Origin of the sequence: Lagierella sp. ICN-221743, assembly GCF_037890055.1 — a bacterium.
Lineage (GTDB): Bacteria > Bacillota > Clostridia > Tissierellales > Peptoniphilaceae > Mediannikoviicoccus.
In genome coordinates this window covers 1-115343 of the sequence record NZ_JBBKBD010000002.1, presented here as the reverse complement: position 1 = coordinate 115343, position 115343 = coordinate 1, and the positions used below count along the sequence as shown (strand labels likewise).

Genomic DNA, 115343 nt, shown 5'->3' with positions numbered 1-115343 from the left:
AGCGGTAAAAGATTTAGAAAAATCACTGGACCATGACTTTAAATTAAAACTTTCGGACATTATGCAACTGGAAGGAGCTTTGCAAATTGAAGAAAGCGAGCAAGATGAAAAGTATTTAAAGGAACTTATACTTTCACAAGTTGAAAATGCTCTTGAACTCTTAATCCAAATGAGAAGTAAAGAGGGAGAAAATATTTCCAAAATTATTAAAACTCAACTTGATGAGATGAAAAGAATTGTAAAAGAAATAAAAGAGCTGGCAGAGTCTTCCCATGATGAGTACAAAGATTCTTTAATTAAAAAGCTTCAAGAACTAAATGACGAAGATTTAAAACTAGACATGGATAGAATCTACTTAGAGGTTGCTCTATATGGAGAAAGATCCGACATAACCGAGGAGATAGTTAGATTAAATTCACATATTGATCAATTTTTACTTACCCTTAAGGCAAATGAACCAAAGGGACGTAAGCTTGACTTTATTGTTCAGGAGATGAATAGAGAGGTCAATACAATATCATCAAAATCTCCAGACAAGACGATTGTACAAAATTGCATTGAGCTAAAATCAATTATAGAAAAGATTAGAGAACAAATACAAAATATTGAATAGGAGGGCAACATGAGAGATGGTTTTTTAATGGTTATTTCAGGACCTTCAGGTGTCGGTAAGGGCACCGTTTGTGAAGCTCTAAGAGCAAAGAGAGACGATATTAAGTACTCTATATCAGCAACCACAAGAAAAAAGCGTCCTGGAGAAGTTGACGGAGAAAACTATTATTTTTTATCTCTAGATGAGTTTAAGGAAAAGGTAAAGAGGGATGAATTTATAGAACATGCAAAGGTTCATAATAATTTTTATGGCACACCAAAGGCCTATGTTGAGGAAAATATAGGCAAAGGTAATATTGTAATTCTTGAAATAGATGTTCAAGGTGCTTTGCAAGTAAAGAAAAATTTCCCCGGTGCAGTTTATATATTCCTACTTCCTCCAAACCTGGAAGAGTTGAGGTCAAGAATTACAAAAAGGGCCACAGAGGACGAAGAAACTATTAATTTAAGAATGCATAATGCAGAAAAAGAACTTTCTTTTATTGATAAATACGATTATGCGGTTGTCAACGATGTAGTTGATGACACAGTTTATAAAATACAATGTATTATTGAAGCAGAAAAATTAAAAGCGACATATTTAGGAGGTATGAAATAATGATAAATCCATCATTTAAAGAATTAGAGAGAATTTCAGGAAGTAGATATGCAATTTGTGTAATTGCATCAAAAAGAGCAAGAAGAATCATAGACGGATCTGAACCACTGGTAAAATCAAAGACAACAAATCCTGTTACAACAGCAATTTCTGAAATTATGGAAGGTAAAGTAACCTACAATGTCGACAGTGAAGAAGAAAAAAAGGATGAATAATGAATAAAAAGATTTTGCTTGGAGTCACAAGCGGAATAGCAATCTATAAGGTAGTAGACCTTTGTTCACGACTTGTTAAGGCAGGGTATGAAATTGAAATAATAATGACTGAAAATGCTACAAAAATGATTTCACCCCTTGTTTTTGAAACCATTAGTAGGGGCAAGGTTCATACAGAAATGTTTCACAGCGGTCATCATGAAGAGGTTGAACACATCGAGATGGCCAAGAGGGCGGATTTGTTTTTAATCGCTCCAACCACTGTAAACACACTGGCAAAGATTGCAAATGGAATTGGAGACAACTTACTAACCTCTACGGTATTGGCATATGACAAGACGATTATGCTTGCCCTTTCAGCCAATACAAAGATGATTGAAAATCCAGTAACAAAAGAAAATATAAAAAAATTACAAGATAAAAATTTTGAGTTTATTAATTCAAAGTCTGGAATGCTTGCTTGTAACACCATTGGTAATGGAAGACTTGCAGAACCAGAAGAGATATTTGAAAGAGTCGAAGACTACTTTGTCGAAAAGGACCTAAAGGGTAAAAATATAATAGTTACAGCGGGGCCAACTAGGGAAGATGTTGACCCAGTAAGGTATATTACAAATCGTTCCAGTGGGAAGATGGGGTTTGCAATTGCAAAAAAAGCATTTCAAAGAGGAGCTAATGTAACGCTGATACACGGAGATTGTAAAACAAGCCTTCCATATGGACCAAAAAACATAAGAATAAATTATAACCACGAAATTAAAAGCGAAATAGAAAAGAGATTTGATGATGCTGACTGCTTGATTATGGCGGCTGCGCCATGTGATTTTAGAGTTGAAAAATATTCGGAAAATAAAATTAAAACAAAGAATAAATTAACACTTAGCTTAGTTGAAAATGAAGATATTTTAAAATACTTTGGTGAAAAGAAAAAAGAACAGTTGATAATTGGGTTTGCGGCAGAGACATTTGATCTATATGAAAATGCAGTGAAAAAATTAGAATCAAAAAATTGCGATTACATTATTGCAAATGACGTTTCAAGCTCCACTTCAGGCTTTGATGTGGATGATAACAAGGTGTCAATTATTTCAAGAGAAGAGACAATTGATCTACCACTAATGCCAAAAATCGAATTAGCAGATGAAATTTTGAATTTAATATGATAGTAAATATTGTTTTAGAAAATAAGACGAGAGTGCTGGACCGATTATTCAGTTACAGCGTTCCAGAAGAATTAAAATTAAATATAAAAAGAGGAAGCAGAGTTATAGTTCCATTTGGAAGAGGCAACACCAAAAAACTTGGAATAGTTGTAGAGATTGCAGATAGTCCACTGGTTGATGTAAAGTTAAAAGACATTTACAAACTAGTAGATCATGAGCCAATAATTTCTGAAGAGCTAATAGACCTTGCTCTTTTTATGAGGGATAGATATCTCTCTGATTTATCTTCTGCATTCCAAAGAGTTTTACCGCCTGGAAATTGGAAGGATCTGGAAAAGTTAATTTATCTAAATGAGGAAACTAACGACAAGGATATTTCTGTTTTTTTTCAAAGACCAAGGGAGTATAGTGCGGCAGTAGAGAGATTTGACGAAGAAACTATAGAAAACTTAATTGACGAAGGCGTTTTAAAGGAAAAATATGATATTAAAGATAGAATTAAGCCGAATTTAGTAGAGTATTACACAATAAATAAAAACGTTGATACAGAAAACAAATTAAAAAATGCACCGGCTCAAGAAAAAATCTTTGAATTTATTTTAGAAAACGGTCCTGTTGATAAAAAAACAATTTTAATGGAGACAAATTCATCCCTATCTAGTTTAAAAGGTCTAGTAGAAAAGGGATTAGTATCCTTTGAACTTAAAAATGAATTTACAAAAGTTACAAGGGATTATAAAAAATATTCGAAAATATCTTTAAACGAAGAACAGCAATTTGTTTTAAAATCCATTTTGGATGGAGATAAAAACAAGTTTTTAATTCATGGAATTACAGGAAGTGGAAAGACGGAAATTTATCTTCAAATAGTTGAAGAGATGTTAGAGCAAGGAAAATCATGTATTATTTTGGTTCCAGAAATATCATTAACACCACAGACCATACTTCGTTTTTCAGGAAGATTTCCAGGAAAAGTGGCAGTGCTCCACTCTAAATTAAATCAAAGGGAGAAACTTGAACAGTGGCAGCAAATTAAAAATAGCACCTTCCCGATAGTTATTGGAGCAAGATCTGCAATATTTGCGCCGGTGGATAATCTTGGAGCAATTATAATAGATGAAGAGCATGACCAAAGTTATATCTCGGATATGAATCCAAAGTATGTTACAAGGGAAGTTGGCGAATTTTTAATTGAAAGACTAAATGCAAAACTAGTTCTTGGATCGGCAACGCCTTCTATTGAGTCCTACTACTTAGGAGAGCAGGATGATTATGAAATTCTAAATATAAAAAATAGGGCAACTGCAGGAATATTACCGAAAGTAAATATAATCGATATGAGAGAAGAACTTAAAAAGGGAAATACTTCTGTAGTTGGTGAAGAGTTACATGATGCAATTGTAAACAATTTGGAAAACAAGAAGCAAACACTTTTGTTTTTGAATAAGAGAGGACACACTTCATATGTATTTTGCAGAAGATGTGGATATGTAATGAACTGTGACTCGTGCGATGTTTCAATGACTTATCACAAGTACAATAACATCTTATTATGCCATCAATGTGGAAGGACTAAAAAGAAACCAGAGATATGTCCAAATTGTGGAAGTAAGTATATAAGAGAGTTTGGTGCTGGAACTGAAAAGCTTGAAGAGTATTGCTATGAGAATTTTCCAGATGCAAAAATATTTAGAATGGATGCAGATACCGTAAGAACCAGACAAGAGTATCTAGAAGTATTTGACAGGATGAACCAAGGTAAGATTGACATACTCGTTGGAACTCAAATGATAACTAAGGGCTTTGACTTTCCAAACGTGACCCTAGTAGGTGTTATAGCTGCAGACTTAAGTTTAAATGTGGGAAGCTATAAGGCAACGGAGACCACATTTCAGTTGTTAACTCAAGTTTCGGGTAGAGCTGGAAGGGGAGATGACGCTGGTGAAGTTTTTATACAGACTTATAAGCCAGAAAACTATTCTATTGAGGCCAGTAAGAATCATGACTTTATAGATTTTTACAACATGGAGATAGAACATAGAAAACTATTTAAATATCCACCATTTTATACGATTTTTTGCATTAATATATCGGGGAATCAACGTATTGCGACGAGACAAAAATTATTTGAACTGCAACAGCACATTCAAGCTGAATTAATAGAGAATAAAATAAAAGAGGTTGAGATTATTGGTCCAAACCCAAGTCCAATCTCAAGAATTAACAATAGATATAGGTTTTATACTTTTTATAAGTACAAAGATGATAATGAAAAGATTAAGGAAATTTTCAAATCCATTTTAGTAGATAACAAATATAATGTTGATTTACAAGGATTCAAGTTGAGCCTAACTTTTAATCCGACAAATTTTATCTAAGGAGGTAAATATGGCTATTAGAAATATTAGGATTATAGGAGATCCAATTTTAAATAAAAAAGCTAGAGAAGTTGAAAAAATTGATAATAGAATTTTGCAACTTCTTGATGATATGGAAGAGACTATGAGAGATGCCAATGGACTTGGCCTTGCAGCGCCTCAAATAGGAATATTAAAAAGACTTGTGGTTGTAGATATGCAAGATGGAAATGGGGTTATGAAAATGATAAACCCAAGGATAACCGAAAAATCTGAAGAGAATCAAGAGAACTTGGAAGGTTGTTTATCAATTCCAGGCAAATCTGGACTTGTAGATAGACCTAAGAACTTGGTTCTTGAATACACAGATGTTAATGGCGAAAATGTGGTTGTTAATTGTGATGAGTACAAAGCTGTTTGTATTTGCCACGAGCTTGACCACTTAGATGGAATACTATATCCACAATTAGCAAAAAAAATGTTTGACAATAGTGAACTTGAAAAAGAAGAAGAGGATGATGAATAGATGAAGCCTAAGGTTATATTTCTGGGCACACCTGAATTTGCAGTGGAGTCTTTAAAAGCCGTATACGAAAGTGAAAAGTTTGAGATTCCTCTAGTGATTTCTCAAGTTGATAGAAAGAGAAATAGAGGCAAAATGACTCCCACTCCTGTCAAGCAGTATGCACTGGACAAAGGCTTAGATGTATTTACTCCAGATGATATAAATAGTGACGAAAGCTTTGAAAAAATAAAGTCCTTAGACCCGGATTTTCTTGTGGTAGTTGCGTATGGACAAATTATTAAAGAAAGACTGCTTTTGGAATTCAAGGACAGAATTTTAAATGTACATTCTTCACTACTTCCAAAGTACAGGGGAGCGGCGCCTATAAACTGGGCAATAGTTGAAGGTGAAGAAAAAAGTGGAATAACTATAATGCTTGTTGAAAAAGGACTTGATACAGGAGATATCCTTTATAGCCTCGAAAAAGAAATAGCTCCAGATGAAAATGCAGAAGAGCTACATGATGCACTAATGGTATTAGGTGGTAGGGGCATTGTGGAAGTACTTGGAAAATTTGAAAAATACTATGAAAATAGAAAAAAACAAAATGAAGAAGAAGCAATATACAAAGGAATGTTAAATAGAAAAGACGGAAAAATCTCTTGGGATGACAACTGTTTAAAAATCTATAACAAGTTTAGAGGTTTTTATCCATGGCCTGGATCCTTCTTTAAATATGAAGAAGATAATGTAAAAGTCTTAGATATGGATTACGTTATTGAAGAAGTTAAACAAGAACCAGGTTTTGTTGAAGAAGTTGGTCCTGAAAATATAAAAATTACCGCTAAAGATGGGTATATTTTATTAAAGGAGATTCAATTTCCAAACAAAAAAAGAATGTCAGTTGCAGACTTTCTAAAGGGAAATGAATTTAAGAAAAATATTTATTTGAAATAGGAGGTAATATTATGTATGGAATGATGCCATATTATAATAGCAACGGATTTTGGATGATTGCCTTACTTCTGGCAATGGCGTTTGGACTTATAGCACAAATGAAAATAAAAAGTACCTATGCAAGGTATGCAAGGGTACAAAATAAAAAGAATATTACTGGAATGCAAGCGGCAAGGGAAATTCTTGATAGAAATGGCCTTGCGGATGTAAAAATAGTTCCAATCTCAGGAGAACTTACAGACCACTTTGATCCTACAGAAAATATAATTAGATTATCTGAAAGAGTTTATAGCGATACAAGTATTGCTTCTGTAAGTATAGCAGCCCATGAGGTGGGACATGCTATTCAACATGATAGAGGATATGCCTTTTTAAACTTTAGAAATAGTCTTGTACCTGTTGTGAATTTTGCATCAAGATCAATTTACCCAATGTTTTTGGTTGGAATTTTCATAGCACCATTTTTTATAAATGTTGCCATTGCAGTATTTGCAATAACAGTGTTATTTCAAATAGTAACACTTCCTGTTGAGATTGACGCAAGCTCAAGAGCATTAGAAAACCTTGATGGATCAATACTTCAAAGAGAAGAGATGCAAGAAGGCAAGAAAGTGCTTTCTGCAGCGGCAATGACATATATTGCAGCAGCACTATTCTCATTGGTACAGTTACTAAGATTAATGAATAGTAGAAGAGACGATTAATGAATGAAAGAAATTTTTCCATACAAGTTTTATTAAATGTGGAGCAAGGAGGATACTCTTCTGAGCTTTTATCAAAAATTCCAAAGAATTTAAATTCTCAATTAATTAGGCAAATAGTTCTTGGAGTTATTGAAAATGATATATTCCTGGAGATGGCAATATTAGGAGAACTTGATAAACCAGATAAAACTCTTCCTCAAGAAGTAGTAACTATTTTAAAAGTTGGAGTATATCAAAAGTTCTTTATGAATTCAATTCCAGATTATGCCATTGTAAGCGAGAGTTTAAATTCATGCGAGTATTTTAAAGTAACTCAGTATAAGGGTCTGGTTAATTCGATTTTAAGAAATATTGATAATTCAACGATAGAAGAAAAGATTTCAAATATGCCGTCAGTTAACGATAGGCTTAAGGCAAAATACTCTGTTAGTGATGATTTTTATGAATTATTATTTGAAAATTATAAAATAAAAACCATTAGAAAAATTTTGAAATCATATGTGGAAGTTCCAGATCTTGTTATAAGGGTTAATAATTTAAAAACTTCTACAAAAGAATTGAAGTATGAGCTTGATAATCTAAATATAGAATATGAAGAGCATCCATTTTTAGAAGATGCATTAATCATAATTAAAGCAAGTAATCTTTTTGAAACTGATATTTTTAATAACGGACACTTTACTATTCAAGGTGGCGCTTCAATTCTTACAAGTTTGGTTTTGAATCCAGAAAAGAATTCTAAAATTCTTGATATTTGCGCAGCACCGGGAGGCAAAACCTGTCACTTGGCCGAAATTGTTTCAAATACTGGAGAATTTTTGGCCAATGACTTGCATGAACAAAAGATTGAAAAGATAAAAGAAAATGCAAAAAGACTTGGATGTAAAAATATAGAATACAGTAATTTTGATGGAGTTTTGTTTAAAGAGAATTTAGTTAACTCCTTTGACTATATTTTGTTAGATGCGCCTTGCTCAGGGTCGGGAATAGTTAGTAGAAATCCTGAAATAAAACTGAGAAGAACAAAGTCTGAACTAGAAAAGCTAATAATAACACAAAGAGAAATAATGGATAACTGTTTGAAATATTTAAAAGTAGGAGGCTATTTAGTCTATAGTACCTGCAGTATCTTCAAACAGGAAAATGAAATGCAAAGAGAATACTTTTTAGATAGATATGAAAATATTAAGCCTGTTAATTTCAATTATAGAGATAATAATATTTCATACCTTTCACTAATGCCATATGAAAAGGGTACTGATGGTTTTTTCATATCAAAGTTTCAAAAAACATCTAATTAGTATGTTATAATGGTGTAAGATTAATGAAAAAAATAATATACAATAACTTAGAATATAATGAATTAAATTCTTCTTTACAAGATTTAAACATAGAAAAATATCGAACAAATCAAATTTTTGAAGGAATTCATCATTTACTTTATAATGATTTTGAAAATTTTACTAATCTTTCAAAAAAAATGAAAAAAATGTTGGAAGAAGAAGGAAAGTTCAAAAAAATAGAACTGGTTAAAAAGTTTGTTTCAAAGGTAGATAAAACCACCAAATACTTATTTAAACTTGAAGATGGAGCTTTAATTGAAACGGTTTTAATGGGTTATCATGATAGAAATACCATTTGTATTTCTTCCCAAGTAGGATGTAAAATGGGATGTAAGTTCTGTGCATCTACTAAGGCTGGATATGAAAGAAATTTAGAAGTATCAGAGCTTTTGGAACAAATCTATTACGTTTCAAGAACGGAAGATATTAGAGTGAACAATGTTGTCTTAATGGGAATTGGCGAACCATTAGACAACTATGAAAGTGTAATAAAGTTTATAAAGATTATTACTGACGAGAGAGGGTACAATATGTCAATAAGAAATATTACCCTTTCAACATGTGGGCTTGTTAAAGAAATTGATAGGTTATCCCAAGAGGATTTACCAATTAACTTAACTATTTCTCTTCATAATCCATTTGATTCTGAAAGAAGTGCAATTATGCCTATTAACAATAGATATAAAATAGGCGAGGTTTTTGAAAGTGCAAAAAATTATTTTAAATCAACTGGGAGAAGAGTTAGTTTTGAATATACTTTAATAAAAGATGTCAATGATTCTGATAGACATATAGATGAAATAGTAAAATTGTTTAGTCATGAAAACTTTCATCTAAACTTAATTCCTTTAAATGCAATAGATGAATTTGGGAAACCAAGTACAAACTCAAATGACTTGGAAATTTTCAAACAAAAACTTGTTAAAAGAGGAATTAATGCAACAATAAGAAAAAGTATGGGAATAGATATTGATGGAGCCTGTGGCCAATTAAGATCTGGTCATAAAAAAGAAATAGGGAAGTGATAAATTGAATTATTTTTCAGCAACTGATATCGGGCTACAAAGAAAATTAAATGAAGATTACTACGACAATTACGTAGACGGCGACACCACATTAATGGTTGTTGCAGATGGCATGGGAGGTCATAATGCAGGTGAAATTGCTTCCGAATTAGCTGTAAAATCTTTTATTTACTACTTTAGAGAAAATCTTGAAGACGTAGAGGATATGACTAAATTTTTAGCTGACTGCGTTAGCTATTCTAATGGAATTATATATGAAGAATCACATAATGATGACGAGCTATCTAACATGGGAACAACAATTGTAGCAGCTCTTATTCATGAAAATTATTTATATATATTGAACGTAGGAGACAGTAGAGCATATTTCAAAAACTCCTTTGGTTTCAAACAGGTTTCAAGAGATCACTCCTTGGTGAATGACTTGTTGATTTCGGGAACTATAACTGAAGAGGAAGCTAAAAACTATGGAAGAAAAAATGTTATTACTAAGAGTCTAGGTGCAGAACTCAATGTTGAACCTGACATAACGTCCTTGGAAATAAACGACGGGGATAAAGTATTATTGTGTTCTGACGGACTAAACTCTTTGGTTTCAGATGTAGAAATAGATGAAATTATTTCTAAAGAAGACAAAACAAAGGAAGAGAAAGTATTCGAACTCATAGACCTTAGTCTAAGTAGAGGAGGATACGATAATATTACAATTTCACTATATACGCATAAGGAGGAAGACAGATGATTGGTCAAACTCTTGGAAATAGATATTTAATTGAAGAAAACATCGGCGTTGGAGGAATGGCCGTTGTATATAAGGCAAAAGATAAATTGTTAAATAGATATGTGGCTATAAAGGTATTAAAAGATGAGTTCATGGATGATGAGGAATTTCTTAAAAAATTTGCCATGGAAGCCCAGTCTGCTGCATCTCTATCACATAACAATATAGTTTCTGTTTACGATGTTGGAAATGCGGTTGTAAATGATCAAAGATACAACTACATCGTTATGGAATACATTGATGGAAGAACATTAAAAGATGTAATCAATAATGAGGCGCCACTGGGAGCGGAGTTTGTCGCAAACATTGGTTTTCAAATAGCATCTGCCCTTGAAGCTGCCCATAAGAAAGGTGTAGTTCATAGAGATATAAAACCACATAATATACTTTTGGATAAAGATAATGTTGCTAAGGTTACAGACTTTGGTATTGCTAGAATTTCTTCATCTGCAACCATAACATATACGTCTACAGTACTTGGAACTGTGCATTATATTTCACCTGAACAGGCAAAGGGAAAATTTATAGACAAAAAATCTGATATCTACTCTCTTGGTGTGGTGTTATATGAAATGGCAACGGGAAGAGTTCCTTTTGATGCAGAAAATGCAGTTGGAATTGCACTAAAACACATACAAGATAAATTAGTAGAACCAAAGAGCATAAATCCAGATATTCCTCAAGGACTTAATGATATTATTTTAAAGGCCATGGATAAGGATCCTAATAATAGATTTAGCTCTGCTACTGAAATGAAGATGGCACTATTAAACTTTAGAAACTTCAAATTGACATACGATGACAACTTTGATAAGACTGAAAGAATTGGAGTAATTAAAGAAGAGGATATAAAACCTAAGACTGAGGAAAAGGCAGTATACAATATGAAAAAAGAATATGAAGATGAGGAAGAAGAAAAGAAGGGTGGTTTCTTTAAGACTTATATTCTTCCAATTTTGCTTGCACTTATAGTCGTTTCTGCTTCCGTAGTAGGAGTAAAATTTGTCAAGGGAAATCTTATTAAAGGTGATGTTGTAAAAGCGCCTCCTCTTATAGGTATTGATGTGGATTCAGCTCAAGAACAACTTGATGAACTGGACTTTGATTTAAAAATTAAAGTAATGGGAACTGTTGAATCAGATCAAAAAGAAGGGCTTATTGCAGAACAAGACCCAGAAAGTGGAACAGAGCTTAAAAGAGGATCAATAATAGAAGTTTATGTAAGTGGTGGAGAAGAAGATATTATTCTTAAGAGCTATACTAATTGGAAGAAGAATGATGCAATATCATCTCTTGAGGCACTTGGAATTCAAGTTGAAATTAAAGACTCCTTTAGCGACAATTTTGATGAAGGATATATTATAAGCCAAAAACCAGGCGCAGGAGAATCTGTTAAGAAAGATTCTACAGTTGAATTAGTGGTTTCTAAGGGAAAAGAAGATGATACAGTTCCGATGATCAATGTAGCGGGAATGAATGTTAGAAAAGCTACTGAAAAACTTGCAGAAGTTGGTTTAAAGTACAATATTGAAGAAACTGCTTCTAGCACAATTGACAAGGGTGTAGTTATAAGCCAAAGCGTTGACAATGGAGTTATGGTCAAGAAGGGTTCCGTAATAAATCTTCAAGTTAGTACAGGAGAAAAGGAAAAACCTTCGGAAGAAGCTGCCGAATCAAACACAAACAAAAAGACAACATCCTATACTTTTAGGGTCAGAGTAGCTGATATTTCACCAGGGGCATATAATGTTAGAATTGAAAGAATTGTCGGAGATAAGGAAGTTAATGTTTACAATCGTCAACTTGATACAGCAAGGGGCGATGCCAATATAACTATTAATGTTCGTAGGGGAGAAAGCTACAATGTTTATGTCAATGACGAATTATATAGTGGAGAAACTATAGAATAATGTCTAAGATTATTAAATCCCATAGAGGAATATATTATGTAGAAAAAGAAGGACAAGTTTATCTATGCAAGGCAAGAGGGCTTTTTAGAAATAATAAAATTAAACCAATAGTTGGAGATGAAGTTGATATTTTATTAAATAGCGATGGCACTGCCTATATCAACGAGGTGCACGAAAGAAAAAATCAACTTCTAAGGCCACCTATTTCGAATGTGGACCAGGTAATAGTTATAACGAGTCTTTCTTCTCCTGATATAAATTTATATACATTGGACAAATATCTTTTGATGTTAGAACTTTCCAATATTGAAACCAGAATTATTTTTAATAAAACTGATTTAGTTGATGAAGAATACAGCAATAACATTTCAAAAATATATAAAGATATTGGCTATGATATATACTTGAATACAAATAAAGAAGTTTATAATGGCGAGCTAGCAGAGCTGTTTAAGAATAAGACTACTGCCGTTACAGGACCTTCAGGAGTTGGAAAGTCTACTACATTAAATAAAATATTTTCTCATTTTGACTTTGAAACTGGTGCCATAAGTGAAAAGTCACTTAGGGGCAGACATACCACTAGACATATAGAAATATCTAAAATAAAAGACGGGAGTTATGTTATAGATACTCCTGGCTTTTCTGCGCTTTCTTTAGACTTTGTAAATGGAATAATTGAGATTTCCGATGGCTTTAGGGAGTTCGTAAACCTTAAAGAAGGATGCAGATTCAATAATTGTATTCATGAAAATGAACCTAAATGTGCAGTAAAGGAAGCTTTGCAAGACAAAAAAATAGCTGAAAGCAGATATAAGAATTATTTATTATTGCTACAAGAATTCAGAAACACAAGGGGGTATTAATGAGTTTTTTATCACCATCACTACTATCGGCCGACTTTTATAATCTTTCAAAACAACTGGATATACTTGCGAAAAATGAAATCAAGTACTTACATCTAGATGTTATGGATGGAAATTTTGTGCCAAATATATCTTTTGGTCCAGGAATTATTAAATCATTGAGAGAAAATTATGAATTTATTTTTGATACACATTTAATGATTACAAGTCCTGAAAAATATATTGAGGATTTCAAAAATGCAGGATGTGACATAGTAACTATTCATTATGAAGCCACTAAACATCCTCTTAGAGTATTACAACAGATTAGAGAGATGGGAATGAAGGCAGGAGTTTCTCTAAATCCAGGTACACCTGTTGAGGTTTTAGATTATCTTTGGGACGAACTTGACCTAATACTTATTATGACTGTTAATCCAGGTTTTGGTGGACAAAGTTTTATAGAGTCTCAAGTTAAAAAAATTAGAAAAGTTAGAGAACTCATAAATAAAAACAATCCTAATATCATTCTAGAAATTGATGGTGGAGTAAAGACCACAAATATTGAAAAACTTTTAGACTTGGATATTGATTTATTTGTTTCTGGATCAGATGTTTTTAGTAAAGATTTAGATGCGATGCAAGTTAAGCTTGATAAGTATAAAGAAATTTTATAGGAGGACAATATTGGAAAGTAGAAAAAGTAACACAAGATTTATTGCGGAAGCAGGAATAATGTTGGCATTGACATATATTCTAAACTTAATTAGACTTTATAAGTTACCACAGGGAGGCTCAATTACTCCGGGAGGATACGTTCCTCTTTTAATATTTGGCTTCAGATGGGGATGGAAAAAAGGTTTATTGCTTGGTGCGCTATATGGTCTACTAGACTATGCTATGGATCCTTTCTTTTTAAATCTAATTCAATTCTTGCTGGACTATCCACTTGCATATGCAATGCTTGGTTTAACAGGACTGTTTAGAAATAATCTAATTGTTAATGGCAAGGTAAATAACGCAAAGTTAATCATTGGAACAATTTTTGCAACTGCTTTAAGAATGTTAGCTGCTGTTATTTCAGGAGTTGTGTTCTTTAAACAATATTTACCACAAGACAAACCTTTCTTATTGGGTTCAATTCTATATAACGGCTCCTACACATTACCAAATATGATTATTGCTATTATATTGATTTTAATTATTTTTCCAAGGGTTAAGAACCAAGCATAATGATAGTTACAATAGTTACGGGGGGCGAGTTTATAAACGCCTCCCTTTTATTTAAATACACAAAAAATGCAGATTTACTTATTGGAGTGGACAGGGGAGTTGAGGAGCTATTAAAATCAAGGATTACCATGGACATTGCCATAGGTGATTTTGACTCCATAGATAATAAAGATTTTCTTCAATCTGATTTGGTTAAAGAAATAAATAAATTAAATCCTATTAAAGATATTTCTGATACACATGCAGCGGTAGAATATGCCATTTCAAAAAAACCGGATAAAATTTTTATTCTAAACGCAACGGGAACTAGAATGGACCATACTCTATCGAATATATCACTTCTAAAGGAAATTTATGAAAAAGGGATAGATGCATTTATAGTAGATAGTCACAATAGGATTAGATTTGGAAAGAGAAAAAATGTTATAAAAAAAGAATATGATTATGTTTCAGTAATACCATTAGAAGAAAAGATAAGGGTTAGTACTATTGGATTTCTATATGAAGTTAAAGATTTAGAACTAAACTATTCTCAAAGTAGATTCTTAAGCAATGAGCTTAAATATGACGAAGCAACTATTGACATAGAGGGAAGAGCATTAATAATTGAATCAAGAGATTAAAAAAGTGTAAAAAAAAATACCTAACAAGGTATTTTCATTAAAAATTTTGAGGTCTTTCTACTTTACCAGATCTTAAGCATCTAGTACAAACATTAATTCTCTTAGGTCTACCATCAACAACTGCTTTAACTCTTCTTATATTTGGCGCCCATGTTCTATTAATTTTTCTATGTGAGAAAGTTATTTTGTTACCAAATACTTTGCTCTTTCCACAGATATCACATTTTCTTGCCATTGTTACACCTCCAATCAGCGTTTATTGAATAATAACAATGGTATTATAACAAAATTTTAAAGCCTTTGCAAACTAAAATAGAAATAGTGTAAAATAAAGGGTAGATTAATTGGAGAATAATTGGGTATAATCTAATGAGTAATGATTTTAAAATAACTTAAAATGTAATACAATAGTATTTGTTATAAACAAGGAGGAATTATGTCAGCTAGTATAAAAAACGAATTTGGTTTAATTAAAATAAATGACCAGGTTATAGCAACTATTGCCAGTGATGCAGCTATGAAATGCTATGGCGTTGTTGGACTTGTTAATGCATCTGCATCAGAGAGCATTATGAACTTACTTTCAAAAGAAAGTCTTTCAGAAGGAATAGTTTTAAAAATTGAAGATAATAACCTAAACATAGATGTATCTGTAATACTTGAATTTGGAGTTAAGATTGCAACTGTTTGCGAAAATATTATAGAAACAATTAAATTTCAAGTTGAGCATGAAACAGGCATAAGAGTCAATGAAATTAATGTAATCGTAAGAGATATAAGACTCCAAAATCAGGAGGGATAGAATGTCAATAATAGATGGTAAAAGTTTAAAAAAGATTTTATCAGGAGTTTATTTTAATCTTGATAATCATAAACAAGAGTTAAATAGTTTAAATGTTTTTCCTGTACCAGATGGAGACACAGGAACAAATATGTCTTTAACTCTAAAATCGGCATATAACAATTTACAATCAGTAGATTCTGACAATATTGAAGAAGTTATTAAGGCATTTAGCAATGGTTCACTAATGGGTGCTAGAGGTAACTCTGGCGTAATAACATCTCAAATACTAAGAGGTGTTGCAAAGGGAATTGGAGAAAGCGAATCAATAGATGTTCTAGTTCTTAGAGACATTATGGCAAGCGCATGTAAGGTAGCTTATAATGCTGTTATGCAACCAACCGAAGGTACAATACTTACGGTTATTAGAGGTGCTGCAGAGTTTGCTGAAGAAAACTATCAAAACTATACTGATGTAAAAGAGTTTTTTAAAGATATTACTGAAGAAGCATCTAAGGTTTTAGATACAACTCCTGATATGCTACCAGTATTAAAACAGGCTGGTGTAGTAGACGCTGGAGGTAGAGGACTAGTTGTAATGATGGAAGGCGCTTTAAATTATAACAATCTTTCTAATTATGACGAAAATGAAGAAATTAAAGTAAAGGTCCCTGAGCATAATCACCAAAGTGAAGTTTCAGGTGATATTAAATTTGGTTATTGTACTGAATTTTTAATTGAATCAGAAAAAGGAGACTATTTACAATTTAGAAATAAGATTTCGAGTCTAGGAGACTGCTTAATCGTAGTTGGTGGAGAAGGTCTTATAAAGACACATATCCATACAAATAATCCTGGAAAAGTTTTGGAAGAAGCATTAAAACTCGGACAATTAAAAGATATTAAAATAGACAATATGAGAATACAACATAGCCATGTGGTTATGGGACATGAAGCAGATGTTTATTTAGATCCATACAACAATCCTGATGAAACAAAGAAATATGGTTTTGTTTCAATTTCCACTGGAGATGGATTTGAAAAGATTTTTGAAGAGCTCGGAGTAGATCAAGTTATTTCTGGTGGTCAAACAATGAATCCATCTACAGAGACCATACTTGAAGCTGTTAAAAAAATAAATGCAGATGATATATTCATTTTGCCAAATAATAGCAATATCATACTTGCAGCGGAACAAGCTAAAGAGCTTTCTGAAAAGAATCTTCATATACTAAAGACTAAAACTGTACCACAAGGTGTAGTTGCAATGTTATCTTTTGATGAAGATAATAGTGTAGAAGAAAACTTTGACGAGATGACAGAAGCTTTAGAAGCTGTAAGAACTGCTCAAGTTACATTCTCAGTAAGAGATACTGAAATGGATGGTCTAAAGATTAAAAAAGACGACTTCATAGGAATTGAAGGTGGAAAGATACTTGCAACAGGAAAGAAAGTAAATAAGACCACCTTAGAATTGCTAGAAAAAGTTGTTGATGATGAAGCAAGTCTATTAACCGTTTACTACGGCAGCGATGTTGAAGATAAAATTGTTAACGAGCTTGAAAGAAAACTTAAAAGAATTTACAAGGATATTGATGTTGAATTTATTAGAGGAGGACAACCTCTTTATCACTATATAATATCTGTAGAATAAGAAAGAGCCTTACTTATGTAGGGCTTTTTAAAATAGAGTTGATTATATGAAATTACAAGATATAAAAGGTCTTGGACCGAAGAAAAGAGAATATTTAAATAATTTGCATATTACAAGTGTTAAAGATTTGATTTTTCATTATCCCTTTAGATATGAAGACAGAAGAGATCCTAAGACTATAGAAGAGGCTTATGGAAAAGAGGATGCTCTTTTGCATTTAAATCTATTAAACAGTCCTAGCACTAGGTACTTAGGTGGAAACAAAAATATTACAACCATTAGGGCAACTGATGGTAAATATAAAATTGAGTTAGTTTGGTTTAATCAATCGTATATTCTAAACAATTTTAAGAATGTGGAAAAAGTTTATGTATTTGGTAAGGTTGAAAACTACAAGGGACAGTTAAAGATAACAAATCCTATAATTAGTAAGACTTTAGGAAATAAACTTGGAAAAATCGTTCCAGTTTATAATGTAACTAAGGGACTAACTCAAAATGATTTAAGAAACTTTATCGCCCAGTCGCTACAAAAGATGAAGTTTAAAGAAAATTTACCAAAGGATATACTAGACTCTAATAACCTAATGGGCTATAGAGAGGCCATTATAAACATCCACTTTCCAAACTCCATGTCTCTACTACAAAAAGCTATTGAAAGATTAAAGTTTCAAGAGTTGTTTCTATATCAACTGTATTTAGATATGAATTTTTCTCAAATAAACAAAGAGGGGATTTCATTTAAAATTGCTCCTGAAGTGGATGAGTTTATAAAAAAATTGCCATTCGAGCTTACATCTGCACAAGAACGAGTTGTGGGAGAAATTCTTGAAGATATGAAGTCGTCTTTTATTATGAACAGGCTATTACAAGGAGATGTAGGTTCAGGCAAGACCATTGTAGCCGCAATAGCAATTTTAAACGCCTATTACAATGGATATCAATCGGTACTTATGGCGCCAACTGAAATATTAGCCACTCAGCACTATGAAGATTTGAGAGATATGTTTTTAGGATATGGAATTAGAGTTGGTATACTGAAGGGATCATTGAGCAAGGTCAAAAAAGAAAAAATTATTGAAGATATAAAAAATGGCAATATTGATGTGGTGGTTTCAACACATGCGGTGCTAGAAGATAATGTTACTTTTGAAAACATTGGTCTTGTTATAACTGATGAGCAACACAGGTTTGGAGTAAAACAGAGGGCAATTCTAACTGGTAAAGGCAATGTAGACACTTTAGTTATGTCTGCTACACCAATACCAAGGACACTTGCGCTGGCAAAATATGGTTCACTAGACATTTCAATTATAAACGAGTTACCTAAGGGAAGAAAAAACATCGAGACCTATGCAGTGGGAATGAATTATGAAAAGAGAATAATGAATTTTCTTATTAAGCATGTAAATGAAGGTCGACAATGTTATATTGTATGTCCACTTATTGAAGAGTCGGAAAGTTTAAATTTAACTTCTGTAGAAGAACTTTATGAAAGACTAAACGAAACTTATTTTAGAAATATAAAAACTGGCCTAATCCATGGTGCTTTAAACCCAAAGACAAAAGACGAGATAATGGAAAGTTTTATAAAGAATGAAACTAAGATACTCTTTTCCACCACAGTTATTGAAGTTGGTGTGAATGTTCCAAATGCAAACACAATGGTAATTTATAACGCAGACAGGTTTGGACTTTCACAGCTTCACCAACTAAGGGGAAGAGTTGGTAGGGGAAGTTATCAATCATATTGTATTTTACTTAATGATTCTAAAAGTCAAATTGCAAGAGAGAGAATGAGAATAATGGAATCCACCAATGATGGTTTTATTATTGCTAAAAAAGATTTAGAGTTACGAGGCTCTGGAGATGTTATTGGATTTAGACAATCAGGAGAAGAACAGTTTAAATTAGTAAACCTGTTTGAAGACATAGATATGTTAAAGAAGGTTCGAAGCATAACGAGAGATGTTTTAGACAATAACAAATTAGACTCTGTTGACTATAAAAGTTTAAAAGAAGAACTTAATAGTTATTCTAAAGAAATTGAATCACAAATTATTTTTAATTGAGGTAAGTTATGAGGGTTATTTCAGGAAAGAAAAAGGGCATGAGATTACTTAGTACAAGGGATCCAAATACAAGGCCAACAGAAGATAGGATAAAAGAATCCATCTTTAATTCCCTTTTCAATATTGAAGAGGGATCAAAGGCTCTTGATTTATTTGCAGGCACTGGTGGCATGGGAATAGAATTTTTAAGTAGAGGTTCGGATTTGGTAGTTTTTTGCGACAAGAGCAGATTAAATATTAACTGCATAAAGGAAAATCTAAATAGCACCGGTTTTACTGCTAATGCAAAAATTTATCAGAGTGATAATGAAAGAAATCTTTTTAATATAAAGTCAGATAATATAAAATTTGACTATATTTTTCTAGATCCACCATATGATAAAATCGATTTATACTATGACAGCTTAGGTTTTATTAGAGAAAATAAACTTTTAAATGATGATGGAATCATCATTGTTGAATCGGAGCAAAGATTAGAAATTAATGGCTATGATATAATAAAAACCAAAGAGTATGGAAAGAAGATTATCTATTTTTTAGGTGGAGAGTAGAATGAAAGTAATTTATCCAGGAAGTTTTGACCCAATAACTTTAGGGCATTTAGATATTATTGCCAGGGCTGCAAAAAAATTTGACAAGGTTTATGTAGCCATATTAAACAATGTAAATAAGAATTATATATTTGACGTATACGATAGAAAAAAAATCATTGAAGATGCATGTAAAGAAATTCCAAATGTGGAAGTAGTTATATTTGGGGGCCTTCTTATAGAACTTTGCAAAGAGCTAGATGTTTACAATATTCTTAGAGGACTGAGGATGATTTCAGATTATGAGACAGAAGTTCAAATGGCCCTTGCAAACAAATCTATGAATGATGAAATTGAAACTTATTTTATGGTTTCAAGTCCAATATATTCACATGTAAGTTCTTCACTAGTAAAAGAAATATTTCATTATAATGGAGATTATAAAAAACTTGTGCCAAGCCTGGCTTATGAAATGTTAAATAATCTTAAGTAATGAAATTTTATACAGTTAAATTCTTGTATATGTCAAGGTTTTATTATATAATTGGAACAGAATTATAAATTGGAGGTATTTGTATGGATGTAAATCAAATTATCGAAGAGATAGAAGATCTTTTAGATGACGCATCAACAGTTCCTTTTTCAAAGAAAGTTTTAGTAGATGCAGATGACGTTCTTCATCTATTACAACAAATTAGACAAGGACTACCTGGAGAAATTAAACAAGCTCAATGGGTAAATGAAGAAAAGGATAAAATTTTAGCAGAAGCTGAAAGAGATGCTGAAGAGATAAGAAACGATGCAGGAAGACAAGCTGACAAGATTATTAATGACGCAAAAGAAACTTTTAATAATATGATTAGCGAACACGAAGTTACAAAGAGTGCTAACAAATATGCAGAAGATATTGTAACAAAAGCGGAAAAGAATGCTTTAATTTTAAAGAACGAATCTATGACTTATGTTGATGAGTTATTAGCTACTACACAAGACAAGCTAAAAGATATTTTATCTGACTTAGACGAAGATAGAAAAGAATTAAAACAAGAATAAATTTTGGAGATTTACTCATCAAATAATCCTTGATTTTAAAATTTAATAGGGCCGTGAAGAGAAAAAAGCATCTAAAGTTTTTTAAAGAGAGCTAATGTTTGGTGGAAATTAGCAAAACTTAAATGTGGGGAGTCTTGGAGCCTTAACTTTAAGAGACGGCAATGGCCGTAATTAGGGTGGAACCGCGGATAACTTTCGTCCCTAGCTTAGGCTAGAGTCGGAAGTTTTTTTATTAAATAAGGAGGAATTATGAAAAAGGATATTACAATGGAAGAAATTGTCTCATTAGCAAAGATGAGAGGATATGTTTTTCCAGGATCAGAAATATATGGTGGATTATCAAATACTTGGGACTATGGTCCACTTGGAGTTGAATTAAAGAACAATGTAAAAAAAGCATGGTGGAAAAAGTTCGTACAAGAAAAAGAGTATAATGTTGGCATTGACGCAGCAATACTTATGAATCCTGACGTTTGGGTTGCATCAGGTCATGTTGGTGGATTTTCTGACCCTCTTATAGACTGTAAAGCTTGTAAGTCAAGATTTAGAGTTGACAAGCTAATAGAGGACTACTACCTAGATGAAAAGGGAGAAGAGTTAACGGGTCTTGATGGAATGTCAAATGACGAACTAATGGAGATTTTACACAAAGAACATATTGCTTGTCCTAAATGTGGTAAGTTTGATTACACTGATGTTCGTAAATTTAACTTAATGTTTAAAACATTCCAAGGTGTTACTGAGGATTCAACTTCTGAAATCTATTTAAGACCAGAAACTGCACAAGGTATCTTTGTTAACTTTAGAAATGTTCAAAGAACATCTAGAAAAAAAGTTCCTTTTGGAATTGCGCAAATTGGTAAGTCATTTAGAAATGAAATTACACCAGGAAACTTTGTCTTTAGAACAAGAGAGTTCGAACAAATGGAACTAGAATTTTTCTGTAAACCAGGAGAAGATTTAGAATGGTTTAACTTCTGGAGAAAGTACTGCTACGATTTCCTTGTGGACCTAGGAGTGGAAGAAGATAGACTTAGACTTAGGGATCACAGCAAAGAAGAATTGTCTTTCTATAGTGTTGCTACAACAGATATCGAATACAAATTCCCATTTGGATGGGGAGAACTTTGGGGAATTGCGGACAGAACAGACTACGACCTAAATCAACATATTAATTCAGTTAATGCGGATTTTGTATACACAGATCCTATTACAAATGAAAAATATGTTCCATATTGCGTAGAACCTTCAGTAGGTGTTGATAGAATGTTCTTAACTTTCCTTTGCAACGCATATGAAGTTGAAACTCTTGAAGACGGAACAACAAGAAATCTGTTAAAACTTCATCCAGCACTGGCACCATATAAGGCTGCGGTACTTCCTCTTACTAAAAAATTAACTGATAAGAGTGACGAAGTTTATAAAAAGTTATCTAGAGTGTTTAATGTTGACACAGACGTTTCAGGATCAATAGGTAAGAGATATAGAAGACAGGACGAAGCGGGAACACCTTTCTGCATCACAGTTGATTTTGATACTCTAGAAGATGAAACTGTAACTGTTAGACATAGAGATAGTATGGAGCAAGAGAGAGTTAAGATTGACGACTTAATTGACTTTATTGCTGAAAGGATAGAGTTTTAATGGAGATAGTTGTATATGGTGGCAGCGAATGCCCTATGTGTAAACCTGCTTCAGATAAGCTTAAGGAAAATGGAATAAAACATAATTACAGAGATATTATGAGATCTATTGTAAGATTAAAAGAATTTCTTGCCCTTAGAGATAGCAGAGAAGAATTTGATAAGGTAAAGGAACAAAAATTAGTTGGAATACCATGCTTCCATCTTATAGACGAAGATAAAATTTCTTTTGACGTAGATGAAGTAATTGAATATGTAAAACAAAAAGAAAAGTAAGAAGGTATATATGGAAAACATGAATCCCATAGAAAACGCCAGACTACAACTAAAGTCAGCTTGTGAACTTGGCGATATAGACAAAAATGTTTATGAAATTTTAAAAAATCCTCAAAGGGTTATTGAGGTGTCAATACCTGTTAAGATGGATAATGGAGATGTTAAGGTGTTTACAGGATATAGATCCTGTCACAACACAGCGGTTGGACCAGGAAAAGGTGGAGTAAGATTTCATCCGAATGTAACAATGGACGAAGTGAAGGCTCTATCCATGTGGATGAGTTTTAAATGTGGTGTTATGAATTTGCCATATGGAGGAGGTAAAGGTGGAATCAAGGTTGATCCATCTGAGCTCTCAGAAAGAGAACTTGAAGAACTTTCCAGAGGATATATAAGAGCTATTTACAAATACCTTGGTGATGATATTGATATACCAGCTCCCGATGTTAATACAAATGGAAAAGTAATGGGATGGATGTTGGATGAGTATATAAAGTTAACAGGCCATAATCGCCTAGGAACTTTTACAGGAAAGCCAATTGTTTTGGGAGGTTCAAAGGGAAGAACTGAAGCTACAGGACTTGGTGTTACGTATATAACAAGAAATATTTGCCACAAACTAGGTTTAAAGCTAAGTGACACTTCTGTAATTATACAAGGTTTTGGAAATGTTGGCTCATATACATTTAAGTTTTTAGCAGATATGGGTTTTAAAGTTATTGGACTATTAGAGTGGGATAAGGAAATAGGAGAATATGGGCTTTATAATAAAAATGGAATTTCCTATGAAAAACTATCTAAATTCAAAGAGCAAAATAATTCTCTAGTTAACTTTGATGGTGCAAATAGAATAAGCGCTGAAGAATTTTGGAGCTTAAAAGCAGATATTTTAATCCCGGCAGCTTTAGAAAACTCAGTTAATGAAGAAATAGCAGAAAAAATAGATATTAAAGTTATAGTTGAAGGTGCTAATGGACCGGTTACTTCTTCTGCTGATGAAATATTAAAGAAAAGATGTATAACTGTAGTTCCTGATATATTGGCAAACTCCGGTGGTGTTACAGTATCTTATTATGAATGGGTTCAAAACCAATATGGATACTATTGGAATGAAGCTGAAGTATTTAATAGGCTTGAGCCTTCAATGAACGAAGCTTTTGAAAATATCTGGAAGATTAAAGATGAAAAAAATCTTACATTTAGGCAGGCAACGTATGTCTATTCTTTAATTCGTATTAGTGAAGCGATGAAGTATAGAGGCTGGGTTTAAATAAGGATAAAAATGGAGTATATAGCAAAAGACAATAAAATAATATTTAGAAATCGCTCTTTTAATCCAAAACATATTTTTGAATGTGGTCAGGCCTTTCGTTGGGAAAGTAATGATGATGGATCTTATACAAATGTTGCATTTGGAAGAGTTATTAATGTATCTAAAGAAGATGATATTATAACTTTAGACAATGTTACAGAAGAAGACTTTAATAATATCTGGATAGATTACTTTGATTTAAATAGAGATTACGATGAAATTAAAGAGAAACTATCAAACAACGAAACCATGCGAGAGGCAATGGACTTTGGATATGGCATAAGAATTCTCAACCAAGACCATTTTGAAACTATTATTTCATTTATAATTTCTGCAAACAATCAGATACCGAGAATAAAAAAATCAATTGATATTATAAGCAGAGAATATGGACAAAAAATTGGCGAATATAGGGGTAAAACTTACTATAGTTTTCCAACCTTTGAAAACTTATCTAAAGCTAGAGTAGAAGATATGAGAGAGATTTGCAGAGTTGGATTTAGGGATAAGAGAATTATAGAAACTTCTCAAATGATTTGCTCTGGAGAATTTAATTTAGAAGAGTCTAAAAATTATGACTCTTCTAAGCTTTATGATGAACTTATAAAATTTCCAGGAGTAGGGCCTAAGGTAGCTTCATGCATAATGTTATTTGCATATGGCAAAGGAGAAACTTTTCCAGTAGATGTTTGGATCAAGCGGGTTATGGAGAGTTTATATATTGGTCATGAAACTTCTAAGAAAAATATAGGTATATTGGCAAAGGATATTTTCGGTGACTATGGTGGATTTGCACAACAGTATTTATTCTACTATGGTAGAGAGAATAAGATAGGGAAGTAGATTTCTAATTTGAGACAGGAGATTGTATGATAGACAAAGAAGAAGTAAAAAGAATATATGAAATAGCTCATTTGAATATCAAAGATGAAGACCTGGATAAGATGGAAGAAAAATTTAATACAGTATTAGATTTTTCGCGTGTAATCTTAGAGGTGTACACAAAAGATATTGATATGCTTGAAATTGTAGAAAATCATGAAAGCATTTTGAGAGAAGATATAGTTACTGAAAGTATCGACAGAGAAGATGCACTTTTGAATGCAAAAGACAGAGAGTATGGATATTTTAGATTGAAAAAGGTAATTGAATAATGAATATAAGAAATTTAAGAGAAAAATTTGTAAGTAATGAATTGAGTTTAAAAGGCTATTATGATGAGCTATTTAAGAGAATTGAAGATTCAAAAGACCTTAATATATTTATTACTTTTGATAAAGATGATGTTATAAGACAAATTGAAAAGCTAGAGAATAAGAAAGATAAAGGGAAGTTATTTGGGGTTCCTATAACTTTAAAGGACAATGTTTCATATAAGGGACTAAGAATGACTTGTGGATCCAAATTTTTGGAAAACTTTATGCCTATTTTTGATGCAACTCTAGTAAAAAAACTTGTAGAAGAAGATGCAGTTATTTTAGGTAAAGTAAACATGGATGAATTTGCAATGGGAAGTTCCTCAGAGACATCTTACTTTGGCCCTACAAAAAACCCTGTAGACCCAACACTTGTTCCTGGAGGTTCTTCATCTGGTTCAGCAGCGTCAGTTGCAGCGGACTTAGTGTATGTTTCAATTGGTTCTGATACAGGTGGCTCTTCAAGACAACCGGCTCAATATTGTAATGTAATGGGATATATGCCAAGCTATGGAACTATTTCAAGATCTGGAGTTGTATCCATGGCAAATACATTGGACCAAGTGGGAATTCTTGGTAAAAGCGTTGCAGATATAGTGGATATTGTTAATGTCATTGGTGGAAATGACAAGATGGATATGACATCTACATTGAAAGAAAAGATAGACTTTAAATTGGATGAAAATTATGATTTAAAAGACAAGAAAGTAGGAGTAATAGATTTAACTCCTTTTGAAATAGATCCAGTTGTACAAGAGGACTACAAAAGAGGACTTGAGTTGTTAGAAAGAATGGGAGCAAAATTAGTTAATCTAGATTTTGAATACCTAAAGTACTCAACTTCTATTTATTCAGTTATAACAGCCAGTGAAGTTAGCAGTAATATGTCTAGATTTGACGGTATCAGATATGGATATTTAACTGATAACTATGAAGATACAAGAGAACTTTACACTAACACAAGATCAGAAGCTCTTGGAGAAGAAGTTCAAAGAAGAATTGCCCTTGGAACTATGTTTTTAGCTTCCGATTCCAATCAAGAAGTATATATTCAAGCTGAAAAAGTTAGAAAGTTAATGGCAATAGAGTTTGAAAGCAAATTTGAAGAAGTTGATTTCATAATAACTCCAACTGCTACAAACCTACCATGGAAACTTGGAGACAGAGCAGATGATCCACTATCTATGTATGACAGTGGAACATTTAACGTTCCTGTAAACCTATGTGGACTATGTAGTATATCAATTCCTATAAGGAAAGGAATCTCTGGATCTTTACAACTAATAGGAAAGAGATATGATGATGAAAAAATGTTAAACAGTGCATGTTCATTAGAGAGGAGTATTGCAAATGAATTATAAAACTCTTATTGGACTTGAAATACATGTTGAGTTAAGCACGGACAGCAAGATGTTCTGTAGCTGCAAAAATGAATTTGGCCTTGCTCCTAACACTGCAGTTTGCCCAATATGCTTAGGACATCCAGGAGCTTTACCTGTGATGAATAAAAAAGCTGTAGAGTATGCGACAATGGCAGGACTTGCTTTTAACTGTGATATTCATCAAAGTTTTAAAATGGATAGAAAAAAATATTTTTATCCAGATTTAACAAAGGGATATCAAATAACTCAACAAGATGAGCCACTTTGCACAGGTGGATACATTGAAATAAAAGATGGAGATGAAACTAAAAAGATTAGACTTGAAAGAATACACATAGAAGAAGATACTGGAAAGTCTATTCACAATGAAGAGGGAAGCACTCTTATGGATTATAATAGAGCGGGTGTGCCTCTAATTGAAATAGTTTCAAAACCAGATATGAGTTCTGGGGACCAAGCTAGACAATTTTTAACTAATCTTAGAGAGACATTAAGATTTTTGGATATATCAGACGTTAAGATGGAACAAGGTTCTTTAAGATGCGACGTTAATATAAATGTTTTTGCTGAAGACGGAAGTTTTAAAACTGCAATTTCAGAGATAAAGAACCTAAACTCATTTAAGGCTGTTGAAAAAGCTATTGAATATGAAGAAAAAAGACATAGAGAAATGGCCTCTAATGGAAAAACAGGCTTTAAGGAAACAAGAAGATGGGACGATGCAAGCTCTTCAACAATTCCTATGAGAAAGAAAGAAACTGGTAATGATTACAGATTTTCAGTTGAGGGAGATATACCAAGAACTAATTTAAAAGACGATTTTATTGAACGAGTAAAATCAAAACTTCCTGAACTTCCACAACAAAAGATGAAGAGATTTATAGAAGATTACAAATTGCCAGAATATGATTCCGATATACTTTCAAGAAGTATTGCCCTTTCAAATTATTTTGAAAAATCCGCTAAATTAACAAATGACCCAGTATTAACAAGCAATTGGTTGCTATCTGACGTATTAAGAAGGGTTAATGAAGCTGAAATTGAATTTGAAGATGTTAAGATGTCCAGCGAAAACTTCTCAAAGCTTTTGATTTTAGTTAAAGAAAAGAAAATTAATAACAATACAGGAAAGAAAGTATTGAGAAAACTATTTGAAGAAAACTTTGACCCTGAAGAATATGTTAAAGAAAATGGACTAATTCAATTAAATGATGATGGATTATTGGAAGAAATAGTGGACAAGGTACTTTCAGAAAATCCTCAATCTATTGAAGACATAAAAAACGGCAAGGACAGAGCTTTTGGATTCTTAGTAGGACAATGCATGAAAGCATCTAAAGGCAAGGGAAATCCTCAAAAATTTAATGAACTTATTAGAGAGAAAATTTAATGAAAGATTTAATAGTTGCATCTCATAATAAAGGAAAAATTGAAGAAATAGGTGAAATGCTAGGACATTTGGGTATAAAGGTTATTGGTGTGAATGATTATATATCCATGGACGAAGTAGAAGAAAATGCCCCTACTCTGGAAGGAAATGCCAAAATAAAGGCAGAATATATTTATAACAAAGTAAAAAAAGCAACTCTTGCTGATGACACTGGACTTTTCGTTAGAGCATTAAATAATGAGCCTGGAGTTAGAACTGCAAGATATGCAGGAGAAAATCCAACAGAAAAAGATAATAGAGTAAAGATGCTAAAAGAACTTGAAGGCAAAGAAGATAGATTTGCTTTTTTTGAAACGGTGCTTTATCTTATAGATGATAATGGAAAAGGGTATTCAGTAAGTGGCATTTGTGAGGGAGATATATCCTCAGAGGAAATGGGCACAAAAGGATTTGGATACGATAGTATTTTTATACCAAAAGGAGAACAAAAGACCTTTGGCCAATTGTCCATGGAGGAAAAAAATAAATATAGCCATAGAGCTAGGGCCTTAAATAAACTTAATGAATTATTGGTGAGGATTTTAGATGAAGATAGGAATAGTAAGTGATACCCATGGAAGTTATAAAGATGTTGCAAATAGTCTTTTAGAAAATAATGTGGATGTTATTATTCACTTGGGAGATTACTCCGATGACGGAAAAGACATAGGAGAGATAACCAATAAACCCATATATGTGGTTAGAGGAAATAATGATTATGTTGCAACTGATGAGCCATCTGAGCTGCTTATAAACATAGGTGGGATAGACTTTTTTATAACTCATGGACATAAATACAATGTTTATTCGGGATTGACCAATCTTATGTTTAGGGCTAAGGCTGCAGGAGCTCAAGTGGTTTTGTTCGGACATACACATGTTTATTTAAAAGAAGTTTCTGACAATATATTGTTTTTAAATCCAGGTAGTCCAAGTTATCCAAGATTTAATGATAAAAAAGGGTATGTAATATTCGATACTGAAACACTTAAAACAAATAGAATTTATATGGAGGACAAATAATGGAAAGAATTTTAACATCAAATGATTTAGCAGTAAAACTTGAAGAAAATATTATTTCAAGAGTGGAAAAACTAAGAGAAGAAAATCATGTTCCAAAACTTGCCATCGTAAGAGTTGGCGAAAACCCAAATGACATCTCTTATGAAAAGAGTTTAATAAAAAAGGGCGAAAATTATAAGATAGACATACAAAGAGTGCTATTGGATGAATCTATTACCACAGAAGAATTAAAGGGTGAAATCGAAAAGCTTAATAATGACGATTCTGTAACTGGAATGATTATCTTTAGACCACTTCCTAAACACATTGATGATGAAGTTATTCAACAAACAGTTTGCTGGAAGAAAGACGTTGACTGTATGACACCAACAAACCTTGCGAAAATTTTTCAAGGGGACTTTTCTTCTTTCCAACCTGCAACACCATATGCTTCAATGAAAATTTTGGAATACTACGATATTGACCTTGAAGGAAAAAATGTTGCAATAGTAAATAGATCGATGGTTCTTGGAAAGCCTATGGCAATGATGGTTTTAGGTAAAAATGGAACACCTATTATTTGTCACTCAAGAACTAAGGACTTGAAGAAGATTCTTAAAGAAGCAGATGTTGTAGTTACAGCAACAGGAAGAGCAAAGAGCTTAACAAGAGACTTCTTAACAGAAGATTCAATTGTAATTGACGTTGGAGTTTCCATGGGAGAAGATGGTAAACTTTCTGGGGATGCTGACTTCGAAGACCTAAAGGACTTTGTAAAAGGTATCACTCCAAGACTTGGAGGAGTTGGAAAGATTACTTCAACATTATTAATGGATCAAATTGTTCAAGCAAAAGAAAAGAGTTTAAAATAGTATTTAAATTTACAAAATAAAAGGAGATGTTGTTAGAAACAACATCTCCTATTTTTTATAGTGCTATATCTTCAAAGAATTTTTCGAATAACAAATGGATATATTCTTGATCTTTTGATCCTCCAAGTTCCCTAACTGAATGCATTCCAAGTATAGGGCATCCCATATCAATAGATTTAATATTTAGATGTGATGAGTTAATTGGACCGATTGTTGATCCACCAGGCATATCTGAACGATTTACAAAGTATTGTACAGGAACATCTATGTCTCTAGATAACTTATTTATAAATGAGGCTGAAACGCTATCTGAAGTGTAACTCATTCTAGCAGCCATTTTTATACATGGTCCTTCGTTTATGATTGGAAAATTAGTTGGGTCGTTCTTTTCAACGTAATTTGGATGAAAGGCATGTGCTTGGTCGGCAGAAATCATAAATGATTTGTCGATTGCTATATCAAAATCTTCAAAGTCACCTCCAGTTGTGTAGACAATTCTTTGTAACACATCCCTTAAGAAAGGAGAATCGGCACCTTCTTTTGTCATTGACCCAATCTCTTCGTGATTTGAAACTAATACAACATTAATTCCAGTCTTTGACTTTGAAGAGATTAGTGCTTCAATTGAAGAGTAGGCCATACCAAGGTTATCTATTCGTCCAATGCTATAAAACTCCTCGTCTATTCCGATGTACTTTCCTTTTTCTGTGTCATATAAAAACAAATCAAAATCTAGAATATCTTCTTTTTTAACATTTAATCTTTCAGAAATCAAATTTATTAATAGGTCATCTTTTTCTAAATTTGAAGACAACATTCCAAGTATTGGTAAAGTATCCTTTTGAGGATTGTAAGTGTAACCCTTATTTATTTCTCTATTCATATGGATTGCTAAGTTTGGAATTGTAGTAACAGGTTTTTCAAAGTCTATAAGTTTTGAAATTATTTTTTTATTTTCAACAACAGAAACTCTTCCGGCAATTGAAAGGCTTCTATCAAACCATGTACTTAAGATTGGTCCACCATAAACTTCTGTGTTTAGTTTAATATACTTTTCCTTTTCGACCATAACTGGATTTGGTTTTATTCTAAAAGTAGGGGAGTCGCTATGTGAGCCGACAATGTTAAAGTGTGTAAACTTTTTAATGTCATTGACAGTAAATGCAATAATTGCAGAATCTCCATTGCTGATAAAATACTTTTCATTATCTTTTAATTTCCATTTTTCAGATCTTAAAAGTTCTTTAAAACCATTTTCTTCAAGTTTTTTTCTAATATTTTTATTAACATGATAAACGGAAGGGCTATTATCTATAAAGTCCATAAGTCCATTTACGTATTTATTCATATAATCACCTCAACTATATTGTACCATTAAATTAATTTGTTTTTGTATGCTATTGTGATATAATAAAAGTATCTTCAGGGCGAGGTGTAATTCCTCACCGGCGGTTATAGTCCGCGAGCCATTTAGGCCGATTTGGTGAAATTCCAAAACCGACAGTATAGTCTGGATGAAAGAAGAGATAGCTATTATAGCCCCGAAGTAATACGGGGTTTTTTTATGCCCCTAATTAGGAGGACGATATGAATATTAAAAAATTGGTAAGAATAGCACTACTTGGTGCTATATCAGGAATTTTGATGATTGCGTTCCACTTTCCACTACCTATGTTCCCACCATTTATGGACATAGACTTTGGAGAAGTGCCAGCACTTATAGCTGGATTCACAATGGGGCCATTAGCAGGATTTTATGTTATAATAATTAAGTTGATAGTAAAGTTAATTGTACAATCAACAAGTACGGGATTTATTGGAGAGTTATCTAACTTAATTGTTTCAAGCGCATTGATATGTACAGCTTCATATCTATATAGTAAAAATAAGACAGCTAAAAACTCTGCATTTGCTTTAACTATTGGAGTTTTAGCAATGGCAACAGTAGCAACCATAAGTAATTATTTCTTTATTTTTCCTCTATATGGATTGGATATACCAGTATATGCAAAGACATTTGGAAAGATTAATCCGCTTGTAAAGAACTCAGCAACATTTTTACTTATTGTTATAATCCCATTCAATATAATAAAGGGATTTCTCAATTCAGTCGTAGCTGTGGCACTAGTAAAGCCGATTGCAAAATATATTAATAAGGCATAAAGAGGAATCGCTTAGCGATTCCTTTCTTATTGGAGCGATATGTATAAATTTAATTCAAAAAGTTTAGAAGATACAAATGAATTTGCAAAGAAATTATCTAAAGGCTTAACTAAAGGATCTGTTATTTCATTAGTTGGAGATATGGGTGCAGGAAAAACCACTTTTACTCAATATCTACTAAAACAACTTGGAGTTTTAGACTATGTTACAAGTCCAACATTTTCTTTAGTTAATACCTACTATGGTGACTTTGAAATTAATCATTTAGATCTTTATAGAATGGAAAATGAAATTGAAATGGAAACATTAGACATTGACTTGTTATTTTATCCTGATGGCATAACAATTATTGAGTGGGCGGAAAGGGCAAAGAGTTATTTGCCGAGAAATCTTATTGAGATACACATTGATAAGACTTCTACCACTGAAAGAGAGTTTAGTATTTTAGGAAATAACAGAGAGGAAAAGAAATTAATAGAGAGATTATAATGAAAATTTTAAGTATTGATACATCTGGAATGATATCTTCTTGCAGTATAATGGAAGATGGAAAGATAATTGGAGAATTTAATATAAACCAAAAGAGAACTCATAGTGAAACTCTTGTACCTATGATTAAAGAGCTTTTAGACAAGCTTGGATTATCCACCAACGATATAGACCTATATGCAGTTGGAAAGGGTCCTGGGTCATTTACAGGCCTTCGCATAGGTATGACAGTGGCAAAGACGTTGGCAATGGTGTTTGATAAAGACATAATTGGAGTTTCTACTTTAAAATCTATTGCAAGAGGAGTGTATTCTCCTGAAAAAATAGTATCTATTATAGATGCAAGAGGTGGAAGAGTTTACTACGGAATATATCAATGGAAAGATAAAAGATTGGAAGGAATTGAAAGTGAAGATTTAATCTACTTTGAAGACTTGGCTGAAAAATTAAAAAGCACTAATGAAAAATATCTTTTTGTTGGAGATGTAGATGTTTTTATAGATGATATTTCAGAATTAGGACATGAATATATTGAAAATTTAAACACCAATATAGCGTCTAATATTTCTAAAATAGCTTATGAGAATAAAGATGAAGCTAAAAAGGATTATTTAGATTTAAAACCTGAATACATTAGAAAGTCACAGGCTCAAAGGGATCTTGAAAATAAAAATGTATAGAGTAGAAAAAGTAACTCGTAAAGAAATTGCTCTAGTATCAGAAATGGAAAATGAAATTTTCAGTTTTCCATGGGCATACGAATCTTTTGAAACCCTAATCAATAACCCATGTAATCATTTTTATATTGTATTTGATAAAGATACTCCAGTAGCATATTTTGGAATTATGATTATAATGAACGAATGTGATGTTTACAATATTGCGGTAAGACCAAATTATCGGGGGAAGGGAATAGGAAGCTTTATAATGCAAGAGATAATTGAAATTTGCAGAAAAAATGAAGTAGATACTATTACATTAGAGGTTCGAGAGTTCAATTATAGGGCAATAGGTCTTTATGAGAAATATGGATTTAAATTAGTTTCTAGAATAAAAGGATATTATTCGAAACCATTGGAAGATGGATTATTAATGAGGTTGAGTATAGATGAAGAAGAACTTAAAAATTTTAGCCATAGAAACGTCATGCGATGAAACTTCCGTTGCTGTGGTAGAGGATGGAAGAAATGTACTTTCAAATATAATTTCGTCACAAATTTCTACCCATAGAGTGTTTGGTGGTGTTGTACCGGAAATTGCCAGTAGAATGCATCTAGAAAGTATAAACCATATCATTAAAGCAGCTCTAGAAGAGGCAGAATTAGAATTTTCAGATATAGATGTTGTCGCATGCACAAAGGGGCCGGGACTAATAGGAGCGCTACTTGTGGGGATATCCTCTGCAAAGGCACTTTCAATGGCCTTAGATATACCACTTGTTGGAGTGAATCACATGGAAGGTCATATATGTGCTAATTACTTGGTGCACAAAGATTTAAAACCCCCTTTTGGAGGTCTTGTGGTTTCCGGTGGACATACTTATTTAGTAAATATTGAAGACTATAACAATACAGAAATAATTGGACGAACAAAAGACGACGCTGCTGGAGAGTGTTTCGACAAGATTGCAAGAGCTCTTGGACTTCCATACCCTGGAGGACCAGAAATTGATAAGAGAGCAAAGCTTGGAGATAGACATGCAATCGAATTTCCAAGACCTCTTATTGATGACAACTCCTATGACTTTAGCTATAGCGGACTTAAGACTGCTGTGCTTAATTATTTGAATCAAAAGAATCAAAAAAATGAAGAGATTGATATAAATGATGTTGCTGCAAGTTTTCAAGAAGCTGTTCTAGATGTTCTTGTTACAAAGTCAGTACGAATGATTAAAGAATATAATATGAAAAAATTTATTATCTCTGGAGGGGTTGCGGCAAACTCTGAACTTAAGGAAAAACTTCAAAAAGAATGCGACAAGATTGGAGTGAAGCTTTTTTATCCAACGAATATATTTTGCACAGACAATGCTGCAATGATTGGTTCAGCAGCTTATTATAATTATATTAATGGCAAAGTGTCAGAGCTAGACTTAAAAGTTTATCCTAACTTGGAGCTTAATGAATAAGAAATTTTTAAAGCATAAAATAAAAGTAGAGATAAAGATTTGTCACATGTCTCTATTTTTACTTTTCAACGATATATTATACAATGTAAGTAATTAATGTTTTGGAGGAATTATGAATAAGAAAGTAGTTTTAAGCGGAGTTCAACCCTCCGGTAGTTTAACAATAGGAAATTATTTAGGAGCAATACAAAATTTTTCTAGGCTACAAGAAGATTATGAATGTATATATGCAATAGCGGACTTACACTCGATTACAGTTCCACAAGTTGCAAAGGATTTAAGAAGAAGGACATATGAAGTCCTTGCACTATACATGGCTTGTAATGTTGACCCAGAAAAGTCAACTATATTTGTACAGTCCCATGTGCCACAGCATCTTGAACTTAGCTGGGTACTTAGCTCTATTTCATATATGGGGCAATTAAGTAGAATGACTCAGTTCAAAGACAAGGCAAAAAAATCAGAAGAAAACTTAAATGCGGCACTTTTTACCTATCCTGTGCTTATGGCAGCGGATATTTTACTATACCAAACAGATTTCGTTCCAGTTGGGGAAGATCAAAGACAACATTTGGAACTTGCAAGGGATCTTGCCATAAGATTTAATAGCAAGTATTCAGATACTTTTAAAGTACCAGATAACTTAATTAGAAAGGAAACAGGAAAGATATATAGTTTAAAGGACCCAAATGTTAAGATGTCCAAGTCAAGTGAAGACGAAAATAGCTATATCTTAATGTTGGATGATCCAAAAACTATTGAAAGAAAAATCAAGAGAGCAGTTACCGACTCAGACGCAAACTTCTGTTATAGCGACGACCAACCAGGTTTAAAAAATCTTATAAATATTTACCAAGCTTTTTCAAACAAACCTGTGGAAGATATTGTAAAACAGTATGAAGGTGAAAGCTATGGACCATTTAAAAACGATTTAGCAGAGCTAATAATCGAAAGTTTAAGACCAATTCAAGAAGAATATAATAGACTTATAAATGACAAGGCATATCTTGAAGAAGTAATGGCAAAGGGAGCTTCAAAAGCAAGTTATTTAGCAAATAAAACCTTAAGAAAAGTGTATAGAAAAGTTGGTTTTGTACAGATATAATTTGAAGTTATCGTTTTTTTGCTCTTTATTTTGATATAATAAACAATAATGTAAGAAATGAGAAGGGTATTATGAAAATAACAAGACGAAAGAGAAAATTTAAGATTACCCCACAGATTTTGATATTATTATTGCTTATTTTAGTTATTGCAAGAAATGTATATTCAAAACAATTTAAATCTAAAACCTTAGAACTAAGTAGTATAGATAATTATGAAAGCACTTTAAATCTTAAAGGACCCGTAATAAGAGAAGAATATTTAATATCATATGGTGAAACTCTAAACACCGATAAAGATGTGATGGATAAGATTTCTGCTAATTCTAACATAGGATCTATTAATGGTTTTAAAAATAATTTAGACTTAAATCTTGAGTATGCAAAAAAACAAGCTGAAAAACTTAATAAAATTGAAGATATATATCATAAGAAGAGACAAAAAGAAGATACTAAAGACGACAAGGACGAAAATAAAAGCGCTGTAGCTATTACTTCTGATTATATTTATGAAAAGGTTAAAAATAATGAGCTTGAGAGTCTAAAGAATTTAAAGGAAATAGACTATAACAATATTAATAAAAATAGAGAAGAGCTTAATTATTTAAAGAACAAGTACAATGTTGCTTCAGAAGTTTTAAGTAAAAATGGTGAAAATTTAAAAGTTTCAGTGTCTGGAGTACTTATAAATAAGGTTGATGGCTACGAGGATATTTTAGATCCATACGAAATAGATTTAGAAAACTTTGAATTCAAAATACCTTCTAGTAAATATAAAACTAAAGCTATTGGTGGTTCTAAAATAGTTAATAATAACTTTTTCTACTTATATTTTAAAGTTCCAAATTCAAAGTTAAATGGGAAATCTGAAGTTGGAGATAGAATAAAAATAAAAATAGAAAAGGAATACTTAGAAGGAGAAGTATCAGAATTATTTGATGATGGCAAAAGCGCTAAATTTTTAATTAAATTTGATCAAGGCTTTAATTTAATAGAAAATACTAGATTTTTAGATTTTAAATTAGTCAAAGATGAAGAGAAGGCCTTTTTAATTCCAACATCAAGTCTTGTAAAAAAAGACGAACTATGGGGTGCCTTTGTAAAAAATCCGTCAGGTATTGTAGAGTTCAAAGCTGTTAAGATTATTAGTGAAGATGGAAAGAATACCTTTGTTTCTATCGGAAAAGATGGTATGATTACATTTGGTGGAAAGAACTATAAAACATTAGACTTGTATGATGAAGTATTACTCCACCCTAAATTGGTTAAAGACAATGAATTATTAGAATAGGTGATTTTTTGAGTATTGCTGAAAACTTAGATAATATTAAAAATAATATTGATATAATAAAAAAAGAAAAGGGACTGGACTATGATATAACTTTAATCGCGGTTTCTAAAACTGTCGACGAAGAAAAAGTTTTAGAAGCCTATGAACATGGGCAACATGACTTTGGAGAGAATAAAGTTCAGGAACTTACAAAAAAAGAAAGTTCATTAAATAATTTAGAAGATATTAACTTTCATATGATTGGGTATTTACAAAGTAATAAGGTAAAATATTTAGTTAATACAGCGAAGTTAATTCACTCACTAGACAGAAAATCTTTAATCAAAGAGATGGAAAAAAGAGGTAAGAGCGAAGACTTTATATTCAACTGTCTAATCCAAGTTAATCTGGCTAAGGAAGAATCAAAATCTGGAATTTATTTAGAAGACTTAGAGGAGTTATTAACTTCAATAGAAGGTTCAAAATATATAAAAGTTAAGGGGCTAATGATGATTGCACCTTTTTATGAAGATGCAGAAGAGGTACGACCATTATTTAGACAAATGAAAGAACTTTTTAACGAACTTAATGTTAGGGATTTTAAAAATATTGAAATGAAATACCTGTCCATGGGTATGAGCCACGACTATAAAGTCGCTGTGGAAGAAGGATCTAACATGGTTAGGATTGGAACAGATATATTTGGAAAAAGAGTTTATGTTTAGGAGGAGCTATGGGCAAATTTGATAAATTTAAAAGTCTTTTAGGATTGGAAGACGAATATGATGACGATGAGTATTATGAAAGAGATTATTTAGACGAAGATTATTACGACGATGTAAGGGATCACGATGAACCTGAAATTAAAGAAGAGTACAGTGAACCTGTATCTACTTCAAGCAGATATAAGAAAAATAATGTAGTTCCATTTAATGACAATTACTCATCAGACAGAGTGAAAATCTTAATACATGAACCAATTTCATATGAAGATGCACCTCCAGTTTTAGATGATATATTATCTAAAAATGTTGTAGTGCTTAACTTGGAGATGTTGGACATAGATATTAAGAGAAAGACATTTGACTTTGTTAGCGGTGGAATTTATGCACTTGACGGCAAAATACAAAAAGTTAGTAAGGATATATTTGTAATAGCTCCAAAAGAACTTGAAATAGACGGCAAGTTAAAAGATCAAATCGCTAGTAAAGGATTTTATCAATTATAATGTCTAAGGAATTAGACAAAATATTAGGTCATATTACGGACCTGGAGACAAAGCAGACTATCAAAAGTTTTTATGATAGTCTATTTGTGGTTATGGAAAAAAGTTTTCCATACTGCACCGACTTTATGACACCGATAGAGATAAAGTATGCTATATCACTTATGAATACATTTGGCTTTGACCTCTACCTTGTGTATCCGAGCTTAAAGGAATGTGAGCGTAATGTTATTATCCTTTTTGGAGAGTATTTTGAGCCGGATCCTGAAGAGTATATAAAGGCTTTGTCCTTTAAAATACCTGATGAAGATATAAATCACCGTGATGTTTTAGGTTCACTTTTATCTTTAGGCATAAATAGGAGCAAGGTTGGAGATATTCTTTTCACAAAGACTAATGTAGTATTATTCATTAGAAACACTATTGAAAACTATATACTGAGTAATTTCTTTAAGGTTCGTAATCAAAATATTTCCATTGAAGAAATATCTGACTTTGACTTCAAAGAGGTGGAGCAAAACTATGTAAAAGAAACCATGGTTGTGTCATCACTTAGACTTGATACAATTTGTTCAGGGTTAATGAAATCTTCAAGAAAAAAATCCAGTGACAAAATAACTAGGGGCGAAGTAAAACTGAACTATGTTGAAGAAAAATCTACACACCAACTAGTTGAGGACTTTTCTGTTATTTCCATAAGAGGCTATGGCAGATTCAGATTTTTAGAGCCTTTATCACGGACAAAGAAAGACAACTATGTTGTAGAATACTTAAAATACATTTAGGAGAAAATTGTGACATTAGTAATTATTTTAGCAGTAATTATTTTAGACCAAATTACAAAATATTTAGCAATAGGACTTAAAAAAGGTTCAATTAAATTAATAGACAACTTCTTAAGCCTGGTCTATGTGGAGAATAGGGGAGCTGCTTTTGGAATTCTCCAGGGCAAAAAAATAATCCTTCTTTTCTTTACATTTCTTATAATTATGGCTATGTGCTACTATCTTTATAAAGGGCAAAAAAGCATGGCAACAATATCAAAACTTTCTATTTCATTAATAATCGGAGGAGCTATAGGAAATTTAATAGACCGAGTTTTTAGACATTTCGTAATAGACTTTATATCCGTAACATTTCCAAATGGTTACGAATTCCCTGTATTTAATGTAGCTGATATTGCAGTGGTTTGTGGAACATTTTTACTTATAATTGCCTTTATGAAAACAAATGACTTTGAGGAGTTACAATGATAGAGTTTAATAATAGTTGGGATGAACTTTTAAAAGATGAATTCCAAAAAGAGTATTATCAAAAACTTCGGAAGATTTTAATAAACGAATATAAAAATTATGAAATATTTCCAGATATGTATCTTATTTTTGATGCGTTAAAAAAAGTTAGCTACGAAGATGTAAAGGTGGTTATAATTGGACAAGATCCTTATCATGGAGTTGGACAAGCCCATGGGCATAGCTTTTCAGTTTTGCCAGGAGTCATGATTCCACCGTCACTTAGAAATATATACAAAGAAATAGTTGATGATGTGGGAGGTTATATTCCAAACAACGGCTACTTAATGAAGTGGGTGAATCAAGGAGTATTGCTTCTAAACACCACTCTTACAGTTAGAAGGGGTCAAGCAAATTCGCATAAGGATATTGGATGGCAAATTTTAACTGACAAGATTATAGAAATACTAGGGAGTAGAAAAGAGCCAATAGTATTTATACTTTGGGGTAGTCATGCTATATCAAAAAAGCAGTTTATTAATCAAAAAATTCATTATGTAATACAATCTCCACATCCATCACCTCTTTCAGCTTATAGAGGTTTTTTTGGAAGTAAGCCCTTTTCAAAGACTAATGAATTTTTAATATCCCACAACTTAGAACCAATAGATTGGCAGATTGAAAATATATGAAAGAACTAGAAATAATTGCAAAAGAAGATGGAATAAGAATTGATAAATACATTACAGATTATTTAGAAGATTACACTAGAAACTTTGTAAAAAAACTTATTACATCTAAAGAGGTCCTTGTAAATGGAAGAGCTATAAAGCCATCATACAATGTTAAGTCAAATGACATTATTAAAATTTTACTTCCAACGGAAGAGATGGGTAAAATTGATGCTGAAGACAAGGACATAGATATAATTTACGAAGATGACTATCTTGCTGTTTTAAATAAACCATCTGACCTAATAGTTCACCCAACAGAGACGGTAAGAGAAAATACGCTTGTAAACAGATTGCTTTGCAAACTTGATAAACTTTCAGAAATTTACGAACCCTTTAGACCTGGAATAGTTCATAGGCTAGACAAGGATACATCTGGGCTTATTATTATTGCAAAGGATAACGATACCCATGAGAAACTTAAAGATATGTTTCAAAATAGGGAAGTTGAAAAGCATTATGTTGCAATTGTGCATGGTAAAATTAATGAAGAAATCACTATAGAAAAGCCAATAGGAAGAGATGTAAACAATAGGACTAAGATGACAGTATGCGATGATGGGAAATATGCAAAGTCTATTGTCAAACCGATTTGTTTTAATGATGATTACTCATTAGTCGAAGTTTCAATATTAACAGGCAGAACACATCAAATAAGAGTTCATCTATCATATTTACACCATCCTGTATTAGGTGATAAAACCTATGGAATAAAAAAAGAAAAGGTTAATACTGATAGGCAAATGTTACATGCATTCTATTTGAAATTTCATCATCCCATATTGGACAAGGATATTAACTTAATTGCTCCACTTCACGAAGATTATATAGAAGCAATAAGAAAGTGCAAATTAGATTATGAATGCTATCAAGAGTTAGTTTCAAAACTGGAGGACTAAATTGGATAAAAATCTAATACTATTTTGTAATGTTCTATCAATTTCAAATAAAGCTGCCGTAGCCATTATTGAATTTTTTTCTGATTATAAAAGCTTAATAGAAGATATAGACCAAATTAAAGAAATCAAAGGACTTGACAAGAGAATTTCTGAAAGGATTTTGAAGAACAGAGATTTTGATTTGAAAAGCTATATGGAAAGGGTTAGGAGTTTGGGAGTACAGACGACCTTCATAGACGATGAAGACTATCCTGTAAACTTAAATTACATAGAAGATCCACCACTTATGTTATATTATTTAGGAAATTTACAAAAAGATGACATGTATGGTATATCCATAGTTGGGTCAAGAAAATGCACTTCATATGGAGCGTGGGCATGTAAAGAAATAGCTAGAGATCTCTCAAGAAATGGAATACCAATAATTTCTGGACTTGCCTATGGTATAGACAAAATATCTCACGAAACCAGTTTGGAAAATAAAAATAGGACCATAGGTGTAATAGGAAATGGAATTGATGTTATATATCCTAATACGCATAGGGACTTATATGAAAGAGTTTCAAGAAATGGAGCTGTGGTATCTGAATACCCACTGGGAACAACTCCGAAAAATTATAATTTTCCATATCGAAACAGAATAATTTCCGGAATTGGACAAGGTGTTGTTGTGGTGGAAGCGATGAAAAAATCAGGTACTTTAATTACTGCAAACTATGCCTTAGACCAAGGGAAAGATGTGTTTGCAATACCTGGAAATATAAATAGCTTTTATAGCCTTGGAACAAATGCACTTATTAGAGAAGGGGCAAAAATTGTAACTGAAGTTGATGATATTTTAGAAGATATAATTTGCCCGAAGGAAACAAAAGATAATGAAGAGATTATAATTAAACTGGAAGATCCAATAGAAAATGATATTATAAATATATTGTTAAACACACCATGCACCAGTGATATAATATCAGACCAACTAGGAATTGCAGTAGAAGATATAAATGCAACCTTGACTAAGCTTGAAATGAGAGGTTATGTAACGGAAGAAATGGGTGGAATATTTTACCCAATAGTTAGAAAGGAATGATAGAGTGGCTAAAAAGTTAGTAATTGTCGAGTCTCCTACAAAGGCAAGGACCATTGGTAAAATATTGGGAAGTAATTATAAAGTAATAGCTTCTGTAGGCCATTTAAGAGACTTACCCAAAAGTAAAATGGGAATTGATATAGAAAATAACTTCGAACCTGAATATATAAGCGTTAGGGGAAAAGGTGATGTAATAAAGCAGATTAAAAAAGAAGCGAAAGCATCGGATAAAGTCTTATTGGCAACTGACCCGGATAGAGAAGGGGAAGCCATATCTTGGCATATTTCTACATTATTAAAACTGGACCCAGAAGACGAAAATAGGATTGAATTTCACGAAATAACAAAGGATACGGTTAAAAATTCAATTAATAAACCAAGAGCGATAGACATGCGTCTTGTAGATGCTCAACAAGCTCGTAGAGTCCTTGATAGACTTGTTGGTTATGAGATATCGCCTATTCTTTGGAAGAAGGTAAAAAGTGGCCTTAGCGCTGGTAGAGTACAGTCAGTGGCTCTCAGACTTCTGTGCGAAAGGGAAAAGGAGATAAGAGAGTTTGAACCTCAAGAATATTGGACAGTAACTGCTAATCATAAAAAAGATAAGATGGATTTTGAATCAAGCTTCTATGGTTTTTACAAAGATGGTAAAGAACAAAAGCTTGATATAAAAACTGAAAAGGGAGCTAATGAAATTTTAAGTAAGCTCGATAAGGATAAGTTTAAAGTTGTTGATGTAAAGGTGGGAACTAAGAGTAAAAATCCATACCCTCCATACACTACAAGTACATTACAGCAGGATGCAAATAGAAGACTTAATTTTTCAGCATCTAAAACGATGACAGTTGCTCAACAACTTTATGAAGGGATAAGACTTGGTAGAGCGGGAAGTGTAGGTTTAATATCATACATGAGAACCGACTCGACAAGAATTTCTTCAGGTACAGTTCAAGATAGTTTAAATTATATCATTAAAAACTTTGGCAAAGAATATGCTACAAAGGGGAATCCATACGGAAAAAACAAGAAGAATTCACAGGATGCCCACGAAGCTATTAGACCAAGTTCTGTTCTAAGAACTCCAGAATCTATTGAAGATTACCTAAGCAGAGATCAGTATAGACTATACGAACTTATTTGGACAAGGACAGTTGCAAGTCAAATGACTCCTGCAAAATATAAAACAACAGCCGTTGTAATTGACAACAATAATTTTATCTTCAAGACAAATGGAAATGTAGAATCATTTAAAGGCTTTACAAAGCTTTATAAAATAAATGATACAGATGTTATTCTTCCAGAAATAAAAAAAGATGATGTATTAAAAGCTGAAAACATTGATAAGAAACAACATTTTACAAAACCTAAATCCAGATTTACCGAAGCGAATCTAGTAAAGACATTGGAAGAGGATGGAATTGGAAGGCCAAGTACCTACGCATCAATTATTAGTTCATTAACGAAAAGAAATTATGTTGAGCTAAAGCAAAAGAAATTTTTTACTACAGACCTTGGAGAAAAAGTAAATGAATTCTTAATAAAGTATTTTGATGAGATAATAAATGAAAAATTCACTGCAGATATGGAAGCGGAGCTTGATAAAATTGCAGATGATGGACTTGATTGGAAAAAGCTTGTAGCTGACTTCTATGATAATTTTGAAAAGAAATTACAAAATGCTAAAAAGGACAAAGACAATTTTAAAGTCGTGCCTAAAAAAACTGGAGAAAAATGTCCTGAATGTGGCCATGACCTAGTTGTTAAACATGGAAGAAACGGAAAATTTGTAGGATGTAGCAACTTCCCTGAATGCACTTATACAAAAGTATTGGTGAAGAAGATAGGAGTTAAATGTCCAGATTGTAAAGATGGGGACATAATAGAAAAGGTTTCAAAAAGAGGAAAAATATTTTATGGATGTTCAAACTATCCAGAATGTGAATTTGCAGTATGGGATAAGCCTATAAATGAAAAATGCCCTAAATGTGGTAATATTTTAGTTCACAAAAAAAATAGAAAGGTCGATGAAATAAGGTGTTCTAACACCGAATGTGATTATGTGAAATAATTATTTGCATTAAAGTTTCAAATATGTTATTATACACAAGTAAAACACACATTTGAGGATTGCAGGAGAGTTGCTTATAAGTCCTTTTGCAAGATGAATCAAATGGAGGTAAAAACAAGGAGGAAAAAATATGTCAGTAGTATCAATGAAAAGCCTGTTAGAAGCAGGTGTACACTTTGGACATCAAACTAGAAGATGGAATCCAAAGATGAAGAAATTTATCTTCACAGAAAGAAACGGAATCTATATTATAGATTTACAAAAGACTGTTAAGCAAATTGAAGATGCTTACAAATATGTAAGGGACTTAGTTGCAGATGGTGGAACTGTTTTGTTTGTTGGAACAAAAAAACAAGCTCAAGAAGCTATCGAAACAGAAGCAAAGAGAGCTGGACAACCATTTGTTAGCCAAAGATGGTTAGGTGGTATGTTAACAAACTACAAAACTATCAAAAGTAGAATCGACAGACTTAATGAATTAAAAGAATTAGAAGAAAACAACACTTTTGATCTTCTTCCAAAGAAAGAAGTAATTCAATTACGTCATGAAATGGAAAGACTTGAAAAGTATCTTGGTGGAATAAAGAATATGAAAGGTCTTCCAAATTGCCTATTTATTATTGACCCTAAGAATGAAAGTATTGCAGTTAATGAAGCAAGAATATTAGGTATTCCTGTTGTTGCTGTAGTAGACACAAATACAGATCCAGATGAAATTGATATTCCAATTCCAGGAAACGATGATGCTATTAGAGCTGTAAAACTTCTTACAAGCATTATAGCAGATGCAGTTGTTGAAGCTAACCAAGGCGCTCAACACGATGACGTAGAAGAATCTGAAGAAACAGAAGAAGACTTTGAAGAAGTAGAAGAAACTGAAGAAGAATCTGATGACTTTGGAGAAGAAATAGTAGTAGAAATAGAAGAAGACAAAGAGGATTAATAATAATCTTATAATAGATAAACAGAGATCATTTAAAGGTAAGGGATAAACTCTTACCTTTATTGTAAAAACAAAGGAGGATTACCAATGGCTATAAAAGCATCAATGGTTAAAGAATTAAGAGACATGACCGGTGCAGGTATGATGGATGCAAAGAAAGCATTAGAAGAAACCAATGGAGATATTGAAAAGGCAAAAGAACTTTTAAGAGAAAAAGGACTTGCAGCTTCCGCTAAAAAGGCAGGAAGAATTGCAGCAGAAGGCTTAGTAGATGCTTATATCCATGGTGGAAGAATTGCTACAATTGTTGAAGTTAATACTGAAACAGACTTCGTAGCAAAGAATGAAGAATTTATCCAATTTGTTAGAGACATAGCTATGCAAGTTGCTGCAAGCTCTCCAAAATATGTTTCTAGAGATGAAGTTCCTGAAGAAGAAGTTGCAAAGGAAAGAGAAATTCTTATTCACCAAGCAATGAATGAGAACGCTGAAAAGGGAATGGACCCAGAGCGTTCAAAAGACATAGCTCATAAAAAAGTTGAAGGTAGATTAAACAAATTCTATGAAGAAATTTGTCTACTAGACCAACCTTTCATAAAAGATCCATCAATGACTGTTCAAACTCTTTTAACTAATCTAATTGCGAAAATTGGAGAAAATATTAAGATTAGAAGATTTGAAAGATTTGAAGTTGGGGAAGGATTAGAAAAAAGAGAAGAAGACTTCGCAGAAGAAGTTTCAAAGCAAATAAATCAATAGATTTTAAAGCGAGCATCTGCTCGCTTTTTTTGTAAGTTTATTTAAAGGTTTCTTTGATAGTATAAATTTAAGAAGGCTTTAATTAGTTGAATTAACATTATGATAATGGTAAAATTTAATAGAATATAATGTTTTGGAGGTTTGATTTTGGGACTCGCTTTTAAGAGGGTAATAATAAAACTTAGTGGAGAAGCTTTATCAGGTGGAAAGGGCCATGGCCTTGATGATAAAGTAATAGAAAATATTTGTAAGTCTATAAAAGAAGTACATGAACTTGGAATGGAAATAGCCATTGTAGTTGGTGGTGGAAACTTCTGGAGAGGAAGATCTTCAGAAAATATTGATAGACCTACATCGGATAACATGGGAATGTTAGGAACTGTTATTAATGCACTTAGACTTCAAGCAAGCCTAGAAAACTTAGGCATTGAAACTAGAGTTCAAACTGCAATTGCTATGCAAGAGGTTGCAGAGCCATATATTAGAAGAAAGGCTATGAGACATATTGAAAAAGGTAGAATTGTAATATTCGGTGGTGGCTCAGGATTACCATTTTTCTCAACGGATACAACAGCTGCATTAAGAGCTGCAGAGATAAAGGCTGATGCGATTCTATTAGGTAAGACTGGAACAGATGGCATCTATAATAAAGATCCTAATAAGTTTGATGATGCTGTTAAGTATGACAAGCTAAAATATATAGAAATCATTAACCAAGGATTGGGAATAATGGATTCTACAGCAACATCTCTTTGTATGGATAACGACATACCTGTAGTTGTATTTGGTATTGATGAACCAGAAAACCTTGTTAAAGTTGCTAATGGCGAAAATATTGGAACAATTGTAAAAGGAGAATAGTATGTATACAGATGTAATTAAAAATTTAGAAAAAGATATGAAGAAAAGTATAGTTGCATATCAAGAAGAGTTAAAAAATGTTAGAGCTGGTAGAGCTAATCCTTCACTACTTGATAATATTTCAGTTGAGTATTATGGAACAATGACTCCAATTAATCAAGTTGCTACTATAAATGTTGCAGAAGCAAGATTACTAACAATTCAACCTTGGGACAACTCTGTACTAGGAGAAATTGAAAAGGCTATTTTGAAATCAAATTTAGGTATTACTCCTTCAAATGACGGAAAGATAATTAGACTTCCTTTCCCTGCACTAACTGAAGAAAGAAGAAAAGACTTGGTTAAGTTAGTTAAGGAATATGGCGAAAAAGCTAAAGTGGCAATCAGGAACCAAAGAAGAGATGCCATGGATAAAGTAAAGAAAATGGAAAAGAAATCTGAAATTTCAGAGGATGAATTAAGAACTGCTGAAGATGATATACAAAAGACAACTGATAAATTCACTGAAGAAATTGATAAGATATCAAAGAATAAAGAAGCAGAATTAATGGAGATCTAGGAGAATTTGATGGCAAAAAATTCGCTTGACGAATTAGATTTAAATAAGATACCTGAACATGTGGGTATAATACTTGATGGTAACGGACGATGGGCAAAGAAAAGATTCATGCCAAGAATGGCAGGACATAGAGAGGGTATGAAAAGGGTTGTTGATATAGTAGAGGCTTCATCTAACCTTGGAATAAAGTATCTTTCTCTATATGCTTTTTCTACAGAAAATTGGAAGAGACCTACAGAAGAAGTAAGTGCATTAATGAATCTTTTAATAGTTTATGTTGATTCACAGCTAAAGAGGCTTTCGGATAACAATGTTATTGTAAAAACAATTGGGGACATTTCAAAACTTCCTGATAAGTCTAGAGAGGCTATTGAAAGAGCTTGTGAAAATACTAAGAATAATACGGGCATGGTTCTTAACTTAGGTTTAAATTATGGTAGTAGAAGTGAAATAATAAGAGCTGTTGAGAGGATTGTCAACAGTTCATATGATGTAAATAACCTTACGGAAGATAATTTTAAAGAATTTCTTGATACAAAATCCCAGCCTGATTTGGATTTGTTGATTCGTCCAGGTGGAGAAAAGAGACTTAGTAACTTCATGTTGTATCAAGTAGCATATGCAGAGCTTTATTTCTGCGATACTCTTTGGCCTGACTTTAAAGAAGAAGAGTTATATAAGGCCATATTAGATTTTCAAAGTAGAAATAGACGTTTTGGAGGAATATAATGAACAATTTGGCTTTAAGAACCTTAACAGGTATATTTTTACTATTTGTTATAATAGGTTCCACAATACAAGGTGGAATTTTATTATTTCTATTTTTATTATTCCTCTCCATAGTAGGTGTGTATGAATTTTACAAAGCTATGGGCAAGTTAGATTATAAGCCAAACTTATATTTAGGAATATTATTTGCAATAATCCTCATTACTACAAACTATTTAGGTTTCAATAAGCATGAGGGAAATATTATAATTTTATTTTCAGCTATTTTAATGTTTATTTTAACTTTTAAAGAAAAGCTGGATATTAATTCTCTGTTCTTACAGGTGTTTACTATGATATATATTCCACTTTCACTAAGCAGAATACTCTTGCTTGCAAAAAGTGATTTAGTGTGGCTAATATATATAAGCGCTTGGGGAACAGACACTTTTGCATATATAGCTGGTAATCTATTTGGAAAACATAAACTTGCTGAAAAAGTAAGTCCAAAAAAGACTATTGAAGGTTCTATTGGTGGAATAATAGGAACATTAATATTGACATTGCTATATGCATATTTTATGAAATTAGATAATTACATCACTTTGTTATTGGCGGGATTTATAGGATCTATAGTTGCACAACTAGGAGATCTATGCGCATCAAAGTTTAAAAGACTTTCAAACACCAAGGATTATGGTTTTGTGTTTTTAGGGCATGGTGGTGTTCTTGATAGATTTGACTCAGTGCTTTTTACGGCACCGTTCATTTATATGATTTATCTAATGCTATATTAGAGGAGGTAAAATGGTAACAATTATTTCGTCTTTGATAGTATTTCTCATAGTAATATTTATACACGAGTTGGGACATTTCTTTGTAGCAGTAAAATCTGGAATTAGAGTAAATGAATTCTCTATAGGAATGGGACCAAAAATACTTCAAAAGAAGAAAAATGAAATAGATTATACTCTAAGAGCAATCCCATTTGGAGGGTATGTTGCAATAGAGGGAGAAGATGGAGAATCAACCGATCCAAGAGCATTTGACAATGCGCCGGCGATAAAGAGATTTTTTGTAATAGTAGCAGGAGTATTGATGAACTTTTTACTTGGACTTTTGATTTTAATAATGTTAAATATTTTTTCGTCATACAATATTGTAGATGTGGCAAATGGTAGTCCTGCAGACATAGCAGGTTTAAAACCAAACGATAGAATAGTAAGTGTTATGGATAAAAAAGTTGATAATTCTCTTGAGATTACCGAAGCAATAGAAAATTCACAGGGTAAAGATATGAAAATTACTGTTGTTAGAGGAAAAGAGACAAAGGACTTTACAGTTGTTCCAGAAAAAGACTCTAAAGGAGTCTATAGAATAGGAATAACTCATGGAAAAGTTTATAATCTTTCAAATGCATCAATTGGAAGAGGTATTGTAAATGGCTTTAAAGACTTTGCATTTTACTTTACAGCTATACTAAGAGGATTTGGTCAACTTATAACAGGAAAGTTATCCATGAAGGAAATAAGCGGTCCTGTTGGAGTTGTAAAAGCAATAGGAAGTTCATTTAAATCTGGTATTGTAACATTTTTATCTTTTATTGCACTATTGTCCATAAACTTGGGAGTGTTTAATATTATGCCATTTCCTGCACTTGATGGAGGAAGAGCGGTTTTAATATTAGTAGAGATGATTACAGGAAAAAAATTACCAGCAGATAAAGAAGGGATACTCAATTTAGTAGGTTTTATAATACTTATAGGACTTATTATAATTGTAACTTTTAAGGATATAGTTTCACTTTTTTAAGGAGAATTAAATGAGAAAAAATACGAAACAAATTTATGTAGGTGATGTACCAGTAGGAGGAACATCACCTATTACTGTTCAGTCGATGACTAACACAATAACCAGAGACATAGAAAGCACAGTTAATCAAATAATTTCTCTTGAACAGTGTGGATGTGACATTATTAGATCTGCCATAAATAATATTGACGATGCAAAGGCTATACCTGTTATAAAAGAACAAATTCATATTCCAATAATAGGAGATATTCAATTTGATTATAGACTAGCTATTGAAGCAGTAAAAAATGGAGTGGATTGTCTAAGAATTAATCCGGGAAATATTGGAAATAAAGATAGGGTTAAGGAAGTTGTAAACTGTTGTAAAGAGTATGATGTACCGATTAGAGTCGGAGTTAACTCTGGAAGTATAAGTCAAAAGTTTATTGATAAATATGGTGGAGTTAATTCTGATTCACTTGTGTATAGCTGTCTTGAACAAGTGGAATTTTTAGAATCACTTGGATTTTATAATATGAAACTGGCTTTGAAATCCAGCGATGTCAATATGACAATAGAATCTTATAAGAAGATTTCTGAATTAACAAATTATCCATTACATGTGGGGATAACAGAAGCCGGACCAAAATCAACTGGAATTATTAAATCAGCAGTTGGGATAGGTTCCCTTCTTAGCCAAGGTATTGGAGACACTATAAGAGTTTCTCTTACAGCTCCTCCAGAAGAGGAAGTAATTGTTGGAAAAGAGATTTTAAAGTCTTTAAAACTTAGAACAGAGGGAGTAAATATAGTTTCTTGTCCAACTTGTGCAAGGACAAACATCGACCTTATATACATTGTGGAAGAAGCAGAAAAAAGACTAAAGACTGTTGATAAAAATATTACAGTGGCAATTATGGGGTGCGTTGTTAATGGTCCTGGTGAGGCACGAGAAGCTGATATAGGAATAACCGGAGGAAATGGAGAGGGACTAATCTTCAAAAAAGGAAAAATAGTAAAGAAAGTTTCTGAAGAATTCTTACTAGACGAACTCATGAATGAAATAGAAAAGATGTAGATATGAAATTTATAGAACTTAGAAACCAATTTAATTACAACTTTCATGTTGATGACAAGGTAATAATTGAATCTGTAAAATATTCAGAAGCCTTTGATAGTGTTTCAATCTCTATTAATGGAGTTGAGGATGAAACTTGTAAGGAAAATATTATTGAATTTTTTGATGATGTGTTGTTAGGTGTCGGTGAAATCGAAATAAATTTTGCGAAAACTAATGAAAGTGAAAATGAAGCTGGTGATATTTGTAAAGATTGTATTTTGTTTTTAAATGGAGAAGGCTTTGATAAGGATAAAATAAAAATATTCTGTATAAATGAAACTTTAAATATAAGTCTAGACAAACTTCAAGATGAATGTGATGCTGAAGAGTTAAAAAATAGAGTTTTAAATTTTATTGAAGACAAAAATTATTCAATAAAAAATATAAGCATTTCATTTGAAACGGAAACAATAAGCAAAGATGAATATATAGAGCAATTAAAGGACAAAGAAAAGAAAAGAGCTCAAGAAGCTGTTGTAAACATAGAAAGAGTTGAACCTAAGAAAAAAGATGAGTCAAAGAATGACAAAAAGGAAAAATTTGGAAGAAAGATAAAATCAGAAATAATGAAAATATCTGATTTAGGAGATAATTGGGATTTTATCTGTGTTGCAGGAGAAATTTTGTCCTGTGAAAATATTGTAACTAAAAATGAACAATATGTAATAGTAACATATGACATATACGACGGAACATCTTCCGTAACCTGTAAAACTTTTTTTAAAAATGAAAGGTTTGATGAGTACTCAGACTTAATTAAAACAGGTAAATGTGTAAAAGTTGAAGGCAAGTACACATATGATAACTTTTCACGTTGCAATATAATAAATGTCAATTCAATTGAGCCTCATACTATGAATAAGAGAGGAGATAATGCTACAGAAAAGAGGGTTGAACTTCATTTACTTAGTCAATTCTCTGCTATTGAAGGATACATTAAAATTGATGAGCTAATTAAAGAACTTGTTTCCTGGGGTTATACAGCAGTTGGCATAACAGATAGGGGCGTTGCTCAAGGGTACCCTTCTTTTTATGATGCTACTAAAGGCACTAGTATTAAACCGCTATATGGAATAGAGGGATTAATTTTAAAGGATAACTTACGTGTAATTACAGATTTCAATTCAAATTTTAACGAAAATACATTTGTAGTTTTTGATATTGAAACTACAGGATTTTCAAAGATTAATGATAAAATTATCGAAATAGGTGCTGTAAAAATAAAAAATGGCGAAATTGTCGAAAAGTACAATAAATTTATTAATCCAAATAGACAACTACCACAAAAGATAGTTGAGCTTACAAATATTACTGACGACATGCTTATGGGACAACCTCAAGTTGAAGTAGTTTTGCCTGACTTTATGGAATTTGTTGGTGATTCCACATTAGTTGCCCATAATGCAGAGTTTGATATTGGCTTTATTCGTGAAAACTGTATGAGGTTATCTTTACCTTTCAATAATGCCTACTTAGATACATTATCGTTATGTAGAGGAGTCTATCCAGATTTAAAAAATCACAAACTAGATACAATTGCTAAGTTTTTAGGAGTATCTTTGGAAAGCCACCACAGAGCCTGCGACGATGCCATGGCCACTGCTCACATTTTCTTAAAAGCATTGCAAGAAGATGTGGTCAAAGAGCTTACGTCATTAAATGATTTAAATAAAATTAAGACAACATGGCCAAAGTATAAGAACGAAGAATACAATTCAATTATATATGCAACAAATCTAACTGGCCTTAAAAATCTTTATAAGTTGATTTCAATTTCCTCTATGAACTACTTTAATCGCGCTCCTGGAATTCCAGAGAGTTTATTAGAAGAGTATAAAGAGGGACTTATTATTGGTTCTGGAGATTATCAAGGAGAGCTTTTCCAAAGTATAATTAGTGGATACCCTGATGAATATATAAACAATATAATCCAAAAATTTGATTTTATTGAAGTTCAACCTCCATTAAACTACAGACATTTGGTAGAAGATGGAAAGATAGAATCAATGGATGAAGTTAAAAATATAATTAATAAGATAATTTCAATGGCAAAATCAAATGACAAACTTGTGGTAGCTACAAGCGCGTGTCATTATTTTGAACCGAAGGACTATGTTTTACGAAGTATTGTCCAATTGTCACAACCATTCTTTAAAAGGGGCAGGGCAGAAAAATATCCGTCACTTTATTTTAGAACTACTGAAGAAATGTTAAAGGAATTTTCATTCTTACCAGAAACCTTAAGAAAAGAAATTGTTATTGAGAACACTCATAAAATTGCAGACTCGATAGAAGAGCTTAAACCAATACCCGATGGAACATATCCTCCTGTGATTGAAGGATCGGACGAAACCCTTAGAAGCATGACTTACGATAAAGCTAAGTCAATGTACGGTGATCCTATTCCCGAATATGTTAAAGAGAGATTAGATAGAGAACTTAATTCCATCATTTCCAATGGATACGCGGTGCTTTATATAATAGCACAAAAACTTGTAAAAAAATCCAATGACGATGGTTACTTAGTTGGATCAAGGGGATCTGTAGGTTCATCCTTTGCAGCCACCATGGCAGGTATTACAGAAGTAAATCCACTATTGCCACATTATAGATGTCCAGAATGTAAGTATTCTAAATTTATTGACGATATGAACATTGGTTCAGGTCTTGACCTACCTAGAAAAAAATGTCCAGTATGCGGTGAAGAACTTATTACAGATGGACACAATATACCTTTTGAGGTATTTTTGGGATTTGAAGGAGATAAAGAACCAGATATAGATTTAAATTTTGCAGGAGAATATCAACCAACTTGTCATAAGTATACGGAAGAGCTCTTTGGAGCAGAAAATGTATTTAGAGCAGGTACAATAGGAACAATTGCTGAAAACACAGCATATGGATATATAAAAAAGTTTTTGGAAACAAAAGAAATAGATTTACCGGAAGCTGAAATAAAGAGATTACAAAAGAAATTAGTTGGTGTTAAGAGAACTTCAGGGCAACACCCTGGAGGAGTAATGATAGTTCCAAGGGATAAAGAAATTTATGATTTTTGTCCGATTCAACATCCTGCAGATGATATGGCAAGTGATATTATAACCACACATTTTAACTACAGTGCAATATCTGGAAGAATTTTAAAATTAGATTTACTTGGCCATGATGTCCCTTCAATAATAAGACATTTAGAGGACTTAACTGGTGTAGATCCACTATCGCTTCCTTTTGATGATGAAGATACAATGAGTATTTTCAACTCAATTGATGCGTTAAATATGGTAAAACCATATGAAACTACAAATATTGGAAGTTTAGGAATACCAGAGTTTGGAACTAACTTTGTAAGACAGATGTTAGTTGAGACAAAGCCAACAACAATGTCCGAACTATTTAGGATTTCTGGGCTTTCCCATGGTACAGATGTTTGGACTAATAATGCACAGGATCTAGTAAGACAGGGAGTTACAACTCTTAAGAATGTAATTTCTACAAGAGATGATATTATGACCTATCTTATCCAAATGGGTCTTGATAAGAAAAAATCATTTACGATTATGGAAAGAGTTAGAAAAGGTAAAAATCTTGCAGATGAAACTATTGAATATATGAGGTCCTTTAATGTTCCTGAATGGTATATTGATTCATGTAAAAAGATTAAGTATATGTTCCCAAAGGCTCATGCTGTTGCATATGTGCTAATGAGTTATAGAATTGCATACTTTAAAGTACATTATCCAGAAGCTTTTTATTGTACGTATTTTACTACAAAAATAGATTCATTTCCAGGACAGATAGTTTATGATGGACTTGACTCAATTCGAAATGAAATGGCTAATATAAAACAAAAGGGTTATGCTGCGACAGCAAAGGACAAAAGTGTTTTAACTGTATTAGAACTAGCTGAAGAGATGTATTGCAGAGGAATTGAAATGGAGAAGGTTGACTTTAATAGTTCACTAGACCTTAAATTTAATTACAATAAGAAAGGAAGTATCATTCCGCCTTTTAGAGCTTTAGATGGTGTATCTGATGCTCACTCAATATCAATTTACAACGAAATAAAAAAAGGAGATTTTATTTCCATTCAAGATTTGGTAAATAGAACTGGAATTAATAAAGTTGCTGTTCAAGCTCTTAAAGAACATGGAACTTTATCAGGACTATCAGAATCAAATCAATTAAGTTTATTTTAGGCATTATTAATTTAATGCCTTTTTTTCTTTTTTAACTAATATGTTATAATTTAGGAGATGATAGGGAGTGATTAACGTAGAATTTATAGAAAACATACTAACAGAAGATCAAAATTTTATTTCAGAACTTTTTGATAATTTTGAATACAATGCAAATATAATTCAAGATGAGTTTAAAGTTGTGTTGACCCTTAACGAAAAAGGTTTAATAGTTAAGGGAGATAAAGATTATGTATTAGCTGCTACAGAGCTTATAAAGAATCTTTATGGAGATTTCAACAAGAATAAAAAATTGACAGAGCAACAGATTAGATATGCTATTAATATGATAAAGAGCGGTAAAGCGCCTGATATAAATGGAATTTTAGACAATGCAATTGTTCACAACTATAAAGGTAAGCCAATTAAGCCAAAGACATTGGGACAAAAGAAATATGTGGAATTAATAGAACATAATGATATAGTTTTTGGAGTTGGCCCAGCTGGAACTGGTAAAACATATCTTGCCATGGCAATGGCGATTAAATCTTTTAAAAACCAAGAGGTTGAAAGAATAATCCTTACAAGGCCAGCGGTTGAAGCTGGAGAGAGCTTAGGATTTTTACCTGGCGACTTACAAGAGAAGATTGATCCATACCTAAGACCAATTTACGATTCTCTTTTCGACATTTTAGGATATGACCAATATAATAAACTCGTTGAAAGAGGACTTATTGAAGTTGCACCTCTAGCTTATATGAGAGGAAGAACTTTAGATAATGCATATATTGTACTAGATGAAGCACAAAACACTACAAATGAGCAGATGAAGATGTTTTTAACAAGAATTGGATATGGTTCAAAGGCAATTATAACAGGAGATATTACTCAGATAGATTTGCCTAGAGGAAAATCTTCAGGACTTAAAAATGCTTCACAAATACTAAGAGGCATAAAGGGAATAGAATTTATGAAATTTGAAACTTCAGATGTTGTTAGACATCCTCTAGTCCAAAAGATTATAAATGCATATGAAAACAACAAGGTAGAGAAGAAAGATGACAATTCTAATAGATAATAGGGATTTAGACTTTGAAATACCTAAAGAAATACTAAAGGATTTTGAAAAATCTACAGAAGTTATTTTAGAAATGGAAAACATAATTGAAGATGTAGAAGTTTCGGTTTCTTTTGTAAATGAAGAAGAGATAAAAGAACTTAATAGAGACTACAGAGAAAACGACAAGATAACAGATGTTTTATCATTTCCAACAGAAATGGAATATCATATAGAAGGTGTACCTCTTATTTTAGGAGATGTAGTAATTTGCTCCAAGAGAGCTAAAGAACAGTCTGAAGAGTTCGGTCATTCATTTCAAAGGGAGTTGGTATATCTATTTGTTCATTCAATGTTTCATCTACTTGGATATGATCATATTGATGAAGATGATAAGCTTTTGATGAGACAAAAAGAGAAAGAAGCTTTAAAAAGAATAGGAATATTTAAAAATGAAGGATAATCATTTTAAAAACAAAGACTTAATAGATAGCTTTAACCATGCAATAGATGGAATTGTATATACATTTAAAAACGAGGGAAACTTTAAAAGGCATATTTGGATGGCAATTCTCGTTGCAATAGTGAGCCTGTTTTTTGATTTGTCTAGAGTTGAAATGGCCATACTATGTATAACCATAAGTTTCGTTATCTTTGCTGAAATGATAAATACAACTATTGAGAATGTTGTTGACCTTGTTTATGAATACTATGAGCCAAGGGCAAAAATTGCAAAGGATGTAGGGGCAGGAGCTGTTTTAGTATCAGCACTAAATTCTGTTTTTGTGGGATATTTTATTTTTTACGATAGAATTGTTCCGTTTACTAATATTGCAATTTTTAAAATACAAAATTCGCCAATACATTTAACATTTATTGCCTTAGTTATTGTGATACTTTCAACTCTTCTCTTTAAATCTTATTTTTATAAGGATAGAGGAAGTCATTTAATGGGAGGTACCGTTAGTGGACATTCCGCAATTGCATTTTGCTTAGCGATGATTATTATCTTCTTAGCACAAAATGCTTTAATAACTACCCTTGCGCTTTTACTAGCCATACTTGTGGCGGAATCGAGGGTTGAAGCAAAAATACATTATCTCTCTGATGTAATATTTGGAGCGATATTGGGAACGCTAATAGCTACTATACTTTTTAAAGTTATATTTATAATTTAATGGAGGTAAGATGTTCAAATCAGGATTTATTTCAATAATAGGAAGGTCTAATGTTGGAAAATCAACATTTTTAAATAAGGTTATAGGTGAGAGAATATCCATTGTATCAAGTAGACCTCAAACAACAAGAAATAATATTAAATTCATATATACAGATGACAAAATGCAATGTATTTTTATAGATACTCCTGGAATACAGAAACCAAAAAATAAATTAGGTGAGTTTATGTTGGAGTCAGCTACATCTGCATTTAAAGACGTTGACATTATAACATATATAGTAGATAATTCAGGTGTTATCGGAGAAAATGAAAATTATATAATTTCTAAATTAAAAGAAGAGAAAAAACCTATAATACTTCTTATTAATAAGACGGATATAATATCTGAAGAAAGGACTCAAGAGATAATAAAGACTTTTGAAGAATTTGGGCTTTTTGATACAATCCTTCCTATTTCTGCGCTTACAGGAAGAAATATAGAAGAGTACTTTGAAACTATTTATAAAATGCTTCCAGAAGGACCTAAATACTATGATGAAGATGAAATAACGGACCAAAGTGTAAGATCCATTTGTTCAGAAATAGTTAGAGAAAAGGCATTATTATTTTTACAAGAAGAAGTACCACATGGTATCAACATTGAAATAAATAAGTTCAAGAAGCGTGAAGATAGAGAACTTTACGATATAGAGGCCACCATCTTAGTAGAAAAGAAGAGTCACAAGGGAATAGTCATTGGTAAAGGTGGTGAGATGATAAAAAAAATAGGCATGACTGCAAGAAAAGATATGGAAACCTTCTTGGACTCACAGGTAAATTTGAGATTGTGGGTTAAAATTGACGCTGATTGGAGAAATAATCTAAACAAGCTACAAAATTTTGGTTATAAATAATGGAAACAAGACAGACAAAGATAATAGTATTAAATCATTTTAAGATTAGAGAAAGCTCACAGATATTAAATTGTTTTAGTAGAGATTTTGGAAAAATTGATTTAAATTTAAGTTCAAAAGGGATAAAGGACTCAGTAAAGTTAATGGATATATTCTCTGAGCACTATGTGAACATAGTACTAAAACAAGAAATATCATTTTTGAAGGAAAGTGATTTAATTGCTTCGAATTATGGAATAACTAAGAGTATTAATAAAACCATATTAGGAAATATTGTTTTAGAAATAATCAGTAAGATATTTCCAAAGCTTGTGCCAGATGAAAAGATTTATGACTTAACTTCATCTTATCTAAGTTGTTTGACCAGGGGAAGTAATGAAAACTTACTTACCATTGCCTATGCACTAAAATTGTTGGGAATAACTGGATATAGAACTACATTTAACTTTTCAGAGCAAGAGCTGGTTAAGAATAGAAATTATTATTATAATATAGATGAAGGAAGTATCTATATTAAACCAATTTCTGAAATACCAACAGTTGTTTTAGATTATAATCAATGTATCCTAATTAGAAATTTATTATTTGCAAAATTCAAAGAAATTCCAGATATAAATTATGAAGATGGGTATTTTCTTTTGAAAGCATTACTAAAAACAGTAATAAACATATTTGAATTATCAAAATTAAATTCTGTTTTATATTTAAAATAGAATTAGGAAGGTAATAATGAGCAATGAATTATTAATTGAGATAGGAATAGATGGTTTACCATATAATCTCTATGATGTTGCGGTGAACTCTCTAAATGAGTCTATTAGAAAGAAACTAGAAGACTTAAAAATTTCCTACTCAAATTTAAAAATCAATTATAGCAAAAACAGAATTTTATTTAACTTTAATTTTATAGACCAAGAATATCCAGATAAATTCCTGGTCGATTTTGTAGTTAAAACTTTAAATACCATATATATTCCTATAAAAGGGCTGAAATATTCAAATAATCTATGGGATTATATTATTTGGGTTCAAGGAATAGAAGATAATAAGGTTTTGGATTTTTCTGAAGCTGATTTATCTAATAAAAATGATGATATTGCATTTTTTAAGATTAACAATATTGAATCTTATAAGGATAAATTGGCAGACAATAATATAATATTTGAAAATGAAAAGAGAAAAGAGTATTTTTTAAAGTCGGCAAATAAAATTGCAAAAGAACATGGCGGTCAAATTAATGAAATAGACTATATGCTGGAAAATTTTATAGCCGAGTACAATATGCCTCATCCAGTAGTAGCTTTTTTTAACCAAGAGATATTAACATTTCCTAAAGAACTTATCTGTTCTATACTAATGGATATTTGTAATGTAGTTCCTCTTTTCACTGAAAAAGGTCAAATTATGCCTTATTATATTTTATGTATAGAGAAAAATAGAAAAAATGATGAGATATATATAAATAACTTGATACAAGAAATTGATGAAGAGATATCATCGGTTTTAAATAAATGGAATAAAGTTCTAGAAAAAGACTATTCATATTATTATGAAAGTATGAAAGAAATGACTTTAAAAGATAGAGTTGGTACTTTATATGACAAAACTCTTAGGATAAAAGAACTATCTATTATAGTTGGAGAATATCTTTTAGTGGGAGATGAAACAGAGGAAAATATCAAATTAGCTTCTGATATTGCAAAGTTTGATTTAACAACGGAAATAGTAAAGACTTACCCACAGCTAAAGGGAGTAGTAGGATATTTATACTCGAAAAAGATGGGAAATAATGATATAGTATCAAATACTGTTATAGATTACTATAGACCGAGATTTTTTCACGATAGCATACCAAAATCGACATCTGCAAAAGTTTTAAGCTTGGCAGATAAGCTTGATGAGATAACAAATTATTTTATATATTCCAAAATTAATGATAGCATTTCAGAGTATCAAACCTCTGAGATAAGACGATATGCTTCGGCAATTATTAAATTGATTTTACATGAAAGTTGGAATTTAGATATATCAAGACTAATAGATGATAATCTTTATCTTTATATTAAGAATGGAAATATGGTTTTAGACTCAGATGAACTTAAGAGAGATATATATCAGTTTTTAATATCGAAGTTTAGAGAAGATGTAGTTAAAAACTACAGCGACTATTGTAGAATTGATAGGTTAATTGATGAACATCCAAATAATTTATTGGAAGCATATGAGAGCTTACTAAAAGGGGATTCATATGGCAACGAATAAAAATATAATAATTATTTCAGACTCTACAGGAGAGACTGCTTCAAATGTTACAGATGCAATAAAGGTTCACTTTGATATTGATCAATTAAATGTTGTTAAATATCACAACATTATGTCTCACGAAGAAATAGATAAGATATTTGATGAAGTAAAGGGAGATAATTTAGTATATTCAACCATTGTAAATAGAGAGTTGTTAAAGTATCTTAGAGACAAATGTAATGAAAATAAATTTTTATTTGTAGATTTATTTGAAGCGCCACTGTCTGCAGCAGAAACTTTTTTCAATCAAGAGGCAAAGAGAGAGGTTGCACTATCTCATCAGTTAGGCGAAGAGTACTTCGAAAAGATAAGCGCTGTTGAATTTGCCATGAAATATGATGATGGTAAAGATCCTAAAGGAATAGCCCTTGCAGATATAGTTTTACTTGGAATTTCCAGAACATCTAAAACACCATTATCATTGAATTTGGCCTTTAAAAATTACAAGGTTTGTAACATACCATTAGTTCCAGAAATAGAACCTCCAAAGGAATTATTTGAAGTTGATTCTAAAAAGGTATTTGGACTTATTATTGATAAAGACAAATTAAATGAAATTAGGAAAAAGAGATTGGAATCGCTTGGAATTTATTCCTTTGCAGAATATAGTTCTAATGATAGAATAGATAAAGAGTTGAACTATACAATTGAAATATACAAAAAAATTGGTTGTAAGATAATTAATGTTACAAATAAAACCATAGAAGAAACTTCAGTTGAAATTATTTCAAATTTTGAATCATAATAGGAGAATTTAATTGAAAAAAAGAACGATTTTTATTACTATATCAGCTTTTATAGCAATAATTTATTTTGGTGGAGTTTATATATTTTCTAATTACACATATCCCAATACGGTAGTTAATGGAGTTGAAGTTCCGTTTAAAAATATCCATGAAATTTTTGAAACAAGCAGATTTCAAAACATTAGCATAGAGGATAAAGATGGCAATGAGTATACTTTAAATCCAAAAAAACTCGGTTTTAAGTCAAATTGGGAAAAAGAGATAGTCATTGATCAACAAGAATTTTCATGGCCTATGCAAATTTTTAAGAGCCACATTTATAATAATAAGTTAATTAGGGAAGTTAACTCTGACAATTTAAACAAATGGATTTATAGTTCCGACTTAATAAAAAAACAAATAAATCCAGTAGATGCAAATATCGTATTTGAAAATGGTAAATATATTCTCAATAAAGAAATAGAAGGAAGCAAAATTGATATTAAAAAACTTTCAAAGGGAATTGAAGACACATTTTTAAGTTTTGAAGATAATTTAAAACTTGATAAAAAGTATTATATTTTCCCAAAAGTTTATGAAGAGGACTTAAAGGAAAAATTTAATAAGCTAAGCAAATTGGCTGAAAAAAATATTACATTAGTCTTGCAAGATGGCAAAGAAGAGCCTGTAACTGATTATGAAAAGTTTGTTGATGAAACCACTTATGAAGTATCAAAAGATAAAGTTCAAGATTTTGTAATGGATTTAAAATCTAAATATGACAATTTAAGGGCGGAAAGAGATTTTACTACATTTAGCGGAAATAAAATTAAAGTTTCTGGAGGAAACTTTGGTATCCAAATCAATAGAGATAAAACTACAGAGGCAATTTATAATAGTCTAACTACAGACGCAGATGGTAAAGTTCCGATAATTTATTCAAGTGAAGCCATAAATAATGGAGAAATTGGAAACACTTATATAGAAATATCAATAGCGGATCAGAGAATGGTTTACTTTAAAAATGGAGAAGTAATTGCAGATACTCCAATAGTAACAGGACTACCAAATGGAAGATATAATACCCCTAGAGGTGTTTGGAAGGTTTGGATTAAAAATCAAGACAGGTATTTAAGAGGATTAAATGCAGATGGGTCTAAATACGAAAGCTGGGTTAATTATTGGATGCAAATAGATTATACAGGAGTTGGTATTCATGATGCTTATTGGCAAAGCTCATTTGGAGGAAAGAGATACCTTTGGGCTGGAAGTCATGGATGTATTAACACGCCACTTAAATCTATGAGAACAATCTATGAGAATACAGAGATGGGAACACCCGTTATTGTTTATTAAAAGCTACCTATTAGGTGGCTTTTTTAATGTAAAAATTAAAAATCTTCTTAAAAACACTTATATTTTACTTTTTTGTAACAATTTCGTAAGAATTTTGTAACTATTCTGTAACTTTTGTTGACATATTGAAAAAGTTCCTTTACTATAATTGTAGTAGAATTTTGGGAGGAAAATAATACTATGAACAAAAAGAGACTTGGAGCTTTTAGTTTAGCTTCAGTAATTATAATTTCAGGGACGGTATACTCGAAAGAAACAATAAAAGGACTTATATCAGAAAAACCTGAAACATATGTTGAATCAATTTCAACGATTAAAAAGACTGTGAATCATTCAAATGATAATTTCAAGAATATAAAATCTGAAGATCTTAATGAATCTGAAGAAAAAACAGAGTACATTGCAGGTTTAGCAAATTCAAATGAAGATTATAAACCAGAAAAAAATACCGTTTCTGTAAATTATGTAAATAATAATGTAGAACAAAAAGAAAACAAAGTACAAGAGATTAAAGTAGAAGCAAAGAAAGTTAAAGAAGATGTAGAGCTTAGCTCAGTATCTAAAGAAGAAGTTAAAACTGAAAAAGCTGTAGAAGATTCTAAAAATGCAGAAGAATTAAAACCTGCAGAAAAAGAGGAATCAGAAGTACCAGTTGTTTCAGGAAATACTCTTTCAGATACAGATAAAGAGATAGTAGCTCCTACTATCGAGACAGATGAGTCTAAAGTTATAGAGCTTCCTGTAAAAGGATATATCACTAAAAACTTAAATGTTAGGTCATCAGCCGTAATAGATGATAATAATATATTGGGAGTTTTACCAGTTGGTTCAGAAATTTCAGGAACAGAATCAAATGGTTGGATAAAAATATCCTATGAAGGAAAAATAGCTTATATTTCTCGTGATTTTATTTCAAATACAAAAGTAAAAGTAGAAGAGCCAAAGTCTGAACAAGTTGAAGAACAAAAGGCAGAAAAAACTGAAGAGACGAAGGTGGAAAAACCGGAAGTTAAAGAACAAGCTAAAGAGCCAGTAAAGGAAAAAGCTCCAGAAAAAGCGGTAGAGGGATGGTTAACTTCAGCCTTAAACCTTAGAGAAGGACAAGGTACTAATACAAAAATACTTACAGTTATACCTAAGGGAACTAAAATTTCTGGAATGGAATCAAATGGTTGGGTTAAAATAAAATACAATTCTTTAACAGGATATGTGGCTAAATCTTTTGTATCAGATAAAGAAGTTAAAGTTGAAGAAGTTAATGAAGAAATAAAAGAATCTACAAATAATGTTAGCTCAAATGCAGCTATTAATAATATCGTAGGAGATGCGTATAAGTATTTAGGATATAAATACGTTTATGCTTCAGCTAGTCCTTCAGTTGGCTTTGACTGCTCAGGTCTTGTATACTATCTATATAAGACTCATGCAGGTGTAACATTAAATAGAAGTTCTAGAGATCAAGCTTCAAATGGTTATGCTGTAAGTAGAGACAACTTGAAGCCAGGAGATTTATTATTCTTCTCAACATTTGGTGGAAATAGGATTACACACGTTGGTCTTTATGTTGGAGATGGAAAAATGATTCATGCTTCTACACCAAAAGAGGGAGTTATAATAACTGATATAAACTCTAATTATTATGTAAAGAATTTTATGACAGCAAGAAGAGTTTTAGATTAAAATATGATTATTTTAAGATGGGTAAATGCCCATCTTTTTTTTATAAAATAAAGTTAAATTATTTTGTGCAGTAATTTTAATGTATAAGTCGATAAAGTTTAATTAAAGTAACATTTTTTATAAATTTTAAAAAAATTGTAACTTTTGTAGAAATTTTAGAATGTTAGTGTTACTATAAAGAGGGGTACATATGTTAAAAGGAAATAAAGATAAAATAATTATAATTACTCTTGTGATTCTTCTTGCAGGAGTTGGATTTTATAAATCAAATAATTCAATTGAAGAGCCAGAACAAAATTTATTACAAATCGCTAATAAAAATGCAGGTGAAACTGATAATAAACCAAAAGATATTTATGTTCATATAGATGGAGAAGTTGTCAATCCTGGTTTATATAAACTAACCACTGAAGATAGGGTAAACGATTTGTTGATAATTGCCGGTGGTGCAACTGACAAAGCTTCATTAAAAGACATAAACTTAGCAAAAAAGCTAGAAGATGAAATGAAAATATATATCCCTTCAAAGGAAGAGAATTTAACTAATGAAGTTCATGGTCAATCTGAAGTTTCTAGTTCAACTGGCAAGATAAATTTGAATACTGCTAATAAAGACGAATTAAAAACTCTTCCAGGGATAGGGGACAGTCGCGCGGATGAAATACTTAGATATCGTGAAAATACAGGTTTTTCTAAAGTTGAAGATATAAAAAATATCTCTGGTATTGGAGATAAAACATATGAAAAACTAAAAGATTTAATTTCGGTTTACTAGATTTGGGGGAAGTATGATTAAAAATACAGATGTAAAATTAACAAATTACGCAAAAACTTCAGGTTGAGCAGCAAAGTTTGGACCAGATGTCCTTGCGCAAGTTTTGCGTAAATTACCTAAAGAAGATATTAGAGATGAAAATTTATTAGTAGGAATAGAGACTTCAGATGATGCTGCGGTTTATAAATTAAATGATGATATTGCTATTATACAGACACTTGACTTTTTTACTCCTATAGTAGATGATCCATATAACTATGGAAGAATAGCAGCGGCTAACAGTCTTTCTGATGTATATGCCATGGGAGGAGACCCTCTTCTAGCACTTAATATTGTATGTTTTCCTTCATGTTTAGATCCTTCAATACTTTCAGAAGTATTAAAAGGTGGAGCTGAAAAGGTAAGGGAAGCTCAGTGTCTATTAGTAGGAGGTCATACTGTTCAAGACGATGAACCTAAGTTTGGCCTTTCAGTTACGGGAACAGTTCATCCTGACAAGGTTTGGGCAAACTCCACTTGTAAAGAAGGAGATGCTTTAATAATAACTAAACCAATAGGAACAGGTATATTAAATACTGCTTTTAAAGGCGGAATTATAGATGATAGCCTTGAAAAAAATATAGTAAAGTATATGTCACTATTAAATAAGTATGCTAAGGATGTGGCCGAAAAATATCCAATTAATAGTTGTACGGATATTACAGGATTTGGTCTTGCTGGTCATCTTTTAGAAATGGCTGAAGGAAGTAACAAGACAATAAAGCTTTACTTTGATGAAATACCAATTATAGACGGAACTATAGAGATGTTTAATTTAGGTCTTATTCCTGAAGGAGCTTATCAAAACAAGAGCTTTATAGGGGATAAAATTCAAATAATAAACGACAATGAAAATGCGGATATTATTTTTGACCCACAAACTTCAGGAGGGCTTCTATTTAGTTTACCTGAAAGTTCAGCTGCTGATTTACTAAGGGATTTAAATGAGAATAATATTGAATCTGCTATTATAGGAGAGGTTAAATCATTTAAAGATAAATCATTAATTCTTGTATAAAGAATAGGGGTGTATAATGGAAATTAAGATTTTGATTTCTTTTTCCGAGTCTAGTTATAAAGACAATCTTCTTTATAATTTTAAAGAAGATTCAAATTACCATATAACTTATGCAGATACGGCACATGAAACTTTAAGTGTATTTCAAAGTAAGGAATTTGACATAGTGCTGCTTGATATGCATTATATGGATGGAAATGGATTAGAACTAAAAAAGAAGATGAACGACATAAGAGATGTTCCCACTATATTTGTTACAAATATTAATGATGATATTCAAAAAGTTTTAGCCCTTGAGTATGGGGCTGATGATTATGTTGTATTTCCATTTAATGTCTTAGAGCTAAAGGCAAGAATAAGAGCTGTTTTAAGGCGTACTTATAAAGGGGTTAATAGAAATAATGATAATCTTGATAAAGAAAATGTCATTACCTTTGCAAATTATGAATTTAATGTAGTTGGTCGTAAAGTTAAAATCAATGGAGAAGATATAGATTTAACTGGCAAAGAATTTGATATATTTTTTATTTTAGTTTCAAACCCTGGAGTGGTATATTCAAGAGTGACAATTGCAAAAGAGATTTGGGGAGATAACTACGAAGGCCATTTAAGAACGGTAGATGTTCATATAAAGAGACTTAGAGAGAAGATAGATGACTTAGAAGGACATGTAATTCGAACTAAATGGGGCAAGGGATATTATTTTGGAAAACTTGAGGAGTAAATATGTTTAGACAATATGATAAAGATAATGACAAAAATATTAAAGCGATAATTAAAACAAACAAAGGCGATATAAAAATTAATTTATTTCCAGATATGGCGCCTAGAACCTGTGAAAACTTTGTGAAACTTTCAAAGAAAGGTTACTATGATGGAGTAATTTTCCACAGGGTAATAGAAGACTTTATGGTCCAAACAGGAGACCCAACTGGGACAGGAATGGGCGGAGAAAGTATTTGGGGAAAAGACTTTGAAGATGAGTTTACCAAGGACTTAAGAAACTTTAGAGGTGCCATTTCAATGGCAAATAAAGGACCAAATACAAACTCTAGTCAGTTCTTCATAGTAACCAAAAGAAAAGTGGAAGAGGATTATATCGGTCAATTAAGAAATAGTAACAGTGATATATATTCAGACGATGTCATAGATAAATATGCTGAAGTTGGCGGAACATTTTGGCTTGACTTTAAGCACACTGTATTCGGGCAAGTTGTTGATGGAATGGATGTAGTTGAATCCATTGAACTTTCCAAAACTGACAACATGGACAAACCACTTTATGACTGTGTTATAGAAACAATTGAAATAATTTAAAAAAATTCCTTAAATCCATATGGATTTAAGGAATTTTTTATTCGAATGATAATGCATCTTTTTGAATTGAAACTGAAAATACAATACCAACTGCAATTAAGTTTATTAATTGGTAAGTTCCACCATAACTAAAGAATGGAAGAGGTATACCTGTTACAGGCATAACACCAAGAGTCATACCAATATTTTCAAATATGTGGAATAAAAACATTGCAGCAAGACCCATAATAACAAATTTTGAAAAAGAGTCCTTTCTATTTTCAGCTATAACAACTAGTCTGTATAGTAATAATAGATACAGTGCAATTACTGTAAAACCACCGATAAATCCAAACTCTTCAACAAGAACAGGATATATATAATCTGTTTGTTTTTCAGGTATAAAGTTGAATTGACTTTGAGTTCCTTTCATATAGCCTTTTCCAAAAAACTTTCCAGAGCCTATGGCAATTCTTCCTTGAAGTGCTTGGTAGCTGGAGTCTGAAATATCATGTTCAGGATTTAAGAATGTCAGTATTCTCTTTTTTTGAAATGGTTCAAGTCTGCTATAGAGAATTGGTGAACTTAAAACTAAAATACCTAATGCACCTAAAAAGTACCTAAGATTTAGTCCTGAAATAAAAAGCATAATTGCCATTATGAATACAAATACAAATGCTGTTCCAGCGTCGGGTTGTAAAAGTATTAATAGTATAGGAAAACCACCAAATGCGACAATTTTAAAAAGTGTTTTAGGTTTGCTTATACTCTTTTGGTTTATTTCAAGATATCTTGCAAAGGACAAAATAAATCCAATCTTAACGAACTCAGCAGGTTGAAATCTAAAAGATCCTATTACAATCCAACTATTTGAACCCCATTGTTCTTTACCAGTTCCAAAGATTAGAACTAAAAATAAAAGAACATTACATATTACATAGATTGGTATATAAAATTTTTTTATAAAGTCCATATCAATGCACACTACAAAAGCCATAAAAATAAGTCCTATTAACGTAGCGATAACTTGAGATAAAATAGTTTTATTACTAAGGGTGCTGGTAGCGCTAAATAGTACTATTAATCCAAAGAAAACCAGTGCCAATAGTATTATAAATAGCTTTAAATCAAGCTTACCAAAATTTTTCTTTCTAATGTTAAACATAAAATCACCTACTGAAATTATACCATAGAAAAGATAATTATTGTTTATGCTATAATGATGTATGAGGTGAATTATGAAATTAGGTTTTCACGTTTCAACAAGTAAGGGATATCCCAATGCTATTAGCGAGTCATTAAACCAAGGTGCTAGCACTTTTCAATTTTTTGCCAGTAATCCGAGGGGGAATAGTAGAAGAGTTTTAGAGAATGAAGAAATTAATGAATTTATTTCTTTTAGAAAAGAGAAGAATTTTGACACATTGGTTTGTCATGCTCCCTATGTTATAAATTTGGCTTCAAATAAATCAAATGTTGTTGAAAATGCTAAGGATATAATTTCAAAAGATATGTATAGACTTAGTAAACTTAATGTTGATAGATATGTTCTTCACCCAGGAAATCATGTGGGTCAGGGCTCTAAAAAGGGAATGGATTTAATTGTTAAATCATTAAATGAGGTATTAAATGATGAATTTGAAATCTATTTATGCCTTGAAACTATGTCTGGTATGGGAACTGAAATAGGAAGTAAGTTTGAAGAGTTGACTTATATAATTAAAAATATTACTTATAAAAAGGTAGCGGTTTGTCTCGATACATGCCATATATACTCAGCAGGTTATGACATTAAAAATGACTATGAGGGTGTAATGGATGAATTTGACAGAATTATTGGACTTGATAAATTAAAAGTAATTCACTTTAATGACACATTAAAAGAATTAGGTTCAAAAAAAGATAGACATGAGAAAATAGGCGAAGGAGTATTGGGAGTAGAAACCTTTAAAAAATTTATTAATGATAAGAGATTAAAAGACATTCCAATAATATTAGAAACTCCTAACGACCTAGATGGATATAAAAAAGAAATAGAAATGATTAGGAATTGGAAAAATGAGTAAGCATTTAACAATGAAAGTAATTAGCCATGTGCTGGATATATTAGAAGAAACCTATCCAGACGCTAAGGCTGAATTAAATTATACAACTCCATATGAACTTTTAATTGCAACTATATTATCAGCTCAATGCACAGATGTTAGAGTTAATAAGACTACTGCGGTGCTATTTAAAAATTACAATACACCGGAGAAAATGGTCAGCCTTTCTGTTGATGAACTTGGTAACATTATAAAAAGCTGTGGATTTTTTAATTCAAAAAGCAAAAATATACTTTTAACCAGTCAAATCTTAATCGATGAATTCAATTCAGAAGTACCACAAACTATGGAAGAGTTAGTAAAGCTTCCAGGTGTTGGAAGAAAGACAGCGAACGTTGTACTTTCAAATGCATTTGATGTACCATCTATTGCTGTAGACACCCATGTGTTTAGGGTCTCCAATAGAATAGGAATTGCTAATGCGGATAATGTGGAAAAGACAGAAAAGCAATTAAGAAGAAGAATAGATAGAGATAGATGGAGCAAGAGCCATCATACTTTAATATTTCATGGAAGAAGGATTTGTAGCTCAAGGAGTCCGAAGTGTGGAATTTGTCCTGTGAGTTCATATTGCTTATATTATAAGAAAGAGGCGAAAAATGTTTAATGTAGTATTACTGGAGCCTGAAAAGCCTACAAATACGGGGAATATTGGAAGAACCTGCTATTTAACCGACACAAGACTTCATCTTATAAGGCCGTTTAAATTTAAAATGGATGATAAAACCCTTAGACGTACAGGACTTGACTATTGGAAAGACGTAGATGTTGTTATTTATGACAATTATGAGGATTTTCTTTTGAAAAATCCAGGTATAAATATTTATTATGCAACAACTAAAGCAAGTAATTATTATTCAGAGGTCGAATTTAAAGATGGTGACTTTATTATGTTCGGAAAAGAGTCAGCTGGAATACCTGAAAGCATTTTAAATAGGAATAAGGAACAATGTATTAAAATACCTATGACAAATAAATTAAAACGATCATTAAATCTATCGAATTCTGTAGCGATTATACTTTATGAAGCTTTAAGACAAAGTGATTTTAACTGTTTGTTATAAATTTAATTAAAATTAGAAAAAAAGTATTAAAATGAGAGTTTATTTGAAATTTGGGTATACAATTTAGTGATGATTATAATGTTTAGACATTATGATATATGTAAAAGATTAAAAACTATATAATACTAGGAGGTATATATGAAAGTAGCAGTAAATGGTTTTGGTAGAATAGGAAGGGATGTTGTTAGACAAATCTTCGAAAGAAAAGAAGCTGATCTTGAGCTTGTTGCAATTAACTTTAGTTCGGATTTAGATACAATGGCTCATCTTTTCAAGTATGATTCACTTTATGGTAAGTTTGATGGAACTATTGAAGTTAAAGACGACTCATTTGTTATAAATGACAAAGTTGTTAAGATTGTAAACGATAGAGACCCAGCAAAGCTTCCTTGGAAAGAATTAGGAGTAGAACTTGTAATCGATTCTACAGGAGCTTTCAAAGACGCTGAAGGTTTAGGAAAACATATTGAAGCTGGAGCAAAAAAAGTTATTTTAACAGCACCTGGAAAAGGAATAAAGACAATCGTAATGGGTGTAAACTGTGATACTTATGATCCAGAAAAAGACAATATAATTTCTAATGCTTCTTGTACTACAAACTGTTTAGCACCAGTAACAAAAGTTATTGATGAAAACTTTGGTATTAAACGTGGTCTTATGACAACTATTCACGCTTATACTGGAGATCAAAACATCCATGATAACAAACACAGAGACTTAAGAAGAGCAAGAGCTGCTGCACTAAGCATGGTTCCTACTACAACAGGTGCTGCAAAGGCCGTTTCGCTAGTTCTTCCTCAAATGGAAGGTAAATTAAGTGGATACGCTGTAAGAGTTCCAGTTCCTACAGTTTCTTTAGTTGACGTTACTTTTGAACTTGAAAAAGATGTTACAAAGGAAGAAGTTAACGAAGCAGTTAAAAAAGCTTCAGAAAACGAATTAAAGGGAATTTTAGGATACTCAGATGAACCACTTGTTTCAATTGACTATCAAAAAGACCCAAGAGCTTCTATATTTGACTCTGCATTAACAACTGTTATAGATGGTAACTTTGTTAAAGTGGTTTCTTGGTATGACAATGAATGGGGATATTCACAAAGAGTAATTGACTTAGCTGAACTTGTAGCTAAAAACTATAAATAATATTTTGGCCCGGTTCATACCGGGCTAAATTTAAGTAAAGGTGATAAAATGTTAAATAAAAAAACTTTAAAAGATCTTAATGTAGATGGTAAAAGGGTACTTGTGAGGGTAGACTACAATGTGCCTATTTCATCTGAAACAGGTGAAATTTCTGATGACACAAGAATAGTTGCATCCCTTGATACAATAAAATACCTATTAGATCACAATGCAAAAGTTATACTTATGTCTCACTTAGGAAGACCTAAAAATGGACCTGAAAAGAAATTTTCATTAGAACCAGTAGCAAAAAAACTTTCTGAATTAATAGAAAAAGATGTTAGATTTTTACAATCAGATACAGTAGTTGATGAAAAAGTAAAGGAAGCTTGTAATAATTTAGTAAGTGGAGACATTGTTCTTTTAGAAAATACAAGATTTAGAGCTGAAGAAACAAAAAATGGTGATGAGTTTGCAAAAGAATTAGCTTCCCTTGCAGATTTATATGTAAATGATGCCTTTGGTACATCCCATAGAGCCCATGCTTCAAATGTTGGTGTGTCAAAATATCTTGAATCAGCACTTGGATTTTTAGTTGAAAAAGAAGTTAGTATAATGGGAAAAGCCTTAGAAAACCCAGAAAGACCTTTTATAGCAATTCTTGGAGGAGCTAAGGTTAGCGATAAGATTGGTGTTATAGACAACTTACTTGACAAGGTTGATGGTATTCTCGTAGGTGGAGGAATGGCATGGACATTCTTAAAATCTGAAGGATACGAAGTTGGTAAGTCCCTTGTAGAAAATGATAAGTTGGATTTAGCGAAAGAGCTTCTTAAAAAAGCAACAGAAAAGGGAGTTAAGTTTTTCTTACCAATCGATGCTGTAGTAGCAGAAGAAATGACAGAAGATTCTCCTTCAAAAGTTATTTCTATAAATGACTTTACTCCAGAAGAAAAAGCTTTTGATATTGGTCCAAGAACCGTTTCTGTATTTGTTGAAGAAATTAAAAAGTCAAAGACAGTTGTCTGGAATGGTCCTATGGGAGTTTTTGAAATAAAACAATTTGCAAATGGAACATTCGATATAGCCAAAGCACTATCAGAAGTAGATGCTACAACAATTATTGGTGGTGGAGATTCTGCTTCAGCTATAGAAAAGTCAGGATATAAGAATAAGGTAACTCATGTTTCAACAGGCGGAGGAGCTTCATTAGAATTTTTAGAAGGTAAGACTCTACCAGGAATTGACGCCATTTCAAATAAATAGGAGGGAAAATGCGTAAGCCTATAATAGCGGGAAACTGGAAGATGAATAATACTCCATCGGATACAAAGTTATTTATAAACTCTTTGAAACAAAAAGAGCTTTCAAAGGATGTCGAAAAAATAATAGCTACACCATTTACTTCCCTTTACCTTGCCAGTGAACTTTTAAGTAATACGGATATAAAACTTGGCGCTCAAAATATGTATTTTGAGGATAGAGGAGCTTTTACAGGGGAAGTATCTGGACAAATGCTTAGAGATTCCGATGTATCTTATGTAATTATTGGACACTCAGAGAGAAGAGAAATATTTAATGAATCTGATGAACTATTGAATAAAAAAGTTAAAGCTGCTATTTCTAAAGAGTTGTCACCAATCCTTTGTTGTGGTGAAACCTTAGAAGAAAGAGAAGCTTCAAAATATAAAGAGAAAATAAAAAATCAAATTACAAAAGATTTAGAAGGAATTTCTGAAAAAGATTTAGACAAACTTGTTGTTGCCTATGAACCTATTTGGGCAATTGGTACAGGAAAAACAGCTTCTCCTGAAGATGCTGAAGAAATGTGCAAGTACATTAGAGGTATCTTAGAAGAACTATATTCTAAAGATTTAGCAGATAAAACAAGAATTTTATATGGTGGATCTGTTAAGCCTGAAAATATAAAAGAAATTATGGCTAAGGAAAATATTGATGGAGCTCTCGTTGGAGGAGCGAGTTTAAAGGTTGATAGTTTCACAAGTTTAATAAATTATTAATTGGAGGTTAGTATGAGCAGAATTATAGATATATATGCAAGAGAAGTTCTTGATTCAAGAGGAAATCCTACTGTGGAAGTTGAAGTTTTAACCGAAGAAGGTGGAGTTGGTAGAGCTATAGTTCCTTCAGGAGCATCAACAGGAGCTCACGAAGCCGTTGAGCTTAGAGATGGTGACAAATCAAGATACCTTGGAAAAGGTGTTCAAAATGCAGTGGACAATGTAAATGAAATAATTGCAGATGAAATAATTGGAGAAGAAGTTCTTGAACAAGTTAGAATAGATAACCTTATGATAGAACTTGACGGAACACCAAATAAAGGTAAACTAGGCGCTAATGCAATCCTTGGAGTTTCGATTGCAGTAGCTAAGGCAGCGGCAGATGAATTAGGACTTCATCTATATGAATATCTTGGCGGTGTTAATTCTAAAGTAATCCCACTTCCTATGATGAATATATTAAATGGTGGAGAACATGCAGATAATAATGTTGACATTCAAGAATTCATGATAATGCCTGTGGGTGCAGATACATTTAAAGAAGCAATAAGAATGGGTGCAGAAATTTTCCATTCACTTAAGAATGTATTAAAGGGCAAAGGACTAAATACAGCAGTTGGTGATGAAGGAGGCTTTGCTCCAAATCTTAACTCAAATGAAGAAGCTCTTGAAACAATAGTAGAAGCTATTAAAGAAGCAGGATATAGACCAAAAGAAGATGTTGTTTTAGCTCTAGACGTTGCATCAACAGAAATGTTTGAAGATGGAAAGTACAACTTTAAAGGTGAAGGAGTAGTTAGAACTACTGATGAACTTATTTCATACTATGAAATGTTAGTTGAAAAATATCCTATAATCTCTATTGAAGATGGTCTTGCAGAAGACGATTGGGATGGTTGGGCAAAACTTACAGAAAAACTTGGAAAGAAAATTCAATTAGTGGGAGACGATCTATTTGTAACTAATGTTGAAAGACTTAAAAAGGGAATTGAAATGAATGTTTCAAATTCTATACTTATTAAGTTAAATCAAATTGGTACAATCACAGAAACACTAGATGCTATAGAACTTGCAAAGAGACATGGATTTACTTGTGTTATCTCTCACAGATCTGGAGAAACAGAGGACACTACAATTGCAGACCTTGCGGTAGCAGTTAATAGTGGACAAATTAAAACAGGTTCAGCTTCAAGAACAGATAGAATAGCAAAATACAATCAATTATTAAGAATTGAAGACTATCTAGAAGATGAAGCTATTTTCGAAGGCATAGATGCATTCTATAACTTAAGATAATATAAATAATTGGCTCTATTTTATAGGGCCAATTTTTTTAATATTCCAAAATTTATTATATAATTGAATTGATATAATATTTTGGAGTAGAAAATGAAGAAATATAATTCGGTAATCATACTTGCAATAGTCATAGCAACAATGTTTTTTGGATATTTTTTTGAAATCAATAAATTATTATATATATCAGCCTTTGCCATTAGCATCGGTTTATTTTTGTTTTCGAATAAAAATTTAATATACATATCCCTTGGAATAATTTTGGGAGTACTTTGTTTATATAGACATGATAATTTGCAAAATAATTTTAATTATGCCTTAGATAATAGATTCTTTTATATTGATGGTGTAGTTACAAAATCGATTGAAAAAGAAGATTTTACAACACTTTATATAAAAGATGTTTTATTAGATGGAAATAAAAAAGGCCCTAACATATATGCTTATTATAATGGTGATTACAATTTTAAAATAGGAGATAAAGTTAAGTTTAGCACAAAGTTATACATACCAAAAAATAAAAAAATTCCAGGTAGATTTAACTTTTATAATTATTTAATGGCCAAAGATCTATTTTCCTATAGTTATGCAAATAATATTTCAAAGAAAGGCGTTTCTGAAAAACATTTATTGAAGTTGCAGAGAAGTTTTGACGAACTTATTAAGTCTAGAGTTTCTAACTTTAATGAAAATCTTTCTAATTTTTTATATTCTGCTTCAACAGGGAGAAATATAATAAATTTGGAGATAAAAGATGAATATAGAGACTTAGGAATTTCACATATTCTTGCTATTAGTGGATTTCACATTATGATTATCTACTCTAGCATCATGTTTTGTTTGGGACTATTAAGTATTGATATGAAGATTAGAAAAATATTATCTGTTACTTTTGTAGGCTTTTATTGCCTACTTATAGATTTTCCTTTTTCATCACTGAGAGCATTTCTATTTTTACTTATTAGTGTAATATCATATTTAGCAATGATGCCAGAAGATAGAAAGAAAACAATTGCTATTTCAGCGCTTATAATAATATTGATTTATCCTACTTCAATTTTTGATATAGGATTTCAATTTTCATTCCTTGCAGTTACTGCTATGGAGATTATATATCCAATAATAAAAAACAAAAATGAAAAAGATAGTTCAATCACAAATTTGGTTTATTTAATCGTTTCGGTAAACATATTAATATTTCCACTGCAATTATATTATTTTAAAAGTTTTTCATACTTTATTTTCCTTGGAAATTTATTTGTAGTTCCTACTTTAACAATAGTTTTATACTTGTTTATTCCGTATATTCTACTGGCAAGAATACCTTTATTGGGAAGTACAATAAAGGTATTAATTAATCTTACATTTAAAATTTCCGAATATGTAATGAAGGGGCTTACTCCTAACAATGGATTCAGTAAAATTGAAGTAAGCCTTAACATGGAAAATGTATTGCTCTATTTTTGTGTTTTAGCTGTGATTTTAATAGTACACTACAATAGGTATCAATATGAAAAGCTGTTAAAGCAAAATACAAAAATATTCTTATTACTTTTTACCTGTACTTTTGTTTTTAATATACTTTTAAACACTACAAGGCCAATAGCAACACTTACAATGATTGACATAGGACAGGGGGATTGTTTTTTACTAAGATATAAAGACGAATATTACTTAGTGGACACTGGAGGAAAAATTAAAGAAGGAGATAACTCAGAAATAGTTTTCGATAATTTATCCTATACAAAAGTAAAAGAATTAAATGGAATATTTTTATCCCATCTTGATAAAGATCATATTGGCAATATTGGTTTCATAATGGAAAAATATCCTACCACACCTGTGTATTCCCACATAGGCAGTACCGAATATCTTTATAATGACTTTATTAAAAAAGACTTTAAGTCCATTGAATTAAAAAAAGGTAATATACTAAAGAAAGAAGATTTAAATATAAAAGTTTTAAACTCATCTAATGATAGGGAAGAAAATGACAACTCTTTAGTACTTTTAATGCATATAAAGGATGCTAAAATCCTATTTACAGGGGATATTACAGCAGAAATTGAAGAAAACTTGCTCGATGAAGATATTAATGTGGATATTTTAAAAATTGCTCACCATGGATCTAAATATTCATACTCTGAAGAGTTTTATAAAAAAACAAACCCTAAGATTGCGCTTATTTCAGTTGGTGAGTACAATTCTTATAACCACCCAGATGTAAATATTATAAAGTACTTAAATGATAACAAAATTAAGACATTTAGAACAGATATTTTAGGCAATTGTTATATAGATTTCTACGAAAATTATATGAAAAGTTATGATTCAACAAAATATGTTAAAGAAAAAATTTTTTCAGTAGACAAAAAGCTAAGTCTTATTTACTATATGCTAATGTTATATTTTTGTAGAAAAATATTAGTGGAAGAAGAGAGGTGTTTAAAATTAAAAATATAATTTTAATATATGGCAGCGAAAGCTTTTTAATAGAAAAGCATTCTCAAGATATTATAGATAAATTAGTAGATAAAAGTTTTTATGATTTTAACGTTTCAAAATTTGATTTTGAAGATATTGATATGGAAAAACTTTATAATAGTTTACAGACTTTGCCTCTAATGAGTGATAATAAAGTTGTAATAATTGAGAATATGCCCTTAGATAAAGGAGCAATTTCTAAATATAAAACCATTTTTGAAGATCTAGCTAATATAATTACCAATGTACCACCTTCAACCTATTTAATAATAAATTCATCTACTGAGAAATTATTTAACGGTAAGTTTTTAAAAAAATTTAAAGAAGTTGGAGATATAAAGGTAGTTAATAAACTAAATAGACCTGAGTTAATGAAATATATATCGACCTATTTAGGAGTTAAACAATCGGACAATGTTAAACTAATTAATTATATTGTGGACAATAGCGGATATTTGATTGCTGAGTTGAAGATGACATTGCTCGATTTAAACAACGAGCTAGATAAAATAAAAAATTTAGATTTAAATGCTTCGGACAAAGATATTGTAGATACATTAACTAAAATTTCTGATTATAACATCTTTAACTTAACTGATAGCATTTTGGAAAAATCACTAAAAAAATCCTTATTGATTTATAATACATTAATGGATGATAATGCTGATGCTTTTAGAATATTTTATATGATTCTAAGGACTATTAGAAATATCCTAATAATAAAAGAGTGTAGACGTAGGGGAATGAATAATATTCAAATAACAAAAAAGTATTCCATATCAAATTTCGAACTTAAAAAGATAGAAAGATTTATAAATATTTGGACCTACAAGGACTTAAAAGAATCCATTAATATTTCATATGATTTAGAGGTAGGGCTAAAATCTAAACCTATTAAACCAAAAACACAGGTTGAAAGCTATATACTCAATCTATGTTCCTAACAAAATAGACATTAAATAAGAGATAATGAAACCATTATCTCTTTACTAAATGTATTATTTTGAAACATTTAATTTTTTTGCTAATCTACTTACTTGTCTTGAAGCTGTATTCTTGTGTATGATATTTTTTGCAGTTGCTTTCTTCAATTTTTTATCAATCAATCTTAATAATTTTTTTGCTTCATCAAAATTTTCGTCAGTTATAGCTTTTTCAAACTTCTTAATATAAGTTTTGATTTCTGACTTTCTAGATTTGTTTTCAAGAGTTTGTCTCTTAGTAACTTCAATTCTTTTAATAGCTGATTTTATATTTGCCATCGTTTCACCTCCTGCACATAACATTGTTATTATAATATAGCAAATGGTAAAAATCAAGATAATTATTATTTAAACTTCAAGATATAGTTCATATTTTTAATTTTTTTGTCTTTTTTGTAGCATTTTCGCGTGAAAATTTAAATATTTTAAAAATTTTTGTGAATTTAAAACTATAAATAAAATTGCTAAGTGAAATTAGTTGTCTATGTTTAAAGTGTGTTATAATGTTCTTGATTTCAAAGATTATGATAAAATGTATTTAATTTAGAGAAATTACTTTTACACAAAATAAAAGTAATTTAAATAGAGATGAGGTATTAAATGGATATAAAAAAATCTAATATCAGAAACTTTTGTATTATTGCGCATATTGACCATGGAAAGTCAACTTTAGCTGATAGATTAATAGAAAACACAGGCACCCTATCAAAGAGAGAAATGGAAGAGCAGGTTCTAGATAGTATGGATCTTGAAAGGGAAAGAGGTATAACTATTAAATTAAAAGCTATTAAATTAAAATATAGAGCAGAAGATGGGGAAGATTATATTTTAAACTTAATAGACACGCCGGGCCATGTGGACTTTTCATATGAGGTATCAAGAAGTCTTGCTGCTTGTGAAGGAGCAGTTTTAATAGTTGATGCAAGTCAAGGGGTGGAAGCACAAACCCTTGCCAATGTTTATCTTGCACTGGACCAAGACTTAGAGATTCTTCCTGTAATAAATAAAATTGATTTACCTTCCGCAGATATTGATTTTGCAAAGAGAGAGATTGAAGATATCATTGGCCTTGATACCGAAGGTGTTCCACAAATCTCTGCTAAGGAAGGAACAAATATAGACCAAGTTCTAGAAGATATTGTAAATAATGTTCCAGCACCAATTGGTGACGACAATGAGCCTTTAAAGGCACTTATTTTTGATTCATACTACGATTCATATAAAGGGGTAGTATCATATGTAAGAGTTTTTGATGGGGTTATTAAACCTGGAATGGATATTAAGATGATGTCTACAGGTAAGACATTTGAAGTTACTGAAGTTGGTTATACTGCAGGAGGACCAGTTTCAGTTAAAGAGCTTAGAGCAGGAGATGTAGGTTTTGTAGTTGCATCTATTAAAAATGTTAGAGACTCTAAAGTTGGGGACACAATTACTTCAGCAGAGAATCCTACAAAGGATCCACTACCTGGTTATAAAGATGTAACTCCTATGGTATACTGCGGAATTTATCCTGCAGAAGGCGAAGAATATAATGCAATAAGAGAAGCTTTAGAAAAATTACAAGTAAATGATGCTTCATTAGTTTTTGAACCTGAAACATCACAAGCTTTGGGTTTTGGTTTTAGATGTGGTTTCTTAGGACTTCTTCATATGGAGATAATTCAAGAGAGACTGGATAGGGAATTTGATTTAAATATCATAGCTACAGCACCTTCAGTTATTTATAATGTAATGACTAAGGCTGGAGAAATGCTTACAATACAAAACCCTTCTAACTTACCTGACCCTTCAGAGATTGAATACATGGAGGAACCTATCGTCGATGCAAACATAATGGCTCCAACAGATTATGTAGGCGCTATTATGGAAATATGCCAAAACAAGAGGGGAACTTTTGTAAATATGGAATATCTTGACGAGAAAAGAGTGAACATAAACTATATAATGCCTCTAAATGAAGTTATATACGACTTTTTTGACGCGTTAAAGTCAAAGACAAGGGGTTATGCTTCACTTGACTACGAATTTAAAGGATATCAACAATCTAATCTTGATAAACTTGATATTTTAATTAATGGAGAATTAGTAGATGCATTTTCATTAATTGTTCATAGAGATAAAGCCTATGAAAGAGCAAGAGTTATAGTTGAAAAGCTTAAGGATGAAATTCCAAGACATCAATTTGCAGTTCCTATTCAAGCGTCCATTGGATCAAAAATTATTGCAAGGGAAACTGTAAGGGCGCTTAGAAAAGACGTTCTGGCAAAATGCTATGGTGGAGATATTTCAAGAAAGAGAAAACTACTTGAAAAGCAAAAAGAAGGAAAGAAGAGAATGAGACAAATTGGATCTGTTGAAGTTCCTCAAAATGCCTTCCTTGCAGTATTAAAATATGACGAAGACAAATAATTTAGCAAAAAAAGCTGGACTATATATCCATATTCCATTTTGTGCGTCGAAATGTTATTACTGTGACTTTTCTACCATGCCATACCAAGATAAGAGAATTGATGAATATTTCCTGTATCTTTTTGAGGAAATAAATTATTCATACGAGAACTGGAAAGACTTTGAATTTGATACAATCTTCTTAGGTGGAGGTACACCTAATTACGTTCCAAGCGAAAAGATTATTCAGTTGGATAAATTAATAAAATCTAGATTTAATATTTCTGAAGACATAGAGTACACCATAGAATGTAATCCCGAATATCTTGAAAAAAATAAAGTAGAAGATTATCTAAACTGTGGAATAAATAGGTTCTCAGTAGGGGTACAGACATTTAACGACTCTATTTTAAAAAAGTTAGGCAGACTTCATACAGGCGAAATTGCCTATAAAAATATAATGAAGCTTAAATCTTTTGGAGTTAAAAATATAAGTTTAGATTTTATTATGGGACTTCCTGGGCAAAAAGAAGATAGTCTATTAAACGATTTAAATATAATTAAAGAGTTAGATGTAAACCACATTTCTTATTATGACCTTATAATTGAAGATAATACTAGATTTAATTTTGAATATAAAAAAGGAAATTTAAATCTACCAAGTGAATATGTAAATAGAAAATACTATCATGAAGTTATTAATTTTTTGAAACACATTGGTATTTTTCAATATGAAATATCAAATTTTTCTAAACCAGGCTATGAATCAAAACATAATTTAAAATATTGGCATACTATGCCATATGCGGCCTTTGGATTAGGAGCAAGTGGTTATAATGGCGGTATAAGGTATACCAATCATCATAGATATAAAGATTATATAAACTCAATTAAACAAAAAGTTGTTCCCACTGAGATTATAGACAATCTAAGTAAGGAAGATAGACTTTTTGAAAAGATTATAATGAATATGAGACTTATAGAAGGTGTATCTACAAAAAAATTATTAGAAGAGTTTGGATATGACATATGGAAAGACAACTCAGAGCTAATAAAAAGTTATGAAAAAAACAATTTGATAAAAGTTTTTGATGATAGAATAGCCTTTACAGATTATGGTTTTGACATATCTAATAAATTTTTTAAAGATCTTTTGATTTAATGTTGACAAAAGATCTTTTTTGTTTTATCATAATATTAGCACTTGAGGTTAGTGAGTGCTAATCGAGAAAGGATTTGATTTTATGAACTATTCCGACATTGATATGCGCAAGAAACATATTATGGAATTTATCATAAATGAATATTTGGAAAGTTGCACGCCTGTAGGATCAAGAACTATTTCAAAAAATTCTGATTTAGGAGTATCTGCTGCAACTATAAGAAATGAAATGAGTGATTTAGAAGAGTTAGGCTTTTTAGAAAAGGCTCACTCATCTTCTGGTAGAATTCCTTCTGAATTAGCTTATAGATATTTTGCGAATGAAGTATTGAATGAGTTTAATGCGCAAAAGTCAAATGATAAGACAAGCTCATTAACACTTAGAAGTGAAAGATCGGGTATTAAAGGAGAGAGTGCCCTTAATTTAGCTTGTGACATACTTTCAGAGTCCACTAACTCGGTAGTTATTTCTTCATTAGAAAGATTTAATCAGCCAAGAATTAAAAAACTTGAAATTATTAATATAACGTCTAAGACTTACGTAATTGTTTTTGTATTGGATAACTTAGAAGTTTCAAGTAAAGTTTTTAATGTGGAATTTGAAATTAGCAACTCAGATTTGAAGAAAATAAATTTTTTGTTAAATAAAATTCTAAGTATTAATACCCAAGATGAGTTGATTGCTGAAGAACTTGACGAGATTGTAAGTTCTGCTTTAAATAGAGATTTAATACAATATTTTCTTTATTTTATAAACAAAGAGTATAGAGGGATAAATGATATTAAGACAAAGGTAACTGGTTTAACAAAAGTTTTGGAGATGCCAGAATATAATGATTTATATCAATTAAAATCTTTTTTGAACTTACTTAACGATGAAAAACAAGTAAAGAAAATACTAAATAAAAAATTGAATAATCATATTGAAGTTTTCGTTGGAGAGGAGGTTGGGCTTGAAGAGCTATCAAAGAACAGCCTCGTACTTACTGAATTGATATTAGACAATGCATATAAGATTAAATTAGGAGTGTTATCTCCTATGAGATCTGATTATAAAAAAAATATTTCAAGTTTGTACAATATTTCATGGAAACTGATAAGTTTATAAAGGAGGTATTCTATGGAGTCTAAAGAGAAAGATTATAAAGATGAAGTCAATATTGAAGATGTGATTGACGAGCAAGTTGACAATTTAGAACAAGAAGAGATTATAGACGCTGAACTGACATCTGAAATTGAATTACTTAAAGATGCTAATACAAGTTTAAGTTCATCATTGGCTCGTCTACAGGCAGATTTTTCAAATTATAAAAAAAGGATTGAAAAAGAAAAATCAATGTCGGTTAAACTAGCTAATGAAGATTTGATTATGAAACTTCTACCAGTTATAGATGATTTAGAAAGAGCATATAATCACATGGAATCTTCAGAATATTCTGAAGGAATAAATATAATAATTAAAAATTTTAAAGAAGTTTTGAAAAAAGAAGGGCTTGAAGAAATAGAGTCAGATAATAAACCATTTGATCATAATTTTCATCAAGCAATTCTAATGGAAGAAAATGAAGACGTAGAGTCAGGTAATATTATTGAAACTTTCCAAAAAGGATATGTTTTAAATGGAAAAGTAATTAGACCAAGCATGGTCAAAGTTTCTGAATAATTAGGAGGTATATTATGTCAAAAATAATTGGAATCGACTTAGGTACAACAAACTCAGCTGTAGCCGTTATGGAAGGTGGATCAGCTAGTATAATCACAAATGTAGAAGGTAATAGAACAACACCATCTGTAGTTGCTTTTACAAAAGATGGAGAAAGATTAGTTGGTGAAACCGCAAAGAGACAAGCTATAACAAATCCTAGCAGAACTATTTCATCAATTAAGACTCATATGGGTTCAGATTATAAAGTTGAAATAGATGGAAAGGATTTAAACCCTGAAGATATTTCTGCAATGATACTTCAAAAGTTAAAAGCGGATGCTGAACACTTTTTAGGTGAAAAGATTACTGAAGCAGTTATTACAGTTCCTGCATACTTTACAGATAGCCAAAGACAAGCAACAAAAGACGCTGGACAAATTGCAGGTTTAAATGTAAGAAGAATTATAAACGAACCAACAGCAGCAGCTTTAGCTTATGGACTTGACAAAGATCATGACCAACACAAAATAATGGTTTATGACCTTGGTGGTGGAACATTTGACGTTTCAATTCTTGAAGTAGGTGACGGAGTATTTGAAGTTCTATCTACAAGAGGTAATAACAAGCTAGGTGGAGATGACTTTGACAATGCTGTTATCGATTATTTAGCAGAAGAATTTAAGAAGGAAAACGGAATTGACCTAAGACAAGATCCAACTTCTCTTCAAAGACTTAAAGATGCAGCTGAAAAGGCAAAGAAAGAGCTATCAACAACTCTATCTTCAAATATAAACTTACCATTTATAACTGCTGTTAACGGAGTTCCTGCTCACCTAAATATGGACTTAAGCAGATCTAAATTTGAAGAGTTAACTGAACATTTAGTTGAAAAGACTGTTGATCCTGTTAAACAAGCTTTAAAGGACGCTGGATTGCAAGCGTCAGACATTGAATCAGTATTGCTTGTAGGTGGTTCTACAAGAATCCCAGCAGTTCAAGAATCAGTAAAGAAATTAATAGGTAGGGATCCTCAAAAGGATATTAACCCTGACGAATGCGTTGCCATGGGTGCTGCAATTCAAGGTGGAGTATTAAGTGGAGAAGTAAAAGACTTACTATTACTTGATGTTACACCACTATCATTAGGTATTGAAACACTTGGTGGAGTTACAACTAAGTTAATAGAAAGAAATACTACAATTCCTACTAAGAAGAGTCAAGTATTTACAACTGCAGCAGATGGACAAACTAATGTTGAAGTAGTAGTTCTTCAAGGCGAAAGAGAAATGGCCGCTGATAACACATTATTAGGCAAGTTCACATTAGCTGACATACCTGCAGCTCCAAGGGGAGTACCTCAAATTGAAGTAACTTTTGATATCGACGCAAATGGTATAGTAAATGTTACTGCAAAGGACTTAGGATCAGGTAAAGAACAAAAGATGACTATTTCATCTTCAACTAAATTATCAGACGAAGAAATAAAACAAAAGGTTGATGATGCAGCTAAGTATGCCGAAGAAGACAAGAAGAAAAAAGAATTAATTGAAAATAGAAATAATGCAGAATCTGTAATCTATCAAACAGAAAAGACAATGAAGGATTTAGGAGATAAAGTAAGTGCAGATGAAAAATCAGCAATTGAAGAAAAGATAAAAGAACTAAAGGATACTTTAACTTCCGAAAATGCTGAAGAAATTAAATCTAAAACTGAAAATCTTACTCAAGAACTTTACAAGATTTCAGAAAAACTATATGCACAAAGTGCAGATGCAAATGCAGGAGAAGCTCAAGGCAATAACGATGATGTAGTTGATGCAGATTACGAAGTTGTAGATGAGGACGAAGAAGACAAATAATAATATTAAATAGGGACGGAGTTTTCCTCTGTCCCTATTTTCTTTTTAAACTATATTATGATAAGATAATTAGAGAATTTTTGAGTTATTAAATCTTTTAAATGAAGATTTAATATTTTATTATGGAGGTAATTTTAAATGAGAAACCCTTATGAGGTTTTAGGTGTTGACAAGGACTTTACGAAGGATGAGTTGAAGAAGAAATATAGACAACTTGCAAAAAAATATCATCCAGATTTAAATCCAGACAACGAAGATGCAAAGGAAAAATTACAAGAGATAAATGAAGCATATGCTATTTTGTCTGATGATGAAAATAGAAGAAAATATGATATGTATGGTGAAGCTGCATTTAATGGAGCTGGTGGTGGCTTTGGCGATATAAACTTTGACCTTTCAGATATATTCGGAGATATATTTGGAGATATTTTTTCAGGAGGATTTTCGTCTAGTAAAAGAACTAACTATCCTCAAAAAGGCGAAGACTTACAAACTGTTGTTACTTTAGATTTTAACGAAGCTGCCTTTGGAGCAAAAAAAGAAATTTCATTTAGAAGGACTGAAAGCTGTCCTAAATGTGACGGAACAGGAGCAAAAAAGGGAAGTAAAGTTAAAGTGTGTTCTAAATGCCATGGAACAGGTGAAGTAAGATATCAACAGCAATCTCCTTTTGGAACATTTGTAAGAACTAGCGTTTGTGATGAATGCCATGGAACAGGTGAAGTAATAGAAGAGAAATGTCCAACTTGTAAGGGAAAGAAAAAAGTAAGTAAGACAAAGACCATAAATATAGATATCCCTGCAGGAGTTGATAATGACTCCGTAATTAATTTAAGAGGAGAAGGTAATGTTGGCCATAATGGCGGTCCTTCAGGGGACCTATATGTAATCATCAAGGTTAAAGAGCATGAACTTTTTGAAAGAAGAGGCTATGACCTATATTTCAAAATGCCAATAAGTTTCTCACAAGCAGCCCTTGGGGCAGAAATAGAAATCCCTTTAATAGATGGAATTGAAAAATATACTATCCCTGAAGGAACTCAAACAGGAACAGTATTTAAATTAAAAAATGAAGGTATTCAAAAATTAAATAACAAAGATGGCAAAAGAGGGGATTTATATTTTGAAGTTGTTGTTATTACCCCTAAAAATTTAAATAGTAGACAAAAAGAGCTATTAAAAGAGCTAGCAGATCATTCAGACATAGATTTAAAACATCATAAAGATAAAAAAACTTTATTCGATAGAATCAAGGAGAAGTTTGAAATATGAAATGGATAAATTTTAGCCTTAAATCTCCATATGAATACGAAGATTTAATTTATAATTACCTATATGAAAATGAAGTATACTCTTTTGAAGTAGTGGATGATAGAACAGTTGATGAAGTTGAAGAAACTAAACCCTATTGGGTAGAGATAGATAATGATTTAAGAATTGGAGAAGAATTGTTATTTATCAAATTTAATCTAGAAGATAATGAAAAAAATTTAAATAGAATTTTAAATCTTATTGAGAACTTAAAGAGCCTTTCATCTGAAATAGAAACTGATTATAAAAGAGAGTGCGAGGATTATGACTGGACTGTGGAATGGAAAAAGTTTTTTAAGCCCCTTGAAGTGGGAGAAAAATTTGTAATTGTTCCAAGCTGGGAAGAGTATAAAGCTGATACAGATAAAATAATTCTTGAAATAGACCCTGGAATGGCTTTTGGAACAGGAGGCCATGAAACCACTGCCATTTGCTTAGAACTTCTAGAAAAAATAAATTTACAAGACAAAGAAATTGCAGATGTTGGAACCGGTTCTGGTATACTTGCTATTGCCTGTGCAAAACTTGGTGCAAAGAATGTATTGGGCCTTGACATTGATCCATTATCTATAAAGACAGCAAGAGAAAATGTAGAAATTAATAACTGTGCAGATAAGATAGAAGTTATGGAAAGTGATTTACTAAACACGTCAAAGGATAATTATGATTTAATTATTGCAAATATTCTTCCAGATGTAATAATAAACTTGATTCCAGATGCTTATGAGAAATTAAACCATGGTGGATTGATGTTAGTTTCAGGAATTATAATTGAAAAGAAAGATTTGGTTATTGACGAATTAAAGAAGCAAGGTTTTAATATCGTTAAAGATTTAGATATGGGAGAATGGACTGGAATTATAGGTAAAAAAGATGTTTAGATTTTTCATAGATGAGTCAAATATTATTGATGATAATTTTATAGAAATAGTTGAAAAAGAAGATTTTCACCATGGAAAAAACGTACTGAGACTTAAAGTAGGAGAAAAATTAGAGCTAATATCAGAAGCAAATAAATATATAACTGAAATTACAGAAATAAAAATCGACTCTATTTTGACTAAGGTATTAGAAAAAACTGAATTAAAAAATAAAGATGTTTCTATAAAATTATATCAAGGAATGCCCAAGTCGGATAAATTCGAATTAATCATACAGAAATCTGTGGAACTTGGAGTGGATGAAATTATTCCATTTGAATCAGAAAGAACAATAGTTAAGTTTAAATCGAAAAGTTATGATAAAAAACAAGAAAGATATGAAAAAATCATAAAAGCCGCAGCTATGCAGTCAAAGAGAAATAGTATACCAAAAATAGATTATCCAATAAAGTTAAATGAAATAGAACTTGAAGATGAAGAACTTGGTATTTTAGCATATGAAGAATCTGGCTTTCCTATTAGAGAGGTTTTAAAAAATTCAAAAATTTACAATACAATTTCAATTGTAATTGGACCTGAAGGCGGTTTTTCTAAAAAAGAAGTGGATGAATTAATTTCAAAAGGATTTAATTCTATTTCACTTGGAGATAGAATTTTAAGAACAGAAACTGCGTCATTAAACTTACTATCTATAATAGGCTATGAATTAGAAAGGTAAAGGATGAAAAAAGTAAGCTTTTTAACACTGGGATGTAAAGTAAATCAATATGAAACTGAAGCTATGACGGAACTTTTTACAAGTAGGGGATATGAAGTTGTTCCCCATGGTGAATATAGTGACATCTTTGTTATAAACACATGTACCGTTACAAACCAAAGCGACAGAAAATCTAGGCAAGCCATAGGAAAGGTAAAAAAACTGAATGAGGATGCAATCATAGCCATGGTTGGATGCTATGTTCAGATTAAGCCCGAAGAAGTTTCCGAAATCGATGGTGTTGATGTTGTACTTGGCACAAACAATAAATCACAAATAGTAGATGCCTGTGAAAGAGCCCTTACAGAAAAAAGAGTGATAAGTGTTATTGATGAAATAAAAAATGACAAAGATTTTGAAGAACTCGAAATCTATAATCAGTCTGAAATGACAAGAGCCTACATTAAAATTCAAGAAGGCTGTAATCAATATTGCTCATATTGCATTATTCCATATGCAAGAGGACCTGTAAGATCAAGAAATCTAAATTCAATAATAAAAGAAGCTGAAAGACTTGCAGCAAGAGGATATAAAGAAATTATACTTACTGGTATTCATGTTGCGTCATATGGCATTGACTTTGAAGAGGATATTTCGTTAATTGATGTTATAGAAGAAATCAGCAAAGTAGAAGGTATTAAAAGAATAAGATTAAGTTCTGTAGAACCAAGACTTATAACAGAAGAATTCTTAAGTAGAGCAAAGGAAACAGGAAAGTTTTGTGATCACTTCCATCTATCTCTTCAAAATGGATCTAATAAGATTTTAAAACTTATGAATAGAAAATATACCACAGAAGAATACGCAGAAAAAGTAAAACTTATAAGGAAGTTTTATCCCTATGCAGGTATAACTACCGATATAATCGTAGGTTTTCCAGAAGAGACAGAAGAAGATTTTGAAATGACCTGTAACTTTGTAAGAAAAATAGGATTTTCAAAAGTTCATATTTTTAAATACTCACCTAGAGAAGGTACTAGGGCGGCTAAGATGAAAAATCAAATAGCTGGAGACGTTAAAAAATATAGAAGTACAAAATTATCCGAAGTTTGCCAAGAGGTTTCAAATGAATATTTAAATGGCTTAATGGGAAAAACTTTTGAAGTTCTATTTGAATCTAAATCTGACTTCAATGGATATATTTCAGGATATGCCACAAATTATACTAGAATAAATATTTTGGAAGATGATAATATGATTAACGAAATTCTTAATATCAAATATAAAAATGTACAAAATGGTGAAGTATTTGGTATAATTGAAATATAGGAGGTGAAATAATGGATTGTATTTTTTGTAAAATAGCAAATAAAGAAATTGAATCAGCTATTATTTATGAAGATGATTCAGTTATTGCTTTTAATGACCTTAATCCTCAGTCTCCTATACACTTTTTGGTTATCCCCAAAGAGCATATATCATCGGCCAATGATATAAATGAAGATAATAAGGAAATAATTGGTCATATCTTTTGTGTAATAAACAAATTAGCTAAAGACAAAGGATTTGATAAAGATGGCTATAGGATTGTAAATAACATTGGAAAAGATGGAGGTCAATCTGTAAATCATATTCACTTCCATGTATTGGCAGGAAGAAGTTTACAATGGCCACCAGGCTAAATGTTGCAATATAATAATTCTTAAGTTATAATATTAAAGTGTTCTGCTCAATATGAGCACTCTTTATACAAGAGGGGAGGGGAAACCTATGCCAGAAATCAGAGTTGGTGAAAATGAATCTTTAGAAAGTGCTTTAAAAAGATTTAAAAGACAATGTGCTAGATCAGGCGTGTTATCTGAATACAGAAAAAGAGAACACTATGAAAAACCTAGCGTTAAAAGAAAAAAGAAATCAGAAGCAGCTAAAAGAAAAAAAGTAAGAAGAGGTTTTTAACACCGCATACCCGGGATTGTCCTGGGTATTTTTTTGTTTATTTATATATGTGGAGGGTATAAATAAATAGGAGGCGTGTATGAAAAAACGTATTTCTATTTCAACCTTATTGTTTATTTTAATTTTATTTTCAAAAAATCTAACAATAGCATCAGAAACTTCAAAAAGTATTTTTCTATATACTCCATTGAAGGTAAACTCTTTTAATGATTTTTTTGCTTTTTTAGCAAATCCTTTCATTTCAACTTTACTTTTAACGGTAGCAACTCTACTTATAATTTTTGAATTGTTTTTCAATTTAAAAGGAGTAGGAGTAGGATTCGCAATTATTTCTCTAATATTATTCTTTATGGGAAATATAGGAATGGGATATACCAATCTATTGGAGTTAATATTATTCTTAATTGGTGTTATATTTATAGTTTTTGAAATTTTTATTCCAGGATTCGGAATTCCAGGAATATTGGGAATAGGATTTATTCTATACGCACTATACAATGCAATGGAGGATCCTACTATTAGTTTAATATCAATTACAGTTTCTGGAGTTATTGGACTATTAGTTTTTGTAATTATATTAAAAATGGGATTTCGAAGCAATGCATTTAATAAAATTGTATTACAAGATGATATTTCATCACATACAAGTATTAATAGGAAAGAACTTTTGGGTAAGTCAGGAACATCTCTTAGTATGTTAAGACCTTCAGGAAAAATCTTAATAGATGGAGAAACATACGATGCAATTACTGAAGGCAACTTTATCGAAGCCAATAAACCAATAAAGGTTTATAAGATAGAAGGATTTAAAATTATGGTTAAGGAGGAAATTATTTAATGCCAGGAAACGTATCATTAATTTTAACAATCGTAGTAGTTTTAGTTTTACTATCCCTATTTTTTACATTTGTACCAGTAGGGCTTTGGGTTACCGCATTCTTTGCAGGGGTAAAAATTAAAATATCTACACTTATAGGAATGAGACTAAGAAGGGTTTCACCAAGCAGGATAATAAATCCATTAATAAAAGCAACTAAAGCAGGACTAAATTTAAATGCTAACCAACTTGAAGCACACTATCTTGCAGGTGGCAATGTAAATACCTTAGTAGACGCATTAATTGCTGCACAAAGAGCAGAAATTCCTCTAGACTTTGATAGAGGGGCTGCAATAGACCTAGCAGGTAGAAATGTTTTGGAAGCGGTTCAAGTTTCGGTAAATCCTAAGGTAATTGAAACTCCCCTTATATCTGCAGTTGCAATGGATGGTATTGAAGTTATTGCAAAGGCAAAGGTTACTGTTAGAGCAAATATTGACAGACTTGTTGGTGGAGCTGGTGAAGAAACAATTATCGCAAGGGTTGGAGAAGGTATTGTAACAACCGTCGGTTCTGCAAAAAGCCATAGTCAAGTTTTAGAAAATCCTGATTCCATTTCTCAAATGGTTTTAACTAAGGGATTAGACTCAGGAACAGCCTATGAAATCTTATCCATAGACATTGCAGATGTTGATGTTGGAAGAAACATTGGTGCAAAGCTTCAAACAGATCAAGCTGAAGCTGACAAGAGAATTGCACAAGCTAAAGCGGAAGAAAGAAGAGCTATGGCTGTTGCATCTGAACAGGAAATGCTTGCAGAAATTAAAAAGATGAGATCTAAAGTTGTTGAAGCTGAATCCAAAATTCCACTTGCTATTGCAAAGGCTTTAGAAAATGGAAATATTGGAATCATGGATTATTATAAAATGGAAAATATAAATGCTGATACAAAAATGAGAAATTCTATTTCAGGATATGAAACAGGAACTAATGATAAGGATAAAAAATAATGCTTTTTTTAATTTTTATTATCATTATAATTATCTATTTGGATAATCAAAAAAAAGTATATAAAAATAAATCTAAGAAAACAATATATACCTATCCTGAAAAGAATAAAAAAAGAGTGGATCTTGAAATTAGGGATTTAAGTTCAAAAAAAGTTGTTAATAAAGAAAGCTCAAATAGCAAGAAAAATAAAAAAGTAGATATAAAGAAAGAATCTGATAAATTAAATATTCCGGAAAAACTAAAAGAGGTTAATAAGAATAAGGAACTTGTTATTGAAGATGTAAAAGATACTTTAGATGAAAATGAAGATGTACAAACTGAAAATAATAAAAGTGATTTTAAATTTAATGCAAAAGAAGCTTTTATTTACTCAGAAATTTTTAATAGAAAATACTAAAGGTTGAAAAATTAAGCAAATCTTGATATAATTGACTTAAGATAGTAGAATTGATAGGAGTGGGGTTGTCCCGCTCTTATTTATTTAGTTAAGGGAGGGAATATGAGAAAAAAAGATTTACTTAGTCTGTGTGAAAAAGAATTTGAACCACTAATATTACAATCAGGTTTGGAATTATATGAAATTGAATATGTTAAAGAACCTGTGGGAAATATACTAAGAGTTTACATTAGCAAAGGTAATGGGAATGTAAGTATAGAAGACTGTGAAACAGTAAGTAATTTTATTAGCGAAAAACTTGATGAATTAGATCCTATAGAAGATTCTTATTTCCTTGAAGTTTCTTCTCCAGGAATTGATAGGCCCTTTAAAAAGGAAAAAGATTATGAAAGAAATCTAGGAGAAAATGTAGAAGTTAAATTCTATGGTTCCCATAGAGGACAAAAAACTTTAATAGGAAAGCTTTTGAGCTATAATGAAAATATATTAAAAATTGAAACTGAAAAAGGGGTAGAAGAACTGGATAGAGAAGCTATTTCTACCGTGAGATTATCATTATTTTAATAGGAGAAAAAATGAACAAAGAATTTATTGATGCCTTAGTAGAAATTGAAAAAACAAAAGGGGTTTCTAAAGATGTAATAATTGAAGCTTTAGAAAAAGCTTTAATAAAGAGTTATGAAAAAAACTTTGATGAAAATGCAAATGTTACAGTTAGTATTAATAAAGAAACTGGAGAAATAAAAACATACTCCATAAAAGAGGTAGTTGAAGAAGTTGAAGATCCAATTACTCAAATATCAGAACTTGAAGCAAAAAAAATTAATTCAAGTATTGAAATAGGAGATGAACTTTCCATCGAGGTTACTCCTAAAGATTTTGGAAGAATTGCGGCTCAAACTGCAAGAAATATAGTTATTCAAAAGATAAAAGATGCTGAAAGAGATATTGTATATAATGAATTTATAGATAGAGAAAAAGAAATTGTAACTGGCTTAATTCAAAGAATAGACAGAGGAATATTATATGTTGATTTAGGAAGAGTTGAAGGTATTGTCCCTTATGAAGAACAAATACCTGGAGAAGTTTACAATCTAAACTCTAGATATAAATTCTTCATAAAAGAAGTAAAAAATACAACAAAGGGTGCACAAGTTATTTTATCCCGATCTGATGTTGGATTAGTAAAAAGACTGTTAGAGCTTGAAATACCAGAAATTAATGAAGGTATTGTAGAGGTTCAAGCAATTGCAAGAGAAGCAGGATCAAGAACAAAACTTGCAGTTTTTGCAAAGGATGAAAATGTAGATCCAGTTGGGGCATGTGTAGGATTTAAAGGAAGTAGAGTTAAAAATATCGTAGATGAACTAAATGGTGAAAAGTTAGATATTGTAGTTTGGGACAAAGATATAAAAGTCTTTTTAGCAAATAGTTTAAGTCCAACTGAGGTCAAAAAAGTTTTTGTTGATGAAAAAGAGAAAGTAGCGAGAGTTATTGTTGCTAACGATCAGTTGTCTCTAGCAATCGGTAAAGAAGGACAAAATGCAAGGCTTGCTGCAAAACTTACCGGTTGGAAAGTTGATATTAAAGGCTTTGAACAATATATTGAAGAAATAAACTCAGGAGAATTAGATCCAGAGTTCCCTGAAGAAAAAGAATATATTGAATCTATTTTAAATCCTGACTCAAATGAAATAGAAGAGGATTTTGTTGAAGATATCGATAAAGACCAAGAGGAATTTTTAAATAATGAAGACTAAAAAAATCCCTATGAGAAAATGTGTTGCCTGTGGATTAAACAAACCTAAGGGCGAAATGTTACGAATAGTTAAAAACAAAGAAGAAGGTATAGTTGTTGATACTACTGGTAAAAAGAATGGTAGAGGCGCCTATATCTGTAAAGATTTAGAATGTTTAGAAAAAGCAAAGAAAAACAAAAAAATTTCACATGCATTAAACGCTGAATTAAGCGAAGAAATTTATAAGGAGATTTCGAGTTATGTAATGGAATAATAAGTTCGAGAGGAGTGCTGTATATGAAAAAAATAAGAATTTATGAACTTGCAAAAAATTTAGATGTACCAGCAAAAACTGTAATTCAGGAGCTGGATAAGATTGGGATAAAGGTTAAAAGTCACATGTCATCTGTTGATGCAGATCTTGAAAATAAACTTAATGATGTATTTAACCCTAATAGTAGTAAAAATAAAGCAAAAAAAGAGGTTAGTGCAGAAAACAATAAACAAAAACATAATAATAAAAACAAGAATTATAAAAAGAACTCACACAAAAAGGAAAATGATGACGAAACAGAGGTAGATAGTAAGGCTTTTAAACACGAGAATAGACAAAAGAACAAAAACCAAAACACTCCTAATAAAAACAAAAGAAACAGAAAAAATTCTAAAAAAGTAGAGATAGATGAAGATCACTTTAAAAATTTACAAAAAACTACTCCTAGATTAAAAAATAAATACAAAAAGAAGGAAGAACCTGAAAAAGTTGATCCAGATGCACCTATAGAAATACCAGGAAGTATAACAGTGGCTGATTTAGCAGAAGCTATTGATGTTACTCTTACTGATTTGATGGGCAAGCTTATTTCATATGGAATAATGGCTTCTCAAAATGAAGAATTAAATTTTGAGAATGCACAAATCATTAGTTTAGAGTTTGGAAAAGAAGTTGTTCAAATGACAGAAGAAGATCTTGAAGAAGACATGATGGAAGAACTTGACTTTGAAGATAAAGAATCATCTTTGAAGAAAAGACCTCCAGTTGTTACAGTAATGGGTCATGTAGATCATGGTAAGACCTCTCTTCTTGACAGCATAAGAAACACTTCTGTAACTAGAGGAGAAGCAGGCGGTATTACACAACATATTGGTGCTTCTGTAGTAAATGTAAATAATGAAAAAATAGTATTTTTAGATACGCCTGGTCACGAAGCCTTTACAGCAATGCGTTCTAGGGGAGCTCAAGTAACTGACCTAGCAATACTTGTTGTTGCCGCAGATGATGGGGTAATGCCTCAAACAATAGAAGCTATAAACCACGCTAAAGCTGCAGAGGTTCCTATAATTGTTGCAATAAATAAAATGGACAAGCCTGAAGCAAATGTTGAAAGAATCAAACAAGAACTGGCCGATAATGACTTAATGCCAGATGATTGGGGCGGAGATGCTATTTGTATGCCTGTTTCTGCAAGAACTGGAGAAGGAATAGATGATCTTTTAGAGATGATTCTTACAGTATCTGAAATGGAAGAACTTAAAGCAAATCCTAATAGAAAAGCGATAGGAACTGTTATCGAGGCCCAGCTTGATAAAGGAAGAGGACCTACAGCAACAGTATTAATTCAAAAAGGAACTTTGAAAACTGGAGATATAGTAGTATCAGGAACTACAAGTGGACGTATAAGAGCTATGTTTGATGACAAAGGAAAGAATATCAAAAAGGCAGGACCTTCTTTCCCAGCACAAATATTAGGTTTATCAGATGTTCCAGAAGCAGGAGATACTCTATATGCTGTTAAAGACGAAAGAACTGCTAGAGGATATGCGGATAAGGCTAAAGAAGTTCAGAAGGAAGATATGATTAAATCATCATCCAATATAAATTTAGATGATTTATTCAATCAGATTTCAAGTGGAGATATTAAAGACCTTAACATAATAATCAAAACAGATGTTAGAGGTACAATAGACGCTGTTAAACAGTCCTTTGAAAAGTTGAGCAATGAAGAAGTTAAGGTAAATATTATCCATGGAGCCGTAGGTGGAGTTACAGATTCTGACGTTAACTTAGCTGCCGCTTCAAATGCACTTATTATTGGATTTAATGTAAGACCTTCCCAATCTGCTATAGAGCTTGCAAACTATGAAAATGTAGAAATAAGAACTTATAGAGTTATCTATGAAGCTATAGAAGACATAAAGAACGCAATAAAAGGTATGCTTGCACCAAAACTTGTTGAAGAAGTAACTGGTAGAGCAGAAATTAGAGCGGTATTTAAAGTTCCAAATGTTGGTTCAGTTGCAGGTATCTATGTAACAAGCGGTAAAATTTTAAGAAACGCTTCGGTAAGACTAATAAGAGATGATATTGTTATACACGAAGGTGAAATCTCTTCACTAAAGAGATTTAAAGATGATACCAAAGAGCTTGCTACAGGTTATGAAGGCGGTCTTGGAATAGAAAATTATAATGATATAAAAGAAGGAGACGCTATAGAATCATTCATCATGAAAGAAGTTGCTCCAAAGTAGGTGATAATATGAATGAAAAACGTGTTAAAAGAATTTCGTCAGAAATAAATAAAATTGTTTCAAATCTAGTATATACAGATTTAAAAAATCCTCATATTGATCTTTTATATACAGGGATTACTGGTGTAGAGGTTACAAATGATCTTAGTTTTGCATACATCTATATATCAGTTATAGGTGATGATGTAAAAAAACAAGAGACTTTAAAGGGCTTTGAAGAATCTAAGGGATATATTAGGAAAGAAATTAGCAGAAATATAGACCTTAGACATACTCCATCCTTAATTTTTAAATTAGATGAGTCAACTGAAAGAGGTATGCATATAGAGAAAATAATTGATGATTTGAACTCTGAAGGAAATTCTAATGAATAAAATACAAGAATTAAAAGAGATAATTGCAAATAATGAGAGATTTGCAATTATCTCTCATTTAAGTCCAGATGGAGATAACCTTGGATCTTTGATAGCTATGACAAATTACCTAAATGACATAGGTAAAACAGTATTTCCTATTGAACTGGATACTATTCCTAATAAATTCAAATTTATTACAAACTCAATAAGATTTTACGATAACAGTAGTTTAGAAGCTGATGTGTTAATTGCTCTAGATTGTGCCGATAGGAAACGACTTGGAGATATAGATAATTTATTTGAAACCTCCAAGAAAGTTATAAAAATAGACCATCATAACTCAGGAGATGATTATGCCGATTTAAGCATTGTAGATAGTGAAATATCATCCACTTGCGAACTTTTATCAGAGATTTTCTTGGAACTTGATGCTAACTTCACACATTCTATTTCCACAGCTTTATTAATGGGAATTTTAACGGATACGGGTAGATTTTTATTTAATTCAGCCAATTCAAGAACTTTTGAAATAGCGTCTATCTTATGTTCTAATGGTGCAGAAAAAGAACTTTTAATGGATAAGATATTTCAATCAGAAAGTCTTAACGCTAAGAGAGCTCAGCTTGAGATTTTAAAAAATGCATCATTTTACTATGACTCAAAACTTGTTATCTTAGAACAGAGTTTAAATTTACTAGAGAAGTATGGTGTTACTGATACAGATGTTGAAAATGTAATAAATTATTTTAGAGAAAGCATTGAAGTTTGTGCTGTTGCATTGATTAAAGAGCTATCCAAAGACAATTATAAAATAAGTTTAAGAAGTAAGGGCAATATAAATGTATGTGAGATTGCAAAAAAACATGGCGGTGGAGGCCATATAAATGCGTCTGGATTAAAGATAGAAGCGCCATATAAAGAAGTCGAAAACAAAATAATAGAAGGATTTGATATTCTTGACAAATAGAAATAATATTGATGGAGTTATAAATGTATACAAGGAAATAGGATACACTTCCCATGATGTTGTTGCGATACTTCGAAAAACTCTTGGAATAAAAAAAATTGGTCATACAGGTACACTTGATCCAAATGTTTCAGGAGTACTACCTATTTGTGTGGGAAATTCCACAAAAATATCTTCTTATTTAATGAATCATCAAAAAACTTATCTTGGTGAGGTTACGTTTGGATATGAAACGGATACTGAAGATATTTGGGGAAGTATCACAGAAACTTGTGACTATACTCCTTCTATTGATGAGCTTAAAAAGGCAATATCTAGAATAAATGGCAAAGAAATTCTTCAAACTCCACCAATGTACTCTGCTATTAAAGTAGGTGGAAAAAAACTATATGAACTTGCAAGAGACGGAAAAGATATTGAAAGAAAAAAAAGAATTGCGAATATTTACTCCATAGAACTCATTAGGTATATCAGTGGGAAAGCTCATATTAAAGTCACTTGCTCCAAGGGAACCTATATAAGGACATTGTTTAAAGATATAGCTAGAAAGTGCAATTCTCTAGGCACTATGTCTTCACTTATTAGGCTATCTTCTGGAGGTTTTAATATTAAGGACTCAATAACTTTGGATGAAATAAATAAATTGTGTAAACTGGGAATTTCTGATTTCTTTGTTAATCCAGATAAAGCTCTTGAAGATATTGAAAAAATAATTATTCCTGATTTTCTTTTTGACAAGGTAATCAATGGGGTAGCAATAAAAACAAATCTGTTAGGACTAAAATTAGAAAATGACAAAGAGTATTTAGTGTATTGTAAAGAAGAATTTATTGGGATTTATCATCACTTAGATAATTTATTAAAAGTAAAAAGTTATTTGTATAAGAGGTAATCTATGATTATAGATCTAGACAATGAAATAAAGGGAATTACTAAGGATAATTGTATTGTTCTTGGAAATTTTGATGGATTTCACATTGGCCATCAAAAGTTGATTAAAAAATTGTTAGAAGTTTCAGAAAATAAAAATTTAAATCCGTCCATATTATTATTTAAAGAACATACTAAAAGCGCTTTAGATAATGATGAATTCAAATATTTAACTAAACTAAATGACAAAATAGATATATGTAAACAACTTGGACTAGACAATATCTTTATCGTAAATTTTGAAAATATAAAATCATTGACTCCAATAGAATTTTTAAATTTTTTAAAAGATAAATTAAATGTTAAGGGCATTATCGTTGGAGACGACTATACATTTGGTGAATTTGCTAGAGGCGATATTCAATTTATGAAAGAATATTGTGATAAGAACAATATTTTATTTAGCACCATAACTCAAGTTAAATTAGAAGAAAATATTATAAAAAGCACGAATATACGTAGTTTAATTGAAGATGGTAAAGTTGAAAAGGCTGCTATTTTATTAGGCAGACCATACAAGATTAATGGAATTGTTAATCACGGTTTTAAAAGAGGACGTAAACTTGGATTTCCAACTGCAAATATATCTATAGAAAGAGGATATATTTTGCCGAAGGAAGGTGTATATCTTACAAAGACAATTACAGATGATAAAAAAGAATATAACAGTTTGTCCTTTGTAGGGAAGAATATAACTTTTAATGAAGAAGAATTAAAAATTGAAACTTATATTTTAGATTACACTGGTGATTTATATGGAAAGGAAATTTGCATTGAGTTTATGAATTTCATTAGAAGTAACAAAAAGTTTAACGATCCAAAAGACTTGGTAAATCAAATCAACATGGATATTGAATATTCTAGAAAACTATTGAAAAATTAATTTACAACTAACATTTATTATGTTACAATCATATAGTAATACCTTTACGTTGATATTCGATTCCTCAACGATTTCAACAGTAATGGTGAATTAAAATTAGGAGGAAAATATGTTTAGCAAAGAAGAAAAAAAATCAATAATTGAAGAGTACAAGTTAAGTGAATTAGATACAGGTTCACCAGAGGTTCAAATCGCGCTATTATCAAAGAGAATAGCTGATTTAACAGAACATTTAAAACTTCACCCAAAGGATCATCATTCAAGAAGAGGTCTTTTTAAAATGATAGGTAAGAGAAGAGGTCTTCTAAACTATCTTAAAAATAAAGACATTGAAAGATACCGTGAACTTGTTAAAAAATTAAACATTAGAGGATAATATAATAAGAGCGGTATAATACGCTCTTATTTTTGAATTAAGAATTTCTAAGGAGAAAGTATGATAAAGGAATTTAAATACAAAATTGCCGACAAAGAAATTACAGTTACTACTGGAAAAGTTGCAAAACAGGCTAATGGAGCATGTCTTGTGCAATCTGGTGAAACTGTAATATTGGTTACGGCTGTTGCTTCAAAAGAGCCTAGAGAAGGAATAGATTTCTTTCCATTAAGCTGCGATTTTGAAGAAAAATTATATTCAGTAGGTAAAATACCAGGTGGATTTATAAAAAGAGAAGGTAAAGCTACTGAAAAAGCTACACTAATCTCAAGATTAATTGATAGACCACTAAGACCTCTATTCCCAGAAGGATATAAAAATGATGTTCAAATAATTGCAACTTCATTATCTGTAGATCCTGACCATAGCCCGGATATACTTGCTATGATTGGATCTTCCATAGCACTTTCAATTTCTGATATACCATTTAATGGACCTACAGGAGCAGTTGGAGTAGGAATGATAGATGGAGAAGTTATTATAAATCCAACTGTTGAGCAAAAAGAAAAATCAGATCTTGAACTAACTGTTGCTGGTACTGATGAAGCTATTATGATGGTGGAAGCTGGATGCAACAAACTGCAAGAAAAAGATGTATTAAATGCAATTCTTAAAGCTCATGAAGAAATAAAGGGAATATGTAAATTTATAGAAGAAATTCAAAAAGAAATTGGTAAGGAAAAATCTGAATTTACTGTTGAATTACCTGATGAGGATTTAGTTGAAAAAGTTAAGGCTTTTGCTGAATCTAGAATAGTAGACGCTTTAAGAGATGAAGATAAGGTTTCAAGAGAAAATAACATTGATGAAATAATTAAAGAAACTAAAGAACATTTTGAAGAAGAATATCCTGAGTCTGGAAAGATGATTTCAAGCATACTTGAAGAAATTCAAGTTAAAGAAGTTAGAAGACTTATTATTGAAGATAAAATAAGACCTGATAATAGAAAAACAGATGAGATAAGACATTTATCATGCGAAAGAGGACTTCTACCAAGAGCACATGGATCAGGATTATTTACAAGGGGACAAACACAAGTTCTTTCAGTAGTAACACTTGGTTCACCTAGTGATGTTCAAGTACTAGATGGTCTTATTGAGGAAGAAGATAAGAGATACATGCACCAGTACAACTTCCCACCTTACTCTGTAGGAGATACTAGACCTCTTAGGGGGCCTGGAAGAAGGGAAATCGGTCATGGAGCCCTTGCAGAAAGAGCGTTAATTCCAGTTCTTCCAACTGTTGAAGAATTCCCATATACCATAAGAGTTGTTTCTGAAGTCTTAGAATCGAATGGTTCAAGTTCACAAGCATCAGTTTGTGGTTCAACATTAGCATTACTTGATGCAGGAGTTCCTATAACAGATTCTGTTGCGGGAATTGCCATGGGACTTATGAGTGATGGTAATAGTACTACAATCTTAACAGATATTCAAGGACTAGAAGACCACTTTGGAGACATGGACTTTAAAGTTGCTGGAACAAGAAACGGAATTACCGCACTACAAATGGACATAAAAATTGATGGTATTTCTGAAGAAATATTAACTAAAGCTCTTGAACAAGCAAAAACTGCAAGACTTCAAATACTCGATACCATGGATGAACTAATTTCAAAACCAGAAGCAGATATTTCAAAATATGCACCAAGGTTGATGTCTATTAAGATTGAACCAGATAAGGTAAGAGAAGTAATTGGACCTGGTGGAAAGACTATTAACAAGATAATTGATGAAACCGGCGTAACAATAGATACTCAAGATGATGGAACTATAACTATAACAGCCGATACGACTGAAAATGGTCAAAAGGCTATTAAAATGATAGAAGATATAGTTGCTGAAGTAGAAGTTGGAAAATCCTATCTAGGAAAAGTTATGCGAATTACAAACTTTGGCGCTTTCATCGATATATTGAATGGTAAAGAAGGACTACTTCATATATCAAAAATTGCTCATGAAAGAGTTAATAAGGTAGAAGATGTTTTAAATGTTGGAGATGAAGTGCTAGTTAAGGTTACAGAAATCGACAATATGGGACGTATTAACCTTTCAAGAAAAGCATTATTACCAAAACCAGAAGAAAAAAATAAATAAAAATATTAAATTCTAACCAAATAAAACATAGATATTCTATGTTTTATTTTTTAGGAGGTAAAATGATAGTAAAAGTTATAAACAAAAGTAATAATCCTCTTCCAAAATATGCAACGGAAGGTTCAGCAGGACTTGATGTCCATGCATTTTTAAAAGAGCCTGTTATTATAAAGCCATTAGAAAGAAAAATAATACCTACAGGATTATTTCTAGAAATACCTAATGGTTATGAAATCCAGGTAAGGGCAAGGAGCGGAATGTCTATTAAGCATGGAATTACACTGATAAATGGAGTAGGTACAATTGACTCTGACTATCGTGGAGAACTGGGAATACCAGTGGTAAACTTATCAAATGACGAGTATGAAATAAAGAGTGGAGATAAGGTTGCTCAAATCATTTTAGCTAAATATGAGCATTTAGAGTTTAAATTAGAAGAAAGTTTAGAAGAAACAGATAGAAGTGATGGAGGATTTGGTCATACAGGCTATTAATTCCATTTATTGGAGGCAGTTTTGGGAAGAAAAACAAATACAAAAAAAATTTCACTCAAAAATTTAAAACTAAAAAACATTCTATTTTTTATTTCTATTTTACTTGTAATCTCATTTATATGTATTGTAGGAAAAAACACTGGAGTTTTTGGGAAAAAGATAAAAGAATTTTATTTTAATATCTTTGGAGTTGGCTCCTTTATTATAGTGCCGGCTATTTTATCACATCTTCTTCTTGTTGTGTTTAATAAGATAAATAAAAAGATTCATATTTCCTTTGCTCTTTTATATTTGTTATTTATTCTAGGACTTACTATACTAGACCTAAATACAAATATCGGAGATACATTGGTTATTAGAAAAGAGAATTCGCTAATTTTAGCTAATCACTTTCAAGGCGCTGGTCTTTTAGGTTCATCAATTTGTCACTTTCTACTAACTTCCATTGGAAAAGTGGGCATTTATATATCAACTATAATTGCATTATTCTTTTCAGGAGTTTACATTTTAGATGTAGAAATGAAGTCGTTAAGAGATGATATTGTTACATTTTTTAAGAAGTTAGGTGAAATAATAGATATTTTCATTAACAAGGTAAAAGAACTTTTAGATAAAACTTCTAATAAAGATAAAATACCTTCAAGAGAACAAAATGTAAAAGTAAGTAATACTATAAAAAGTGAGCCTATTATTGATAAAACACATAAGAAGGATGTTGATAGAGAGTTTATAACTTTTAATACTTATGATGATTCAGATACGAAAGAAAAAGACTCTAAAACTGATGAAATTGAAAAAGTTGAAGATTTCTCAGAACAATTAGAGATAGAAAAAAATATTTTATCTAAAACTAAAGTTAATAGTGTTTATAAATTTCCGCCTATTCAACTTTTAAAAGATCCTATTAAAACTTCAGGGGATTCAAAGCAAATTTTATTAGAGAAGGCAAGCAAAATAGAGGAGACTTTATCAAGTTTTGGAATTGAATGTAGAGTTGTTTCAATTAATAAGGGTCCAACAGTTACAAGCTTTGAACTTGAACCACCTTTAGGAGTAAAAGTGAGTAAGATTGTAAACCTTTCAGATGATTTGGCATTGGCATTAGCTTCTCCGGACATAAGGATAGAAGCTCCAATTCCTGGAAAATCCCTGGTAGGTATTGAAGTTCCAAATTCTAATAAAGAGATGGTATTTTTCAAAGAGATTATAGATTCTGAAGAGTTTACAAATCTTTCTAGCCCACTTCCACTAGGACTTGGAAAGGATATTCAGGGAAATACCATAGTGTCGTCCATAGAAAAAATGCCTCACTTACTTATAGCAGGAGCTACAGGATCTGGTAAGTCAGTATGTATAAATTCGATTATTTTGAGCATACTATTTAAATCAAACCCAGATGATGTTAAGATGATATTAGTGGATCCAAAAGTTGTAGAACTAGGAATATATAATGATATACCACATCTTGCAATACCAGTTGTAACAAATCCTAAAAAGGCAAGTTTTGCATTAAACTGGGCAATTAGTGAAATGGAGAGAAGATATAAAATTTTCTCAAACAATTATGTAAAAGACATAAAGGCTTATAATGTAAAGAGTGCTGAAGAAGATTTAGAAAAACTACCATATATTGTAATTATAATAGATGAGTTATCGGATCTTATGATGGTAGCCGCAGGAGAAGTTGAAGATGCAATAACAAGACTTGCCCAAATGGCAAGAGCTTGTGGAATTCATTTAATTATTGCCACACAAAGACCTTCAGTTGACGTTATAACAGGAACTATTAAAGCAAATATTCCTTCTAGAATTTCCTTTGCAGTATCTTCACAAATAGATTCTAGAACAATTCTAGATATGTCTGGAGCAGAGAAACTTTTAGGCAGGGGAGACATGCTATTCTTACCTTCAGGACAATCGAAACCAATAAGAATACAAGGTGCTTTTATTTCTGATAAGGAAGTTGAGAATATAGTATCCTACTTAAAGAATAAAAATGAATCCGACTACGATAGAGATATAATTGAAAACATCGAGAAGACAACAGAACAGGCAAATAAGCAATCTGGTACGGACGAGCTATTTAATGAAGCCGTTAAGATTGTAATAGAGGAAGACTCCGCATCTATTTCGATGTTACAGCGTAGAATGAAGATAGGCTATGCAAGAGCTGGAAGAATTATAGATGAAATGGCAGAAATGGGTATAATATCTGGGTATGAAGGTAGTAAGCCTAGAAGAGTATTAGTAGATAAAAATTATTTAGAGGAACTTGATGTATAATGAATATAGCAAATAAATTAACAACTTTAAGACTTTTTTTGATACCTGTGTTTGTAGCAGCAGTTATGCAATTTTCAATAAAGAGTCCAATACCAGGAATCATATTTTTAGTTGCCGCAATTACAGATTTTTTTGATGGCCACTTAGCAAGAAGTAGAAATTTAGTTACTACATTTGGTAAGTTTATAGACCCTCTTGCTGATAAGATGTTGGTTGCATCAGCTTTAATAATGTTTATAGAACAAGGTATATTTCCTGCATGGACAGTTGTAATAGTTATAGCAAGAGAATTCTTAATAACTGGATTTAGAATAATTGCAGCTTCTGAAGGGGTAACAATTGCAGCTAGCAAATGGGGAAAATCAAAAACAGTAACACAATTTGTGGCAATTGTAATGGTACTTTTTATGTCAAAATTAACTTTTATTCCCTTTACAATAACAAGTGTAATCTACTACATTTCAGTAGCACTAACTGTTATTTCAGGAATGGATTATATAATTAAGAATAAAGAAGTATTGGATTTAGAAAATATTTAAGGAGAGTAAGAGCTATGAATATTTCAAGTGATAAGAACAAAAACGAATCGATACAAAACGCTTTTAAGCATATTGAAAAGCAATATGGTAAAGGTGCGGTTATGATTTTAGGCGAAGCACCTAAACAACAAATAGACTCTATTTCTACAGGTGCAATTAACTTAGATATAGCACTTGGTATTGGTGGTATACCTAGAGGAAGGATCATTGAAATTTATGGACCCGAATCTTCAGGTAAGACTACTCTTGCCCTTCACATTATTGCAGAAGCGCAAAAAAAGGGCGGTATTGCTGCATTTGTCGATGCAGAACATGCCCTTGATCCTATCTATGCCAGAAATTTAGGTGTAAATATAGATCAACTTATTGTATCTCAACCAGATACAGGAGAACAAGGACTAGAAATTGCAGAATCACTAGTTAGAAGTAGTGCTATAGATGTCGTAGTTGTAGACTCTGTAGCTGCTTTGGTACCAAGAGCAGAAATAGACGGAGATATGGGTGCTACCCATGTTGGCCTTCAAGCAAGACTTATGTCTCAAGCATTAAGAAAACTAGCGGGCGCTATTTCTAAAAGTAACACTTCTGTAATATTTATAAATCAACTTAGAGAAAAAGTTGGAGTTATGTTTGGAAACCCAGAAACTACAACTGGTGGTAGAGCTCTTAAATTCTACTCTTCTGTAAGAATGGAAGTAAGAAGGGGAGAGGCTATTAAACAAGGTGAAGATATTATTGGTAATAGAACAAGAGTAAAGGTAGTAAAAAACAAAGTAGCTCCACCTTTTAAACAAGTTGAATTTGATATTATGTATGGTCAAGGAATTTCTAAATTAGGTACTATTCTGGACATGGCATCCGATATAGATATAATTAAAAAAGCAGGAGCATGGTATTCTTATGGAGATGAAAGACTTGGTCAAGGTAGAGAAAATGCTAAAGAGTATTTAGAACAAAATCCAGATTTACTTAATGAAATAACTGAAAAAGTATATAGCCATTTCAATATAGCTGGTCATGAAGTTGAAGAAGCTACACTGGATTTTAGTACAGATATAGAAAATGATTAAGCCTCCTGAAAAGGAGGTTTTGTTATAGGTGAAATATGAAATTTTTATTTTTTACAGACACTCATATAAGAGCTTCAAATCCATCATCCAGAAAAGATGACTATATAGAGTCTTTAAAACTTAAATTTAAAGAAGTCGGTGAAATTGCAAAAGAAAACAATGTAGATTATATTCTTCATGGTGGAGATTTATTTGATAGGCCTGATGTTCCTGTAAGAATAGTTGGTGATTTTGCAAATATTTTAAATTCTTATAACAAACCTATCTATATTATTTCCGGTAATCATGATATATATGGACATAATCCTAAAACAGTCGAAAGATCTATGCTAGGACTTTTAAATCAAATCAATTTTGTAAAATTAATTAATTTTAAAGAGCCTATCATACTTATAAAGGATAATTTAAAAGTTCAGATTTCAGGTGTTCCGTATATTTACGATATAGACTCTAACTACAAGGATTATTATTTTCCAACAAGACTGGAAGGCGTAGATTATCATATAGTCATGATTCACAGTTTTTTAATAGATAAACCATTTATTGACTCTATCAGTCATACCTTAATTGATGAAATAAAGGACGTAGATGCGGATATAGTACTAGCTGGGCATTATCATTCAGGTTTTGGTATAAAACGATTTAATGACAGATATTTTGTTAATCCAGGCTCTTTAGCAAGAACATATAATTCAACTGCAGAAATTAATAGAACTCCAGAAGTTGCTATTATTGAACTTTCAAAAGAAGAAATAAAAATAGATGAGATAAAATTAAAGTCTGCAAAAAAAGGCGAAGATGTATTTAACAAAGCTGAAGATAGATATAAAATAAAAAATGAGCAAATAGAAAACTTTAAGCAACTCATCAGAACAAGTGGAAACTTAGAAAACTATAATACTCTTGAAATTTTAAAAGAAATCTCAAAGGAGAAGAATTTTCCTAAGCATATTGTAGATGAAGCCATAAAAAGGTTGGGAGAGGTAAATGAATAACGATATTAAGATAGAGTATATTGAAATAGAAAACTTCCAATCACATTCGCATACTAAACTTGTATTAGATGAAGGTGTAAATGTCATAATAGGGCCTTCAGATAGTGGTAAAACAGCAGTTATTAGAGCTATGAAGTGGATTTTCTTTAATGAGCCATCCGGTACAGATATTATTAAAAAGGGAGAAACTGAAGCTAAAGTTACCTTAAAACTTAACACTGGAGTTAAGATTATTAGAGGAAGAGACAAAAGTAAAAACTATTATGAGATAGTCACTGGGGACGGCGAAGTTCAAAGATTTGAAGGTTTTGGACTAACTGTGCCACAAGAGGTAATAGAAATAACTGGAATTAATAAAATTGATCTTGGAAATATTAAAATGTCACTAAATATTGCTGAACAATTAGAAAGTCCTTTTCTAATTACAGATAGCCCTTCAATTAAAGCAAATGCCCTTGGAAAATTAGCTGGTGTTGACATTATAGATAAGGCACTTGGAAATTTATCTAAAGATATCTACGAGATAAACAACGATAGAAAATCAATTGAAAAGGAAATAAAAAACCAAGAAAGTTTTTTAGAAAGTTTTAAATATTTGGATGAAGAAAAGGTTAAGATAGAACGGTTTGAAAATATTTTTCACCAAGTTGATGAATATAAAACTAAACTAAGTCTTTTAACAAGCTTAGAGAAAAAATATAAAAACAACTTAGAAAGGACAAATGAAACAAAAAAATATTTAGAAAAGTATAAAAACTTAGATGAACTTTTTATCATATATGAAAAGCTTATTTTAAAAGAAAATAATCTTAAAATTTATTTGAATTTAAATAATAGATTAGTATACACCGATTCAAAAATTAAAGAATTAAATTTATTTTTAAAAAAAGTGGATACCGACAAAGTTTATGATATTTATTCTAAGAGTTTTGAAATATATAAAAATCTAGAAAAGTACAATTTAGCTTACAAGAATTATACTAATATTAACAAACAGATAGGCCAGTTGGAAAATATTTTAAAAAAATATCCCGATACAGAAAAATTAGATAAATTAGTATTAGAGCTTTCACATTTAAATATAAAAAAAGAAAAAATGGAAAGTTTAAAAGTTAAGTATGATCACATAAATCAAAAGTTAAATGAAGGAAATAAGTATATTACTAAGTTAATTTCTAACTATAAAGCAGCTGTTAATACTTATATAGAACTTTTAAAAGAAAGCGGAACATGCCCTATATGCTATAACAAAATTGATGATAAACACATAGAGAGTATTCTTAAAGAATTTGAGGTTTAAAATGGAACAAAATACAGATTATAATTCTAAATTAAATGAATTGAAGAACAAATTGGATGTTGCAAAAGCAAATAAAACCAAAGCAGAAGGTATGCTTGAAACTTTGAACAATAATAAAGAAGAAATTATAGTTTCAATTAGAGAAATGGGAATTGAGCCAGAAGATCTTGAAAATGAAATATTAAATTTACAAACACAAATAGATAGTTTACTATTTGAAGCTGAAAAGTTATTAGCAGAGGAATAAATGTTAGAATTTAATTACGATAATCTTAAAGATTCATTCATAGATAAAAAAAACAAATATTATCAAGCTATTGGAGAAAAGAAATCTATTGAAAATAATTTAGAAAGATTAAAGGATAATCTTAAAAAATTAAATGAAGAATCAGAAGACCTGATACTTGTGGATACACTTTTAAAAGAAACTGCGGATTTTTCACGTCTACAATCATCGAAAGAGATAGAAGCTATCGTAACCACATGTTTGGATTTAGTATTTAATTCAAAAATGGAGTTTAAGATTGAGTTAAGTCAATTAAGAGGTAAAAATTCTGCGGAGTTTTTTATAATTGAAATGGATAAAGATAAAAAATATACTTACAAAATAGAGGATACAAGAGGTGGGGGAGTGATAGATATACTTTCTCTTGCACTTAGAATTGCATTTATATTAAAAATTCACCCTTCAATAGAGGGCCCAATTGTCCTTGATGAACCTGCAAAACATGTTAGTGATGACTATGTCTTCAATATAGCAGATTTTATTAAAAAGATATCTGAGGAATTTGGAAAGCAAATAATTATAATTTCTCATAACGAACATCTTGCATCTATAGGAGATAAAAGTTATAAAATATACAAAGAAAACTTAAGTTCCATAGTAGATGAGCTTTAAATGTAACAACTTGACTTTTAGTCGTGAAAACCTTATAATTTATTTATATGTATGATTATTAAATGTAATTATTCATATAAGAATCTTGAAAATTTAATAGAGGGGGCTTGTCAATGGACAATAATATTATTACTATAATTGCAAGTTTGATAACCCTTGTAATCGGCTTGGCAGTCGGTTTTTTAATCAGGAAAAACATTGCAGAAAAACAAATTGGTTCAGCAGAAGCTCATGCAGCTCAAATTATTAATGATGCTGGAAGAGAAGCTGAAACAACTAAAAAAGCGATGCTTTTGGAAGCTAAAGATGAGATATTTAAATTAAGAACCGATCAAGAAAATGAAAATCGAGAAAGAAGATTGGAAATTCAAAAATCTGAAAAAAGAATTCTTCAAAAAGAAGAAAACTTAGAAAAAAAGAGCGAAAAGTTAGACTCAAAAATTCAAAAACTTGAATCTGATTTGAAAGATGTTGAAGAAAAAAACATAGAAGTTCAGCAACTTTTAGAAAAGCAAAATACTGAATTAGAGAGAATAGCTGGACTTACTGAAGAAGAAGCTAAAGAAATTCTACTTTCAGATTTAAAAGAAAAAGTAACACATGAACAAGCAATGATTATTAAGGAATTAGAATCAGAAACTAGAGATAAGGCTGATGATATCGCTAGAGATTTAGTAACAGCATCTATACAAAGATATGCAGCAGACTTTGTAGCGGAATCTACAGTTTCAGTTGTTTCACTGCCTAATGATGAAATGAAGGGTAGGATTATTGGTAGAGAAGGTAGAAATATAAAGGCCTTTGAAACACTTACAGGTGTGGATTTGATTATTGATGATACTCCTGAAGCAGTTGTATTATCCGCTTTTAACCCAGTTAGACGTGAAGTAGCTAGATTAACATTAGAAAAGCTAATAATGGACGGTAGAATTCACCCTACAAGAATCGAAGATCTTTTTGAGAAATCAACTCAAGAAGTTGAACAGGCAATTAAAAAACATGGAGAAGATGCATGTTATGAAATTGGACTACATGGGATACATCCTGAATTAGTAAAACTATTAGGTAAGCTAAATTACAGAACAAGCTATGGACAAAATGTACTTAAACACTCTGTAGAAGTTGCTCATATAGCAGGAATGTTAGCACAGGAAGTCGGAGCAGATGTAAGACTTGCCAAAAGAGGTGGCCTAATGCATGATATAGGTAAAGCAATAGATCATGAAATTGAAGGATCTCATGTTCAACTAGGTGTTCAAGCAGCTAAAAGATACAAAGAAAGAGCTGAAGTTATTAACTGTATTGAATCACATCATGGTGATGTGGAGCCAACTTGTATTGAAGCTATTTTGGTACAAGCAGCTGATGCTATTTCTGCAGCTAGACCGGGAGCTAGAAGAGAGGCTCTTGAATCTTATATTCAAAGGCTTGAAAATCTTGAAACAATAGCAAATTCTTTTGAAAGTGTTGAAAGTTCTTTTGCTATTCAAGCTGGAAGAGAGCTTAGAATTATGGTAAAACCAGAAAAGATTTCAGAAGACGAAATGATTTTACTTGCGAGGGACGTGGCTTCAAGAATTGAAAGTGAACTTGAATATCCTGGACAAATAAAAGTAAATGTTGTTAGAGAAATCAGAGCAATAGATTACGCAAAATAATATATTAAACAAATTCTACTTCTGTAGGATTTGTTTTTTTTATGGTAATATTAATTGGAGGCACTATGTTTGATTTACATATTCACAGTATTTATTCAGATGGAAATTTAAATCCAGAAAGTATAATAGATATTTTAAAAGAACAAAAAATTCGAGGATTTTCTATAACTGATCATGATTGTTTAGATGGTCTAGAAGAAGCGGCGACCATTTCAAAGAAGTATAATATTAAATTTATTCCAGGTATAGAATTTGGAGTTTCTTATAAGAAAAGAGAAATACATGTCCTTGGATACTATATAGACTATAAAAATGAAAAACTAAATGATTTTGTAGCTAAACTAAAAGATGATAGAAAGATACGAATTAATAAAACTTTATCTAGATTAAATGAACTTAATATTAGAATCAAGGAAAGTGATTTATATAAGTACAAAGGAAGTGATTTTGTATCAAGATCACATATAGCAATGTACTTGGTAGATAATAATTATGTTAATAGCATAAATGAAGCTTTTGAAAAGTACCTTGGTGATAGTGGATCTGCATACATCGAAAAAAATGAAGTGGAGCTTAAAGATGTTTTAGATATTATTAAAAAATCATCTGGTGTATCTGTACTTGCTCATCCATTTAGAATGACTGAAAATGAGATTATAGAAATTATAAATTGTGGAATTGATGGAATTGAAGTTATTAATTCTAAGCACAATAAGGATAATATAATAAAATTGATGAAATTAGCAGATGAATATAATTTAATTCCAACTGCAGGTAGCGATTGCCACGGAAAATTATATAATAAAGAATATTTAATGGGAAAGTTCTTATGCCCAAACTCGTCAATAAAAAGGCTTGAGAATCTACACGATTTAAGAAAGTAGGTATAAAATGTATAACATTAAAGCAACAGAAGTAAAACCATCTATTACTTTAGAACTATCATCTAAGGCTAAAAGATTAAAGTCAGAAGGAAAGAAAATAATAAATTTAACAGTTGGCGAACCTAATTTTTGTACTCCCAATTATATTGTAAAAGGTGCACTAGAGGGTATTGAAAAAGGATTTACAAAATACACACAAACTTCTGGAATTATAGAATTAAAGGAAGAAATTGTTAAAAAGTTAAATGGCTTTAATAATATTAAATATAATAGCTCCAATATTTTAGTATCAACAGGAGCTAAACAATGCCTGTTCAACGCTATTTTTTCCATTGTAAATGATGGAGATGAAGTTATTATACCAAGTCCTTATTGGGTTAGTTATACTGAAATGGTAAGACTTTCAGGTGGAAAATCAGTTATTGTTGATACATCAAAGGAAAATGAATTTAAGATAAATGTTAAAATTCTTGATGAAAAATTAACAAACAAAACGAAGATATTAATTTTAAATAATCCAAACAATCCTACTGGTTCAGTTTATAATGAGTCTGAACTTAAAGAAATTGGAAATTGGGCTGTTAAAAACAATATAATAATAATTGCAGACGAAATATATGAAAGACTTACTTATGATAGCAAACATGTTAGTATTGCATCATTAAGTGAAGAAATTAAAAATATTACCATAACAATTAGTGGATTTTCAAAAACATATGCAATGACCGGATGGAGACTTGGTTACTGCGCTGCACATGAAGATATTATAAAAATAATGAATGCGGTCCAAAGTCATACTACAGCATGTGCAAACTCCATTGCACAATACGCTGGATACGTGGCACTTAGAGATGAATCAAAACATAATGACATAACAAATATGATTGATGAATTTAATAACCGCCGTAAAAAAGCTATTGATTTTATTTCAAAAAATTCAAATCTTGCTATTAACTCGCCAAAGGGAGCTTTTTATATCTTTATTAATATTGAATCTCTAAAAGATAAATCCTTTAATGGAAAAATTTTAAACAGTTCAATAGATATTTCTGAAGTATTACTTGATGAATTTAATATTGCAGTTGTTCCAGGAATAGGTTTTGGAAATGATGATTATATACGAATTTCATATGCAGCAGATGAAGAACTAATTATTGAAGGTATTAAAAGGATTATAGAATTAGAAAAATTAGCAAAATAGTCTTAATGGTGGTAGTTTCCTTTTAAAGTCGTTTTTGATATGTTGATGAGTATTTAGTCATAAAATTATTTTAAATGCCTTAGAACGCAAAATAAGACCTTGTTTTTATTCTGAGATCTATGATATTAATAAAAAATCTCTTTACACATTTGGATTTATGCTATATAATAAATTTGATGAATTTTGTCACAAAACTATTATTTTGCGACAAAACAAAAAAATGAAAAAAGGTGACTTATGAAAGACTACCCTCTTATACTAATAGATTTTTTAGATTATATTGAAACAATAAAAGGACATTCCTCCTCCACTACTAAGGAGTATGGATATAGTATTTCTTGTTTCTTAAAGTACATTATATATCGATTCAACATGGACAAATATAAAAAAGAAGAAATTGATGAAATTAATATTAAAGAATTTCCCGAAGGCTATTTGGATAAAATTGAACTTGCAGATCTACATTCATATCTTGCTTACACAGATAGGTATAAAAATCATTCTACTACTACTAGAGCAAGAACTGCTTCTAGCCTTAGGACTTTTTTTGATTACTTGTATAAAATAAGAAAGATGATTTCAAATGATCCTGCTCATAATTTAGAAACTCCAAAAATAGAAAAGAAAAATCCAGTTTATTTAACCTTAGATGAAGCAAAGAGATTAATAAATGCTGTAAAAAACGTTGAAGATGAATTTGTACAAAAAAGAGATCTTGCAATAATACTCCTTTTTTTAAACTGTGGACTTAGACTTAACGAACTAACGAATATAAAAATTTCTGATTTTAAAGATGACACAATAAACGTAACTGGAAAGGGAAATAAAGAAAGAACTATTTACTTAAATAGTGTATGTAACAAAGCCATAGATGACTATTTAAAGATTAGACCAGATATAGAAGACCCTTATCTCTTTATCAGTAATAGAAACTCTAAAATAAGCAATCGTACTGTACAAAGAAGAGTTGATTTCTATTTAGAAGAAGCTGGATTAGATACAAATGTATTTTCAGTCCATAAATTGAGACATACTGCTGCTACTTTGATGTATAAGTATGGAGATGTAGATATATTGCTTTTAAAAGAGATTCTAGGCCACGAGAATGTATCTACTACTCAAATATATACCCACGTGGATGATGAAGGTCTTAGAGATGCTATTTCAAAAAATCCACTA

118 protein-coding genes and 1 riboswitch (1 of these 119 running past the window's edge) are annotated in these 115343 nt (G+C 31.3%); of the genes, 114 read left to right on the top strand and 4 right to left on the bottom strand.

The genetic code is table 11. From position 1 onward, the window contains the following. The 16 genes in view from WKS98_RS01650 to WKS98_RS01575 are tightly spaced (at most 23 nt apart) and all read left to right on the top strand, a layout consistent with a single transcriptional unit that may run on beyond the window. Window positions 1–613: the 3' portion of a YicC/YloC family endoribonuclease gene (locus tag WKS98_RS01650; RefSeq protein ID WP_498916357.1), read on the top strand. It extends 269 nt beyond the left edge of the window; 613 of the gene's 882 nt are visible here — the last part of the coding sequence; its start codon lies off the left edge, out of view; it ends in the stop codon at window positions 611–613. 9 nt (window positions 614–622) lie between these two features. Beyond that, on the top strand, window positions 623–1210 hold the full coding sequence (gene gmk / locus WKS98_RS01645; RefSeq protein ID WP_498916355.1) for a guanylate kinase: 588 nt from the start codon (window positions 623–625) through the stop codon (window positions 1208–1210). Next, a complete protein-coding gene (gene rpoZ, locus WKS98_RS01640) occupies window positions 1210–1425 on the top strand; it encodes a DNA-directed RNA polymerase subunit omega (protein WP_498916353.1) in 216 nt (71 codons plus the stop codon). Before gmk ends, rpoZ begins: the two co-directional genes overlap by 1 nt. After that, complete coding sequence (gene coaBC, locus WKS98_RS01635) at window positions 1425–2588, top strand: bifunctional phosphopantothenoylcysteine decarboxylase/phosphopantothenate--cysteine ligase CoaBC (protein ID WP_498916351.1); 1164 nt, start codon at window positions 1425–1427, stop codon at window positions 2586–2588. Before rpoZ ends, coaBC begins: the two co-directional genes overlap by 1 nt. Next, the gene (gene priA / locus WKS98_RS01630; protein WP_498916350.1) at window positions 2585–4966 is read left to right on the top strand and encodes a primosomal protein N'; all 2382 of its coding nucleotides are present in this window, start codon (window positions 2585–2587) and stop codon (window positions 4964–4966) included. The genes coaBC and priA overlap by 4 nt, the downstream gene beginning before the upstream one ends. Window positions 4967–4976: 10 nt before the next feature. Further along, window positions 4977–5471 carry a peptide deformylase gene (def, locus tag WKS98_RS01625; protein ID WP_498916348.1) on the top strand — a complete coding sequence of 165 codons (495 nt, stop codon included), beginning with the start codon at window positions 4977–4979 and terminating at the stop codon, window positions 5469–5471. Then, a complete protein-coding gene (fmt, locus tag WKS98_RS01620) occupies window positions 5472–6407 on the top strand; it encodes a methionyl-tRNA formyltransferase (protein ID WP_498916346.1) in 936 nt (311 codons plus the stop codon). Window positions 6408–6418: 11 nt separating this feature from the next. Then, a complete protein-coding gene (locus WKS98_RS01615; RefSeq protein WP_498916344.1) occupies window positions 6419–7111 on the top strand; it encodes a zinc metallopeptidase in 693 nt (230 codons plus the stop codon). Further along, window positions 7111–8412: a 16S rRNA (cytosine(967)-C(5))-methyltransferase RsmB gene (gene rsmB / locus WKS98_RS01610; RefSeq protein ID WP_498916343.1), complete on the top strand. Its 1302-nt coding sequence runs from the start codon at window positions 7111–7113 to the stop codon at window positions 8410–8412. Before WKS98_RS01615 ends, rsmB begins: the two co-directional genes overlap by 1 nt. A 23-nt stretch (window positions 8413–8435) precedes the next feature. Further along, entirely contained in the window at window positions 8436–9479 is a 1044-nt protein-coding gene (gene rlmN / locus WKS98_RS01605) for a dual-specificity RNA methyltransferase RlmN (protein ID WP_498916341.1), read from the top strand. A 4-nt stretch (window positions 9480–9483) separates the two neighbouring features. Continuing rightward, a complete protein-coding gene (locus WKS98_RS01600) occupies window positions 9484–10221 on the top strand; it encodes a Stp1/IreP family PP2C-type Ser/Thr phosphatase (protein ID WP_498916340.1) in 738 nt (245 codons plus the stop codon). Further along, window positions 10218–12170 (top strand): Stk1 family PASTA domain-containing Ser/Thr kinase, encoded by a 1953-nt coding sequence (gene pknB / locus WKS98_RS01595; RefSeq protein WP_498916338.1) that lies wholly within the window; start codon window positions 10218–10220, stop codon window positions 12168–12170. Before WKS98_RS01600 ends, pknB begins: the two co-directional genes overlap by 4 nt. Next, window positions 12170–13036: a ribosome small subunit-dependent GTPase A gene (gene rsgA / locus WKS98_RS01590; protein ID WP_498916336.1), complete on the top strand. Its 867-nt coding sequence runs from the start codon at window positions 12170–12172 to the stop codon at window positions 13034–13036. The genes pknB and rsgA overlap by 1 nt, the downstream gene beginning before the upstream one ends. Then, window positions 13036–13692: a ribulose-phosphate 3-epimerase gene (gene rpe, locus WKS98_RS01585; RefSeq protein WP_498916334.1), complete on the top strand. Its 657-nt coding sequence runs from the start codon at window positions 13036–13038 to the stop codon at window positions 13690–13692. The genes rsgA and rpe overlap by 1 nt, the downstream gene beginning before the upstream one ends. Before the next feature lie 10 nt (window positions 13693–13702). Continuing rightward, window positions 13703–14248 carry an energy-coupled thiamine transporter ThiT gene (gene thiT / locus WKS98_RS01580; protein ID WP_498916333.1) on the top strand — a complete coding sequence of 182 codons (546 nt, stop codon included), beginning with the start codon at window positions 13703–13705 and terminating at the stop codon, window positions 14246–14248. Beyond that, the gene (locus WKS98_RS01575; RefSeq protein ID WP_498916332.1) at window positions 14248–14871 is read left to right on the top strand and encodes a thiamine diphosphokinase; all 624 of its coding nucleotides are present in this window, start codon (window positions 14248–14250) and stop codon (window positions 14869–14871) included. The genes thiT and WKS98_RS01575 overlap by 1 nt, the downstream gene beginning before the upstream one ends. A 37-nt stretch (window positions 14872–14908) precedes the next feature. Here WKS98_RS01575 and rpmB read toward each other — a convergent pair whose 3' ends face one another. After that, a complete protein-coding gene (rpmB, locus tag WKS98_RS01570; RefSeq protein WP_498916330.1) occupies window positions 14909–15106 on the bottom strand; it encodes a 50S ribosomal protein L28 in 198 nt (65 codons plus the stop codon). 201 nt (window positions 15107–15307) lie between these two features. Between rpmB and WKS98_RS01565 the strand changes: the two genes are divergently transcribed. The 16 genes from WKS98_RS01565 (at window position 15308) to WKS98_RS01490 (ending at window position 30072) form a co-directional block, all read left to right on the top strand. Continuing rightward, window positions 15308–15673, top strand: coding sequence for an Asp23/Gls24 family envelope stress response protein (locus tag WKS98_RS01565; RefSeq protein ID WP_498916329.1), 366 nt, complete (start codon window positions 15308–15310; stop codon window positions 15671–15673). Window position 15674: 1 nt separating this feature from the next. Continuing rightward, window positions 15675–17306 (top strand): DAK2 domain-containing protein, encoded by a 1632-nt coding sequence (locus WKS98_RS01560; protein ID WP_498916327.1) that lies wholly within the window; start codon window positions 15675–15677, stop codon window positions 17304–17306. Between the two features lie 46 nt (window positions 17307–17352). Next, a complete protein-coding gene (recG, locus tag WKS98_RS01555; protein WP_498916326.1) occupies window positions 17353–19377 on the top strand; it encodes an ATP-dependent DNA helicase RecG in 2025 nt (674 codons plus the stop codon). A gap of 8 nt (window positions 19378–19385) precedes the next feature. Then, complete coding sequence (gene rsmD / locus WKS98_RS01550) at window positions 19386–19928, top strand: 16S rRNA (guanine(966)-N(2))-methyltransferase RsmD (protein ID WP_498916324.1); 543 nt, start codon at window positions 19386–19388, stop codon at window positions 19926–19928. A 1-nt stretch (window position 19929) separates the two neighbouring features. Beyond that, entirely contained in the window at window positions 19930–20400 is a 471-nt protein-coding gene (gene coaD, locus WKS98_RS01545; RefSeq protein ID WP_498916322.1) for a pantetheine-phosphate adenylyltransferase, read from the top strand. An 83-nt stretch (window positions 20401–20483) separates the two neighbouring features. Continuing rightward, window positions 20484–20960 carry an ATPase gene (locus tag WKS98_RS01540; RefSeq protein WP_498916320.1) on the top strand — a complete coding sequence of 159 codons (477 nt, stop codon included), beginning with the start codon at window positions 20484–20486 and terminating at the stop codon, window positions 20958–20960. A 249-nt stretch (window positions 20961–21209) separates the two neighbouring features. Then, on the top strand, window positions 21210–22604 hold the full coding sequence (locus WKS98_RS01535) for a glycine--tRNA ligase (protein ID WP_498916319.1): 1395 nt from the start codon (window positions 21210–21212) through the stop codon (window positions 22602–22604). Beyond that, window positions 22604–22879, top strand: a complete 276-nt coding sequence (locus WKS98_RS01530; protein WP_498916317.1) for a glutaredoxin domain-containing protein — start codon at window positions 22604–22606, stop codon at window positions 22877–22879. The genes WKS98_RS01535 and WKS98_RS01530 overlap by 1 nt, the downstream gene beginning before the upstream one ends. Before the next feature lie 10 nt (window positions 22880–22889). After that, window positions 22890–24149 carry a Glu/Leu/Phe/Val family dehydrogenase gene (locus tag WKS98_RS01525; RefSeq protein WP_498916316.1) on the top strand — a complete coding sequence of 420 codons (1260 nt, stop codon included), beginning with the start codon at window positions 22890–22892 and terminating at the stop codon, window positions 24147–24149. A 12-nt stretch (window positions 24150–24161) separates the two neighbouring features. Next, a complete protein-coding gene (locus WKS98_RS01520; protein ID WP_498916314.1) occupies window positions 24162–25034 on the top strand; it encodes a DNA-3-methyladenine glycosylase family protein in 873 nt (290 codons plus the stop codon). Window positions 25035–25060: 26 nt separating this feature from the next. Continuing rightward, window positions 25061–25345, top strand: a complete 285-nt coding sequence (gene gatC / locus WKS98_RS01515) for an Asp-tRNA(Asn)/Glu-tRNA(Gln) amidotransferase subunit GatC (RefSeq protein WP_498916312.1) — start codon at window positions 25061–25063, stop codon at window positions 25343–25345. Continuing rightward, complete coding sequence (gene gatA / locus WKS98_RS01510) at window positions 25345–26748, top strand: Asp-tRNA(Asn)/Glu-tRNA(Gln) amidotransferase subunit GatA (protein ID WP_498916310.1); 1404 nt, start codon at window positions 25345–25347, stop codon at window positions 26746–26748. The genes gatC and gatA overlap by 1 nt, the downstream gene beginning before the upstream one ends. Continuing rightward, on the top strand, window positions 26738–28159 hold the full coding sequence (gene gatB / locus WKS98_RS01505; protein WP_498916308.1) for an Asp-tRNA(Asn)/Glu-tRNA(Gln) amidotransferase subunit GatB: 1422 nt from the start codon (window positions 26738–26740) through the stop codon (window positions 28157–28159). Before gatA ends, gatB begins: the two co-directional genes overlap by 11 nt. Then, window positions 28159–28767 carry an RdgB/HAM1 family non-canonical purine NTP pyrophosphatase gene (gene rdgB / locus WKS98_RS01500; protein ID WP_498916306.1) on the top strand — a complete coding sequence of 203 codons (609 nt, stop codon included), beginning with the start codon at window positions 28159–28161 and terminating at the stop codon, window positions 28765–28767. Before gatB ends, rdgB begins: the two co-directional genes overlap by 1 nt. Continuing rightward, window positions 28745–29221, top strand: a complete 477-nt coding sequence (locus WKS98_RS01495) for a metallophosphoesterase family protein (protein WP_498916304.1) — start codon at window positions 28745–28747, stop codon at window positions 29219–29221. Before rdgB ends, WKS98_RS01495 begins: the two co-directional genes overlap by 23 nt. Further along, on the top strand, window positions 29221–30072 hold the full coding sequence (locus tag WKS98_RS01490; RefSeq protein WP_498916302.1) for a bifunctional 5,10-methylenetetrahydrofolate dehydrogenase/5,10-methenyltetrahydrofolate cyclohydrolase: 852 nt from the start codon (window positions 29221–29223) through the stop codon (window positions 30070–30072). The genes WKS98_RS01495 and WKS98_RS01490 overlap by 1 nt, the downstream gene beginning before the upstream one ends. Before the next feature lie 55 nt (window positions 30073–30127). Here WKS98_RS01490 and WKS98_RS01485 read toward each other — a convergent pair whose 3' ends face one another. After that, entirely contained in the window at window positions 30128–31420 is a 1293-nt protein-coding gene (locus WKS98_RS01485) for a M18 family aminopeptidase (protein ID WP_498916300.1), read from the bottom strand. A 66-nt stretch (window positions 31421–31486) separates the two neighbouring features. After that, a riboswitch (FMN riboswitch) is annotated at window positions 31487–31602 on the top strand. Between the two features lie 57 nt (window positions 31603–31659). On the opposite strand from WKS98_RS01485, the gene WKS98_RS01480 reads away from it, so the two are divergent. From WKS98_RS01480 to WKS98_RS01300, 37 genes are all read left to right on the top strand, one after another. Further along, window positions 31660–32235 carry an ECF transporter S component gene (locus WKS98_RS01480; RefSeq protein WP_498916298.1) on the top strand — a complete coding sequence of 192 codons (576 nt, stop codon included), beginning with the start codon at window positions 31660–31662 and terminating at the stop codon, window positions 32233–32235. 39 nt (window positions 32236–32274) lie between these two features. Further along, window positions 32275–32724, top strand: a complete 450-nt coding sequence (tsaE, locus tag WKS98_RS01475) for a tRNA (adenosine(37)-N6)-threonylcarbamoyltransferase complex ATPase subunit type 1 TsaE (RefSeq protein ID WP_498916296.1) — start codon at window positions 32275–32277, stop codon at window positions 32722–32724. Further along, window positions 32724–33404 carry a tRNA (adenosine(37)-N6)-threonylcarbamoyltransferase complex dimerization subunit type 1 TsaB gene (gene tsaB, locus WKS98_RS01470; RefSeq protein ID WP_498916294.1) on the top strand — a complete coding sequence of 227 codons (681 nt, stop codon included), beginning with the start codon at window positions 32724–32726 and terminating at the stop codon, window positions 33402–33404. Before tsaE ends, tsaB begins: the two co-directional genes overlap by 1 nt. Next, entirely contained in the window at window positions 33397–33879 is a 483-nt protein-coding gene (gene rimI / locus WKS98_RS01465) for a ribosomal protein S18-alanine N-acetyltransferase (RefSeq protein ID WP_498916293.1), read from the top strand. The genes tsaB and rimI overlap by 8 nt, the downstream gene beginning before the upstream one ends. After that, complete coding sequence (gene tsaD / locus WKS98_RS01460) at window positions 33833–34852, top strand: tRNA (adenosine(37)-N6)-threonylcarbamoyltransferase complex transferase subunit TsaD (protein WP_498916291.1); 1020 nt, start codon at window positions 33833–33835, stop codon at window positions 34850–34852. Before rimI ends, tsaD begins: the two co-directional genes overlap by 47 nt. A gap of 112 nt (window positions 34853–34964) precedes the next feature. Beyond that, the gene (gene trpS, locus WKS98_RS01455; protein WP_498916289.1) at window positions 34965–35957 is read left to right on the top strand and encodes a tryptophan--tRNA ligase; all 993 of its coding nucleotides are present in this window, start codon (window positions 34965–34967) and stop codon (window positions 35955–35957) included. A gap of 71 nt (window positions 35958–36028) precedes the next feature. Next, the gene (locus WKS98_RS01450) at window positions 36029–37246 is read left to right on the top strand and encodes a biotin/lipoyl attachment domain-containing protein (protein WP_498916287.1); all 1218 of its coding nucleotides are present in this window, start codon (window positions 36029–36031) and stop codon (window positions 37244–37246) included. A gap of 8 nt (window positions 37247–37254) precedes the next feature. Beyond that, window positions 37255–37950, top strand: coding sequence for a YggS family pyridoxal phosphate-dependent enzyme (locus WKS98_RS01445; protein ID WP_498916285.1), 696 nt, complete (start codon window positions 37255–37257; stop codon window positions 37948–37950). An 8-nt stretch (window positions 37951–37958) separates the two neighbouring features. Continuing rightward, window positions 37959–38453, top strand: a complete 495-nt coding sequence (locus WKS98_RS01440; protein WP_498916283.1) for a cell division protein SepF — start codon at window positions 37959–37961, stop codon at window positions 38451–38453. Further along, entirely contained in the window at window positions 38453–39235 is a 783-nt protein-coding gene (locus WKS98_RS01435; protein ID WP_498916281.1) for a YlmH/Sll1252 family protein, read from the top strand. Before WKS98_RS01440 ends, WKS98_RS01435 begins: the two co-directional genes overlap by 1 nt. A gap of 9 nt (window positions 39236–39244) precedes the next feature. Continuing rightward, window positions 39245–39703 (top strand): signal peptidase II, encoded by a 459-nt coding sequence (gene lspA / locus WKS98_RS01430; RefSeq protein WP_498916280.1) that lies wholly within the window; start codon window positions 39245–39247, stop codon window positions 39701–39703. Further along, window positions 39700–40374 carry a uracil-DNA glycosylase gene (locus tag WKS98_RS01425; RefSeq protein ID WP_498916279.1) on the top strand — a complete coding sequence of 225 codons (675 nt, stop codon included), beginning with the start codon at window positions 39700–39702 and terminating at the stop codon, window positions 40372–40374. Before lspA ends, WKS98_RS01425 begins: the two co-directional genes overlap by 4 nt. Next, the gene (locus tag WKS98_RS01420; RefSeq protein ID WP_498916278.1) at window positions 40371–41312 is read left to right on the top strand and encodes an RluA family pseudouridine synthase; all 942 of its coding nucleotides are present in this window, start codon (window positions 40371–40373) and stop codon (window positions 41310–41312) included. Before WKS98_RS01425 ends, WKS98_RS01420 begins: the two co-directional genes overlap by 4 nt. Before the next feature lies 1 nt (window position 41313). Further along, on the top strand, window positions 41314–42396 hold the full coding sequence (gene dprA, locus WKS98_RS01415) for a DNA-processing protein DprA (protein WP_498916276.1): 1083 nt from the start codon (window positions 41314–41316) through the stop codon (window positions 42394–42396). A 4-nt stretch (window positions 42397–42400) separates the two neighbouring features. Then, window positions 42401–44464, top strand: coding sequence for a type I DNA topoisomerase (gene topA / locus WKS98_RS01410; RefSeq protein ID WP_498916274.1), 2064 nt, complete (start codon window positions 42401–42403; stop codon window positions 44462–44464). A gap of 130 nt (window positions 44465–44594) precedes the next feature. After that, window positions 44595–45407, top strand: a complete 813-nt coding sequence (rpsB, locus tag WKS98_RS01405) for a 30S ribosomal protein S2 (RefSeq protein WP_498916272.1) — start codon at window positions 44595–44597, stop codon at window positions 45405–45407. 87 nt (window positions 45408–45494) lie between these two features. After that, the gene (gene tsf / locus WKS98_RS01400) at window positions 45495–46166 is read left to right on the top strand and encodes a translation elongation factor Ts (protein WP_498916270.1); all 672 of its coding nucleotides are present in this window, start codon (window positions 45495–45497) and stop codon (window positions 46164–46166) included. A 147-nt stretch (window positions 46167–46313) separates the two neighbouring features. Continuing rightward, window positions 46314–47027, top strand: a complete 714-nt coding sequence (gene pyrH / locus WKS98_RS01395; RefSeq protein ID WP_498916269.1) for a UMP kinase — start codon at window positions 46314–46316, stop codon at window positions 47025–47027. A gap of 1 nt (window position 47028) precedes the next feature. Beyond that, window positions 47029–47586 (top strand): ribosome recycling factor, encoded by a 558-nt coding sequence (frr, locus tag WKS98_RS01390; RefSeq protein WP_498916267.1) that lies wholly within the window; start codon window positions 47029–47031, stop codon window positions 47584–47586. A 9-nt stretch (window positions 47587–47595) separates the two neighbouring features. Continuing rightward, window positions 47596–48315: an undecaprenyl pyrophosphate synthase gene (uppS, locus tag WKS98_RS01385; RefSeq protein ID WP_498916266.1), complete on the top strand. Its 720-nt coding sequence runs from the start codon at window positions 47596–47598 to the stop codon at window positions 48313–48315. Next, entirely contained in the window at window positions 48315–49091 is a 777-nt protein-coding gene (locus WKS98_RS01380) for a phosphatidate cytidylyltransferase (protein ID WP_498916264.1), read from the top strand. Before uppS ends, WKS98_RS01380 begins: the two co-directional genes overlap by 1 nt. A gap of 10 nt (window positions 49092–49101) precedes the next feature. Next, complete coding sequence (gene rseP, locus WKS98_RS01375) at window positions 49102–50106, top strand: RIP metalloprotease RseP (RefSeq protein ID WP_498916262.1); 1005 nt, start codon at window positions 49102–49104, stop codon at window positions 50104–50106. 10 nt (window positions 50107–50116) lie between these two features. Continuing rightward, window positions 50117–51163 carry a flavodoxin-dependent (E)-4-hydroxy-3-methylbut-2-enyl-diphosphate synthase gene (ispG, locus tag WKS98_RS01370; protein WP_498916260.1) on the top strand — a complete coding sequence of 349 codons (1047 nt, stop codon included), beginning with the start codon at window positions 50117–50119 and terminating at the stop codon, window positions 51161–51163. A 2-nt stretch (window positions 51164–51165) separates the two neighbouring features. Further along, window positions 51166–55401: a PolC-type DNA polymerase III gene (locus WKS98_RS01365; protein WP_498916258.1), complete on the top strand. Its 4236-nt coding sequence runs from the start codon at window positions 51166–51168 to the stop codon at window positions 55399–55401. A gap of 67 nt (window positions 55402–55468) precedes the next feature. Further along, window positions 55469–56458 carry a PhoH family protein gene (locus WKS98_RS01360; RefSeq protein ID WP_498916256.1) on the top strand — a complete coding sequence of 330 codons (990 nt, stop codon included), beginning with the start codon at window positions 55469–55471 and terminating at the stop codon, window positions 56456–56458. After that, window positions 56439–56900, top strand: a complete 462-nt coding sequence (gene ybeY, locus WKS98_RS01355) for an rRNA maturation RNase YbeY (protein ID WP_498916254.1) — start codon at window positions 56439–56441, stop codon at window positions 56898–56900. Before WKS98_RS01360 ends, ybeY begins: the two co-directional genes overlap by 20 nt. Next, window positions 56890–57615, top strand: coding sequence for a diacylglycerol kinase (locus tag WKS98_RS01350; protein WP_498916252.1), 726 nt, complete (start codon window positions 56890–56892; stop codon window positions 57613–57615). The genes ybeY and WKS98_RS01350 overlap by 11 nt, the downstream gene beginning before the upstream one ends. A gap of 10 nt (window positions 57616–57625) precedes the next feature. Next, complete coding sequence (gene era / locus WKS98_RS01345; RefSeq protein WP_498916251.1) at window positions 57626–58510, top strand: GTPase Era; 885 nt, start codon at window positions 57626–57628, stop codon at window positions 58508–58510. Next, entirely contained in the window at window positions 58510–59223 is a 714-nt protein-coding gene (recO, locus tag WKS98_RS01340) for a DNA repair protein RecO (RefSeq protein ID WP_498916249.1), read from the top strand. Before era ends, recO begins: the two co-directional genes overlap by 1 nt. A gap of 16 nt (window positions 59224–59239) precedes the next feature. Then, entirely contained in the window at window positions 59240–60772 is a 1533-nt protein-coding gene (locus WKS98_RS01335; protein ID WP_498916248.1) for a glycine--tRNA ligase subunit beta, read from the top strand. Further along, window positions 60759–61559, top strand: coding sequence for a pyruvate, water dikinase regulatory protein (locus WKS98_RS01330; protein WP_498916246.1), 801 nt, complete (start codon window positions 60759–60761; stop codon window positions 61557–61559). Before WKS98_RS01335 ends, WKS98_RS01330 begins: the two co-directional genes overlap by 14 nt. A gap of 13 nt (window positions 61560–61572) precedes the next feature. Continuing rightward, entirely contained in the window at window positions 61573–62895 is a 1323-nt protein-coding gene (locus tag WKS98_RS01325; RefSeq protein ID WP_498916244.1) for a L,D-transpeptidase family protein, read from the top strand. A gap of 180 nt (window positions 62896–63075) precedes the next feature. Further along, the gene (locus WKS98_RS01320; protein WP_498916242.1) at window positions 63076–64575 is read left to right on the top strand and encodes a C40 family peptidase; all 1500 of its coding nucleotides are present in this window, start codon (window positions 63076–63078) and stop codon (window positions 64573–64575) included. A 190-nt stretch (window positions 64576–64765) separates the two neighbouring features. Continuing rightward, window positions 64766–65350 (top strand): helix-hairpin-helix domain-containing protein, encoded by a 585-nt coding sequence (locus tag WKS98_RS01315; protein WP_498916240.1) that lies wholly within the window; start codon window positions 64766–64768, stop codon window positions 65348–65350. Between the two features lie 13 nt (window positions 65351–65363). Continuing rightward, the gene (selD, locus tag WKS98_RS01310; RefSeq protein WP_498916238.1) at window positions 65364–66407 is read left to right on the top strand and encodes a selenide, water dikinase SelD; all 1044 of its coding nucleotides are present in this window, start codon (window positions 65364–65366) and stop codon (window positions 66405–66407) included. A 16-nt stretch (window positions 66408–66423) separates the two neighbouring features. Further along, on the top strand, window positions 66424–67131 hold the full coding sequence (locus tag WKS98_RS01305; RefSeq protein WP_498916236.1) for a response regulator transcription factor: 708 nt from the start codon (window positions 66424–66426) through the stop codon (window positions 67129–67131). A 2-nt stretch (window positions 67132–67133) separates the two neighbouring features. Further along, window positions 67134–67724: a peptidylprolyl isomerase gene (locus tag WKS98_RS01300; RefSeq protein ID WP_498916234.1), complete on the top strand. Its 591-nt coding sequence runs from the start codon at window positions 67134–67136 to the stop codon at window positions 67722–67724. A gap of 37 nt (window positions 67725–67761) precedes the next feature. On the opposite strand, the gene rodA is transcribed toward WKS98_RS01300, so the two are convergent. After that, the gene (gene rodA, locus WKS98_RS01295; protein WP_498916232.1) at window positions 67762–68868 is read right to left on the bottom strand and encodes a rod shape-determining protein RodA; all 1107 of its coding nucleotides are present in this window, start codon (window positions 68866–68868) and stop codon (window positions 67762–67764) included. Between the two features lie 73 nt (window positions 68869–68941). Here rodA and WKS98_RS01290 point away from each other — a divergent pair, with 73 nt between their 5' ends. From WKS98_RS01290 to holA, 9 genes are all read left to right on the top strand, one after another. Next, window positions 68942–69769 carry a deoxyribonuclease IV gene (locus WKS98_RS01290; RefSeq protein WP_498916230.1) on the top strand — a complete coding sequence of 276 codons (828 nt, stop codon included), beginning with the start codon at window positions 68942–68944 and terminating at the stop codon, window positions 69767–69769. A 10-nt stretch (window positions 69770–69779) separates the two neighbouring features. After that, entirely contained in the window at window positions 69780–70415 is a 636-nt protein-coding gene (nth, locus tag WKS98_RS01285) for an endonuclease III (RefSeq protein WP_498916229.1), read from the top strand. Further along, a complete protein-coding gene (locus WKS98_RS01280; RefSeq protein WP_498916227.1) occupies window positions 70408–70872 on the top strand; it encodes a tRNA (cytidine(34)-2'-O)-methyltransferase in 465 nt (154 codons plus the stop codon). The genes nth and WKS98_RS01280 overlap by 8 nt, the downstream gene beginning before the upstream one ends. Before the next feature lie 138 nt (window positions 70873–71010). After that, window positions 71011–72015, top strand: a complete 1005-nt coding sequence (gap, locus tag WKS98_RS01275; protein WP_498916225.1) for a type I glyceraldehyde-3-phosphate dehydrogenase — start codon at window positions 71011–71013, stop codon at window positions 72013–72015. A 48-nt stretch (window positions 72016–72063) separates the two neighbouring features. Then, the gene (locus tag WKS98_RS01270; protein ID WP_498916223.1) at window positions 72064–73260 is read left to right on the top strand and encodes a phosphoglycerate kinase; all 1197 of its coding nucleotides are present in this window, start codon (window positions 72064–72066) and stop codon (window positions 73258–73260) included. 8 nt (window positions 73261–73268) lie between these two features. Beyond that, window positions 73269–74015, top strand: coding sequence for a triose-phosphate isomerase (gene tpiA, locus WKS98_RS01265; protein ID WP_498916222.1), 747 nt, complete (start codon window positions 73269–73271; stop codon window positions 74013–74015). A gap of 12 nt (window positions 74016–74027) precedes the next feature. Further along, entirely contained in the window at window positions 74028–75311 is a 1284-nt protein-coding gene (gene eno, locus WKS98_RS01260) for a phosphopyruvate hydratase (RefSeq protein ID WP_498916220.1), read from the top strand. A 93-nt stretch (window positions 75312–75404) separates the two neighbouring features. Continuing rightward, window positions 75405–77774: a DNA internalization-related competence protein ComEC/Rec2 gene (locus WKS98_RS01255; RefSeq protein ID WP_498916218.1), complete on the top strand. Its 2370-nt coding sequence runs from the start codon at window positions 75405–75407 to the stop codon at window positions 77772–77774. Then, complete coding sequence (gene holA, locus WKS98_RS01250; RefSeq protein WP_498916217.1) at window positions 77753–78739, top strand: DNA polymerase III subunit delta; 987 nt, start codon at window positions 77753–77755, stop codon at window positions 78737–78739. Before WKS98_RS01255 ends, holA begins: the two co-directional genes overlap by 22 nt. A 54-nt stretch (window positions 78740–78793) precedes the next feature. On the opposite strand, the gene rpsT is transcribed toward holA, so the two are convergent. Continuing rightward, the gene (gene rpsT, locus WKS98_RS01245) at window positions 78794–79057 is read right to left on the bottom strand and encodes a 30S ribosomal protein S20 (RefSeq protein ID WP_498916215.1); all 264 of its coding nucleotides are present in this window, start codon (window positions 79055–79057) and stop codon (window positions 78794–78796) included. A gap of 321 nt (window positions 79058–79378) precedes the next feature. Here rpsT and lepA point away from each other — a divergent pair, with 321 nt between their 5' ends. The 36 genes from lepA to WKS98_RS01065 form a co-directional block, all read left to right on the top strand. Beyond that, window positions 79379–81190 carry a translation elongation factor 4 gene (gene lepA / locus WKS98_RS01240; protein ID WP_498916213.1) on the top strand — a complete coding sequence of 604 codons (1812 nt, stop codon included), beginning with the start codon at window positions 79379–79381 and terminating at the stop codon, window positions 81188–81190. Then, on the top strand, window positions 81174–82331 hold the full coding sequence (gene hemW / locus WKS98_RS01235) for a radical SAM family heme chaperone HemW (RefSeq protein WP_498916211.1): 1158 nt from the start codon (window positions 81174–81176) through the stop codon (window positions 82329–82331). Before lepA ends, hemW begins: the two co-directional genes overlap by 17 nt. Window positions 82332–82434: 103 nt before the next feature. Next, window positions 82435–83439, top strand: coding sequence for a heat-inducible transcriptional repressor HrcA (gene hrcA, locus WKS98_RS01230; protein ID WP_498916210.1), 1005 nt, complete (start codon window positions 82435–82437; stop codon window positions 83437–83439). A 12-nt stretch (window positions 83440–83451) separates the two neighbouring features. Next, window positions 83452–83994, top strand: coding sequence for a nucleotide exchange factor GrpE (gene grpE / locus WKS98_RS01225; protein ID WP_498916209.1), 543 nt, complete (start codon window positions 83452–83454; stop codon window positions 83992–83994). Window positions 83995–84008: 14 nt separating this feature from the next. Beyond that, window positions 84009–85835: a molecular chaperone DnaK gene (gene dnaK / locus WKS98_RS01220; RefSeq protein WP_498916207.1), complete on the top strand. Its 1827-nt coding sequence runs from the start codon at window positions 84009–84011 to the stop codon at window positions 85833–85835. Between the two features lie 138 nt (window positions 85836–85973). After that, complete coding sequence (dnaJ, locus tag WKS98_RS01215; protein ID WP_498916206.1) at window positions 85974–87107, top strand: molecular chaperone DnaJ; 1134 nt, start codon at window positions 85974–85976, stop codon at window positions 87105–87107. Beyond that, window positions 87104–88027 carry a 50S ribosomal protein L11 methyltransferase gene (gene prmA, locus WKS98_RS01210; RefSeq protein WP_498916205.1) on the top strand — a complete coding sequence of 308 codons (924 nt, stop codon included), beginning with the start codon at window positions 87104–87106 and terminating at the stop codon, window positions 88025–88027. Before dnaJ ends, prmA begins: the two co-directional genes overlap by 4 nt. Further along, a complete protein-coding gene (locus WKS98_RS01205; protein WP_498916203.1) occupies window positions 88020–88745 on the top strand; it encodes an RsmE family RNA methyltransferase in 726 nt (241 codons plus the stop codon). Before prmA ends, WKS98_RS01205 begins: the two co-directional genes overlap by 8 nt. A 3-nt stretch (window positions 88746–88748) precedes the next feature. Continuing rightward, on the top strand, window positions 88749–90053 hold the full coding sequence (gene mtaB, locus WKS98_RS01200) for a tRNA (N(6)-L-threonylcarbamoyladenosine(37)-C(2))-methylthiotransferase MtaB (RefSeq protein WP_498916202.1): 1305 nt from the start codon (window positions 88749–88751) through the stop codon (window positions 90051–90053). Window positions 90054–90064: 11 nt separating this feature from the next. Further along, window positions 90065–90406: a histidine triad nucleotide-binding protein gene (locus WKS98_RS01195; RefSeq protein WP_237036317.1), complete on the top strand. Its 342-nt coding sequence runs from the start codon at window positions 90065–90067 to the stop codon at window positions 90404–90406. A gap of 88 nt (window positions 90407–90494) precedes the next feature. After that, on the top strand, window positions 90495–90680 hold the full coding sequence (gene rpsU / locus WKS98_RS01190; RefSeq protein WP_237036318.1) for a 30S ribosomal protein S21: 186 nt from the start codon (window positions 90495–90497) through the stop codon (window positions 90678–90680). 79 nt (window positions 90681–90759) lie between these two features. Then, the gene (locus tag WKS98_RS01185; RefSeq protein ID WP_498916200.1) at window positions 90760–91518 is read left to right on the top strand and encodes an NfeD family protein; all 759 of its coding nucleotides are present in this window, start codon (window positions 90760–90762) and stop codon (window positions 91516–91518) included. Beyond that, complete coding sequence (gene floA / locus WKS98_RS01180; RefSeq protein ID WP_498916199.1) at window positions 91518–92507, top strand: flotillin-like protein FloA; 990 nt, start codon at window positions 91518–91520, stop codon at window positions 92505–92507. Before WKS98_RS01185 ends, floA begins: the two co-directional genes overlap by 1 nt. Then, window positions 92507–92905: a hypothetical protein gene (locus WKS98_RS01175; RefSeq protein WP_498916198.1), complete on the top strand. Its 399-nt coding sequence runs from the start codon at window positions 92507–92509 to the stop codon at window positions 92903–92905. The genes floA and WKS98_RS01175 overlap by 1 nt, the downstream gene beginning before the upstream one ends. Window positions 92906–93007: 102 nt before the next feature. Next, entirely contained in the window at window positions 93008–93469 is a 462-nt protein-coding gene (gene rimP / locus WKS98_RS01170; RefSeq protein WP_498916197.1) for a ribosome maturation factor RimP, read from the top strand. A gap of 11 nt (window positions 93470–93480) precedes the next feature. After that, window positions 93481–94665 (top strand): transcription termination factor NusA, encoded by a 1185-nt coding sequence (gene nusA, locus WKS98_RS01165; RefSeq protein ID WP_498916195.1) that lies wholly within the window; start codon window positions 93481–93483, stop codon window positions 94663–94665. Then, on the top strand, window positions 94655–94918 hold the full coding sequence (gene rnpM / locus WKS98_RS01160) for an RNase P modulator RnpM (protein ID WP_237036325.1): 264 nt from the start codon (window positions 94655–94657) through the stop codon (window positions 94916–94918). The genes nusA and rnpM overlap by 11 nt, the downstream gene beginning before the upstream one ends. A gap of 23 nt (window positions 94919–94941) precedes the next feature. Further along, window positions 94942–97173, top strand: a complete 2232-nt coding sequence (gene infB, locus WKS98_RS01155; RefSeq protein ID WP_498916193.1) for a translation initiation factor IF-2 — start codon at window positions 94942–94944, stop codon at window positions 97171–97173. An 8-nt stretch (window positions 97174–97181) separates the two neighbouring features. Further along, the gene (gene rbfA / locus WKS98_RS01150; protein ID WP_498916191.1) at window positions 97182–97547 is read left to right on the top strand and encodes a 30S ribosome-binding factor RbfA; all 366 of its coding nucleotides are present in this window, start codon (window positions 97182–97184) and stop codon (window positions 97545–97547) included. After that, window positions 97540–98496: a DHH family phosphoesterase gene (locus WKS98_RS01145; protein WP_498916189.1), complete on the top strand. Its 957-nt coding sequence runs from the start codon at window positions 97540–97542 to the stop codon at window positions 98494–98496. Before rbfA ends, WKS98_RS01145 begins: the two co-directional genes overlap by 8 nt. Continuing rightward, window positions 98486–99388 (top strand): tRNA pseudouridine(55) synthase TruB, encoded by a 903-nt coding sequence (gene truB / locus WKS98_RS01140; protein ID WP_498916187.1) that lies wholly within the window; start codon window positions 98486–98488, stop codon window positions 99386–99388. Before WKS98_RS01145 ends, truB begins: the two co-directional genes overlap by 11 nt. 3 nt (window positions 99389–99391) lie before the next feature. Further along, complete coding sequence (locus tag WKS98_RS01135; protein WP_498916185.1) at window positions 99392–100309, top strand: bifunctional riboflavin kinase/FAD synthetase; 918 nt, start codon at window positions 99392–99394, stop codon at window positions 100307–100309. Window positions 100310–100418: 109 nt separating this feature from the next. Beyond that, window positions 100419–100685 (top strand): 30S ribosomal protein S15, encoded by a 267-nt coding sequence (gene rpsO, locus WKS98_RS01130; RefSeq protein WP_237036331.1) that lies wholly within the window; start codon window positions 100419–100421, stop codon window positions 100683–100685. A gap of 60 nt (window positions 100686–100745) precedes the next feature. Then, a complete protein-coding gene (locus WKS98_RS01125; protein ID WP_498916182.1) occupies window positions 100746–102842 on the top strand; it encodes a polyribonucleotide nucleotidyltransferase in 2097 nt (698 codons plus the stop codon). A gap of 62 nt (window positions 102843–102904) precedes the next feature. After that, entirely contained in the window at window positions 102905–103336 is a 432-nt protein-coding gene (gene dut / locus WKS98_RS01120; RefSeq protein ID WP_498916181.1) for a dUTP diphosphatase, read from the top strand. 21 nt (window positions 103337–103357) lie between these two features. After that, window positions 103358–105619, top strand: a complete 2262-nt coding sequence (locus WKS98_RS01115; RefSeq protein ID WP_498916179.1) for a DNA translocase FtsK — start codon at window positions 103358–103360, stop codon at window positions 105617–105619. Further along, window positions 105619–106158 (top strand): CDP-diacylglycerol--glycerol-3-phosphate 3-phosphatidyltransferase, encoded by a 540-nt coding sequence (gene pgsA / locus WKS98_RS01110; protein WP_498916177.1) that lies wholly within the window; start codon window positions 105619–105621, stop codon window positions 106156–106158. Before WKS98_RS01115 ends, pgsA begins: the two co-directional genes overlap by 1 nt. A gap of 14 nt (window positions 106159–106172) precedes the next feature. After that, complete coding sequence (gene recA, locus WKS98_RS01105; protein WP_498916175.1) at window positions 106173–107228, top strand: recombinase RecA; 1056 nt, start codon at window positions 106173–106175, stop codon at window positions 107226–107228. A gap of 35 nt (window positions 107229–107263) precedes the next feature. Continuing rightward, window positions 107264–108223 (top strand): metallophosphoesterase family protein, encoded by a 960-nt coding sequence (locus WKS98_RS01100; RefSeq protein ID WP_498916173.1) that lies wholly within the window; start codon window positions 107264–107266, stop codon window positions 108221–108223. Then, on the top strand, window positions 108216–109523 hold the full coding sequence (locus tag WKS98_RS01095; RefSeq protein WP_498916171.1) for an AAA family ATPase: 1308 nt from the start codon (window positions 108216–108218) through the stop codon (window positions 109521–109523). Before WKS98_RS01100 ends, WKS98_RS01095 begins: the two co-directional genes overlap by 8 nt. A 1-nt stretch (window position 109524) precedes the next feature. Further along, the gene (locus WKS98_RS01090) at window positions 109525–109770 is read left to right on the top strand and encodes a hypothetical protein (RefSeq protein ID WP_498916170.1); all 246 of its coding nucleotides are present in this window, start codon (window positions 109525–109527) and stop codon (window positions 109768–109770) included. Further along, on the top strand, window positions 109771–110421 hold the full coding sequence (locus tag WKS98_RS01085; protein WP_498916168.1) for a P-loop NTPase family protein: 651 nt from the start codon (window positions 109771–109773) through the stop codon (window positions 110419–110421). A 113-nt stretch (window positions 110422–110534) separates the two neighbouring features. Further along, window positions 110535–112079 carry a ribonuclease Y gene (gene rny, locus WKS98_RS01080; RefSeq protein WP_498916167.1) on the top strand — a complete coding sequence of 515 codons (1545 nt, stop codon included), beginning with the start codon at window positions 110535–110537 and terminating at the stop codon, window positions 112077–112079. A gap of 65 nt (window positions 112080–112144) precedes the next feature. After that, on the top strand, window positions 112145–112963 hold the full coding sequence (locus WKS98_RS01075) for a PHP domain-containing protein (protein ID WP_498916166.1): 819 nt from the start codon (window positions 112145–112147) through the stop codon (window positions 112961–112963). 7 nt (window positions 112964–112970) lie between these two features. Further along, window positions 112971–114164 (top strand): pyridoxal phosphate-dependent aminotransferase, encoded by a 1194-nt coding sequence (locus WKS98_RS01070; RefSeq protein ID WP_498916165.1) that lies wholly within the window; start codon window positions 112971–112973, stop codon window positions 114162–114164. A 237-nt stretch (window positions 114165–114401) separates the two neighbouring features. Beyond that, a partial coding sequence (locus WKS98_RS01065) for a tyrosine recombinase XerC (protein WP_498916164.1) occupies window positions 114402–115343 on the top strand: 942 nt, incomplete at its 3' end.

Coding starts and splice junctions, on each gene's coding strand:
- gmk (WP_498916355.1), top strand. CDS start 623: ATGAGAGATGGTTTTTTAATGGTTATTTCAGGACCTTCAGGTGTCGGT.
- rpoZ (WP_498916353.1), top strand. CDS start 1,210: ATGATAAATCCATCATTTAAAGAATTAGAGAGAATTTCAGGAAGTAGA.
- coaBC (WP_498916351.1), top strand. CDS start 1,425: ATGAATAAAAAGATTTTGCTTGGAGTCACAAGCGGAATAGCAATCTAT.
- priA (WP_498916350.1), top strand. CDS start 2,585: ATGATAGTAAATATTGTTTTAGAAAATAAGACGAGAGTGCTGGACCGA.
- def (WP_498916348.1), top strand. CDS start 4,977: ATGGCTATTAGAAATATTAGGATTATAGGAGATCCAATTTTAAATAAA.
- fmt (WP_498916346.1), top strand. CDS start 5,472: ATGAAGCCTAAGGTTATATTTCTGGGCACACCTGAATTTGCAGTGGAG.
- WKS98_RS01615 (WP_498916344.1), top strand. CDS start 6,419: ATGTATGGAATGATGCCATATTATAATAGCAACGGATTTTGGATGATT.
- rsmB (WP_498916343.1), top strand. CDS start 7,111: ATGAATGAAAGAAATTTTTCCATACAAGTTTTATTAAATGTGGAGCAA.
- rlmN (WP_498916341.1), top strand. CDS start 8,436: ATGAAAAAAATAATATACAATAACTTAGAATATAATGAATTAAATTCT.
- pknB (WP_498916338.1), top strand. CDS start 10,218: ATGATTGGTCAAACTCTTGGAAATAGATATTTAATTGAAGAAAACATC.
- rsgA (WP_498916336.1), top strand. CDS start 12,170: ATGTCTAAGATTATTAAATCCCATAGAGGAATATATTATGTAGAAAAA.
- rpe (WP_498916334.1), top strand. CDS start 13,036: ATGAGTTTTTTATCACCATCACTACTATCGGCCGACTTTTATAATCTT.
- WKS98_RS01575 (WP_498916332.1), top strand. CDS start 14,248: ATGATAGTTACAATAGTTACGGGGGGCGAGTTTATAAACGCCTCCCTT.
- rpmB (WP_498916330.1), bottom strand. CDS start 15,106: ATGGCAAGAAAATGTGATATCTGTGGAAAGAGCAAAGTATTTGGTAAC.
- WKS98_RS01565 (WP_498916329.1), top strand. CDS start 15,308: ATGTCAGCTAGTATAAAAAACGAATTTGGTTTAATTAAAATAAATGAC.
- WKS98_RS01560 (WP_498916327.1), top strand. CDS start 15,675: ATGTCAATAATAGATGGTAAAAGTTTAAAAAAGATTTTATCAGGAGTT.
- recG (WP_498916326.1), top strand. CDS start 17,353: ATGAAATTACAAGATATAAAAGGTCTTGGACCGAAGAAAAGAGAATAT.
- rsmD (WP_498916324.1), top strand. CDS start 19,386: ATGAGGGTTATTTCAGGAAAGAAAAAGGGCATGAGATTACTTAGTACA.
- coaD (WP_498916322.1), top strand. CDS start 19,930: ATGAAAGTAATTTATCCAGGAAGTTTTGACCCAATAACTTTAGGGCAT.
- WKS98_RS01540 (WP_498916320.1), top strand. CDS start 20,484: ATGGATGTAAATCAAATTATCGAAGAGATAGAAGATCTTTTAGATGAC.
- WKS98_RS01535 (WP_498916319.1), top strand. CDS start 21,210: ATGAAAAAGGATATTACAATGGAAGAAATTGTCTCATTAGCAAAGATG.
- WKS98_RS01530 (WP_498916317.1), top strand. CDS start 22,604: ATGGAGATAGTTGTATATGGTGGCAGCGAATGCCCTATGTGTAAACCT.
- WKS98_RS01525 (WP_498916316.1), top strand. CDS start 22,890: ATGGAAAACATGAATCCCATAGAAAACGCCAGACTACAACTAAAGTCA.
- WKS98_RS01520 (WP_498916314.1), top strand. CDS start 24,162: ATGGAGTATATAGCAAAAGACAATAAAATAATATTTAGAAATCGCTCT.
- gatC (WP_498916312.1), top strand. CDS start 25,061: ATGATAGACAAAGAAGAAGTAAAAAGAATATATGAAATAGCTCATTTG.
- gatA (WP_498916310.1), top strand. CDS start 25,345: ATGAATATAAGAAATTTAAGAGAAAAATTTGTAAGTAATGAATTGAGT.
- gatB (WP_498916308.1), top strand. CDS start 26,738: ATGAATTATAAAACTCTTATTGGACTTGAAATACATGTTGAGTTAAGC.
- rdgB (WP_498916306.1), top strand. CDS start 28,159: ATGAAAGATTTAATAGTTGCATCTCATAATAAAGGAAAAATTGAAGAA.
- WKS98_RS01495 (WP_498916304.1), top strand. CDS start 28,745: ATGAAGATAGGAATAGTAAGTGATACCCATGGAAGTTATAAAGATGTT.
- WKS98_RS01490 (WP_498916302.1), top strand. CDS start 29,221: ATGGAAAGAATTTTAACATCAAATGATTTAGCAGTAAAACTTGAAGAA.
- WKS98_RS01485 (WP_498916300.1), bottom strand. CDS start 31,420: ATGAATAAATACGTAAATGGACTTATGGACTTTATAGATAATAGCCCT.
- WKS98_RS01480 (WP_498916298.1), top strand. CDS start 31,660: ATGAATATTAAAAAATTGGTAAGAATAGCACTACTTGGTGCTATATCA.
- tsaE (WP_498916296.1), top strand. CDS start 32,275: ATGTATAAATTTAATTCAAAAAGTTTAGAAGATACAAATGAATTTGCA.
- tsaB (WP_498916294.1), top strand. CDS start 32,724: ATGAAAATTTTAAGTATTGATACATCTGGAATGATATCTTCTTGCAGT.
- rimI (WP_498916293.1), top strand. CDS start 33,397: ATGTATAGAGTAGAAAAAGTAACTCGTAAAGAAATTGCTCTAGTATCA.
- tsaD (WP_498916291.1), top strand. CDS start 33,833: ATGAAGAAGAACTTAAAAATTTTAGCCATAGAAACGTCATGCGATGAA.
- trpS (WP_498916289.1), top strand. CDS start 34,965: ATGAATAAGAAAGTAGTTTTAAGCGGAGTTCAACCCTCCGGTAGTTTA.
- WKS98_RS01450 (WP_498916287.1), top strand. CDS start 36,029: ATGAAAATAACAAGACGAAAGAGAAAATTTAAGATTACCCCACAGATT.
- WKS98_RS01440 (WP_498916283.1), top strand. CDS start 37,959: ATGGGCAAATTTGATAAATTTAAAAGTCTTTTAGGATTGGAAGACGAA.
- WKS98_RS01435 (WP_498916281.1), top strand. CDS start 38,453: ATGTCTAAGGAATTAGACAAAATATTAGGTCATATTACGGACCTGGAG.
- WKS98_RS01425 (WP_498916279.1), top strand. CDS start 39,700: ATGATAGAGTTTAATAATAGTTGGGATGAACTTTTAAAAGATGAATTC.
- WKS98_RS01420 (WP_498916278.1), top strand. CDS start 40,371: ATGAAAGAACTAGAAATAATTGCAAAAGAAGATGGAATAAGAATTGAT.
- rpsB (WP_498916272.1), top strand. CDS start 44,595: ATGTCAGTAGTATCAATGAAAAGCCTGTTAGAAGCAGGTGTACACTTT.
- tsf (WP_498916270.1), top strand. CDS start 45,495: ATGGCTATAAAAGCATCAATGGTTAAAGAATTAAGAGACATGACCGGT.
- frr (WP_498916267.1), top strand. CDS start 47,029: ATGTATACAGATGTAATTAAAAATTTAGAAAAAGATATGAAGAAAAGT.
- uppS (WP_498916266.1), top strand. CDS start 47,596: ATGGCAAAAAATTCGCTTGACGAATTAGATTTAAATAAGATACCTGAA.
- WKS98_RS01380 (WP_498916264.1), top strand. CDS start 48,315: ATGAACAATTTGGCTTTAAGAACCTTAACAGGTATATTTTTACTATTT.
- rseP (WP_498916262.1), top strand. CDS start 49,102: ATGGTAACAATTATTTCGTCTTTGATAGTATTTCTCATAGTAATATTT.
- ispG (WP_498916260.1), top strand. CDS start 50,117: ATGAGAAAAAATACGAAACAAATTTATGTAGGTGATGTACCAGTAGGA.
- WKS98_RS01365 (WP_498916258.1), top strand. CDS start 51,166: ATGAAATTTATAGAACTTAGAAACCAATTTAATTACAACTTTCATGTT.
- ybeY (WP_498916254.1), top strand. CDS start 56,439: ATGACAATTCTAATAGATAATAGGGATTTAGACTTTGAAATACCTAAA.
- WKS98_RS01350 (WP_498916252.1), top strand. CDS start 56,890: ATGAAGGATAATCATTTTAAAAACAAAGACTTAATAGATAGCTTTAAC.
- era (WP_498916251.1), top strand. CDS start 57,626: ATGTTCAAATCAGGATTTATTTCAATAATAGGAAGGTCTAATGTTGGA.
- recO (WP_498916249.1), top strand. CDS start 58,510: ATGGAAACAAGACAGACAAAGATAATAGTATTAAATCATTTTAAGATT.
- WKS98_RS01335 (WP_498916248.1), top strand. CDS start 59,240: ATGAGCAATGAATTATTAATTGAGATAGGAATAGATGGTTTACCATAT.
- WKS98_RS01330 (WP_498916246.1), top strand. CDS start 60,759: ATGGCAACGAATAAAAATATAATAATTATTTCAGACTCTACAGGAGAG.
- WKS98_RS01320 (WP_498916242.1), top strand. CDS start 63,076: ATGAACAAAAAGAGACTTGGAGCTTTTAGTTTAGCTTCAGTAATTATA.
- WKS98_RS01315 (WP_498916240.1), top strand. CDS start 64,766: ATGTTAAAAGGAAATAAAGATAAAATAATTATAATTACTCTTGTGATT.
- WKS98_RS01305 (WP_498916236.1), top strand. CDS start 66,424: ATGGAAATTAAGATTTTGATTTCTTTTTCCGAGTCTAGTTATAAAGAC.
- WKS98_RS01300 (WP_498916234.1), top strand. CDS start 67,134: ATGTTTAGACAATATGATAAAGATAATGACAAAAATATTAAAGCGATA.
- rodA (WP_498916232.1), bottom strand. CDS start 68,868: ATGTTTAACATTAGAAAGAAAAATTTTGGTAAGCTTGATTTAAAGCTA.
- WKS98_RS01290 (WP_498916230.1), top strand. CDS start 68,942: ATGAAATTAGGTTTTCACGTTTCAACAAGTAAGGGATATCCCAATGCT.
- nth (WP_498916229.1), top strand. CDS start 69,780: ATGAAAGTAATTAGCCATGTGCTGGATATATTAGAAGAAACCTATCCA.
- WKS98_RS01280 (WP_498916227.1), top strand. CDS start 70,408: ATGTTTAATGTAGTATTACTGGAGCCTGAAAAGCCTACAAATACGGGG.
- gap (WP_498916225.1), top strand. CDS start 71,011: ATGAAAGTAGCAGTAAATGGTTTTGGTAGAATAGGAAGGGATGTTGTT.
- WKS98_RS01270 (WP_498916223.1), top strand. CDS start 72,064: ATGTTAAATAAAAAAACTTTAAAAGATCTTAATGTAGATGGTAAAAGG.
- tpiA (WP_498916222.1), top strand. CDS start 73,269: ATGCGTAAGCCTATAATAGCGGGAAACTGGAAGATGAATAATACTCCA.
- eno (WP_498916220.1), top strand. CDS start 74,028: ATGAGCAGAATTATAGATATATATGCAAGAGAAGTTCTTGATTCAAGA.
- WKS98_RS01255 (WP_498916218.1), top strand. CDS start 75,405: ATGAAGAAATATAATTCGGTAATCATACTTGCAATAGTCATAGCAACA.
- rpsT (WP_498916215.1), bottom strand. CDS start 79,057: ATGGCAAATATAAAATCAGCTATTAAAAGAATTGAAGTTACTAAGAGA.
- lepA (WP_498916213.1), top strand. CDS start 79,379: ATGGATATAAAAAAATCTAATATCAGAAACTTTTGTATTATTGCGCAT.
- hemW (WP_498916211.1), top strand. CDS start 81,174: ATGACGAAGACAAATAATTTAGCAAAAAAAGCTGGACTATATATCCAT.
- hrcA (WP_498916210.1), top strand. CDS start 82,435: ATGCGCAAGAAACATATTATGGAATTTATCATAAATGAATATTTGGAA.
- grpE (WP_498916209.1), top strand. CDS start 83,452: ATGGAGTCTAAAGAGAAAGATTATAAAGATGAAGTCAATATTGAAGAT.
- dnaK (WP_498916207.1), top strand. CDS start 84,009: ATGTCAAAAATAATTGGAATCGACTTAGGTACAACAAACTCAGCTGTA.
- dnaJ (WP_498916206.1), top strand. CDS start 85,974: ATGAGAAACCCTTATGAGGTTTTAGGTGTTGACAAGGACTTTACGAAG.
- prmA (WP_498916205.1), top strand. CDS start 87,104: ATGAAATGGATAAATTTTAGCCTTAAATCTCCATATGAATACGAAGAT.
- WKS98_RS01205 (WP_498916203.1), top strand. CDS start 88,020: ATGTTTAGATTTTTCATAGATGAGTCAAATATTATTGATGATAATTTT.
- mtaB (WP_498916202.1), top strand. CDS start 88,749: ATGAAAAAAGTAAGCTTTTTAACACTGGGATGTAAAGTAAATCAATAT.
- WKS98_RS01195 (WP_237036317.1), top strand. CDS start 90,065: ATGGATTGTATTTTTTGTAAAATAGCAAATAAAGAAATTGAATCAGCT.
- rpsU (WP_237036318.1), top strand. CDS start 90,495: ATGCCAGAAATCAGAGTTGGTGAAAATGAATCTTTAGAAAGTGCTTTA.
- WKS98_RS01185 (WP_498916200.1), top strand. CDS start 90,760: ATGAAAAAACGTATTTCTATTTCAACCTTATTGTTTATTTTAATTTTA.
- floA (WP_498916199.1), top strand. CDS start 91,518: ATGCCAGGAAACGTATCATTAATTTTAACAATCGTAGTAGTTTTAGTT.
- WKS98_RS01175 (WP_498916198.1), top strand. CDS start 92,507: ATGCTTTTTTTAATTTTTATTATCATTATAATTATCTATTTGGATAAT.
- rimP (WP_498916197.1), top strand. CDS start 93,008: ATGAGAAAAAAAGATTTACTTAGTCTGTGTGAAAAAGAATTTGAACCA.
- nusA (WP_498916195.1), top strand. CDS start 93,481: ATGAACAAAGAATTTATTGATGCCTTAGTAGAAATTGAAAAAACAAAA.
- rnpM (WP_237036325.1), top strand. CDS start 94,655: ATGAAGACTAAAAAAATCCCTATGAGAAAATGTGTTGCCTGTGGATTA.
- infB (WP_498916193.1), top strand. CDS start 94,942: ATGAAAAAAATAAGAATTTATGAACTTGCAAAAAATTTAGATGTACCA.
- rbfA (WP_498916191.1), top strand. CDS start 97,182: ATGAATGAAAAACGTGTTAAAAGAATTTCGTCAGAAATAAATAAAATT.
- WKS98_RS01145 (WP_498916189.1), top strand. CDS start 97,540: ATGAATAAAATACAAGAATTAAAAGAGATAATTGCAAATAATGAGAGA.
- WKS98_RS01135 (WP_498916185.1), top strand. CDS start 99,392: ATGATTATAGATCTAGACAATGAAATAAAGGGAATTACTAAGGATAAT.
- rpsO (WP_237036331.1), top strand. CDS start 100,419: ATGTTTAGCAAAGAAGAAAAAAAATCAATAATTGAAGAGTACAAGTTA.
- WKS98_RS01125 (WP_498916182.1), top strand. CDS start 100,746: ATGATAAAGGAATTTAAATACAAAATTGCCGACAAAGAAATTACAGTT.
- dut (WP_498916181.1), top strand. CDS start 102,905: ATGATAGTAAAAGTTATAAACAAAAGTAATAATCCTCTTCCAAAATAT.
- pgsA (WP_498916177.1), top strand. CDS start 105,619: ATGAATATAGCAAATAAATTAACAACTTTAAGACTTTTTTTGATACCT.
- recA (WP_498916175.1), top strand. CDS start 106,173: ATGAATATTTCAAGTGATAAGAACAAAAACGAATCGATACAAAACGCT.
- WKS98_RS01100 (WP_498916173.1), top strand. CDS start 107,264: ATGAAATTTTTATTTTTTACAGACACTCATATAAGAGCTTCAAATCCA.
- WKS98_RS01095 (WP_498916171.1), top strand. CDS start 108,216: ATGAATAACGATATTAAGATAGAGTATATTGAAATAGAAAACTTCCAA.
- WKS98_RS01090 (WP_498916170.1), top strand. CDS start 109,525: ATGGAACAAAATACAGATTATAATTCTAAATTAAATGAATTGAAGAAC.
- WKS98_RS01085 (WP_498916168.1), top strand. CDS start 109,771: ATGTTAGAATTTAATTACGATAATCTTAAAGATTCATTCATAGATAAA.
- rny (WP_498916167.1), top strand. CDS start 110,535: ATGGACAATAATATTATTACTATAATTGCAAGTTTGATAACCCTTGTA.
- WKS98_RS01075 (WP_498916166.1), top strand. CDS start 112,145: ATGTTTGATTTACATATTCACAGTATTTATTCAGATGGAAATTTAAAT.
- WKS98_RS01070 (WP_498916165.1), top strand. CDS start 112,971: ATGTATAACATTAAAGCAACAGAAGTAAAACCATCTATTACTTTAGAA.